Source organism: Neisseria arctica, from assembly GCF_022870905.1.
Classification (GTDB): Bacteria; Pseudomonadota; Gammaproteobacteria; order Burkholderiales; family Neisseriaceae; genus Neisseria; species Neisseria arctica.
The window spans coordinates 1557130-1672472 of record NZ_CP091510.1; the positions used below are offsets into that span (position 1 = coordinate 1557130).

The following is a 115343-nucleotide window of genomic DNA, read 5'->3' on the forward strand; positions in this document are numbered from 1 at the left end:
GTTATTGCCGAATTGCGGATATTCTCCCTCAATCTCAAAATCAACGGCAATATTGTTTTCATCACGAATCGGGCGCACTTTGGCGTATTTAATCGCCGACAGCGAATCCGCCGCTACCGACAAACCGGCAATACCGCATGCCATCGTACGCTTCACATCACGATCATGCAGCGCCATCAGTACAGCCTCGTAAGCATATTTGTCGTGCATATAATGAATGATATTCAGGGCGGTAACATATTGGGTAGCCAGCCAATCCATGAAATTATCCATGCGGTTCAATACGGTATCGTAATCCAGTACTTCATCGAGAATCGGCTCGGCTTTGGGGCCGACTTGTTCTTTTGATTTTTCGTCTACGCCGCCGTTAATCGCATAAAGCATGGTTTTAGCCAGATTGGCACGCGCTCCGAAAAACTGCATGTGTTTACCCACCACCATCGGGCTGACGCAGCAGGCAATCGCATAATCATCACTATCGAAATCCGGACGCATCAAATCATCGTTTTCGTATTGGATAGACGAAGTATCAATCGATACCTTGGCACAGTAGCACTTGAACTGCTCAGGCAGCCGCTCCGACCACAATACGGTAATGTTTGGTTCGGGCGACGCTCCCATGTTGTAAAGCGTATGCAGGAAGCGGAAGCTGTTTTTAGTTACCAATGTCCGACCATCCAATCCCATACCGCCGATGGATTCAGTGGCCCAAATCGGGTCGCCTGAAAACAGCTCGTCATATTCTGGCGTACGCAAAAAGCGTACCATACGCAGTTTCATAACCAAATGGTCAATTAGTTCTTGAGCCTGCAATTCGGTCAACGTGCCGTTTTGCAAATCACGCTCGATATAAATATCCAAAAACGAGGAAACACGCCCGAACGACATCGCTGCGCCGTTTTGTGATTTTACGGCAGCCAGATAGGCAAAATAAGTCCACTGAACCGCCTCGCGGGCATTTTGAGCAGGGCCGGAAATATCAAAACCATAGCGTGCCGCCATCTCTTTCATCTGACCGAGCGCACGGTATTGCTCACTGATTTCTTCGCGGCGGCGGATTACCTCTTCCAAATCATTGCCCGCTTCCAAATCTGCCTGCAAAGAATCAAACTGAGCCGCTTTATCGGCCATCAAGCGGTCGATACCGTAAAGAGCCACACGACGGTAATCACCGATAATCCGTCCGCGTCCGTAAGCATCAGGCAAGCCGGTTAGCACACCCGATTTACGGCAGCGGCGGATATCGGGGGTGTAAACGTCAAATACGCCCTGATTATGGGTTTTACGGTATTCGGTAAATGCTTTTTCCACTTCCGGATTCAGAGGGCTGTTATAAATACGGCAAGAGTCCATCACCATTTTCAAACCGCCGTAAGGCATGATGGCACGTTTGAGCGGTTCATCGGTTTGTAATCCGACTACGGCCTCCAAATCTTTATTAATATAACCCGCTTCATGGCTGTTGATACCGGCCACAATTTGTGAATCGATTTTATAAGGTGCATGGGTACGGTTTTCGACCTTGATACATTCCATCACTTCATGCCACAACTTTTTCGTTGCTTCAGTAGCCGGCTGTAAAAACTCCGCCCCGCCTTCGTAAGGCGTGTAGTTTTGCTGAATGAAGTCGCGCACATCAATGCCCGCCTCCCAGCTTCCCGATTTAAAACCTGTCCAAGCGGCAGGGCGTGTTTGTGTGGTCGCACTCATGCTTTAACTCCTATTTAACAATTCAAACCAACAAGATAAATAATTTTCTGAGTATTTAGCATAGCACCACAATATGGCACGGTTAATACATAAAAACGAAATAAAATTACTTTATTGACTTACATCATGAAACAAAATGTAGTCTAAAAAACAAGCGTTCCTAATGCTGGCAATCACTTTTCTACAAGCGTAAAATAAATAAATTACGCGCGTTAACATATTTCAAAAGTTTCCCCGTATACCAACCCATCTGCTTTGGTTCCAAACGTAAAAAGGCCGTCTGAAAAATTTCAGACGGCCTTTTTAACCCCCCAACAGAGCACTCCGCTCACCATTCTAATCGGATATATTTTCAATCTGCGGCAGTAAAATAGTGATTACATTTTCGGCGGTAATAATTTGCCCGGATTAAGCAAGTTATGCGGATCCAATGCCGCCTTTACCGTACGCATCAAAGCAATTTCCGCATCGGTACGAACACGCGGCAACCAATGGTTTTTCACCTGACCGATACCGTGCTCGGCAGCAATGGTTCCCTCGCAGGCCAATACGTTTTCATACACAATAGCATTTACCGCATCTTCATAAGCATATACTTCATTACTTAATACGTCAGGCAGGAAAGTATTGTAATGCAGGCTGCCGTCACCCAAATGCCCGAATACGACAATGCGGATACCGGTAAACACCTTTTCCAAGGCAGGCCCACAACCGTTTACAAACTCGGCTACGCGTGCAATCGGTACGGCAATATCATGTTTGATACTGGCACCCAAGTTACGCTGTGACGCTGAAATATTTTCACGCAATTTCCACCAATCGGCCCGCTCTGATTGTGACTTCGCCAAAGCGGCATTTTCAAAACCCTGCTCATATAAAAACTCAGCCAGCAAACTACCCAAGTCATCTCGCGGCACAGAATCGGTTAATTCCAACAAAATATGCCACTCGGCATCCACGGGTGAGCGGGTTCGGCTGAATTCGGCAGACAGAGATAACGCAAATCGGCTGACCAACTCAAAACTGCACAAGCGTTCGGCAAAACGTCCTTGAATCAAAGTTAGCAATTCAACGGCTCTGTCAATATTTTCTACGCCTACCCAAGCGGTTTCGACAGTTTGCGGCTGTGCAAACAATTTCAGAGTCGCTCCCGTAATAATGCCGAGCGTTCCTTCGCTGCCGATAAACAAATGGCGCAGGTCATAACCCGTAGTATTTTTGTGTAACGGCTGTAAATGCGATATCAGCGTACCGCCGGGCAGTACCACCTCCAATCCCAACACCAAATCACGCATACTGCCGTAACGTAATACATTCAAACCACCTGCATTACAAGCAATGTTACCGCCGATTTGACAAGAACCCTCACTAGCCAAGCTCAAAGGGAATAAACGTCCGGCGGCGGCGGCGGCCTGCTGAACACTCTGAAGCACGGCACCTGCATCTACCGTTATGGCATTGTCGGACAAATTAACCTGACGGATTCGGTTGAGTTTGCTTAAATTCAACAATACCCCGCCATCCGGAACTGCCGCCCCGCACAAACCGGTATTGCCCCCTTGTGGCGTAACCGGAATACGGTTTTCATAACAAAAGCGCATCAGTGCCTGTACACCTTCTACACTGGCAGGCTGTACCACCGCATCTACCCGTCCCGTATAACGACGACGCTGATCAGTTAACCAAGCTTCCGTATCTTCAGGCAATTCGGCAGAAGATAAAATTTGTTGCAGCTTTTGCTTAAGCGACATTTGTCATTTCCCTAAATCAAAGTTTTCAGACGGCATCAATTAAAAGTAATCAAAAGAATATTAAAGCATTATGTTTGTTTATATTCATTTACCATATCTTTACCGTCTGGAATCCATATTATGGAGGATATTTACAATTTACCGTAAGTACAGAAATAAGCAGTATCTACCGCTACTTTCAGCTGAAATTTGCTGTTTGCATCAACGGTAAAACTTTCCCCCGCAGAAAATATTTGCCATTCATCCGAACCGGACAATTTAACTGTTAAAGCACCGCTGATTACTGTCATTGTTTCAAAATCGTCGGTACCGAACTCATATTCTCCCGCCTCCATCACTCCGACCGTTGCCGGTAAGGTTTCGGTTTGCAGTCCGATAGAAGCAACTCTACCGTTGAAATACTGATTGATCTTCAACATAATTTTCTCTCTATTTTTCTCCAAAAGTTACGATATCTACTATTTTGCCAATATGTTTATTAAATACCTTTATCCGATATCTGAAACCCTATTTTTACCAACAAATATCTATTTTACTTGTCTACTATCATAATAAAAGCGGGATAGGCAGATTCAAACCTTACCTAAAACCACTCTCATTCACATATTTTGCCCACGCCTTTTACATATAGCAGGCAAAACAAAAGCAGGATACTAGAAGTATCCTGCTTTGCAATCTATATTCGGATAGATTATTTAGTAGCAGCAGAAGCAGCTTCGGTAGCAGCAGAAGCAGCAGCTTCAACAGCAGAAGCAGCAGCAGAAGCGGCTGTATCAGCAGCAGAAGCGGCTTCAGTAGCAGCAGAAGCAGCAGCTTCAGTAGCAGCAGAAGCGGCCTCGGTAGCAGCAGAAGCGGCAGAAGCAGCAGCCTCGGTAGCGGCAGAAGCAGCAGAAGCAGCAGCTTCGGTAGCTTTAGTAGCGCTATCGCCACAAGCAGCCAATACCAAAGACATCAGGGCAGCAGCAAACAATGATTTTTTCATTTCTATTAACCTTCTTTATTGATCAATTTTAAAGATAACTAAAATTTGGCCGGTCAGTATTGCACGGCCATATTACAAATCCATGACTGAATTTTCAGCAATTATGCCGCACGCCCCACGCCAACGCAATCATGCTGATTGAGGTTGCCGTAGGTTGTGTTTCTTTTAGTGTGCCTTCAGACGGCATAAGTTCACATAAAATCACCCCTTTTATTCGAAACAACTGCCCAAACTCTTTTTTTAATCTATTTTTTCAATTAGTTATATTAATTTTTAAAAGAATTGATAATTTTGCAAAGGTTCTGTTTCTTTTGTTATCTTTTTTACAAAAGTTGCGAAAAAGCAACATACAAAAATTTTCATGGGTATTTCTTTTGACACCGGCACCGCTTTACATACCCGCAAAGAAACCTTTTATATAGATTTCGTATGCTACAATTAGTATGTTATTCACCTACTCCGAGAGGATACCTCATGGCTATTGCAAAAAACTCAGCCGTTACCCTGCACTATGAAATGTTTGATGCCAACGACCAGCTCATTGATAAAACCGAACAACCGATTGCCTATCTGCACGGCGGTTACGACGGTATTTTCCCGTTGGTTGAAGAAGCACTCCATGGTAAAGATGTCGGCGATGTAGTCGATGTCGTACTTTCTCCCGATGACGCCTTCGGCGAACAGGATCCCGAATTGGTTCGCATCGAAGACTTAAGCGTATTCCCCGTAGAGGTGGAAGTCGGCATGATGTTTGAGGCAGATGATCCCGAAACCGGCGATGTGTTTGTTTACCGTGTAACCGATATTGCCAATGGCAAAGCCGTAGTAGATGGCAACCATCCGCTGGCAGGGATGAAAATCCGCTTTAAAGCAACTGTTGACAGCGTGCGTGATGCGACAGCCGAAGAAATTGAGCACGGTCATGTACACGGTCCGCACGGACACCACCACTAAGCATTTGCCCCTATCTTAAAAATACCAATGCCGTCTGAAACTTTTTCAGACGGCATTTTTAACCGCACATGTTATAAAAAAGAATATTTCAACGATAATAAAAATCCGAATATTTCATTACTTTTTTAACATAAATCATAAGTAAACAAGCCATCTGTATTTTCAGACGGCCTGTTATGATCAAAATAAATTATGCAAGGTTTTGCAAGTAATTCAGCAATAAAGGCACGGGGCGGCCCGTTGCGCCTTTTTCCTTACCTGATTTCCAAGCCGTACCGGCAATATCCAAATGAGCCCACGGATAATCTTCGGTAAAGTAAGATAAGAACGTAGCTGCCGTAATCGTACCCGCTCCGGGGCTGCCGATATTCGCCAGATCCGCAAAGGGTGATTTCAACTGCTCTTTATAGGTGTCAAACAACGGCAACTGCCAAGCCTTATCATTCACCTCCAACGAGGCCGCCAACAAACTGTCGACCAACTCCTGATTATTACCCATCAAACCGCTGACATCATGCCCCAATGCCACAATACATGCCCCTGTTAAGGTAGCGACATCAATCACGGCACGCGGTTTGAAACGCTCTACATAAGTGAGTGCGTCACACAAAATCAAACGACCTTCGGCATCTGTATTCAACACCTCTACCGTTAGGCCCTTCATAGTTTTAACCACATCGCCCGGTTTGTTGGCGCCGCCCGATGGCATATTTTCACAAGTGGGCACAACCGCCACCAAGTTAATCGGCAGCTTTAATTTGACGGCGGCACAAAATGTACCGATTACGCTTGCCGCACCGCACATATCAAATTTCATCTCATCCATATTCAAGCCGGGCTTGAGCGAGATACCGCCGCTGTCAAACGTGATACCCTTACCCACCAGAACCACAGGGGCTTCATCTTTATCAGCGGCACCATGGTAACTCAGTTCAATCAGATAAGGTTTTTGACGGCTGCCTTTCGCTACCGCCCAAAACGCACCCATATGTTCTTTGATAAAGTCTTTTTTACGGATTTTTACACCCGCTCCCAGCTTGGTCGCTTCTTGTTTTGCTGTTGCAGCCAAAAACTCGGGAGTACATTCGTTCGGTGCTGCATTTCCGAGGTCTTTAGCAATACGCATACCGTAAACTTGAGCTTCCGCTACGGCAACTGCACCGCTTAAATCTTCGCTACCATGATAAAACACGGTTTTTTCCAATTTTGCCGGTTTAGCTTCTTTTTTATAACGGTCAAAACGGTAAACCGCCATGCCTAATGCCACCGCAAAAGCTTCGGCTACGCGCGGAGCCTCCACTTCATCAAATGCCCCCACATCCACATGTACCTCATGCTGCTTTTGCGCCCACGCAGCAGCTTCGGCTGCGGCTTTATCCAAAGTAGCCCGCTCTTCATCTTTCAAGCGCACCACTGCCAGCGACTGAAAACCTTCACCCGCAGGCAATTTGGCCTCGGCAAAAACCTGTCCCTCTTCTAAAGAAGCACAAAGTGCTTTAGCGGTTTCATTGCTGCCGGATTGGGCACACGGGCAAGCATCACTGCACACATATAACAACGCGCCTGTTTGTTGCGGCTGCAATTTTTCAACTTTTGTGCTAAATTCCACGCTTAATCTCCTAATCAAATCCACGGTATGTTCAGACAAAGGCTCCGCAAAACGGAAAAGCCGTCTGAAACAGGAAAACGGCTGTGGTTGATTGTACCCTATTCGACAGGCCGCCTGAAAGCCTGCATAAACGATACTGATACGGCGCATCTTACCCGAACACGGTCAGAACCTTGCACTATCGCCGTATCAAATCTTCCCGGCCGTTAATTAATATATGATTTACCAACGCAACTTTATCAAAGAACTGTCATTTACGGCAGTCGGAATTTTCGTGGTGCTGTTGGCCGTACTGGTCTCCACGCAAGCTATAAATCTTTTGGGACGCGCCGCAGACGGCCGGGTTGCCATCGATGCCGTTGTCGCACTGGTCGGCTTTTGGGTAGTCGGTATGACACCGCTTCTGCTGGTACTTACCGCCTACATCAGCACCCTTACGGTTTTAACCCGCTACTGGCGCGACAGTGAAATGTCGGTTTGGCTCTCGTGCGGCCTGTCACTAAAGCAGTGGATTAATCCTGTTTTGCGTTTCGCCGTGCCGTTTGCCATACTGCTTACCCTGATGCAGCTGTTTATCATACCGTGGGCAGAGCTGCGCAGCCGCGAATATGCCGAGCTTTTGAAGCAAAAACAGGAGCTCTCAATGATAGAAGCCGGGGAATTCCGTGCTTTGGGTAAAAGTAACGGCCGGGTGTATTTCGTCGAAACCTTCGATACCGATTCGGGGGTAATGAAAAACCTATTTCTGCGTGAAACTGACAGCAAAGGCCGCGATAACATTGTATTCGCCAAAGAGGGTTCATTTGCTTTAAACGACAACAAGCGTACTTTAGAGCTCACGCAAGGCATACGTTACAGCGGCACCCCCGGCCAAGCCGACTATAATCAGGTTTCATTTGAAAAACTCAGCCTGATTATCAGTACCTCGCCGAAGATTATCGACCCCGTTTCCAACCGCCGTACTATTCCGACCCTCCAGCTTATCGGCAGTAACAATCCCGAACATCAGGCGGAATTAATGTGGCGCTTGTCTCTGCCTATCAGCATATTGATTTTGAGCATACTGGCCATTCCGTTATCGTATTTCAACCCGCGTACCGGCCACACCTATAATATTCTGTTTGCCATTGGTTTTTATCTGATTTATCAAAACGGCCTTACTTTTCTGCGCAATGCCGTTGAAGACGGCAAACTCAATTTCTGGATAGGGCTATTACCGCTGCATATACTGATGCTGGCAGCCGCACTTGCTTTACTGCATGTGCGCAGTATGCCTGCACAGCCGTTTTGGCAGGCTCTGAAAAACAGTACGAAAGGCGATGCACAATGATGCTTCTAAGCCGCTACCTTATCCGCCAACTTACCATATCGGCACTCTATGCCCTACTGGCCCTTTTGGCCTTATACAGTTTTTTCGACATCATCAGCGAAGCGGGAGATGTAGGCAAAGGCAGCTATACCGGCATGAAAATGATGCAATATATTTTTATGCAGGTTCCGGCACATGCCTATGAACTGATGCCTTTAGCCGCATTAATAGGCGGCCTGATTGCGCTGAACCAATTGGCTTCCGGCAGCGAACTGACCGTTATGAAAGCCAGTGGTATGAGCACCCGCAAGCTGATTACCATTTTGCTGCAATTTGGTTTGATTTTTGCCCTGTCCACAGCCGTATTGGGCGAATGGCTGGCACCCGCGGCCAACCGCTATGCCGAAAATATGAAAGCCGGCGCCGTAAACGGAAAAATCAGCACGGGCAGCCAAGGTTTATGGCTTAAAGAACAAAATAATATTATCAATGTCCGCGAAATGCTGCCCGACCATACTTTATTGGGTATTAAAATTTGGCGGCACGACGATCAGTTCCGCCTGATTGAAGCCATGGAAGCCGAATCAGCCCGCCCGGGAAACGGTAGCTGGCAGCTGAAAAACGTTCGCCGCAGCGTCATTGACAACGACCGGATTCTTGCGGAAAAACAGCCCGAACAAAATTGGCCCATTTCCCTGCAAAACAATCTGCTTGATGTTTTATTGATTTCACCCGAACAAATGTCGGTATCCGCACTCACAACTTACATCAGCCATCTGAAAGATAACCAACAGCAAACCCGCCCCTATGAAATCGCCTGGTGGCGTAAATTAATGTATCCGCTGGCAGCCATGGTGATGGCCTTGGTAGCATTGGCATTTACCCCCCAATCGACACGGCACGGCAACATGGGGCTGAAACTGTTTTTCGGCATATGCTTGGGACTGGGCTTTCACTTTGCAGGCCGTCTGTTCGGTTTTACCAGCCAACTTTACGGCGTACCGCCTTTTATTGCCGCCATGCTGCCGACAATATTATTCGCTGTTTTGGGCATATATCTCATCCGCCGGCAGGAAAAACGCTAAACCGCCTTATTTACATTTACTGATACAGAAAGCAAATTTATGTTCAGCATTCTCATTATTCTTGGCTTGATTGCACTGCTTATCGGCTTACTTGGCACGATTTATCCCGCCATCCCCGGTTTGGGTCTGATGTTTGCCGGCGCATGGCTGATAGCCTATGCAGGCGACTATCAGATTATCGGTACCGCTACTTTGATATTCCTCGGCATTGTCGCCGCTGCGGGAACCGCTATGGATTATGTAGCCGGTATGCTTGGTGCCAAATTTACCGGTGCCAGCAAAACTGCTGTTTGGGGCGCTTTGATCGGAGGCATAGCAGGTGCATTTTTTTCCCTGCCCGGCTTGCTGCTTGGGCCATTGGTAGGAGCCGGCATTGGTGAATTTTGGGCTCGAAAAGACTTGCTCTCTGCAGGGAAAGTCGGCTTGGGCACATTCATCGGCTTTATCGTCGGCGTTATCGCCAAACTCGGTTGTGCATTGACCATCATATTCACTTTGGCAGTAATGGGAGTCATCAGCCTTTTCCAATAACAGGACAGATTTTCCCAAGGCCGTCTGAACACGTTTCAGACGGCCTTTTATCATACCGCCAACAATGTTAATATCTGCAAACACACTAACAAAAATGGAGAAACAGATGACCACTCTGCCACGCCCGGAAATCGATGAAAACGGCCTGCTTGAATATTCGGTAGTTTATACCGACCGCGCTTTAAACCATATGTCGCAAAAATTTCAAACGGCTTTCCGCTATATTTCCGCCACACTGAAAAAAGTTTACGGTGCACAACATACCGCTGTCATTCCCGGCAGCGGCACCAGCGGTATGGAAGCCGTTGCACGTCAGCTGGCCCGTAATGAAAAATGTTTGGTGATTCGAAACGGTTTTTTCAGCTTCCGTTGGAGCCAAATTATTGAAAAAGGTACGATTGCAGCCGAAACTCGTGTTTTCACCGCTCGGCAGGCCGATGAAACACAAGCCCCTTTTTCTCCTGCGCCTATTGAGGAAGTCACCGCCGCAATAGCCGAATACCGCCCGGCCGTAGTGTTCGCGCCTCATGTAGAAACCGCATCAGGCATTATGCTGCCCGATAACTATATCAAAGCTTTAGCAGATGCCGTACACGCTGTTGGCGGCCTGCTGGTTATCGACTGTATTGCATCCGGCTGTATCTGGCTGGATATGCAGCAACTGGGAATTGATGTATTAATTTCCGCTCCGCAGAAAGGCTGGAGCGGCGCTCCATGCTGCGGTTTGGTAATGCTAAACCAAGCGGCTTATGAAAAAGTACAGGCAACCGAATCCGACAGCTTTAGCCTGGATTTGAAAAAATGGCTGCAAATTATGGAAGCCTTTGAAAACGGTGGTCATGCCTATCATGCTACACCGCCCACCGACGCGCTGATGGTATTGCACGATGTTATGAAAGAAGCCGAAGCCATTGGTTTCGATGTTCTAAAAGCCAAACAAACCGAACTCGGCCTGAAAATGCGTGCCTTACTGGCACGTGAAGGGTTTGTCAGCGTAGCTGCTCCCGGCTTCGAAGCTCCCGGGGTCGTTGTCAGCTATACAGACAAAGCCGATATACACAACGGCAAAGCCTTCATCGCCGAAGGTATGCAGATTGCCTCGGGCGTACCACTACAATGCGGCGAGCGTAATGATTTCCAAACATTCCGCTTGGGGCTGTTCGGATTAGACAAGTTACAAAATATTGACCGCACAGTCGCCTTATTTGAAGAAACTTTGGCAAAAGTAAAATAATGCTGCCAATTGCCTGATATAAATCGAAGGCCGTCTGAAAACTATTTTCAGACGGCCTTTATTCAAATATGCACATCGCCAAAGTGGTGCTGTTTTTTTTCAATTGCATACACGGCAAAAGTAAGCTGTTACAAACCCTCTATATATTTAAGCTACCCACTTCAAGAAAATAATGCCGTCTGAAAATCATTTACCTTGCCTTTCCGGCATATCCTTAACACCAGAAGGCAAACTACGTTAAAATAAGCCGGTTCATTTCCAATATTGCCCTACCACAACACTATGCAAGAATTACTTGATTTATTCCGCACCGAAAGCCCCGGAACGGTAGCTGAAACCCTGGATTTCTGGCTTTACGAATGCAGCTTAGACGAAGCACCCGGCGCCGAAGAAGTAAGCCTCTGGCGTGACATCTTGGCTGCACGCGGCGGAAAATTTTCCCGCTTGGCTACAATCTGCCAAACTTGGTTGGACGAAGAATGCTGACTCCAACCATCCCCCGTAACCGCTGGCTACTTTTTTCAGTCTTATGGCTGACAGCGATGCTCTACCAACTACTGCAAGAATCATCCGGCGGCACGGCTCCATTTCCCCATTTTGATAAAATCGCCCATTTCGCTATATTTTTTGCTCAGTTTTGGCTTCTATCCAAAATATGGTTGAACGAAAGGTACAACATTCCGATACGGAGTTTGGTTATTACTGCCGTATGTTTAGCTGCCGTCACCGAAACCGCGCAGGCCTTGTTTACCAACACGCGCCAAGGTGATTGGCTGGATGCAATAGCTGATATTGCTGGTGCGACAACTGCCTTATGGCTAGCGCAAAAAGTACAAAACGCACACCGCAACATATAACACAAGCCATCATCACAAAACCCACTAACATCACCCCGTCTGCTTTCAGACGGCCTTAAGATAAGAAAGTCTGCCATGACCATTTACCTACAACGCCGCGAACACTTATTACAACAAATCGGCAACGACGGCCTTGCCGTTTTATTTGCCGCCGCAGAACAAACCCGCAGTAACGATACACACTTTCCCTATCGGCAAAACAGTTATTTCCACTATCTCAGCGGCTTTCCCGAACCGGAAGCAGTCATCGTATTAGACGGTGCCAACGGAACGTCCACACTCTATTGCCGGGAAAAAGATGCTTTACGTGAAATTTGGGATGGTTTCCGTTACGGCCCGGATGCGGCACAAGCAGAATTTCATTTTGATGCCGCCCACAGTATCAAAGAGTTTAGCCAGCATATAGAAAAAGCTATTCTAAACAAGCGCCGCCTGTTCGCCTTATGGGGTGAAAATCCCGAACATGACCGCCTCCTACTGCAACATTGGCATCATGTCCAGCAAACTGCCGGTCAACGCATGCTCGGCGAATGTACCCGCGCCCCCGACAGCCTCGGCGATCTTGCGGCCCTACTTACCCCCATGCGCCTGATAAAAGACCCGCATGAGATCACCCTACTCAAAAAAGCGGGCAGCATCAGCGCCCAAGCCCACATCCGTGCCATGCAGAAAACCCGACCTGGAATCAGCGAGATGCAAATCGAAGCCGAACTGCTACACGATTTTATGCGCAATGGAGCACGCTTTCCCGCTTACAACAGTATTATTGCCGGCGGTAAAAACGCATGCTGCCTACACTATGTAGAAAACAAAGATATTTTGTGTGATGGTGATTTACTGCTTATCGATGCAGGTGCCGAATATGAAATGTATGCGGGCGACATTACCCGTACCTTCCCGGTAAATGGTAAATTTACCCCTGCCCAAAAAGACGTTTACGAAATCGTTCTTGCCGCCAACCAAGCCGCTATTGCAGCCGTACAACCGCAAGCAAATTGGGCAGACATACACAATATCGCTCTCAATATTCTCACCCAAGGATTGATAGATTTGAAATTACTTTCAGGCAGCCTTGATGAGAACCTCGAATCACAAGCCTACAAACGCTTTTATATGCACGGACTAGGACATTGGATCGGGCTGGATGTACATGATGTCGGCGGCCGCTGGCGTGACGGCACCCCTCTACTGCTGCAAGCCGGCATGTGTACTACTATCGAACCCGGGCTGTATATCGCCGCGGCAGACGATATCCCAGCCCATTTCCACAATATCGGTATCCGTATTGAAGACAATATTTTGGTGACCGAAAACGGTGCAGAAAACTATACAGCAGAAGTACCCAAAACCATTGCAGAGATTGAAGCACTGATGTGCTGATGTTGCAAAACCGGCAAATTTAAGCACATGATAGGCCGTCTGAATTTTTCAGACGGCTATTAAAAATAACTTCATTATTATTGAAATATTTAATAAAGAATATAAATACAATTATACAGCCGTCTGAAAGCGTTCCGGCATAAAAAAATCGCCGCTACTGCTCTTTCCCCTTATATATTGCAAACCGTATTAAACCAGCCGTATCGAAAGACATCTTAAGTGTCTGCCAATAAACACCAGCACGGAGTTCCTCCATGTCAGCCTCTCCCCTGATTATCGCCACATACAATATGCACAAAGGCATGTCGGCGCTTAATCGTAAAGTACAAATCGAACTAATGGCAGATGCCCTAGAAGGCCTCCACCCCGATATATTATTTTTACAGGAAGTACAAGGCGAAAATCTCAACCGACAATTCAAAATCGATACTTTCCCCTCACAGCCCCATTACGACATCATCAGCGACCGCCTAGCCTTCAACAGCAGCTATGGACAGAATGCCGCTTACAAAAAACGCCACCACGGCAACGCCATTCTAAGCCACATGCCGATAACAACGCGCCGTAATTTCAACATCAGCGTCAATAAAATGGAGCAGCGCGGTCTATTACATTGCGAAATCCATCCCGAAGATTGGCCGCTCCCGCTCGTATGCTTGTGCGCGCATCTCAATCTGCGTGAGCCCGACCGCATCAAACAGTATCATGCGATTTTCGATTATGTCAGCAAACATATTGATCCCATGAGCCCGCTGGTTATTGCGGGTGACTTTAACGACTGGCGGCACAAATCCTGTATTTCCTTTGGCAGCGCACTCAATTTAAACGAAGTATTCGTCGTAGCTCATGGTAAACGGCCAAAAACCTTTCCTGCCCGCATGCCTGTGTTAAGCTTGGACCGTATCTATACGCGAAACCTGAGCATCCTTGATGCACAAATCCACAACGGCAAAATTTGGCAGGCCTTATCCGACCACCTGCCCCTTTCGGCCAAAGTCCTCCCCCGCCTTCCCTAAACCGCTATTTAACGCTAACCTATACAAAACCACGATACCGACGAAGACACACCATGGATTACTTACGACGCATGCCATTTACTGTTGCATTCATCGATAAAAAAGGCCAAACCTACCAAGACAGCAGCAAAGGCTTAAACGACTATATCGAACGGCATCCCCTTGCAGCAGCGCGCCTGCATCAGCCCAAATTTGCCGCAAAGTTTTTAGAAATGGCCGCACACAACAACGGTATGCAGGTTGTACGACGCCCGGCAGATACCCAAGTTAAAAGAGAGCTGGTTTACATCATACGCAAAGGCGTGTTCAAAAATGAAGAAGCCATGTGGCGTTTTATCAATGATCCGAGCAATCTGAACATAGTCCGTTAAACGCGCTATAATCGTACTTTCAAGCGTACAGCACACAATAATACCCGCCGATAAATCATACCGCAGGCAACCAATATGCTTTTAATGATTGATAACTACGACAGTTTTACTTATAACATCGTGCAATATTTTGCTGAGCTCGGACAAGAAGTCGAAGTCCGCCGCAACGATGACATCACAATTGAAGAAATTGCCGCCATCAACCCGAACTACCTTGTCATCGGCCCCGGTCCTTGCTCACCGAAAGAAGCAGGCATTTCAGTAGCCGCTATCAAACATTTTGCCGGCAAATTACCGATTATGGGAATCTGCCTCGGTCATCAAGCTATAGGAGAAGCATTCGGCGGCAACATCATCCGAGCTAAAACCCTGATGCACGGCAAAGTTTCTCCAGTATCCCATCATAATAAGGGTATGTTCCAAAACCTACCCAACCCGGTTATCTGTACCCGTTACCACAGTTTAGTAATCGAACGCGATACACTGCCTGCATGCTTGGAAATCACCGCATGGACGGAGGATCAGGAAATTATGGGTGTCCGCCACAAAGAATATCCGTTGGAGGGCGTACAATTCCATCCGGAAGCACTACTCACAGAACACGGACATGACATGCTAAATAATTTTCTAAATGAATTTAAAACTTTACCAACCACATAAAGATAGGCCGTCTGAAACCGCTCGGACGGCCTAAACTAACGCACCGATGCAAAACAAAAACTAAAAAACCTCAAGCGGTAAGATATGTTCTGATTTTTATCACCAGTTTCAATCACCACTATTTCTGCCTCAGCCGCAAACTTATCAATACTTTGGAAAATATTATGATTACTCCTCAGCAAGCACTAAACCGCCTACTTAGCAATAACGAATTATTCCACGACGAAATGACCAGCCTGATGCGGCAAATCATGAGCGGTGAAGTCGCACCGGAACTGATTGCCGCCATCCTAACGGGCTTACGTATCAAAGTAGAAAGCGTTTCGGAAATTTCAGCGGCTGCAGCCGTTATGCGCGAATTTGCCACACCGATTCCCTTGGAAAACACCCAGGGCTTGGTTGATGTAGTCGGTACAGGCGGAGACGGTGCGCGTACATTTAATATTTCGACTACCGCTATGTTTGTGGCTGCGGCGGCAGGAGCAAAAGTTGCCAAACACGGAGGCCGTTCCGTATCCTCATCATGCGGCGCCGCCGATATCATGGAGCAAATGGGAGCTTCACTCAACTTGGCTCCTACAGATATTGCCCACTGTATCAATACTACGGGTATGGGCTTCATGTTTGCTCCCAATCACCACCGGAGTATGCATTATGTAGCCCCCGTACGCAAAGCCTTGGGAATACGTACTATCTTCAATATCTTAGGCCCGTTAACCAACCCGGCTGGTGCACCAAACCAATTACTCGGCGTGTTTCATATCGACTTAGTCGGTATTTTGGCTCGCGTTTTGCAACAACTGGGATCCAAGCATGTTTTAGTCGTACACGGTAGCGATGGTCTGGATGAAATTACCATCACCGGTCCTACCCATATTGCTGAGCTAAAAAACGGTATGGTTCATGAATACAATATTTCTCCAACGCAATTCGGCCTTCCAGTATATGAAAATCTAAACCAAATCAAAGTAAATAATGCCGCCGAATCACTGGCGATAATGGACAATGTATTGAAAGGCAAACCGGGAGCTGCCCGCGATATCGTTATATTGAATGCCGCAGCAGCACTTTATGCTGCTGATGCAGTAGAATCATTGGAGGCGGGTGTAGCAGCCGCCCACACAGCCATTGACTCGGGCAAAGCTTTGCAAAAACGGCAGGAATTCATTCAAACTACTCAAAGCTTGGCCTCCCAAGCCGAAAAATAAAAGTAAAACCAAACCTAAAAATAAGAAGCCGTCTGAAAATTCAGACGGCTTCTTATTTCACTATTTTAACAGATTATTGTAACGGCTTCATATTCATTACTTCCATTAGGAAGTTTGTAAAAGCTGGATTTTTCGGTTTATTACGCATATTGGGCCAACGCTGCTGCCAACCGCGTAGTGCATTTTGAATATAAAGCTTAGATTGTTCTGTACTGATTTCACCGCGCTGACTATCTACCGCAGAACGCAGATACACTTCATACATACTGTCATCTACTGCATTGCGACCAACCAACTGAATACGGTAACGATTCAGATATTGGGCAGCCTGAACTTTTGTGAGCTGTCCCTGGCTGACTTGATAACTTAAGCGTGTGGCTTCATCACGGATTTTAGACACATCCGACCAATGGCTTGCTGCCAAGCGGTATTCACCGGCAGACGCTTCCACGTTAGTCGGGCGAACAGGCACTTCTTTCAACGTAGGCAGGTAAATAGAACTACAGCCGCCAAGTGCCGCCAATACGAATAAGAGGGGGATATGTTTTTTCATGGTTGCTATTATAATCAGGTTTGTTCACGCAAGCCATATGTACCGCAACAAGCGGTATTTTTTTCAACCTAATTGCAACAATATCATATAAATACTATAAATTATTAAAACAATGGCACAACACCTGTACTATAGCGCGGCTTACTATCCGGTTAATAACCTGTTTCTTACCGATTACCTTAACTTCTCCCGCCGTCTTAATAATATGGTTTTAATGAATCTGCCAATCTGACACACACCCTATATTAACCTAATTCTCCATTTTGAAAGTAACTCAGAGCTTTTCCAAATAAAATACTAAAGAAAAAGGCCGTCTGAAAAGAAGATCTTCTCCTTATCAGGCGGCCTTGCATATTAAAATCGCAACTTATTTAAAGAAATCTCCCATACCCGCCGGTAAGCCTTGGGTAAACGCTCCCATCGTTTTATTAGTAGTCTCTTCAGCTTTTTCACCTGCATTATTGATCGCTGCCAAAATCAAGTCTTCCAACATTTCTTTGTCGTCTACAGCTTCTTTAATCAAATTTTCATCGATTTCCAGCTTACGCAAAACATGGTTACAAGTCATGGTCACTTTCACCAAACCATTACCTGCTTCGGCACTCACTTCGGTTTCTGCCAATTTCGCTTGTGCTTTTTTCATATTTTCTTGCATTTGTTGGGCTTGCTTCATCAAACCGCCCAATCCGGCTTTTCCGAACATAAATTAAACTCCTATAGTGTTATTCGATTAGCTATACTGACTTTGGAAATTAAAATTCAAACGACATTAAAAATTAACTATCCTGACCTACCAATACTAAAGTATCTTCGCGCCACTGCGCAGAAAATAAATTCAGAATATTTTGCGCCGCTTCGTCTGCCTCCAGCAAGGTCTTAGCGTGCTGGCGGCCTTCTATCTGTAAGCGTTTGCGTCGCATAGCGGGTGTTTCCCAACCTTGATCATCGCGCCATGGCTCTGTTTGCAATTGCAGTACCATTCCGTATGCATCGGCTAATACGTTCCTAATTTTATCCAAACGCTCTTTATTTCCGGTAGCTCTGCCTTCATCCGTCATCGACAATATCAATAATTGCCTTTCTTCGTCATAGCGCACCCATGCGGTATGGTATGCAGTCATCTGAGCGGCCCCAAGCTTGGTGGACAAACGACGGATTATAGCTGCCCAATTTTTTTGTTCAAATGACGGCAGTGGCTCAAACAAAGGTTCATCTTCAACGCTGTCATCTTCATCATCTTCTACTAATTTGATCAATGCTTCAGAAGCAGCTGTTTCATTATAGGCTATATGAGAATCCTCTTCCTCCTGATCAAAGAAAGCCTCTTCCCTAGACTGCCTCACGGTTTCCGTATGAGAATATTCATCAGCATATAAAATATCTGCGGCATAAGCAGGTTCGAAACGCTCTGGCGGCATATTACCGTATTCATTATTTTCTGGCTGCAATTTACCATTGTGTTGTGCCAACGATGTTTCATATGTCTGATATTCCGTAGGCAATGGCTCGGTTATCGGTAACTCTTCCCAAGGCGGTATATCGTTTTGGCTAAGCTGTTTCGTATCCTCTTTTTCAGCGGTAATAGCTGGCGGCTGGATTAAATCGACCGTTGGTTTCGGAACCTCTACAGATATTTCCTGCACCACAGTTTCATTTTCTCCAGATGGTGCTTTTGTTTCAGTTTCAACCAATCCGCCTGATAGACTTTCTGCCGAAGTACTCTGCTCAGGCAAGGTCAAAAGCTTTTTTTCAGTATCATCTCTCCCTTTTGTCGAGTGCAGCTGAGTACCTTCGATCACTCCATCCGAATTATGATCTTTGGCCGCAAACGGCGTGAATGCCAACATACGCAGCAATGTCATCACAAAGCCGGCATACTCATCAGGCGCAAGACTTAAGTCTTGCTTCCCGTGAATGGCGCATTGGTAATAAAGCTGAATTTGTTCAGCACCCAAATAATGCGCCAATCGGCTTAATATTTGATATTCAGGATCTTCTGCCAGCGCTTCTGGTACGGTTTTTACTAAAGCCAAGCGTTGCAGCAATATTGCTAATTCACTTAAAGCACTATCAAAACCGATCGCCCGCGCTGCCATTTCTTGGGCCTTGGCTACTAATGCTTCACCATCTTGATTCACAATATATTGAAGCAGTTCATATAAGTAGCGTTTGTCTACCGCCCCTATCATTTGACGTACATCTAGTTCGGTAACTTTGCCGGATCCCATTGCGATTGCCTGATCCAACAAACTCAACGCATCACGCATCGAGCCCATAGCTGCACGCCCCAACAGCTGTAAAGCAGGAGCTTCAAATGGAATTTGCTCTTGCGTCAACACATAAGCCAAATGCTCCGCAACCTGTTGGGTTGTCATATTGCGCAAAACAAACTGTAAGCAACGGCTCAAAACCGTAATCGGCACCTTATGCGGATCTGTTGTAGCTAAAATAAACTTTACATGTTCAGGCGGCTCTTCCAGTGTTTTCAACATAGCATTGAACGCACTTTTTGAGAGCATATGTACTTCATCGATAATGTAGACTTTATACTTGCCAACCGTAGGAGCATATTGGGCGTTTTCTAATACCTCACGAATATTATCAATGCCCGTATTGGAGGCTGCGTCAATTTCCAGCAGGTCGACATAACGCCCGCTATCGATTTGCATACAACTTGTACATTGTCCGCAAGGCTCACCATTATGGGCATGCTCGCAATTCAAACTTTTCGCCAGAATGCGTGCAATAGTGGTTTTACCCACCCCCCGTGTACCGGTAAGTAAATAGGCATGGTGCAGGCGACCTTTATCTAAAGCATTTTTCAATGCTTTGACGACATGTTCCTGCCCTACTAAATCAGCAAAAGTTTTCGGGCGCCATTTTCGCGCCAAGACTTGGTAAGCCATATTATTCCGCTTGAATTTAGAGACGGTAATTACCGCTGACACCATTTGCAATGTCACGCACGGCAGTTACATACATACGACTATGATTATACTGCCATACCGCATAGAAATTATTTAAACCAAGATAATACTCATATACTCCCGGGCTGGTTTCCAAGCGGTATAGCAAAGCTTTTTCGTCATCAGCCACATACTCCTGGGGCACCACCCCCATACGTTTGAAATCGGCAACCGTACGGCTAAGCTCCGTTTTTTCATCAATAATATTTTGCAATTCTTGATTAATAGTAAGCGATACCGGCACAATCATTTTACCGTTGGCCTTCCACCCATGGGCTTTCATATAGTTAGCAACTGAAGCGGCGACATCACCGATATTATTCCAAATATCGTGAAAACCATCTCCGTCATAATCAACCGCATACTTACGAAAACTAGACGGCATAAATTGCGGCATTCCCATTGCACCGGCATAACTACCTTTGAAACTAAAGATGTCCCGCTTCTCAGTTTTGGCCATCAACAAAAATTCATTAAGTTCTTTTTGAAAAAATTCTGCGCGGCGTGGGTAATCAAAAGCTAAAGTACTTAAAGAGTCTGCCACTCGAAAACTGCCCATATTAGAACCATAATTGGTTTCGATACCGACTATGGCAACGATAATTTCAGCAGGTACTCCATAGCTTCGTGCGACAGCATCAATCACACCTTGGTTTTGTTGATAAAAACGTTTACCGCTGGCAATCCTATTACCCCCTGCATTAGCTTGACGAAACTCGTACCATGGGCGAGAAGTACCGGGGCGATTCATAATGTTGATAATATTGCCTTTATAATCAACACCACTAAAAAAATTCTCTAACTCGTTACGTGAAAAATTACCACTACTTACTTGATAATCAATAAAACGCTGCACATTAGCATTGCCATTAAAGCCACTGATTGCCACCGATTCGGCAGTATCACTAAATACCGGCCGTTTAACCGAAGGCAAAACTGGGCTTTCCAAAGCAGCAGTATTATTAATATTTCCAGAAGTACTACAGCCAGCCAGAATCAGCGCGGCAGCCAAATAGGCAGCAATTTTTTCCATATATAAATCCAAATAATTCAATCAAGTTGAAAGTAGCTGAAGTGTATCAAATTTAAGAAAGCGGTTAAAGCAAAGAATCAGCACATAGTAATCAATGATGTTGCAACAATAGCCAATTAATACAATAAAATTTTGCATCCGGATATTTAAGCGGTAAATTGATAATAATTTGATTCAAATATCATCATCGCCACTCAGCACAAAAAACAAAATAAAATAAAAGGCCGTCTGAATTTCAAACGGCCTTTTATTGAGATATCTAAACTTAAAGCAGATATTATTCGGCAGCAGCAACAACCGCTACAGTAATTTTTGCTACCGCATCAGTGTGCAGAGCAACTTCAACTTCATACTCACCCACAGCTTTCAAAGGACCATCAGGCAAACGCACATTTGATTTAGCAGCATCAATACCGGTAGCTTTAATAGCTTCAGCAATATCGGCATTAGTTACCGAACCAAACAAACGGCCATCAACACCGGCTTTTTGAGCAACAGTGATCGTTTGTCCATCCAATTTTTCTTGGCGGGCTTTTGCATCAGCCAGGATTTCAGCTTGCTTAGCTTCCAGTTCAGCACGACGTGCTTCGAATTCTTTCATGTTGGCTTCAGTTGCACGTTTCGCTTTACCTGTAGGGATCAAGAAGTTACGGGCATAACCGTTTTTTACGGTTACCACGTCACCCAAATTGCCCAAGCCACCGATTTTTTCTAACAAAATAATTTGCATTTCACTAATCTCCGTCAATTATTTATGTTGGTCGGTGTATGGCAACAGTGCCAAAAAACGGGCACGTTTAACCGCAACAGACAGTTGACGTTGGTAACCTGCTTTAGTACCGGTAATACGAGCCGGAATAATTTTACCGTTTTCAGCGATAAAATCTTTTAACAGGTCTACTTGTTTATAATCCACCTCTTGGATTTTTTCAGCCGTAAAACGGCAGTATTTTCTACGTTTGAATGATTGACGAGCCATTGTCGTTTAACCTTTATATTCTTGAATGTTTTGTATCCGCAACACCGGTTTTGGAAAGCGTTGGCTTCTCTGTGCAAGAAAACCTTTTACTTCAACCATATCATTTTTTCGGCATTGCCACTGCAGAGCTTGCTCACCGATAATTTTTGCAGGAAGTTCAAACTTTACCAAGCATTTCTGCCCGTTTTCTTCCTGCCAAGATTCATGTTTCAGCACCAAATCCAGCACCGGAATCCCAGCCGGTGTATAGCGTAAAATACCACATTCAATGATTTGAGCAGTGAGATCAAGCTGATTTTTCAATCTTGGATTAAGCCTCTGCAGCTTCTTCTTTAGTTTCTGCAGCCACGCTGTTATTCAACAGGCTTTTAGACTTCTCCTCTTTCATCATCGGAGAGGCTTCAGTAACAGCATGTTTGGTTTTGATGGTAAGATGGCGCAAAACCGCATCATTAAAGCGGAAAGCCGTTTCCAGCTCTTCAACCACTTCAGGTGAGGTTTCAATATTCATCAAAACATAATGTGCTTTATGAATTTTATTAATTGGGTAAGCCAATTGACGGCGACCCCAATCTTCCAAGCGGTGGATCTTACCACCAGCCTCGGTAATCATGGTTTTGTAACGCTCAACCATAGCGGGTACTTGCTCGCTTTGATCAGGATGAACGATAAACACGATCTCATAATGACGCATGTTATCTCCTTACGGTTTAAAAACAGCCTTCTACCATGCGAAAAGTAAAAGACAAGGTTGAAAAACGAGACATTTTATCAATACCAATACTTTTTCGCAAGCATTACTTTTTTTCATTACGTCCCGTAAAGAGCTGCTTTTTCTTACTAACAAGCAATTCACTTATAAAATCTTAGAAACAGAAATCCCCGGCCACCAGCCTCTTTCTGCCATAAATGTATATCTCAAGTTATAATAATGACGTTCGCACACATCTACCATCTTTTTAATTTTTTGAAATTTTATTTATGCTCAATACATTATTTTCCATCAGCGGCCTCCGTAGTTACCTCAACGTTAGCGCCTCGGAGCTAATCGTATCAGGAAGCTCAGGAATCACGGAATTTTTCAATAGCCTGTTTGCCCGGCAATACTTCACCAGCAAGCTCTTAGAGCGTAGCTTTACCCATTTATCCAGTTGGATTGAGCTGGGGTTATGTTTTTTATTACTCTTTCTAACCGCCTGGCTGGCACAGTATTGGGTAAACCGCTACCGGAGGAACCAACAAGGTTTTTTACGCCATTTGCTCCAACGCGCCGCATGGCCTTTAATACTACTGGCAAGTGCGGTCGCCAGCCTTTCATTATGGACTATTTTCATAGGCAATCCACTATGGTTCCATTTATTAGTTATGGCCGCACGCTGGCTACTGATTATAAGAATCACACTTGCCATTATTAACGCCGCACTTCCTACCAACCGCTATACGGACTGGTTAGAGCGAAGCATGTCGGGCGTTTTGTGGATTACCTTTCTATTTTGGATTTCAGGCATCGACGACATGATTATTGACGGCATGAAGTCTGTCAAAATCCCGCTTGGGGCGACTACCCTAAACCTATACACCATACTTACCGGCTTGCTCTGGATCGGTATTATTATCGTATTGGCCTTATGGTTGGCACGCTTTATAGAAAACCGCTTAATGAATAGTGAGCGTATTGATTTAAATCTACGCATCGTATTCTCAAAAATCATCAAAACCGTGATGATTTTCCTCTCTGTATTAATCGCCCTTCCTTTAGTCGGCATTGATTTAACGGTCTTATCGGTATTTAGCGGCGCACTTGGCGTCGGCATAGGTTTCGGGCTGCAAAAAGTCGCCAGTAACTATATCTCCGGCTTTATTATTTTGGGCGACCGCTCCATCCGCCCGGGAGATCGTTTAACTGTAAACAATTTTACCGGCTATGTGACTAAAATCACTTCCCGCTTTGTCGTATTAAAAAGTGCCAGCGGTACAGAAGCATTGATTCCAAACGAAACATTTGTTACCTCTACCGTTATCAACGAATCCTATACCGAAAAGGCTTTATGGCAAGGAATTGACATACAAGTCGCTTACAAAACCGATCTAAACAAAGCGATGGTCATCCTAGAAGCAGCTGCCGCGGCCCAAGAACGCATACAAAACGATCCTGCTCCTAAAGCTTTTTTGGTTAACTTCGGTGAAAACGGCATTGATTTGCGACTCGGTTTTTGGGTTAAAGATCCCGAGAACGGCTTTGCGGGATTATTTTCAAATATACTGATGGATATTTGGCAACAGTTTAATGAAAACGGTATCGAGTTCCCCTACCCCCAGCGCGATGTACGGATCGTTCATGAAACCGCCGAAACAAAGGCTGATGATCTGACGACTACAATGCATAATGACATACAAAGTAACAATGAATAAAACTGCAAAGCCTCTCAAACAACCCATATCCGTTTTAGTGGTGCTGCACAACGAGCAGGGTGAAATCTTATTGCTTGAGCGCGCCGACAACCCCGGTTTTTGGCAGTCGGTTACAGGTAGTATTGAGCCTGGGGAAACCCTCGCCGATACAGTCTGCCGCGAAGTAATGGAAGAAACCGGAATTGTTTTGGAAAAAAGCGGGCTTCTCAATTGGCACCAACAGCAGGAGTATGAAATTTTTGCACACTGGCGCCACAGATACCCGCCCGGAGTAACCCACAATACCGAGCACGTTTTTTCCGCCTGCATCCCGACTGATACCGCTATCCGGTTAAGTGCAGAACATACCCGCTATCAATGGTTAGCGATATCAGAAGCTGCCAAGTTGGTATTCTCCCCCTCTAATCGAGAGGCGATTTTGGATTTACCATCCAAATACCAATCATGTTAGTGATTACCGCTTGAATTATAGACAAATAACAGCGGATTAAAACAATGCCGTCTGAAAAGAAAAATTTCAGACGGCATTTTATTTTTTATATAGGCAATGATTTTCAGACGGCATCAAAAATATCTGAAAATGCAGCTCGCTTCAAATCCGATAACTGATTGTCGTCATAATTTTTGAAGTTAACTTCATCATTTCCTTTACTGGCAAAGGTAGCGGAGCCGCGCCGAAATGATTCGCCATTTCGGCATGCTGCATTTCGTCCAAACGCATCTGAGCTACAATTGCGCGGCTTTTCACATCTTGCTCGGGCAAGCCCTGCAAGTGTTCCTCCAAATGTGCCGTTACCTGATTTTCGGTTTCCTCCAAAAATCCCAAATTCCACTTATCACCTAAGAGCCCTGCACCCACTCCGATTGCCAGAGAACCCGCATACCACAGCGGATTCAACAAACTGGTACGCCCGCCCAACTCTTTTACCCGCTTTTCAGTCCATGCCAAGTGCTCCACCTCTTCGTAAGCGGCATGCTGCAAAGCCTCTCTGTTGGTTTTATCGCGCGCTGTTAATGCCTGCCCTTGATACAACGCCTGAGCACAAACTTCACCCACATGGTTTACCCGCATCAAACCCAAAGCGTGGCGCTTTTCCGCCTCGCTGAGTTCACCCTCCTCCAACCCCGCATCCGGATAAGGGCGTGAGGTCGTAGCGGGTGCAAATAATGTTCTTAACACGGTATCTATATGGGGAATCAGTTTATCTGCCAACATGGCACTTTCCTTAAAACTATAATGGCCTCAAGCGCAAGCTTGCCACATTATTATCGTTGGCAATGCCCTACACTATTTCTCAGCCGATATTATAACCGCGTTTCAGGCCGTCTGAAAAACTGCTATACTTGCGCCCGTTCAACTCTTAGTGATAAAAGGAACCGAAATGGCCGATTTTAACCAAATCCTTACCCCCGGTGATGTAGACGGCAGTATTATCAATGTAGTAAACGAAATTCCTGCCGGCAGCTGCCACAAAATCGAATGGAACCGCGAAGTAGCCGCATTCCAACTTGACCGCGTAGAACCCGCTATTTTCGCCAAACCCACCAACTATGGCTTTATTCCCCAAACTTTGGATGAAGACGGCGACGAACTGGATGTTCTATTGATTACCGAACAGCCCTTGCCTACCGGTATTTTCTTAGAAGCCAAAGTCATCGGCGTAATGAAGTTCGTTGACGATGGCGAAGTGGACGACAAAATCGTCTGCGTACCTGCCGATGACCGCAATAGCGGCAACTGCTACAAATCATTGGCCGACCTACCCCAACAACTCATCAAACAAATCGAATTCCACTTCAATAACTACAAAGCTTTGAAAAAACCGGGCTCTACCAAGGTAGAAAGCTGGGGCGATATCGAAGAAGCCAAAGCAGTGATTAAAGAATCTATTGAGCGTTGGAACAAACGCTAATCAGCGGAACCGCAACACAATAAAAAGCCGTCTTTTCAGACGGCTTTTTATATTTTAGTGTATATAAAAATCGCAATTAACGCTTGCGAAATACCAAATCCCATACCCCATGTCCCAACCGCTTGCCACGTGCCTCAAACTTGGTTTCGGGACGGTAATCTGGCGTTGGCACATAGCCCTCTCCGCCTGCTGCCGTATTTTGCAAATTATCAAAACCGCTTAATACCTCCAGCATTTGTTGGGCGTATTCTTCCCAATCCGTTGCCAAATGAATATAACCGCCGCTTTTCAATTTCGGCAACAGCTTGGCAACAAAGGCCGTCTGAATCAAACGGCGCTTGTTATGGCGCTTTTTATGCCATGGGTCAGGAAAGAAAATATGGATACCGTCCAAACTACCGTCTGCCAACATATTCTCCACCACCTCTACGGCATCATGACGCATCACACGGATATTCTGAACATTTTCTTCCTCAATCAATTTCAAAATATTGCCCACGCCTGGGCCGTGTACATCAATTGCCAAAAAATCTTTATCCGGCAATCGCTTGGCAATCTCAACTGTTGCCACACCCATACCGAAACCGATTTCCAGTACTTTATCATTGCCCCCACCGAAACATTGCTGCAAATCGACAAGAGAATCACAGTAATCCACACCAAACCGCGGCCACAAAGTATCGATTGCACGCTGCTGTGCAGCAGTCATATGCCCTTGCCGCAAAACAAAACTACGGATGCTGCGTTTATACTCCTCAGGAACCTCGGTTACCGAATGCTGGTTATTGTTTTCATTCATATAATATGCCTAGCCCATCAAATAAATCACAAGCCGTCTGAAAAACCTTCAGACGGCCTTTAAAAATAAAGCCTTATTATAAAGAAAGCCTACAGCGAAAACAATCCGCACACTCTTTCGCTGCCCTAATTAAAAAAACCGGTTTTTACAACACATAAAGATCTCTTCACACATACCAAACAAATAGGCCGTTTGAAATATTTTTCAGACGGCCTATTGCAAAACTCAATATTCAAATCAAGCGGCAGGTTTGGATTTTTTATGCTTGGCTAAAGTTTTCATACCTTCCGTCACATATTCGGAACCATCTTCGCGTAACAATTTCGGTGCGGCACCCTCATTAATCACTTTTTCATTTACCACCACTTTTTTCACATCTTTCAAATCAGGCAGCATATACATGGTATTGAGCAAGCAACGTTCCACAATAGAACGCAAACCGCGGGCACCCGTTTTACGCTCCATAGCCTGCTTGGCAATTGAATGCAAAGCTGAAGGCAGCACTTCAAGCTCCACGCCTTCCATCGCAAACAAAGCCTGATATTGCTTCACCAGAGCATTTTTCGGCTCAGTCAGAATATTCACCAGTGCATCTTCATCCAGCTCAGCCAAAGTCGCAATCACCGGCAATCGGCCGATCAACTCCGGAATCAAACCGAATTTGATTAAATCTTCAGGCTCTACAGTTTCAAAAAGCTCGGAAATATTGGTGTTTTCATCTTTACTGCTTACCACCGCACCAAAACCGATACCGCCTTTTTCGGTACGCTGGCGAATCACCTTCTCCAATCCGGCAAACGCACCACCGCAAATAAACAAAATATTGGTCGTATCGACATTAATAAATTCTTGATTCGGGTGTTTTCGTCCGCCTTGGGGAGGCACGCTGGCAACTGTTCCTTCAATCAACTTCAATAGTGCCTGCTGAACGCCTTCCCCTGACACATCACGGGTAATCGAAGGGTTGTCGCTTTTGCGTGAAATTTTATCGATTTCATCGATATACACAATACCGCGCTGTGCTTTTTCAACATCGAAATCGCATTTACCCAAAAGCTTGGTAATGATTTGTTCGACATCCTCGCCCACATAGCCAGCTTCTGTCAGCGTAGTCGCATCTGCCATCACGAACGGGACGTCAAGTTTGCGAGCCAAAGATTGAGCTAAAAGAGTTTTCCCCGAGCCGGTGGGCCCAATCAGCAAAATATTGCTTTTCGACAGCTCCACATGGTTGCTGCTTTTAGGATGGCGCAAACGTTTATAATGATTGTAAACAGCAACAGCCAAAGCCTTTTTCGCTTCTTCTTGGCCAATTACATGCTCATTAAGATTAGCCACGATTTCAGCCGGTGTAGGCAGTTTGCCCAACCCTTCGGACAAAGCTTCCGGCGAATCTTCCCCGCCTTCGCTGTTTTGCAGCATAATGCCGCAGGTTTCTACACACTCGTTACAAATATAGGCGTGCTCGCCTTCAATCAAATTTTTTACTTCGTCTTCGGATTTGCCGCAAAACGAGCAAACATGTTTATCATCAGCCATACTGTCAGTTTCATTAAATTAATCGTATCGGCAGTGGTGCCGAGAATATCGAAGTATAATAACTATCGGCCTGATTATCAAACGCCAGCGCCATATCACAAGCTTTGTTTACAACTTCTCATAACATCCAACTTCCGTCAAATCTATCCTAGTAATGAAAACAATATGTTTGCTACATGCAAACATACGAAAATTTCAGCTACATTACTTTACAAGACCACGTTTTTTCACCACAATCTATCGACTAAAGCTTACAAATTCCTTCCCCGAAATACAGCTACAGCGCCTGATCGCAAATAACCCTCAACAACAGCCGGAACTACTACCATGATATTTACTTCCATCCGTAAAACCATCGCTGCAGCATGCCTGAGCCTTGGAGTCGCTGTAATCTCCTTACCGGCCAACGCCGATGACTTAGACGTACTCGGTCAATTTTTAGAGCAAAACTTTCCCACGCCCAATGATCCCATAGGAACATTTGCAAATCAGAATCAAGCGGATCGTGTTGAAATACAAGCCTTACAGGCGGGTCCTTTGCTGACATCACAATCCGCCTTAATCGTCAACAACCGTACTGGCGAAGTGTTGTATCAGAAAAATCCCAACCGCGTGATGCCGATTGCATCTATTTCAAAGCTCATGAGTGCTATTGTCGTATTAGATGCCGGCCAAAGCATGAATGAACCGCTGACCATCACCGAAGCCGAAATCGACAGATTGAAGGGCACTAGCAGCCGCCTATCAATCGGCACCACGCTAACCCGCGGTGAAATGCTACATCTAAGTTTGATGAGCAGCGAAAATCGCGCCACCCATGTATTAGGGCGCTACTATCCGGGAGGAATGGCTGCCTTTGTTGATGCGATGAACCGCAAGGCCCAAAGCCTCGGCATGAATAATACCCGTTTCTACGAACCAACCGGATTGGATTTCCGTAATGTTTCCACTGCCAACGATTTAAACAAACTCGTTCAGGCGGCAAGCCAATATCCGCTCATTCTCCGCAACAGCACCTCCAACTACGGCACCGTATATACCAGCACAGGCCGCCAACAAAACTACCGTAACTCTAACGCGCTTGTCCGTGAAGGCAGCTGGAATATCGAACTGCAAAAAACCGGTTATATCCGCGAATCAGGACGTTCGATGGTCGTAAAAGCAAACGTGCAAAACCAACCTATTACCATTGTCCTACTCAACTCCCCCTCATCTATCAGCCGTGTCAATGATGCGCGCAATATCGAATCTTGGATGTTGCAACGCCGCTCTTAAGGTTGGCGCCTAATAAAATGCCGTCTGAACATTCAGACGGCATTTTATATACTTATATACTTAAAACAGTGTTACGCTTCGGGCATACTGCCTTCGTTTTGACACAAGCTGAACAAATTTACACCCTTGCTTCGGATCTTATTACCTCCGGGCAAATCGGTAAACTCAAGAATCGCCGCGGCCTCAATTACCTCACCACCCAATCTTTGAATCAGCTCAACACCAGCAAGCATCGTTCCACCTGTAGCGACTAAGTCGTCTACCAGCAACACCCGAGCCCCCGGCTGTACTGCATCAGTATGCATTTCAACTGTTGTTTCGCCATATTCCAAGGCATAACTTTGCGATACCGTTTCAAAAGGCAGCTTGCCTTTTTTGCGAATAGGTACAAAGCCCACATTTAACTGATAAGCCAATGCCGCACCGATAATAAAACCGCGTGCATCCAAACCGGCTACCACATCGATTTTCTGACCCATATAGCGGTAAACCAACAAATCTACTAAAAGGCGGAAATACTCCGGGCTTTGCAATACAGGCGTAATATCATGAAATAAAATGCCTTCTTTAGGCCAATGAGGCACTTTGCGAATCTTTTCCGCCAAAGCATTGACACCCATTACATCCGGATGAATCAACATAATCTATTCCTATTATCGAAAACATTTAATGGTGTATTGTAACCGATTTTACAAAGGCCGTCTGAAACTCGGTTCGGATGGCCTTTAGCCATCTGGTTATATTTTGCAAAATACTAAATATAACCTAAGAATTTCCAATAAAAGCCCTAAAACATATTACCTCTTTAACAAAATGCCGCTAGAAAGTACGACAACAATCAAGATAAAAACAAAGCTTCACACTCTTTATAAACCACACAGCCCTTTTCATTTCTTAAAGACAACGATAATTAAAATATTGATTCTAAACAATAAATATCAATCGACAATACAGCCCCACCAAAAGCAGACACACTACTAAAGTATTTATAATTTCAAAAAAATCAATTAAATAGCAAATAAAAATGATAAAATTACAAACTGCGGCCTAGGTCGCCGCCTGAAAAACAAAACCGCTTGTTGCTATGTTATAATTCGGAGCATAAATATCTAAATGGCAACACATTATGCACAGTAAGAAAAAAGGCAATATATTTATCATTACCGCTGCATCAGGCACTGGTAAAACCACATTGATATCCCGCCTTGTCAACAATCGTCCCGATATCCGTGTTTCCGTATCGCATACAACCCGTGCGCCCCGTCCAGGAGAAATACACGGACAACACTACTATTTTATCGATACAGAAAAATTTGAATCTCTGATTCAAGAAGGCGCGTTTCTAGAACACGCCAAAGTGTTTGATAATTATTACGGCACCAGTATCGAAGGGGTAAATCAATTAAGCAAACAAGGTTACGATGTTATCTTGGAGATTGATGTACAAGGCGCAGAACAAGTGCGCCGCACTTTGGCTGATGCATGCAGTATTTTCATACTACCTCCCTCTTTCAAAGTTTTGGCCGACCGTTTACGTGGCCGAGGCACCGAAAGTGAAGAAGTTGTCAATAAGCGCCTCAGCAAAGCCCGTCATGAAATCGAGCAGGCATTTTTATTCGATTATGTAGTGGTGAACGAAGACTTAACAACCGCCGAAGCCGACTTACTACACATCATTAAATCTTACCGGTTGAAACAACCCTCACAGCAATTATTTATTGAAAATCTATTGGAAAACTCATAAAAATTAGCGACAATATTTCATTAATCGATTTAACTCAACATTCCACTTTAATTAATTTCAGAAAGAAAGCACAAAGAAAATGGCTCGTATTACCGTAGAAGACTGCATTGATAAAATCCCTAATCACTTCGATCTTACCTTAACCGCCGCACGCCGCGCACGCCAACTGGAAAATGGCACCGCCCCGCTGGTAGAAGACATCCGCAACAACAAACCGACCGTTACTGCATTGCGCGAAATAGCCGCAGGTCAAATCGGCACCGAACTTTTAAGCCGCAACAAATAAATAAAAGCCGAGGCCGTCTGAATGCCTGTTCCAACACCGCTGCCTACCGCTCCTTATGATCCGCTAACCGCACGAGAACGCGAACTATTGTTTTGCGCAGCAGATTATCTGACGACAGACGACAAACAATTGCTTGAAAAAGCCTGTGCCTACGCTTTTCATGCCCACGACGGGCAAACCCGAAAAAGTGGAGAGCCCTATATCACTCATCCGTTGGCAGTGGCTGCACAATTGGCAGCCTGGCATATGGATGTTCAGGGATTGTGCGCGGGCGTCATGCATGATGTTCTGGAAGACACAGGTGTTACCAAGCTGGAAATGACGGCCGAATTCGGCGAAACCATTGCCGAAATGGTAGACGGCCTATCCAAGCTGGAAAAACTCGAATATAACGATCAAGCCGAACACCAAGCGGAAAGCTTCCGTAAATTAATTCTGGCCATGACAAAAGACATACGCGTTATTGTCATTAAACTTTCAGACCGCCTGCACAATATGCGTACCCTTGGTTCAATGCGCCCGGAAAAACGCCGCCGCATTGCCCAAGAAACCTTGGAAATTTATGCACAGATCGCTAACCGGATCGGTTTAAACAGCGCCTATCAGGAATTGCAGGATTTATCATTCCAGAACTTACACCCCCGCCGCTACGAAACCCTTCAAAAGGCTATGAAAGCCAGTCGGAGAAACCGCCGTGACGTAGTCGGCAAAGTATTAAGAGCATTCAGCCAACGCTTGGTCAGCGCCAATATCGAAGCCAAAATCAAAGGCCGTGAAAAAAATCTCTACAGTATCCATCAGAAAATGCAGAGTAAAAACCTACGCTTTGCCGAAGTAATGGATATTTACGGTTTTCGCGTAATAGTCAATAGTGTACCGGCATGCTATGCGGCACTCGGCGCACTGCACAGTCTCTACCAACCGAAACCAGGCCGTATTAAAGACTACATTGCCATCCCCAAAAGCAATGGTTACCAAAGCCTTCATACTACCTTAGTCGGCCCTTACGGCCTACCAATTGAAGTACAAATAAGAACCAGAGAAATGGATGCCGTAGCCGAAGGAGGCATTGCAGGCCATTGGATTTACAAATCTGGGGAAAATACAATTGACCAAGCCACCCTGCGTACCAACCAATGGCTACAGAATATTCTTGACTTACAAGCACGAAGCTCTAATGCAATGGAGTTTCTCGAGCATGTTAAAGTCGACCTCTTTCCTGATGAAGTTTACATTCTTACTCCGAAAGGCAAAATTTTGGTTTTACCCGAAGGGGCAACACCTATCGATTTTGCCTATGCAGTACATACCGACATAGGCAATCGCACCGTTGCCGCCCGTGTCAACAACACTATGATGCCGCTGCGTACAGCATTAAAAACCGGCGACACAGTAGAAATTATTACTTCCGAACATGCAAAACCCAACGCCGCATGGCTAAACTTCGCTGTTTCCAGCCGCGCTCGCAGCGCCATACGCAACTATATTAAAAATATGAACCGCCAAGATGCCATCCTGCTTGGTGAAAATCTATTACAGAAGGCTCTCTCCAGCCTTTTACCTCAAAACGTTTTGCTATCAGACGATTTAAAAGAAAAATATCTGACCGATCTCAACAACAAACAAACATCTTTTGAAGATGTGCTGTACAACGTGGGCATGGGACACACCCTACCCGTTTCCGTCGCTATGCATATTGCCGAATTGGCAGGAGAGCATTTTGGCGACGAAGTCAAACTTAGCCCGATCAAGATTAACGGTAATGAAACCGGTCGTGTACATTTGGCACAATGCTGCAACCCGATTCCGGGTGACAGTATCCGTGCCGTTATTATCAAAGATCAAGGTATGATTATCCACCGCGATACCTGTCCCAATGTATTGAAAGCGGATCTCGAACAGCAACTGGAAGCCGACTGGGACAGCATACACAACCGCACCTACCGCACCTCGATTACCGCCGGAGCACGTGATACCCACGGCCTGCTTGCCGCGATGGCGCAAGCAATATCAGGGGCCAATGCGGATATTGAGTCAGTTGAAACCCCCTCGCAAAAACAAGCCGGAACAGAAGGGTTTATCGAGTTTAAATTTTTTATCAAAACAAAAAATCTCGAACAGCTTAATGAAATTATCCGCGCACTATATGCAATCCCACATGTCCGCCGTGTTGTCCGAAATTAAACGATAATTAATATGAAAGGCCGTCTGAAATGCAATCTTTCAGACGGCCTTTTATCGTTCTTGACAATCACATCGCAATAAAAGATAATTTCGGATTGATTTTAAGTCTAAAAATTACAACCCTATTTTTCAGCTGCCCGATACACAACAACGCTGCAGCATTGTTAGGAGGTGATGTTTCACATCACGGCGCGTATCCCGCCCGCACTCTTATCCAAGTGCATATTTAAGCGATACACTCAAATTCCATCAAAGCCGTCTGAAATACAGCGGTCAAACCAATTAAAAATATGTAAGGAAATACAATGCCTGCTATTCGTGTAAAAGAAAACGAACCTTTTGAAGTTGCAATGCGCCGTTTCAAACGTGCCGTAGAAAAAACCGGTTTGCTAACCGAGCTGCGTGCTCGTGAAGCTTACGAAAAACCAACTACCGAACGTAAGCGCAAAAAAGCCGCTGCTGCAAAACGCCTGCAAAAACGCCTGCGCAGCCAACAGCTGCCTCCGAAAATGTACTAATCACGGCTTAAGCCTTGATAAGATCCAAACACCGTAAGGCTACTGTCTTGCGGTGTTTTTACTTATCATTTAAAAGCATGTACAAAATATCTTTTCACCCTTTACTGCTACCCTGCATCTATACAAAGCACCAGCATAAAAAGATAATACGGATCGGTGATCCTTTAACAAAACCATATCCTCTATCCAATTTTTATTTCGAGAACAATTATGAGCCTGAAAATACAACTAACCGAAGATATGAAAAACGCCATGCGCGCAAAAGACAGCATAACACTTTCCACTATCCGCTTGGTTAACGCTGCCATCAAGCAATTCGAAGTTGATGAACGTGCTGAAGCCGACGATGAAAAAATCACTGCAATTCTTACCAAGCTGGTAAAGCAGCGTAAAGACTCCGCTAAAATTTATACCGATGCAGGCCGCCAAGATCTGGCAGATAAAGAAAACGCAGAAATCGAAGTTCTAAACCGCTATTTGCCGAAAATGCTGTCTACCGAAGAAATCGAAACAGCCGTTCGCCTTGCTGTTAACGAAACCGGTGCCGCAGGCATTGCCGATATGGGCAAAGTAATGGGTATTTTAAAAAACAGATTGGCAGGCAAAGCCGATATGGGCGAAGTAAATAAAATCTTAAAAGCCGTTTTAACCGCTTAATTAAAACGCCGTCTGAAAATTTCAGACGGCGTTTTAATAACCATATACATTTATTTGTCAAAAATCTTCCCACCCATATCACCATACAAATGTTTTTGTCGGAGAGCCGCCACTGCGATTACAGCAGGAATCGTTACCCGGTACGCCGCTCCTGCAATATCAACTGCAGTCCAGATCCCAGTAACCACCAAACCAATAGGACCTGTGATAATGGACAATATCCGTACCAATATAGTGTTACCCAAAATAGACAACCCTCTGCCGATTAGGGCTTTTAATATGGCATTCACAATGATTACGGTTAACTGATATGAATAAAAACCACCGAAATTAAAAATTTTTATGATAACGGCCGCCAATGCTCCCTTACTCATCATTTCTACATTGTTTACACCCAACTCGCTAGCAATTTCCTTTAATTGTTCCTGCGTCATTTTATTCAGCGCATCTTCTAATATTTTAGACAACAGTGCCAATTCTATTCTCTCTACGCTAGATTTCTCATGATAATTTACTTTTAATTTATCACACACATCCGTCAATACCTCTCGATATAAGACCCCCTTTCCACCACGAAATATGGTTGCGAAGGTATCGGCGCCAAAGCATTGGATTTCTGCAGCAATCTCCTGCCAATATTGCTGGTGATCAGGATAATACATTTTATATTTCCTGCTACCAGTAAGCTCTTCAGTCCATCGGGCTTTGCCATTTTTATCATGAGTTAAGCAGTACACCAAATCACCCAAATCTTCAGACTTCATCTCTCCAAGGAATTCAAGGTCAATATCGTTACGATAAGCCATTACTCTCATCTCCTAATAGCCATTAGCAAAAATACAAAATAAAAGTTTATTTTTTATTATTTTACAAATTAAATGATATTTAAACAAGAGTAAATTTAAGGAAACATTCAATAGACGAGTATTTTTAACGAAAGCAATATCAGTGGCTCAACTACCTGTTTCCGATTTCGACAAAGCCATCGGCAAACGTATCCAAATCCGGCGTAAAGAATGCCATTTAACAGCCGATGTACTATCTGAAAAGATCGGTATGTCCCAGCAACAACTCTCCCGCTATGAGCGTGGAGCCAACAAGGTCAACATTACTCATCTGATCCACATCGCCCAGATTTTAGATACTCCGTTATTTTGGTTTTTACAAGATTGCATACCAGCAGAAAATTTTGATTCAGACGGCCTCAAACACCGTTTAGACTTTCATTGGCGGCATATCAGCCAAGAGCAAAAGCAATCTATTATCAATCTTTTAGATACCTTCCATACCACCGAATAAGCAATTTCAAAATTGATTTTGTTTTGCTTGAATCCGCTAATGGCGCAACCTATAATAATCGGTTAACCAATTGGCCGATCCAATCCGCTATGATTCCAACTGAATTTATAGACGAGCTTCTTTCCAAAGTTGACATCGTCGATATTATCGATGAACACGTACCGCTAAAAAAAGGCGGTGCCAACTATATGGCCTGCTGCCCGTTCCATAAAGAAAAATCACCGTCATTTTCAGTAAGCCCGCAAAAACAGTTTTACCATTGTTTCGGTTGCGGTGCGCACGGCTCTGCTATCGGCTTTATCATGGAATATCAAGGTTTAAGTTTTACCGAGGCCGTGCAATACCTAGCCGACCGCGTCGGCATGGCGGTGCCCAAAACCAAAGGGCGAGAAGAAAGCCCGGAAATACGGCAGGAACGTAAGAAAAAACAACAAACCTTAGAAGAAACAACCGAAGCCTCAGCTACTTACTACATTTCCAAACTGGCTCAAAATCCGCGGGCCCAAGCCTACCTCAGCCAACGCGGCCTTTCTCCCGAAATAATCGAACATTACGGTTTGGGTTATGCTCCCGATGGTTGGCACCCGTTATCCGAAGCATTCCAGCCTTACCCCAATACGGCATTGGTAGAAAGCGGCATGGTAATAGAAAAGGACGGCAAGCATTATGACCGTTTCCGTGACCGTATCATGTTCCCGATACGCAACCAACGCGGTCAAGTTATCGGCTTTGGGGGACGCATACTAGACAAAGGCGAGCCCAAATACCTAAATTCACCGGAAACACCGCTGTTCGATAAAGGGCGCAACTTATACGGTTTGCACGAAGGGCGGGCCGCGATAAAAGACGCCGGCCGCATTTTGGTTGTTGAAGGCTATATGGATGTAGTCGCACTGGCACAATTCGGTATCGGATACGGTGTTGCCGCACTCGGTACCTCCACGACCGCTGAGCATGTGAAAATTCTCATGCGCCAAACCGACAGTATTTACTTCTGTTTCGATGGTGACCGTGCGGGCAGAAAAGCTGCCTGGAGGGCACTCGAAAACGCCCTGCCTCAATTAAAAGACGACAAATCATTACACTTTCTGTTCCTTCCGGAAGAACATGATCCCGACAGCTATATACGAGCCTATGGCAAAAATCAGTTTGAAGATGCCCTGCTCAACCAAAGCAAACCATTATCCGAATATTTTTGGCAAGCACTTTCAGACGGCCTTAATTTAGATACTCATGAAGGCAAAGCCGAATTAGTCAAAAAAAGCGCCCCTCTATTAGCACAAATTACCGCTCCTGCGCTTGGCTTTCTACTCAAGCAGCAATTAAGTGAAATTGTCGGCATCGACCCTGCCAACCTCGCACAACTAATCGGTCAAGATGCCCCCAAGCAATATATCAAGCAAAAAAGCTATAAACTGCCGCAGGCAACATTCCGCCAACCACCTATGCTCAGCTTGGAGCAGAAGCAAATACGCTCCTTGCTTGCTTGTCCCTCATGGGCAAAATACGCACTTCTACCGGAATATCTGCAGCTCTCCGGCGAGATGGCCTGTTTGGCAAACCTTGCAGAGCTGATACACAACCTGCCCGCCATACCCACTACAGCCCAAATCCTCGAACATATCCGCGGCAGCGAACACGAAGCCATGTTACTGGAAATTTTCCGGAATACCGAACCAGACAATGAGCCAGACAGTCAAAACGAAGAAGCAGTCGAAGAATTCAAGCACGGCATGCTAAAACTTCAAAACAAGTTGAAAACAGCCCAGCTCAACCGCCTAAGAATCAAGCTCAATGAAAGTGGGCTGACCGAACACGAAGAAAATCTGCTGCGAACGTTACTACAAAGCAAATAACTGCTTACCCAGAGCCTTCCTTGCCTTGTTTGCAGCATATAAATTTAATATAATTAGCGCCTTCTATCCGCCGCTTGTAATTTTTTCAGACGGCCCCACCTTAGCACCACAAATTCTTTGCCTGAAAGCCATTAATCGGCTATTGCAGGCCGTTTAGAGAAAAGCCTGCCGAAAATACGCTGCACAAACTGCAGAAACCATTCAATACCTTCCGCCGGCCTTCTAACCGAAACTACCGAGTAAACCTATGGCCAACCACACTTCTGATTACGACGAACAAGACGATATCCGCCCGCTAAGCCTTGAAGAACAACGCGCACGTTTGCGCCAACTGATTATCATGGGCAAAGAGCGCGGCTACATTACCTACGCAGAAATCAACGATGCCCTGCCTGACGATATGTCTGATGCAGAACAAATCGACAACATCGTTACCATGATTTCCGGACTAGGCATACAAGTTACCGAACAAGCTCCCGATGCCGAAGATATTCTACTTAGCGACAATACCGCCAACCTTACCGATGATGATGCGGTAGAAGAGGCCGAGGCCGCCCTTTCCAGCGCTGACAGTGAGTTTGGCCGCACGACCGATCCTGTCCGTATGTATATGCGGGAAATGGGGCAAGTCGACCTGCTCACACGTGAAGACGAAATCATCATTGCCAAAAAAATTGAAAATGCTCTGAAAAATATGGTTCAGGCCATTTCTGCCTGCCCCGGTTCAATTGCGGAAATTTTGGCATTAATCGAACGTATTCGTGCTGATGAAATTAAAGTAGACGAGGTTGTAGAGGCCATCATCGATCCCAACGAAGTATTACTGAATGAGCTCGGCTTAAGTCATCTTGAGGGAACATCGGAAGACGGTTCCGCCGATAGCACCGTTGACGACGAAGATAGCACCGATGACACAGACGAAGATGATTCGGAGGGCACAGATAGCGAAGCCATGTCGGCAGCAAATTTAGAAGAGCTAAAACAAAAAGTGCTTGAACACTTCGCGGGCATCCAACAAGACTACGATAAGATGATCTCCGCTCTGGATAAACACGATAGCAAACATCCATCTTATCTCGCACACCGCGATGCTATTGCGGCCAAATTACTTGAAACCCGCTTCGCAACACGTCAGATTGAAAGCCTAAGCAGCAATCTGCGTACCCGCGTCGACAACATCCGTAAATTGGAGCGTGAAATCCGCGATATCTGTCTGAACAATGTTCACATGGATCGTGAGTATTTTATCAATAACTTCCTGCCGCACGCTACCAACCTGAAATGGGTGGAAGACGAGATTACCAAAGGTCGCGTATGGAGCGATGCACTGGGTCGTTTCCGTCACGATATTATTGAAAAGCAAAGTGAAATGGCACAAATGGAAAAAGAAGCTCGTATTTCCATTGAGGAGCTGAAGGAAATCAACAAAAATATGGTTGTCAGCGAAAAAGAAACCGCGGCTGCCAAGCAAGAGATGATTCAAGCAAACCTGCGTCTGGTTATTTCAATTGCAAAAAAATATACCAACCGTGGCTTGCAATTTCTTGATCTTATTCAAGAAGGCAATATCGGCTTGATGAAGGCGGTAGATAAATTCGAATACCGCCGTGGCTATAAATTTTCGACTTATGCTACTTGGTGGATCCGTCAGGCCATTACCCGTTCGATTGCGGATCAGGCACGTACTATTCGCATTCCGGTTCATATGATTGAAACCATCAATAAAATGAACCGTATTTCGCGCCAATACTTACAGGAAACCGGTGAAGAGCCTGATTCTGCAAAACTGGCCGAATTAATGGAAATGCCTGAAGATAAGATCCGTAAAATCATGAAAATCGCAAAAGAACCGATTTCCATGGAAACACCAATCGGTGATGATGACGATTCACACTTGGGCGACTTCATTGAAGATGTAAATAATGTCGCTCCGGCAGATGCTGCCATGTATTCGAGCCTGCGCGAAGTAACCAAAGATGTATTAGAAAGCCTGACTCCGCGTGAAGCAAAAGTGTTACGTATGCGCTTCGGTATCGATATGAATACCGACCACACGCTGGAAGAAGTAGGTAAACAATTTGATGTAACGCGTGAACGTATCCGTCAAATCGAAGCCAAAGCTTTACGTAAACTGCGTCACCCTACCCGCAGTGACCGCTTAAAAAGCTTCTTAGATAGCGAAGACAATAAACAATAATTACAAAATTAAAATAATTTTCAGACGGCCTAAACTATTAAACAAGGCCGTCTGAAAATTGACTTTCGACATCAATAAAACAACACCTGACAAATTGCCAGGTGTTGTTTTATATAATCTTATGCTAGCAAATTACGCCAACGCTGTACTTGTAAACATACTTGCTCCGGGGCTGTTCCGCCCAAATGGTTTCGAGCCTGTAAACTACCTTCGGGAGTCAATACACTGTAAACATCCTCAGCAATCAGAGCTGAAAAACCTTGCAACACCTCTAAAGAGAGTTCACTCAAATCTACACCTTGCATATCTGCATGACGTACCGCCAGAGCTACTACTTCATGACTGTCACGGAAAGGCATTCCTTTTTTCACCAAATAATCAGCCAAATCCGTAGCTGTTGCAAAACCCTGCATAACAGCCGCCCGCATATTATCCGGCTTCACAGTCACGCCCCGCATCATATCAGCATAAATACGCAAAGTATCAATTAACGTATCTACCGTATCAAAAAGTGGTTCTTTATCTTCCTGATTATCTTTGTTATAAGCCAATGGTTGTGATTTCATCAGCATAATCAATCCGGTAAGATGGCCAATTACACGACCTGACTTACCTCGCACCAGCTCCGGTACATCCGGGTTTTTCTTCTGAGGCATAATACTTGAGCCTGTACAGAATCTATCCGCAATATCGATAAAACCAAAACGCGGGCTCATCCATAGAATTAACTCTTCCGAAAGACGGCTTAAGTGTACCATTACCAAGCTGGCCGCTGCAGTAAACTCAATGGCGAAATCACGATCAGAAACGGCATCTAATGAATTTTGGCAGATCTGTTCAAAATCTAACAACTTAGCTGTTGTTTCGCGGCAAATAGGATAAGTAGTGCCCGCCAAAGCCGCAGCCCCTAAAGGCATTCGGTTGACCCGTTTACGACAATCAGCCATACGTTCGTAATCTCTTCCCAGCATCTCTACATAAGCCAACATATGGTGGCCGAAGCTAACCGGCTGGGCAACTTGCAAATGTGTAAAACCAGGCATCACTACATCAGCATTTTGTTCGGCCAAATCTAATAATGCGGCTTGCAAATCACGAATCAATTGTTGAATGGTGGTAATTTCATCACGTAACCACAAACGAATATCCGTAGCTACTTGATCGTTACGGCTACGCCCTGTGTGCAAGCGCTTGCCTGCATCGCCGATTTTCTCAGTTAAGCGGCGTTCGATATTCATATGAACATCTTCCAAATCTAATGACCAAGGCATCTCACCGCCTTCTATTTCTGCTATAATTTCAGCCATTCCTTGGCAAATCGCAGTCAAATCAGACTCGCTCAAAACACCTGCCTGCTGCAACATTTTTGCATGTGCCAAAGAACCTTGAATATCCCATTTGGCCAAACGTTTATCAAAGTCGATTGAACCAGTATATTTTTTAACCAGTTCGGAAACAGGCTCATTGAAACGGCCCGACCAAGTTTTACTGTTGTTCATTTAGTTATATCCATCTAAAAATATTGTTACAGATTAAGGTTGATTGTTCATGGCTATTATACGTCAAATAGCATCTTGTTTTGCAATTCCGGACATGCGCAATGCAAGTACTATCTCGCGACTGATTATCCTATCGACTACAGCTTGCTTTCTTCTGCCAATATTAAGCTATCCTTACGATAGCTATATAGAAATGCTTATTGAAACAGTAAGCTGGGCCGTTCCCATGATGATTTTTTCCACATTACTGGGTTTCCCTTTATGCCATCGTCTGTCTAAATATTCTCTAGGGCCATTCTTTTGGTATATCAGCCATCTCCCTATTTTTGCTGTAACAGAATATTTTATAGTGCCTCCCCCTCACCATTACTTATCACATTTCGTCCAATTTACTGTTTTCTTCTTTTTATGTATGTATATTGAAGCCAACCGTATTTACAAACTTCAGCCTGCCTTATCGGAAGCGCGTTTAACAGCCTTAACGGCTCGTATCCGCCCACACTTTTTATTTAATAGTCTGAATGCGGCCATCAGTCTCATCCGTCTGCGCCCATATGATGCTGAAACACTACTCGAAAATCTAGCCAACTTATTTCGAGCACAACTAAAAGATGGAAATCAAAACAGCACCTTGGGGCAGGAAATCGAATGGGCTCAAGAGTATATTGCAATTGAACAAATCCGTATGGGGCATACCCGCTTACAAGTCATGTGGCAGCACAATGCCCCTGATAATGCCATTACTCCTCATTTGCTTTTACAGCCGCTTTTGGAAAATGCTGTATTTCATGGTGTCGAATCCAGCCACCGTCCGGGTTTGATCTCTGTGCTTACTCAACAAGAGCGCAACTGGATCTATATTTGCATTGAAAATCCATATATTCCCCCAAGTGATCCTAATAATGCAAAGCCGCATAAAGGAAATTCAATGGCTTTAGTTAATTTAAAAGAAAGGCTATCGCTGCTTTACGATAAAGATGCCTGGTTAAAATGTAAACAAGAAGATGGTGTTTTTCGAGTAGATATTCGTATACCCTATCGAAAAAAAGAACAGAGTGATGTGCAACGCTTATTCGGTTAATTTATAGCTAACTTCATATAAATATTATTTATATTTCATATAACATAAGGGCCGTCTGAAAACATTTTCAGACGGCCCTTATGTTATATGAAGCTATTCAGTTGAAAATACTTTTATTTATTTTCCAACAAACTGGCCATAAGCCATAATTCGATCAAAACGTCTAGTCAATAAATCCCCCATAGTCAGGCTCTGAGCTTCACGTAACTGCTCAGCCAATACTTCCTTCACACGCTTGGTGATTTCTTCATGGTTGCGATGTGCACCACCTAAAGGTTCTTCGATAATGCGATCAATAAGCTTCAACTCAAACAAGCGCTTGGCAGTAATCCCCAAGGCTTGTGCAGCATCGGGAGCTTTTTCCGCAGTTTTCCATAAAATAGAAGCACAGCCTTCGGGAGAAATAACTGAATAGGTAGAGTATTGCAGCATATTCACATAATCGCCTACAGCAATTGCTAAAGCCCCTCCTGAGCCACCCTCACCGATAATAGTACATAAAACCGGCACTTTCAAACGTGTTAATTCATATAGATTACGCCCAATTGCCTCCGATTGTCCGCGCTCTTCTGCTCCGATACCCGGGTAAGCTCCCGGCGTATCAACAAAAGTCATAACGGGCAAATTAAATTTTTCTGCAGTCTCCATCAACCGTAATGCTTTACGATATCCTTCAGGACGCGGCATACCGAAATTACGACGAATTTTTTCTTTGGTATCTCGTCCTTTTTGATGACCTATGACTACAACACTTTGTCCATTAAAACGAGCCAAACCTCCGACAATAGCCTTATCGTCAGCAAAATGGCGATCTCCATGTAATTCTTCAAAATCAGTAAAAATTGCATCAATGTAATCAAAAGTATAAGGTCTTTGAGGATGACGGGATACTTGTGAAATTTGTGCCGGAGTCAACTTATTAAAAATAGATTTGGTCAGGTCTGTGCTTTTTTTCTGCAAACGGGTAATTTCATCGGAAATATCAACCGCAGATTCGCCTTGCACAAAACGCAATTCATCAATTTTCTTAGTCAATTCGGCAATAGGTTGTTCAAAGTCAAGAAAAACAGGTTTCATAATATAACTGCCACTCTTTATTATTAAAAGATTTTTACGTAATCATACGCGAAGATATGCTTTTTAGCAGCATTTACATGCATGGTTTTCACTATTTAGCATTAACGCCCAACTGTGCTACCTAAAGTTAGAGTATTTAGGTGATATCCAAATCAAAAACTTAACAAATTAGTGCTTTAATACTACTCCTAAAGAATATGCTAAACTTTATATTTATGCAACTGATATGCCCCGATACATATATGAAATCTACTTCTGAGAATCATGCCCATAACTCTATGCGTTTAGATAAATGGCTATGGGCTGCTCGTTTTTTCAAAACACGAGCACTTGCACAAAAACATATTGAACTTGGTAGAATACAAGTAAATGGCGCTAAAATAAAAAATAGTAAAAGTATTAATGTAGGCGATACTATTGATCTAACATTAAACTCATTACCATACAAAATCAAAGTGTTGGCACTAAATCACCAACGCCGACCAGCCTCTGAAGCTCGTTTACTTTACGAAGAAGATGAAAATACAGCACTCAAACGTGAGCAGCAAAAACTTTTAGATCAAGCCAGCCGGATTAGTGCCACCTATCCGGAAGGCCGCCCTACGAAACGTGACCGTCGGCAGTTAGATAAAATTAAACGGGATTGGTAAAACTTACCCATCCCAACTATAGAATAAAACATGAAAAACCTACTCACACTTAGCACATATACACACCTAAATAAAAATTATCTTTTTGATATTAGTATTTTTAAACCTTATATACTATTAATACAACATTCAATATCAACAATATCAAATTATTCTAAGTAAGGTACTTAATTTTAAAAGGATCGCAAAAATGCGCTGGGAAGGAAGAAAGCAAAGCTCAAATGTAGAGGATCGTCGTGGGCAGCGCCATATTAGTGGAAAAAGCACAGGTATAATCGGACTCATCGTATTATTAGTAGGTGCCTACTATGGTATCGATTTATCCGGGGTTGTAGGTACGCCTAGTATTGGCAATGCAAGCATACAACAATCTTCTTTAAGCACCGAACAAGAAGCTCAATTAAATGAGCTATCACGAGTAGTTCTAGCCGATACAGAAGATACTTGGCGAGAATATTTTTCAAAAAATGGATCTGAATATTCGCCTCCTACTCTTACTCTTTATAATGCTGGTACACAAACAGCATGTGGTACTGGACAAGCTGCAATGGGGCCATTTTATTGTCCTGCTGACCAAAAAATATATTTAGACTTATCCTTTTATGAAGATATGCAAACAAAACTCGGTGCATCAGGTGATGCTGCCTTTGCCTATGTAATTGCACATGAAGTTGGCCATCATGTACAAAACCTTATGGGTATATTGCCCCAAGTAAATCAGGCACAGCAAAGCACTGACCAACGTCAGGCGAATGCACTCTCTGTTAAGTTAGAGTTACAAGCTGATTGCTTTGCAGGCATTTGGGGAGCACATGCGATTTCACAAAATTTATTTGAACAAGGAGACTTGGAAGAAGCATTAGCTGCTGCAGAATCTGTAGGTGATGATCGCCTACAAACACATAGTCAAGGTTATATTATGCCCGATAGCTTCACACATGGTTCTTCTGCTGATCGTATGGCCTGGTTTAAACGTGGTGTACAAAGTGGTAATATAAATCAATGTAATACTTTCAACTCTTAATTTTTTAATTCAAATATAACCTCAATTTATATGCCACCTAAATTTTTTCGGGCGGCATATTGCTTTTTAATCATTCCTATAACTAACTGTCGATACAGGGTTCCGCCGACAGGGAACCTGCTACTCAAAGGAGGCGTTTACCGTCAGGTAGAAGGCGCGGCGGTATTAAGAGGAGCGGCCCAACCGGCACTGGCCGGCAAGCTGGTGGCCTTTCTACAGGCCCCCGAGGCGCAACAGGCGCTACCCGCCGAAATGTGGGTCTACCCAGCCATCAAAGGCACCCGCCTTCCTCTCGCCTTTAGCTTTGCAGAGCCGCCGCCGGAGCACAGTACGCCCGGTTACAGCACCATCACCCGCAAACAACAGCAGTGGGTCAACCGCTGGATACGCACGGTTTTGCGCTAAAGCTAAGTATGCAGGACCGAAGCAAAGCCAAACAGCCGTACAATCCCCATAGATTGTACGGCTGTTTTTAGAAATCAGTATTTTTTAGTTTGTTTACTTGTTAGTTTGCTTTTCAAGAAGCAAATTAAAAGCCCCGGCTTTACCGGGGCTTTTAGGAATGGGTGTCTGGCAGTGACCTACTTTCACATGGGAATCCACACTATCATCGGCGCTGAGTCGTTTCACGGTCCTGTTCGGGATGGGAAGGCGTGGGACCAACTCGCTATGGCCGCCAGACTTAAACTGTCAAATTGATAAAGCCGTTATGGAAGGTTTATTCCACTTATTTATTATTTAATCAACGGTGATGGTATCTTTATAATCAAGACTTACATAAGCTTTTTCATTTCGGGCAAAGCCCTTCAAATGATAGAGTCAAGCCTCACGAGCAATTAGTATCGGTTAGCTCCATGCATTGCTGCACTTCCACACCCGACCTATCAACGTCCTGGTCTCGAACGACTCTTTAGGGTGGTTAAACCACCAGGGAAGTCTCATCTTCAGGCGAGTTTCACGCTTAGATGCTTTCAGCGTTTATCTCTTCCGAACTTAGCTACCCGGCTATGCCACTGGCGTGACAACCGGTACACCAGAGGTTCGTCCACTCCGGTCCTCTCGTACTAGGAGCAGCCCCCGTCAAACTTCCAACGCCCACTGCAGATAGGGACCAAACTGTCTCACGACGTTTTAAACCCAGCTCACGTACCACTTTAAATGGCGAACAGCCATACCCTTGGGACCGACTACAGCCCCAGGATGTGATGAGCCGACATCGAGGTGCCAAACTCCGCCGTCGATATGAACTCTTGGGCGGAATCAGCCTGTTATCCCCGGAGTACCTTTTATCCGTTGAGCGATGGCCCTTCCATACAGAACCACCGGATCACTATGTCCTGCTTTCGCACCTGCTCGACTTGTCGGTCTCGCAGTTAAGCTACCTTTTGCCATTGCACTATCAGTCCGATTTCCGACCGGACCTAGGTAACCTTCGAACTCCTCCGTTACTCTTTGGGAGGAGACCGCCCCAGTCAAACTGCCTACCATGCACGGTCCCCGACCCGGATAACGGGTCTGGGTTAGAACCTCAAAGACACCAGGGTGGTATTTCAAGGACGGCTCCACAGAAACTGGCGTCTCTGCTTCAAAGCCTCCCACCTATCCTACACAAGTGCCTTCAAAGTCCAATGCAAAGCTACAGTAAAGGTTCACGGGGTCTTTCCGTCTAGCAGCGGGGAGATTGCATCTTCACAACCATTTCAACTTCGCTGAGTCTCAGGAGGAGACAGTGTGGCCATCGTTACGCCATTCGTGCGGGTCGGAACTTACCCGACAAGGAATTTCGCTACCTTAGGACCGTTATAGTTACGGCCGCCGTTTACTGGGGCTTCGATCCGATGCTTGCACATCTTCAATTAACCTTCCAGCACCGGGCAGGCGTCACACCCTATACGTCCACTTTCGTGTTAGCAGAGTGCTGTGTTTTTAATAAACAGTCGCAGCCACCTATTCTCTGCGACCCTCCGATGCTTACGCAGCAAGTGCTTCACATTAGAGGGCATACCTTCTCCCGAAGTTACGGTATCAATTTGCCGAGTTCCTTCTCCTGAGTTCTCTCAAGCGCCTTAGAATTCTCATCCTACCCACCTGTGTCGGTTTGCGGTACGGTTCTGATTTAGCTGAAGCTTAGTGGCTTTTCCTGGAAGCGTGGTATCTGTCACTTCAACTCCGTAGAGTCTCGTTATCACTTCTCGGTGTTATGAAAGTCCGGATTTGCCTAAACTTTCCACCTACCGGCTTGAACGACCTATTCCAACAGGCCGCTGACATAACCTTCTCCGTCCCCACATCGCACTAAATCAAAGTACGGGAATATTAACCCGTTTCCCATCGACTACGCATTTCTGCCTCGCCTTAGGGGCCGACTCACCCTACGCCGATGAACGTTGCGTAGGAAACCTTGGGTTTTCGGCGAGCGGGCTTTTCACCCGCTTTATCGCTACTCATGTCAACATTCGCACTTCTGATACCTCCAGCAACCTTCTCAAGTTACCTTCTTCGGCCTACAGAACGCTCCCCTACCATGCTAATAAATTAGCATCCGCAGCTTCGGTTATAGATTTGAGCCCCGTTACATCTTCCGCGCAGGACGACTCGACCAGTGAGCTATTACGCTTTCTTTAAATGATGGCTGCTTCTAAGCCAACATCCTGGCTGTCTGGGCCTTCCCACTTCGTTTACCACTTAATCTATCATTTGGGACCTTAGCTGGCGGTCTGGGTTGTTTCCCTTTTGACAACGGACGTTAGCACCCGCTGTCTGTCTCCCGAGGAACAACTTGATGGTATTCTTAGTTTGCCATGGGTTGGTAAGTTGCAATAACCCCCTAGCCATAACAGTGCTTTACCCCCATCAGTCTCTTACTCGAGGCACTACCTAAATAGTTTTCGGGGAGAACCAGCTATCTCCGAGTTTGTTTAGCCTTTCACCCCTATCCACAGCTCATCCCCGCATTTTGCAACATGCGTGGGTTCGGACCTCCAGTACCTGTTACGGCACCTTCATCCTGGCCATGGATAGATCACTCGGTTTCGGGTCTACACCCAGCAACTCATCGCCCTATTAAGACTCGGTTTCCCTACGCCTCCCCTATCCGGTTAAGCTCGCTACTGAATGTAAGTCGTTGACCCATTATACAAAAGGTACGCAGTCACGGAACAAGTCCGCTCCCACTGTTTGTATGCATCAGGTTTCAGGTTCTATTTCACTCCCCTCCCGGGGTTCTTTTCGCCTTTCCCTCACGGTACTGGTTCACTATCGGTCGATGATGAGTATTTAGCCTTGGAGGATGGTCCCCCCATATTCAGACAGGATTTCACGTGTCCCGCCCTACTTGTCGTATACCTAGTACCATCATTGCAATTTCGAATACGGGGCTATCACCCACTATGGCCAAGCTTCCCAGCTTGTTCTTCTATCGCAACAATTATCATATACAGGCTCCTCCGCGTTCGCTCGCCACTACTTACGGAATCTCGGTTGATTTCTTTTCCTCCGGGTACTTAGATGGTTCAGTTCTCCGGGTTCGCTTCGCTTATCCTATGTATTCAGATAAGGATACTCAGCAAGCTGAGTGGGTTTCCCCATTCGGACATCGCGGGATCATAGCTTTATTGCCAGCTCCCCCACGCTTTTCGCAGGCTTACACGTCCTTCGTCGCCTATCATCGCCAAGGCATCCACCTGATGCACTTATTCACTTGACTCTATCATTTCAAGAACCTTTTTGACTTCGCCTTCATCCCGTTGACTAGGCAATCCGGCTTAAGGCACTTACTTTGATAAAGCTTACTGCTTGTTGTGTACCGATCCTGCCTTTTGTTTTTCAGGACCGGTTGATACAATCATCACCCAAATACTGTGATCGAATTGCTTATTAAATACTCAGCAAGGCTTTTCTTTAAAGTTTGAAAAAAAGCAGTTGCAACCGCTTCTTTCCCAATCCGACCAACATTGTCTTTGTTTGTTGATTTCGGCTTTCCAATTTGTTAAAGATCGATGCGCTTTCCAAGCAACTTCTTACATATGCAATACAACATATGCCAGCCGCTGGCTTACTTCGCAAATCAAAATGAGCTGGCCATTATAACAGCCAACTTCTGAAAGTCAACTAAAAAGAAGCTTTTTCGCGCTTCTTCACTTCAACTTTCTTTCGCTTTGATTTGCAAAGTATGGTGGAGGCAAACGGGATCGAACCGATGACCCCCTGCTTGCAAAGCAGGTGCTCTACCAACTGAGCTATGCCCCCAGTATCGGGTATCCTGGCCCTTCGCTTTCCAAATCCGCTACCGGACTCTTCTGCTTCATGCGTTTGGTGGGTCTGGGAGGACTTGAACCTCCGACCCCACGCTTATCAAGCGTGTGCTCTAACCAGCTGAGCTACAAACCCAAGGCCTTGTTTACTTCCTTTGCATCTCTAATTCCACAGCTTACCGATAAGTGTGAATGCCTTAAACCTCTTCTTCTCTAGAAAGGAGGTGATCCAGCCGCAGGTTCCCCTACGGCTACCTTGTTACGACTTCACCCCAGTCATGAAGCATACCGTGTTAAGCGGGCTCCCGAAGGTTACCCTACCCAATTCTGGTATCCCCCACTCCCATGGTGTGACGGGCGGTGTGTACAAGACCCGGGAACGTATTCACCGCAGTATGCTGACCTGCGATTACTAGCGATTCCGACTTCATGCACTCGAGTTGCAGAGTGCAATCCGGACTACGATCGGTTTTCTGGGATTGGCTCCGCCTCGCGGCTTGGCTACCCTCTGTACCGACCATTGTATGACGTGTGAAGCCCTGGTCATAAGGGCCATGAGGACTTGACGTCATCCCCACCTTCCTCCGGCTTGTCACCGGCAGTCTCATTAGAGTGCCCAACTAAATGATGGCAACTAATGACAAGGGTTGCGCTCGTTGCGGGACTTAACCCAACATCTCACGACACGAGCTGACGACAGCCATGCAGCACCTGTGTTACGGTTCCCGAAGGCACCCCTCCGTCTCTGGAGGGTTCCGTACATGTCAAGACCAGGTAAGGTTCTTCGCGTTGCATCGAATTAATCCACATCATCCACCGCTTGTGCGGGTCCCCGTCAATTCCTTTGAGTTTTAATCTTGCGACCGTACTCCCCAGGCGGTCAATTTCACGCGTTAGCTACGCTACTAAGGTATCAAGTACCCCAACAGCTAATTGACATCGTTTAGGGCGTGGACTACCAGGGTATCTAATCCTGTTTGCTACCCACGCTTTCGAGCATGAACGTCAGTGTTATCCCAGGGGGCTGCCTTCGCCATCGGTATTCCTCCACATCTCTACGCATTTCACTGCTACACGTGGAATTCTACCCCCCTCTGACACACTCTAGTCACCCAGTTCAAAACGCAGTTCCCAGGTTGAGCCCGGGGCTTTCACATCTTGCTTAAGTAACCGTCTGCGCTCGCTTTACGCCCAGTAATTCCGATTAACGCTCGCACCCTACGTATTACCGCGGCTGCTGGCACGTAGTTAGCCGGTGCTTATTCTTCAGGTACCGTCATAAGCTCAGGGTATTAACCCAAACCCTTTCTTCCCTGACAAAAGTCCTTTACAACCCGAAGGCCTTCTTCAGACACGCGGCATGGCTGGATCAGGCTTTCGCCCATTGTCCAAAATTCCCCACTGCTGCCTCCCGTAGGAGTCTGGGCCGTGTCTCAGTCCCAGTGTGGCGGATCATCCTCTCAGACCCACTACTGATCGTCGCCTTGGTAGGCCTTTACCCCACCAACTAGCTAATCAGACATTGGCCGCTCGAATAACGCGAGGCCCGAAGGTCCCCCGCTTTCCTCCTCAGAGCGTATGCGGTATTAGCCATCCTTTCGGACAGTTATCCCCCATTACTCGGTACGTTCCAATGTATTACTCACCCGTTCGCCACTCGCCACCAAAAGAGCAAGCTCTTTCGTGCTGCCGTTCGACTTGCATGTGTAAAGCATGCCGCCAGCGTTCAATCTGAGCCAGGATCAAACTCTTATGTTCAATCTCTAACTTTTTAACTTCTGGTCTGCTTCAAAGAAACTGACAAAGCGTAGATAATCTACATCTTGTCTGTTTTTGTCGCAGTGTGAGGCCCAAGGCACTCACACTTATCGGTAATCTGTTTGTTAAAGAGCAAGACCGAAATTATAAACCACCAAAATTTTATCTGTCAAGACTAAAAGCAACCAATCCGTTTACTCAAAATCCCAACCGTGGTACAATCTACAGTCAGTTTTATTCACCGCCTCAGCAGCGAAGAACCGAACTATACACAACCCAAACAAAATCCGTCAACCCCCAAAACAAAAAATCCCCCAGAAAAAATTGCACCCATCTGTTTTACAACAGAATTTTTTATAACTAAAAATAGACAAAACAGAGGATGCCGCCCATCGGAAACTTCATACCTCTTCGACACCCAAACTCACCCGCACCGCTACCCATTCACCTTCAGCCCCCTAGCAAAAACACTACAGTTACCCTCTCTTCCTCTTCCATGAATAGAGCTGCTAAATAATTTTAATTATTTAAATCTTAAATCATAGGGCTAATTGTTGGATAACTTAAAATAATCAATATTTCTTAATATTTTTAGCCAAATCCTAAAAATTATGCCGTCTGAAAAAAATTAAACACGAATACTTTATACACCCTTGCATTGGCCTAACTTTGTTTTTCGTACTTAAGCATACTACAATGTTTAAGTTAACCTGCTCCAAATGGAATCTTAAATCAAATGATGAAAACTCCTTACCGAACATTTCCACTCTCACGTATGCGCCGTATGCGCAAAGATACTTTTTCTAGGCGCTTGATGCGCGAGCATACCCTTAATACAAGTGATTTGATTTATCCCGTCTTTGTACTGGAAGGCTGCAATCAAGAAGAAAATATTGCTTCTATGCCCGGAGTAAAACGCCAAAGCTTGGATAAATTACTTTTTACTGCCGAAGAGGCCGTAAAGCTAGGCATTCCTATGCTGGCACTATTTCCCGTTATCAAAAACAATAAAACTGCCTCTGCCGAAGAAGCCTACAACCCCGAAGGTTTAGTGCCTACCGTTGTACGCAAATTACGCGAAACTTTCCCTGAGCTTGGCATCATGACAGATGTCGCCCTAGATCCTTATACAATACATGGGCAAGATGGTTTGATTGATGAAAATAATTATGTTTTGAATGATGAAACAATCGACGTATTAATCAAACAGGCATTAGCGCATGCAGATGCAGGCGCTCAAGTGGTTGCACCTTCTGATATGATGGACGGCCGTATTGGTTTCATCCGCCAAGCTTTGGAAAATGCAGGGTATATACACACCCGTATCATGGCTTATTCTGCAAAATATGCGTCAGCATTTTATGGCCCTTTTAGAGATGCGGTGGGCAGTGCAGTCAATTTAGGTAAAGCCGATAAATTTACTTATCAAATGGATCCCGCCAACAGCAACGAAGCTTTACACGAGGTTGCCTTGGACATTCAAGAAGGCGCAGATATGGTAATGGTAAAACCCGGCCTGCCTTATTTAGATATTGTCCGCCGTGTAAAAGATGAATTCGGTGTTCCTACATATGCTTATCAAGTATCTGGTGAATATGCCATGCTACAGGCAGCTATACAGAACGGCTGGCTGGATGGCAACAAAGTGATTTTAGAAAGTCTAATGGCATTTAAACGTGCCGGAGCAGACGGTATTCTCACCTATTATGCTCTTGAAGCCGCCCGTCAGTTATATGCACAGAAATAAATATCTTACTATCTGTCGTACCATATTTTAAAGCGCAAAGCCGTCTGAATATTTTCAAACGGCCTCTTTTAAATTACTGCACGCACCAATAAAATTTGTTATAAAAGTTACATAACAACATCAAATCAGCCCAGTAAGGTATCAAAAACGGCTTCCCATATCTTAAGGAAGCCGTTTTTGATGATACAAAACTTCTTAGTGTATCTTTTTGGTTTGATTAGACGTACCACTGCTCTCCAAAGTATTAACCTCGCCCGGTTTTTCTACTTGAATTGCAGGTTTAGCTTCTGCACTAGGTTCATTCGCTTGGGCCGCATTAGGAACAACCACTCCAGGCGCGGTATTATCGGTTGGTTTAACCACTTCTCCTTTAGCAGCAACCCCTGCAACGGGAACTACTGCATCATTGGACTTCAGCTGCAAAGATTGTTCATTCGCAACCTCTACAGAACCAACCTCACCAGTATGTAACGGCAACATCTGCCACCCGATCACAGCCACGGCCAATATACTGGCAGCAATGGCAAAGCCTTTAAATATGCTATTGGCAGGAGAAACCGGCTCTTCAATCTTTACTGCTTTTGCTGTTTCCGTTTTCACCGTCACGTAATCAAACTGCATATCAACCTGATGCATTGATAACCGTTGAGTACTTTGCAAATAATCACGGATTAAATGGTATTCGTTCCATTTTTGTTGCGCTTCGGAATCCTGCAATAATTTATCGAGCGCCTCTTCGGTTAACTCGTCATCCATTGCGGCAGAAACATATTCGTAATTCTGTTCTTTCGTCATTTCTCTACCACCTTTTATCTTCAGATGTGTCCAACAATGGCCGTAAATCTTTTGCTATAACTTCGCGAGCACGGAAAATACGTGAACGTACGGTACCGATTGGACAATCCATTATCTGAGCAATCTGCTCATAAGACAAACCTTCTATTTCCCTTAATGTAATAGCTTTACGCAAATCTTCAGGCAATTTTTCTATCGCCGCTTCTACCGTTTGCAAAATTTCTCGATTCAACATTTCAGCTTCGGGAGTATGATCATCTGCCAACTGCTCTGCCAAATCCATGACATCACCCTCATCATTTGCTACATCCGCGCTGACAAAAGGACGACGCCCTGATGTGGCCAAAAAGTTTTTAGCAGTATTGATAGCGATACGGTAAAGCCATGTATAAAATGCACTGTCACCACGAAAGTTAGGCAATGCCCGATAAGCTTTAATCAAGGCTTCTTGGGTAACATCATTCACTTCATGTTCATCATGGATAAAACGCGATAACAGGCGTGTCAGGCGACGCTGGTATTTAGAAACCAGCAATTCAAACGCTTTATGATCACCTTTTTGTGCACGTTGAACCAGCGCCTGATCGATTTTACGATCGTTCATTGATAACCTTTAATTTTAGCAAGTTATGTTCAGATGGCGTTGCGTGCATTCTTTGCTTATATACAGACAAGCCATCTTTATTTTGGTTCCAAAACAAACCGATTAAACTTTTTAAATACCGGTAAAGAGCCCCCGGCGACGCCATCATGAACACTTACCCAAATATTAGCAATAGCGATACAGCGATTTTCACTATCGGTTACAATAGGCCAATATGGCCTTAAGAATGGTGGCACCCTACATTCTTGTAAAATTTTCCAAACACTTTTTCGACCAACGGTTAAGTTTAAAGAATCATCGGTATTAACAACCCTAATCATACCAACTTGTCTTAACATTTCCTCACTTAATCCGAACGAATTATGCTGCAACGTAAAACCGTTATTTGTTAAGATATCGTTCAGACGACCACATATTTTATTATCCAGTCCCCAGGCATTTTCCGACAACCAATCATCTCGCATACCAAACAGACGGTTCCTGTAAGCATAAGCCTTACCTTTAGGTAACGCCCATTCTGCAGAACCACTGCCAATTCGGCTCAATGTTTCTTCAAAAGCAGATACCGATATCGCCGTCGGCGTCCCCAACCCTTGTTTGGCCGCAAAATATAATAATTGCTGGCGTCGGCGTGCAGGGCTCAAATACCGCCATAAATCAAGATCCAATACCTCTTCATGTAACATCCTATCGGCATCTTCAGCTACAACTTCCTGCAAAACAGCCAACTCGTCTTGCAAACAAGCAACACTACTGCCGATGTGCTTATCTATATTAGGAATACGCTCCCGCCACAGCGGCAAGCCATGATGGCGTAACCAATTGCGTAGTAACGAGCTATCTTGATTACTGGGATCTTCAATAAAAGCCAAATTATAAGCCCGTGCATATGCTTTTAATTCTTCACGGTCAAAAGACAACAATGGCCGCCACAGACAAACCTTACCATCCAATAGGCGTAATTCTGGCATGGCCGACAAGCTTCTTAAACCTCCGCCACGCAACACACCCAGCATAAAGGTTTCCACTTGGTCATCCCGATGATGCGCCAATGCAACACGGTTCGCTTTGCTGCGACTAAATACCTGATAGCGTTGCTCTCGAGCGGCAGCCTCAATTCCCCTGCCTTTAGTCTCAACCGTCACATACTCAATGCGTAACGGTATATCCCACTTTTGGCATAATTCCTCACAAAACACAGCCCACTCATCCGCCTGCTCCTGTAAACCGTGATGAACATGTACTGCTGTCACCGTTAAGCTCAAGCGCTCCCTCAGCTGCCTCAACATGTGTAACAACACAACGGAATCCAGCCCTCCGCTAAGACCAACTTCCACAATTTGCCCTCTCAAACCGCCATCGGAAAGAGAAGAAAAAAATTTACATACCCACTCGGGCGCCATCACAGAATCAGACATATTTAGTTTTCAGACAGCCTTATTTTTATTTAACATCAAGTTTTTTTTAAACAGTATTCTTTAGTAGCACTGCTTATATCGCATCATACATAGCCAAATAAGCACCAGATTTCCAAATAAACCGGATCAATAAATATTTTACTGCATTCATCAAATCATGTAGGCCGTCTGAAAACATATAAGACAAATTTTGGCTTCGAAACAACACAAGCCATATTAAGCACTCCCTCGAATAGTACCGATATTGCTATAATTAATTTCTATTCACACACCGATAACCACCAAAGCAAAAAATGACGATCCGACACACACTACCCGACACCCGCCCCTACCCTACCGATCCGGTTAAAAACGACTTACTGCTTTATGCAGACCAAATCGTCCGCAGCAATAGCGGAGCACAGCGCAAGCTTGCCGAAGAGTCTTTACGAGCAAGTATTTATACCATGCTCAACCAAAACCACTATCTCGGCCTATCCGTAGCCATGAGCATGGCACCCGACGCCGAACGCTACCGCGCCTTATTAAACGGCTTGGATGAAACCTTACAAGCAAAAACCGACGAAGAAGTACAATGGTTTGCCATGCCGGTGGTATTGGTGGCAGGTAACAATCAAAACCTTGTTCTCAACTTGGATACACCTTCCGTAGAAATTTCCGCTTGCCTGGCTAACTATCCTTCTCTACGCCCATTGGCCCAAGCCACTTGGCTACCCAAATTGATACAAGCTCAAAAATTGGCAGCAATCAAAGCCGGACAATGGTTCCAAGCCAAACAAAATACGACTACAGCCGAACAGTTTGCCGCCTCATTACCACAACATGACCTACATATCGAAGCAGGACAATCTGTACATGTTGTTTTCGCACTTGGCTATGGCGATAAAAATATTCAGACGGCCTTAAACCAAACGCTAAGGGAAGCGGCCTTGCCGCTGATGCAGGTATGGCAAGAAACACTCAAGCACCCTGGTTTAACACTATTTACCAACCCACTTGCTCCTGCTACCCCACTGCATGCTATCACAGAGGGTAGCCATATGCGCCTACGCATGGCGCTTGACGTTTTTGCCGCTAATGCCATTCGTGCCATCCGTCTGCAAAGCCCGCGTGTCGGTGTGGTTATTGCCGCACAAGAAGGCGGAAACTTGCTATTCGGTTTTAACGCCACCGACAGCCAGTTCGAATTACAACCGCAAGTTTTCAGCTGGCCCCTTTCTCCGGCAGAAAAAATTGAAACTATCCGGCAAAATTTTCTCGATCTGATGTTGGAATGCCGGGTAGAAAACATTCGCCAGCTTGATCATCCGATAAGTGAACAAGAAGAGCTTCCCGGTTACGCAGCAGCCTTAAAACTACCCGGCTTCAACCCGCTTTTCGCAGAAAGTGCAGAATGAAACAATACAAAGTTTTATTTGTGTGCCTCGGCAACATCTGCCGTTCGCCCATGGCGGAGTATGTTTTACGCCACCTTGCGCAAACAGCGGGCATCGGCAATCGTATCCTTTCCTCAAGCAGCGGCACCAGCGGCTGGCACGATGGTGAGAATATGCACAAAGGCACGCAGCAGACTTTACAAAAACACGGTATCAATACTGCCGGTTTTAGCAGCAGCAAAATAAAAAAAAGTGATTTTGATCATTATGATTTTTTAATCGCTATGGATGACGACAACCTCGCCAAGCTCGAACATTTATTCGGCAAACACCCCGAAAAAATATTCAAGCTAACTGATTTGATTCCCGAGTCAGGCTACAACTATGTTCCCGATCCTTGGTATACCGGTGATTTTGACGAAACATATATGCTCGCCGATGCAGGCTGTCGCGCACTATTACGTAAAATCAACATCATATAACAAACATACATACGGTTAGACACCTTCTTAATTGCCGTACCTACCTTGATACGAAAGCTTGATGAATGCCGAAAGCCACTTTCTATACCCATGTTGCCGACCCCGCCGATTTTGCCTGCCGCCTAGCGCAACGTGCACTGCAAAACAGCAACAGCATATTGATATGGACCGATACCGAAACGGCCGCAGCCAAGCTCGACATTGATTTATGGCGCTTTAACGCCACTTCTTTTCTACCTCATGAAATATGGCATGATGGTACGTATCCTGAAGATGTGCCGATAGTCATCTCAAGCGGCAACCAACTTCCTAAACAAACTACGGCAGAAGTAGTTTTAAACTTGTCCGCTGCTTTTTGGTGTGACACACGCCCCCAACCGTCGCGCGTATTGGAAATCGTTGGCACCAGCTTAGAAGAATTGGCCGATGCACGCGAGCGTTTCAAAGCATACAAACAAAGCGGTTTTGAAATAGAACACCACAATATGCAAAATAAAGCCTGAAAATCCCCTGCCCGACATTTCCCCATACGCTACCCGAATCTTTCAGGCGGCATCCCCTTACCTCGTAACTTTTACCACTTCCGGCAATACGCATCCCGTTGCAAAACAAAGCTGATTTCCCTTCCATGCGCTTGAAATTGCATTACAATAAAAAGCCCACCCTACAAACTTCCGCTACCTATGGAACAACTTGAATTCTTCGACATTCCCAGCCCCTGTATCGGTGTTTGCGAAGCCAACAGTAAAGGCTATTGCAAAGGCTGTTTACGCAGCCGTGAAGAACGTCTTTTTTGGCTAAAAATGAGCAGCACCCAAAAACATCAAGTTATCCGTCTGATTGCGATGCGTCGCCACAAACTCCAAAAGCTGGCTTGGGAAAGCCGCCAACTGGTTGTCTTACTGCCTGAACAAATGGATTTTGAGTTTTAAATTTTTAAAACATATTTAGCTTTCAAGCATGCCAAAAATAAAAAACCATGCCGTCTGAAATTTTCAGACGGCATGGTTTTTTATTTAGCATATATATTTATAGCCGGGTTACACTCAACACACCTTTTACATCCGACAAACTCGCCAGTACGCGCGGCAATTCGTCAACCTGCCTTACTTCAACGGTAAAGCGCATACTCGCCTCCAAATCGCGAGACTGGGTTTGCACCGCCGTCACATTGAGCTTGTGTCTTGCCAATGCATCAGAAACATCACGCAACAAACCGCCCCGATCTTGTGCACGGATTTCGATATCTACCGCAAATACCTGTCCGTCCTGAGTACCCGCCCATGTTGCCGGTAACACTTTATCAGGCGATTGCTCGGCCAAATGTTTAAATGAAGGACAATTGGTTCGATGCACAGAAATACCGCGCTCCCGAGTAACAAAACCGACAATTTCATCAGGAGGTGCCGGCTTGCAGCATTTTGCCAAAGTAGTCAGCAGGCCATCCTCACCGTCAATCAAAACCCCGTTTTTACCGCTTTTTTTGATTTTAGACTGTTTAACGATATTGGTTTCGCTCACCGGCTCGGGCTTAGGCTCATGCAGCGCACCGCAAGCCTTTTGAATAGCACGGGGTGAAAGCTCTCCCTGCCCTACGGCAGTATATAAATCATCGATTTGCTTAAAACCCAATTTTTCGGCCAAATCCTGCAAATTAGGCTTGGGCGAGATTTTAGCGATTTGCTTCTCAAACTGGTTCCGACCGTTTTCACGCACGGCCTCACTGTTTTGCTGACGGATAAAAGCACGGATTTTACTGATTGCCTTACTGCTTTTTACCCAACCCTCATAAAGCCAGTTTACAGAAGGAGAACCTTCTTTAGCAGTTATAATTTCTACCCTTTGACCGTTTTCCAACGGTGTGGAAAGCGGTACGATCTGCCCTTCTACTTTCGCACCGCGGCAGCGGTCGCCTATACTGCTGTGCAACGCATAAGCGAAATCAATCGGCGTCGCACCCGCCGGTAGCGATAATACTTTGCCATGCGGGGTAAGAACATAAATGGTATCGCTGAACAATTCGGTTCTGAATGCGCCTGCCAAATCCTCTTTATCACTTCCGGCCATATTTTCGCGCCAATCCAACAGCTGGCGCAGCCAAGCGATTTTCTGCTCATAAGCACTATCGCCTTTGCCACCCTCTTTGTAACGCCAGTGCGCCGCCACGCCGAACTCGTTAAACTGGTGCATATCAAACGTTCGAATCTGTACTTCGACACCTTTGTCTTCAGGCCCTACTACAACCGTATGCAGGCTTTTATAACCGTTCCCCTTGGGTTGGGCGATATAATCGTCGAACTCTCCCGGAATGGGTTGCCATAAACTGTGTACAAGCCCCAGCGTGGTATAGCATTCGGGGATGCTTTCTACCAGAATCCGCACGGCTCGGATATCGTATAAACCGTCAAACGTCAGCTTTTTTTTCACCATCTTTTTATAGATGGAATAAATGTGCTTCGGCCGCCCGGCCACATCATAACTAATGCCATATTTATCTAATTCTATACGTAAGCTTTGCAGGAAATTTTCAATATATTCCAGCCGCTCGGTGCGTTTTTCATCTAAAAGGCGGGCGATTTCTTTATATTTTTCAGGGTTCTGATGGCGAAAACCCAAATCCTCAAGCTGCCATTTCAGCTGCCACACGCCCAAGCGGTTAGCCAATGGGGCAAAAATATCCAATGTTTCCTTAGCCAGCTCGCGCTTATCCTCACTATCGGGCTGTGATCCTAAGAACTGCATAGTACGCGTACGCAACGCCAGTTTAATCAATACCACACGGATATCGCTAACCATTGCCAGCAGCATTTTACGCATGGTTTCCGCCTGCTGGTTCCGTTCTTCCGGAGTAGCCAAGCTGTCAACTTTAGCAAAATGGGTTAACTTCTGTACCTCATCAATACCGGCAACCAAATTACATACGCTGGCACCGCATTGTTCGGTTACCACTTCGCGCCAATCCTCCCGATATGCAGAAATATCGGTCAACAGCGTAGCCGCAATCGCATCGGAAAGTAAATCCATCTCGGCCACCATTTGAGCCGCACCCATCAGATTGCTCAGCAGTGGTTCTCCCACCGGCGTTGCAGCTCCCTCAGGGTAGCTTTCTTCTGCCAACGCCAATGCACGCTTAAGCAGTTTGGCATCAGCCTCCGAAATCTTATCCGCGTAAATATCAAACCATTGGCGGTAATTTTCCAAATTAGGAGCGATGCTGCTGGGTGCCGGCGAACTACTGTTCATAGAATTTTCCGATAGATCTGATTGAGAATCGGTATTGTAGCAAATTTACCCTGCGGTTTGATAACTTTCATAACCAATACACAATGCCCGTCCCTTATGACTATTCTCCCTAAAATACGGCGTGTTTACCGGATAGCTGTAAACATAAAAAAATCTAAAAACTTTTCCCATTAATGGAACCGTATTGTTTCAGACGGCCTAAAGTGCTAAGGTAATTGCTCCTATACCTCCGAAAGGCAAACGTATGAAACTGTATATTTACGATCATTGTCCGTTTTGCGTACGGACACGGATGATTTTTGGCCTATATAATTTGCCGTTAGAGGAAGTGATTCTACAAAATGATGACGAAGCCACACCCATAGGATTAATCGGTACCAAGCAAGTGCCTATTTTAGAGAAACCAGATGGTACGCATATGGCCGAAAGCTTGGATATCGTACGCTTTGTTAATGAATATGGCGGCGGTTGCCTTGCTGAAAATATACGCCCTGAAATTCAACAGTGGTTCAACAAAGTCAACGAATATCAAAACAAGCTGGTTCAACCGCGCGATGTGTTACTGGGACTACCCGAATTCTCTACCCAATCGGCAATTGATTATTTCGTGAAGAAAAAAGAGAAAAATATCGGTAATTTCCAAACCAATCTAAGCAAAACCAAAAGCTATCTGGAGCGCCTGCATCAAGATTTGGCCGAATTGGATAACTGGGCAAAAGCTCCAAATGCCCTAAACGGGGAAATCAGTATGGAGGATATCTTGATTTTCCCGATTCTACGCAACCTTACTATGGTACGCGGACTGGAACTTCCCCCTAAAGTACAAGAGTATGTTGAGACCATGAGCGAACAAAGTAAAGTCCCTCTGTTTTTCGACCGTGCTCTATAGCCTAAAAAAATCAGGGGCAATCCATATCAGCCCCTGATTTATTTCAATTAAAACTGCTCGTTTACATTTAGATAGCGCCATTTTCCGGGTGGCAGGCGGCCGAGTTTGACTTTGCCCATCCGTATGCGCTTTAAGCCCACTACGCGCAAACCGACCAACTCACACATTCTGCGGATCTGACGTTTTTTACCTTGCTTGAGTACGAAGCGTAATTGATCTTCGTTTTGCCATGACACCTCGGCCGGTTTAAGACGCTCACCATCCAAACTCAAACCGTGATTCAACAAGCGCAAGCCTTCTTCTGAGAGTTTGCCGCGCACGCGTACCAGATACTCTTTTTCCGAACTGCTGTTTTCGCCGATTAATTGTTTGGCAATGCGTCCGTCCTGTGTCAACACCAGCAGACCTACCGAATCGATATCCAAACGCCCGGCCGGTGCCAAACCGAATTTATGCTGTTCGCTGTATTGGATACGGCTGGTATCACCCTCCCAATGGTTTTCAGGGGTAATCAGCTCCACGGCCGCTTTATAACCTTTTTCTGCTTGCGCGCTTACATAGCCCACGGGCTTGTTCAGTAAAATGGTCACTCTTGCAGCCTGCTGTTCATGTGCCTGCTTTTGCAGATCGATACGGTCGCCACGGGTAACTTTTTGCCCGAGAACGGCAGTTTTACCGTTTACTTTCACCCATCCGCTCTCAATATAACTATCGGCCTCCCGGCGGGAACACAGCCCGAGTTCGGCCATACGTTTGGAAAGGCGTAACGGTTCGTTATTTTCTGTATTTTGCATAATCAATATCTTTCAGACGGCCTCAATACCAACTGCGGTTCAACGGTTCGACCCCTGCACCATTTCCAGTAAAAACAAACGGCAATCTAAATTACCGTTATAAAGCGGTATTTTACGCTTCGGCGAAAGGCGCATAAACTTCGGCATTTCCCGATCACCGGTAAACATACCGATCAGCCAGCCTGCATAATATTGTTTCAACCATGCGCCCAGTTGCGGATAAAGAGCCTGCAATGCCTGCACCTCCGCCAAGCGCACGCCATAAGGAGGATTGGAAATCATAATCCCGCCCGAACCGTTGGGACGTACCGACTGTGCATCTTTTACCTCCCAGCGGATCAAATCGTCCACTTCGGCAGCCTGAGCATTAGCCATAGCGGCACGTATCATGGCACGATCATTATCACTGCCTGAAATAGGCGCAACGGTTTTGAAACTGATTTTTTGTTCTGCCTCACGGCGGATTTTATCCCACAAGGCCTTATCGAACCCGACCAATTTTTCAAAACCGAAACGACGCATCAAACCCGGAGCACGGTTGGCGGCAATCCATGCCGCCTCGATAGCAATCGTGCCGCTGCCGCAAAAAGGATCCTGAAACGGTTGGCTACCGTTATATCCCGCCAACAACAGCAAACCGGCCGCCAAGTTTTCCCGCAAAGGAGCCTCTCCCGTGTCTTGCCGGTAGCCGCGTTTGAATAATGCCTCACCACTGGTATCGATAAAAATCTGCACCGTTTTTTCATCAATAAAAGCATGTACGCGCACATCGGGGTTGAATTTTCCCACGCTCGGACGTTCGCCGCATACGTCGCGAAACGCATCGCACAAAGCGTCTTTGATTTTCAAACCGACAAAATCCAGGCTTTTCACCTGCGCACGCTTGCCCTCTACTTTTACTTTAAAAGTTTGCGATAAAACAAACCAATCCGCCCAACGGATATTGCGCGCCAACTTGTAGATATCTTGCTCGTTGCGGTAAGTGCCTTTAGTTAGGCGCAACAAAACGCGACTAGCCGTGCGCGAGTGCAAATTGATGCGGTAAACCTGCTCCAATGAGCCCTTGCAAGCCGCACCACCGTCGGTAGCGGCAATTTCGGTGCAGCCTTGTACCTGCAATTCGTCAGCCAATATATTTTCCAAGCCACGCGGGCAAGTAATAAAGAGAGAGTAAAGCGTCATCATTGTTCCTTTCTGGGTAGCAGAAGCATTCAGGCCGTCTGAATGCGGGTGATTAATTGAGCTGCGGATTATAGCCGATAAACAACTAAATTGCTGAAGAAATTGAAAATCTATACCCGTACTTACAAAAAAGCATTTAACAAACTTTTCCTGCAACAATAGCATTTATTAATTTTTCAAAAACTAAATATTAAAACTTTAAAATATAAATTACCCGCCTTACGACAACCAAAGGGCTCACCGCGATAAACCTACTGATTTCGAACAGCCCTGTCGTTCAAGCTTTTTTCGACCAAGCAAGCAATACCTTCAGCTATGCAGTGCGCGATCCACAATCCAATGCTTGTGCGATTATCGACTCGGTGCTTGATTTCGATTACGCCTCCGGACGCACCGTTTTGGATTCAGCCGATAAAATTATCCGCCATATCGAGACCGAGAAATTAACAACCGAATGGATTTTAGAAACCCATGTCCATGCCGACCATCTTTCCGCAGCCCCGTATCTGCATGAAAGGCTGGGTGGGCAAACAGGTATCGGCAGCCATATCACCGCCGTTCAAAATACTTTCGGTAAAATTTTCAACGCAGGAACTGAATTTGCACGAGACGGCAGCCAATTTGACCGCTTGTTTTAAGACGGCGACGAATTCTCAATAGGCCGTCTGAAAGCACGCATGATACACACCCCCTGCCACAACGCCTGCCTGTTTGAGCTACCTGATCGGTGATGCAGTATTCGTCGACACCTTATTATTGTATTACTGCAGCATTAGGAAAAATCGGCGGCAGCGAGCATTTCCGCAATATCAGGGTGCCACATAGTAGAAACACCGTCGCAAGCCGTATTTATCCGCATCGACGAAAGCCTGTATTTTCCAAACGCACGTTTTCTCGAGAATCACATCAGCCATATCGTGCATACGCACCCCAAAACCGAACACATTGTTTTGGCTTGTTCCGCCGTCAACCCTATTGACACTTCCGCACTAGAAAGCCTGTCCAACATTAACAGCCGCCTGAAATAAAGCGGTCTGCTCAAACAGCTCAACGGCGATGTTTTCATCAGCACTTATGCCCCATGGCAAGCACTAGGCAGTAAAAACCAAGCGGATACCACACACAACCCAAACCCGAAGCCGCCAACACTTTTTCAAACTTTCAGACGGCATCAAAGCCCCCGCTTTTATGCTAAACTTCAATTCCCTATATCCACCACACATCCATACATCATGGCAGGCAATACATTCGGACAACTCTTTACCGTAAGCACATTCGGCGAAAGCCACGGCCCGGCACTCGGCTGTATCATCGACGGCTGCCCCCCCGGCTTGGAACTTAGCGAAGCCGACATCCAAGCCGATCTCGACCGCCGCAAACCCGGCACCAGCCGCCACGTTACCCAACGCCGCGAAGCCGACGAAGTCGAAATCCTCTCAGGCGTATTCGAAGGACGCACCACCGGCACCCCCATCGCCTTGCTTATTCGTAATACCGACCAACGCAGTAAAGACTACGGCAATATAGCCCGGCAATTCCGCCCCGGCCATGCCGATTACACCTACTGGCATAAATACGGCATACGCGATTATCGCGGCGGCGGCCGCTCCTCTGCCCGCGAAACCGCTGCCCGGGTAGCTGCCGGAGCTGTTGCAAAAAAATGGCTGAAAGAAAAATTCAACACCGAAATCACTGCCTACGTTACCCAAGTCGGCGAACATAAAATTACTTTCGAAGACTACAGCCATATCAACAACAATCCTTTTTTCGCCGCCAACGAAAGCCAAATTCCCGCACTCGAAAACTACATGGACAGCATACGCAAGTCGCTTGACTCCGTAGGCGCCAAACTCCGTGTAGAAGCCCGCAATGTACCCGTCGGCTTGGGCGAACCGGTATTCGACCGGCTGGATGCGGATATTGCCTATGCGCTTATGAGCATCAACGCCGTAAAAGGTGTTGAAATCGGCGCAGGATTCGGCAGTGTGGCTCAACGCGGCAGCGAGCACGGCGACGAACTCACCCCCGAAGGCTTTTTAAGCAACCATGCGGGCGGCATTCTCGGCGGCATCTCCACCGGGCAAACCATTACCGCCAATTTTGTCGTCAAGCCCACCAGCAGCATTGCCACACCGCGCCGCTCCATCGATATTGACGGCACCCCCGTGGAAATCGCCACCCATGGCCGGCACGATCCCTGCGTCGGCTTGCGCGCCGCACCGATTGCCGAAGCCATGATCGCCCTCGTATTAATCGACCACGCTTTGCGCCAACGTGCTCAAAATGCCGATGTGCGCGTACAAACACCGGATATCGCCGGATAGACCCTCCAGTAGCAATAATGCCGTCTGAAAATTTTTTCAGACGGCATAAATATGGCTGGAAATACTCTTTTTTATTCCAAAAAACTTTAGCCAAAACATTCAGTTTATACTACAATGCCGCCTAATCTATGAATGCACTGCAAAATGATAAAACGGCGTGCAAGTTGTTACCACAGGAAATACCGAAATGACTCAAGAAACCGCTTTGGGTGCGGCGCTGAAATCCGCTGTACAAACCATGAGCAAAAAGAAGCAAACCGATATGATTGCCGACCACATCTACAATAAATTCGATGTGTTCAAGCGTTTCAAACCTCTGGCTTTGGGTATCGACCAAGATCTGATTGCCGCCCTGCCCCAATTTGATCCCACCCTGATTTCCCGGGTTTTAGCCAACCACTGCCGCCGCCCCCGCTATCTGAAGGCACTGGCACGCGGTGGCAAACGCTTCGACTTAAACAACCGTTTCAAAGGCGAAGTCAGCCCGGAAGAACAAGCAATCGCCCAACAACACCCTGCCGTGCAACAAGCATTAGCAGCCCAAGCCGAGCGTAAAGCCGCCGCTGAAAATGCCCCTGCTGATGCAGCCAAAAACGAAGCCACTGCCGAAAACAGCAAATCGGCCGAATAATCTTAAAGTATCCGACACTTAGATTTTTATAACAATACGATTAACTGTTATACCGGATCTCTGACAGCTAAACATAAAAATGCCGTCTGAAAGTTTTCAGATGGCATTTTTATGTTTGCCGGCCCTTAAAACAGCACTTTACGGCCACTTTCATCAGTATTTATCAAATTTGCCGGCCATCATTAATTTTAAAAAAATCATAACCTTAAAATATAAAAAATCCTCCGCTTCTCACGAGGCGGCGGATTTTTTTATCACGCAAAAACTTATACGGTTCGATAAGCTTTATTCATCTGCAAACAGATTCTTAAACCACAAAACAATGCTGTCATAAGCACGGCCGAACCAGCCTGCCTCTTCCACAGCATTCAGAGCGACAACATTTTTTTCGGCCAATACCTTACCGTTGCTCATAATCTTCAGCTTACCCAGCACCTGATCTTTTTGAATCGGTGCCAGCACTGGCTGCACGGTTTCCAATACGGGCTTGATATTACCGCCCTGCCCACGCGGAATCGTAATATAAGCATCAGAGGTAAAACCGACATTCACCGCATTGGCCGAACCCTTATACACTTTCAACTGGGAAATGGTTTGGTTGGCATCATACAATTTCGGCGTGTCGAAAGATTGCAAAGCCCAATTCAACAATTTGCTGCTTTCCGCTGCGCGGGATTCTTGGCTTTCAGTACCCACGACTACTGATACGACACGGCGGCCGTTGCGTTTGCTGGATGCCACCAAATTATAGCCCGCGCTGCTGGTGTGTCCGGTTTTCAAACCGTCTACGCTCGGATCGCGATATAGCAGCAAATTACGGTTAGGTTGGTCGATATTGTTATATTTAAATGATTTAATCGAATAAATCGGATAGTATTTGGGGAAATCATTGATAATCGCACCCGCCAAAATAACCAAGTCGTTCACACTGGTCAAATGGCCTTCTGCCGGCAAACCCGTGCTATTGAGAAAATGGGTTTTGGTCATCCCCAACCGTTTGGCTTCCGCATTCATCATATCGGCAAAACCTTCTTCGCTGCCGCCAATAGCCTCAGCCAAAGTAATGGCCGCATCATTGCCCGATTGAACAATTAAGCCTTTGATCAAATCACTGACACTGGCCGGCTTACGCGGCTCCAGAAACATACGCGAACCTTCCGCTTTCCAGCCCTTTTCCGATACGGTCAGCATTTGCTCGGGTTTGAGCGTACCATTTTCCAACGCTTTGAATGCCAAATAAGCAGTCATCAGCTTGGTAAGGGACGCAGGTTCTATTTGGTCGTTCAGGCCTTTTTCAGCAAGAATCTGGCCGCTTTGCAAATCTTTAATGACAAAAGCCGTGGCCGCAATTTCAGGTACTTGCGGTACGGCCTGTGCGGGAGCGGCAGCTTGGGTATTTGTAGCTGAAGCGGCTTGGGTTGCAGGAGCAGATGCCGCGGAAGCGGTATTTTCACCGGCTGCGATGACATGGCCGGACAATAAAGCGGCCACTACTAGGCCAAGCAATGTTTTTTTCATAGGAATCACGTTTCTCAAATCCAAACAGCAAATCAAAAGGCCGCCCGCTAGGCGGCCTGTCAAATCTAATGTACTTTAAAACCGCATCAGGAGGCATAAAAACGGCAAGCAGATAACTTACAAGGCTGATGCGGGGAGCAATCATAAACCATTCGAACGTTATGATAAGGACAAACATACGAACGGCTTGATTTTCCGACGGTATTATACCGTTAATTATTGCCCGGCCTAACATTTTTCTTGCTTTCAGGCGGCCTGCGGGGTATGGTTTTACCTTTGCTTACTTGTTTTTGCGCCAAATTCTATGAATACTCCGTCTTACCCCGAATACCTTACCCGTATCCTCACCGCATCGGTTTACGATGTTGCCGTAGAAACGCCGCTTGATCATGCCCGTATTTTATCGGCCCGCATGGGCAATCAAGTATTGCTAAAACGTGAAGATCTCCAACCCGTCTTTTCATTCAAAATCCGCGGGGCCTACAATAAAATGGCCCGACTGCCCAAAGCGGCGCTAGAGCGCGGCGTTATTACCGCAAGCGCCGGCAACCATGCACAAGGCGTTGCTTTATCAGCCCAACGTTTAGGCTGCCCCGCAACCATCGTCATGCCTGAAACCACACCGCAAATCAAAGTGGATGCAGTACGCAACCGCGGCGGCAACGTGGTTTTGAAAGGTGTTTCGTACAACGATGCCTACGACCATGCCATGACTTTAGTTGCCGAAAGCGGGCTGACCTACATTCCCCCTTTCGACGATCCCGACGTTATCGCGGGACAAGGCACTGTGGCCTTGGAGATCATCCGCCAAAACCCGGGAGAAATCGATGCTATTTTTGTTCCTATCGGCGGTGGCGGTTTGGCGGCCGGTGTGGCCGTTTTCCTGAAACAGGTGCGGCCTGAAATCAAAGTAATCGGCGTTCAAACCAATGATTCTTGCGATATGAAGCTCTCTATTGCCCAAGGAGAGCGGGTAGAATTAAAAGATGTCGGTCTGTTTTCAGACGGCACTGCCGTGAAGCTGGTGGGGGAAGAAACTTTCCGCCTGTGCCGTGATTTGCTCGACGATATCATTACCGTAGATACCGATGCGATATGCGGTGCCATCAAAGATATTTTCGATGACACCCGCAGCATTACCGAGCCGGCAGGTGCGTTAGCCCTGGCCGGACTGAAAGCCTATATTTCCCGCAATCAGGTACGTAACCAAACCCTGATTGCCGTCACCAGCGGTGCCAATATGAATTTCCACCGCCTCCGCCATGTTTCGGAACGCAGCGAACTGGGCGAGGGGAACGAAGGTATTTTTGCTGTTTCCATTCCTGAGAAACCGGGCAGTTTCTTGAAATTCATTAATATTTTGGGCAACCGGAATATCACCGAATTCAATTACCGCTACGGTGACGATACGGTTGCGCATATTTTTGTTGGTATCCAAACCGCAGGTACTCAGGATTTAGCCAAAATCAGCACCGAACTCACGGCCGCCGGTTTGCCCAATACCGACCTAACCAATGATGAAATAGCCAAAATCCATATCCGATATATGGTTGGCGGACGCACGCATAAAGTGGCTAACGAGCGTGTCGTTAGTTTTGAGTTTCCGGAACGTCCCGGTGCCCTGGCAAACTTCCTCAGCCACATGCAAACCGATTGGAATATTACTCTCTTTCACTACCGCAATCACGGCGCCGATTACGGTAGGGTTTTAGTCGGAGTGGATGTTCCGCAAGAGGATGACGAAGCTTTTAATTCTTTCCTCAATAATCTTGGTTACGTGTATCAAAATGAAACGGATAATGCCGCCTATAAAATGTTTTTAGCATAATCTGTTTTCCAAATCATAAAATATGCCGCCTGAAAATTTTCAGACGGCATATTTTTTTATTAATCACAAATTATAACTTAGTGTGCGCTCACGCTATTCTTACCCGACACCTCAATCACCACCACTTCGGCTTGCGAGCCGAGACGAAAAGGTACACCCCAAAATCCGAATCCGGAGGTAACAAAAAAGTGACCGTTGCCAATTTGTTGGTAACCGTAAGCTACCCGGTTCAGCTGGCGCACAATCCAGTTAGCCGGCGCGATCTGGCCGTTATGCACATGCCCCGATACTTGAATATCTATGGGAAGTTGGCTGTGAAGATCAATTTCAGTCGGACGGTGATCCATCAGCAATACAGGTAATGACGTATCTTGCCCCGCCAACAAAGCAGCCGTACTCGGGCGGCTATGATCAGAATCATCATTGCGCCCGACAACCAAAACTTTTCCACCTGCCACTTTGCTACTGTTGCGTAATACTTGAATGCCCGCTTTAGTGAGCTCTTGAACAATTTCACTCTGATGACCGAACAAATCATGGTTGCCCAATGTGGCATACACACCAAGCGGAGCTTGCAGCTTGGCCAAAGCCGGCTGCATATTCTCGGCACGATAAGCAGCAACGTTATCATCCATCAAATCACCGGGCAGTAAAATAATATCTACCTTTTCGCGCCGCATAATTTCACTGAGTTTTTGCAACTGCCCTTTACCTACAAGTGCACCCAAATGCAAATCACTGGCAACACCGATACGCAACGGCTTGGCCAACGGTTTATCCAACACCACTTGGTAATGGCGAACTGCAGGCGTATAGGCGTTGTAAGCCGAGTAAGCCAAAAGACCAAGTAAAAACAAAGGAGCAAACACCCGTAGGCTTCGTGCCATAGGCTTTTGATCCAAAATTTTGCATAACAGCAGATAAAGAAGGAAGGTGACCAGTGCCGCATACATTACATAAAGCAGCAATACCATCCACAGTGCCGTCCAGCGGAATACCGCATGGCCGAGTTGCAGCAACAAACCTGCGATTAACAAATTAGTAACAACAAAAGCGCCCGCCATCAAGATCCGACGCCCCCGTACACCTATCTTGCCGGCCAACAACCATTGTAGGGAACGCCCTAAGCCGAAGGTAAACACCTGCATCAAAACGATTATTACCAACAACATAAAAATACGCACAATACCGCCTTTATTCTTCAAGAATAAAATATTATAAATCAATACGATTTTATCATACCCGATAATAAAACCGCTTATCGCCCAAGATAGTTATACGTATTTTGGCTTTAACCTTAGCAAACAACACATCGTCATAAAAATAAAAGCTGCCCTATTTTCAGACGGCCTTCAGTTAAAATCCTACGGCACTGCTACCGAAAACATTCCGCGCAGATCCGATTTATCCGCCGTGGTTTTGTAACACTAAAACTGATTTTTCAACGTTCTCATTGCCGTAAAGATAGCTGCGTCATCATCTTCATCCATTCCGGCCAAGTGTGAAACCCGCTCCCGCACAGCCTGTTCATTTACCCTTAAGAAAGGATTAATCTTCAGCTCGCGGCTTAAATATACGGGCAAAGTGGGCGTATTAACCGCATCGGATAAAGCTTGCCGTATATCCGTATTATCCGGTTCGATCCAAGCTGCAAACTTTAAATTGGCCGCCGTATATTCATGCGTCGGATAAAACAAAGTCTGCCCGGGCATAGCGCGATAACGTTGCAAACTCCTATAGAGCTGCTTAGCCGTTCCGCTGAAAACCCGCCCGCAACCGGCACTAAAAAGCGTATCCCCGCAAAAAACATATGTTTGCCCGCCCTCCTGCCATATATAGCCGATATGCTTATCGGTATGCCCGGGCGTTTCCCATACTTCGGCTATGCCGCCTGCAAAACCTATCTGGTCGCCCTCACCTACCTGGCAATCCGCTTCAATATCGGTATGACCGTATACCCGGCAATCGGGAAACTGCGCTTTTAAAGCAGCTACCCCGCCCGTATGGTCATGATGGTGGTGGGTAATCCAAATCTGAACCAACTCCAAACCATTGGCCTGCAAATAATCCGATACCGGCACGGCATCACCGGGATCAACGCACACGGCCTCTCCGCCACTTTTCAGCAACCAAATATAGTTATCCTGCAATGCGGAAATAGGAACAATCTCTACCACTGCCATCCCTCCAAAATATATCTGATACGAACCATCATAAAGACGATTATCTGCAGATACAAGCATATGGCCGTCTGAAATATTATTCAGACGGCCATGATATTTACACAAAGCAGCATCAGTCTTATAGAAAAAGTAATAAAATAGTTTTTATAATTGGTTTTATCACCGTTTTTTCGGATAAAACTGATTGCAAAACAAACGGGAGCCTTTATGGAAAAAGAAAAAATTTACTATGCTGTAATCATTTTGATTTCAGCTGTTTCCATCTTACTCAGCCCGTTTGTATACGCCCGTAAGGGACGCCCTACCGCAAACGGCCAACGTATGCCTACTCACTGGCGAATCATATTTATCAGCAACATCGCCGCCGTTATTATTCTTTTGGCCGCATGGTGGTTTTGGTTTCGCTAAGCCCGAACCGACGGTTACAACCAACGGAAAACAATTTTTATGAAACGATTTACCCTTCTGTGTATCAGCCTGTTAACCGCTTCGTACGGCAATGCCGCTACAGTTTACGAATGTACAAGCGCCAACGGCCAACGTATTTATACACAATCCCCAGGCAAAAACTGCCAAAAAGCCAACTTAGGCAAACCTGAGGTTTACTCTTCTCTTCCGATAAACGCTTACAATAACCAAGCCGCTTCAAACGAAAATGAAGCCGTCACGGCAGAAGCCCAAGAGTCCAACCAAGTCAGCTTGGCGCGACAAAATTTGTCAGAGGCACAAAAAGCATTGGCTGAAGGCAAAAAAGTACGCTACGGTAACGAACGTAACTATGCCCGTTACCAACAGCGTATTGGTGATTTGGAGGCCGCCGTCAAACGGGCCGAAGAACAGCTCAACCAAAGCCTGGGCGTTATCCGCTAGATTACCATCAGATTACTGCAAACAATAGCCGTTAGAAAAAAGGCCGTCTGAAAACAATTTTTTCAGACGGCCTTTTTTATACCGTTAATTAGCGCAAACCGGATAATAATTTCTCGTGTATCCCGCCGAATCCACCATTACTCATCACTAAGATATGATCTCCGCTGCGCGCTTGGGCAACAATATCGGCCACGAAAGCATCAAAATCTCTACCTACGTGCAGCTTGTCTCCCAAAGGCGACAAAGCATCCGCTACGTCCCAATCCACTCCGCCGGCATAACAGAATACTAAATCCGCTTCTGCCAAACTTGGCGGCAAAGCCGCTTTCATCGTGCCTAGTTTCATCGTATTCGAACGCGGCTCCAAGACAGCCAAAATACGCGCATCGCCCACCCGTTGGCGCAAACCTGCCACCGTAGTGGAAATCGCCGTCGGGTGATGGGCAAAATCATCATAAACGGTTACGCCTTTCTCCACCCCTTTGCATTCCATACGGCGCTTCACATTTTTGAATGCACTCAACGCTTCGCACGCCGTAGCCACATCCACGCCCACATGACGGGCAGCAGCGATTACGGCCAACGCATTCATGCGGTTGTGCTCACCCATCAGCTGCCAGGCAATATGCCCCATTTTTTCATTGTGCAGGAATACGTCAAACGAGCCGTCTGCCGCAACATTTTGTACATGCCAGCCGTCGGCGGTTCCAAAAAACTCAACCGGAGTCCAAGCGCCTTTGTCTAAAGTTGTACGAACATTAGCTTCAACCCCGTTGGCAACAACCAAACCCTCCCCCGGAACCGTGCGCATTAAATGGTGAAACTGCGTTTTCACCGCATCCAAATCCGCAAAAATATCGGCGTGATCGAATTCCAAATTGTTTACCACACAGGTACGCGGGCGGTAATGCACGAACTTACTGCGTTTATCAAAAAAAGCCGTATCGTATTCATCTGCCTCAATCACAAAAAAAGGCGATACGCTGTTTGCATCCAGCCGCGGAGCGCCGGGCAAACGGGCCGACACGCTAAAATTCTGCGGCACACCCCCGATCAGAAAGCCGGGAGCCAAGCCCGCGTATTCCAGCACCCAAGCCAACATACTGGCCGTTGTCGTTTTGCCGTGCGTACCGGCAACACCTAATACCCAACGGTGATGAAGCACGTTTTCGGCCAGCCATTGCGGACCGGAAATATAAGGCAGATTCTGATTTAAAACCGCCTCGATAACCGCCATGCCGCGCTTTGCAACATTACCGATTACAAAAACATCCGCTTTGAAATGCTGCAATTGTTCGGCATCAAAACCTTCATGCACCTCAATCCCCAATGATTCCAACTGGGTGCTCATCGGCGGATACATTTTGGCATCACAGCCGGTTACTTTAAACCCGGCCTCTTTGGCAATCGCCGCCAAACCGCCCATAAACGTACCGCCGATACCAATAATGTGAATATGTGTCATGATGCCGTCAATAAAAATAAAAACGTATTATAACGAAATAGGATATTTATAGGAATGGCAACCGCCCGGGGCCGAGGAATCAAGCATCTTAACCGGTTTATATCATCAGAAACCCTTAGTCTGCCGCTTTACAAAAACCTAATAATACAAAGGCCGTCTGAAGCTATTTTCAGACGGCCTTTGGCTTAAAACAATATTAGCAATCGTAATCTTAATGCTTAATCAAGCATCACACCAAATCGGCGAACAAGGGAGTAGACAAGTAACGCTCCCCATAAGAAGGAATAACAACGACAATCAATTTGCCTTTATTTTCCGGTTTTTTCGCCAGCTCCAATGCGCTCCAAACCGCCGCACCTGAAGAAATACCAACCAAGATACCCTCTTTTTCAGCCACTGCGCGTGCAGTTGCAAAAGCAGCTTCATTTGGCACTTGGACAATACTGTCGTACACATCTGTATTCAATACTGCCGGCACAAAACCCGCACCAATACCCTGAATCGGATGTGGACCTTTTTGACCGCCGCTCAATACCGGAGAAGCTTCAGGTTCAACGGCGACAATCTGTACTTCAGGCTTGCGCGCTTTCAATACTTCGCCCACACCGGTAATCGTACCACCGGTTCCCACGCCGGATACGAAGATATCTACTTGTCCGTCTGTATCGCGCCAAATTTCTTCGGCCGTTGTTTCACGGTGTATTTTCGGATTAGCCTCGTTATCAAACTGGCGAGGCATGAAATAAGTATCGGGATTTTCCTCTACCAAAGCATGTGCTTTAGCAATCGCACCGCCCATGCCTTCTGCTGCGGGGGTGAGAATCAGTTCGGCACCAAAAGCACGCAACAGCATACGGCGCTCTTTACTCATGCTCTCGGGCATGGTGATGGCCAGTTTATAACCGCGGGCAGCACACACCATCGCCAAACCGATACCGGTATTACCGCTTGTTGCCTCTACAATCACGGTATCTTTAGTGATTTGTCCGGCTTTCTCAGCCGCATCAATCATGGCAATCGCAATACGGTCTTTCACACTACTGCCCGGATTGAAAAATTCCAGTTTGGCCACTACGCGGGCTTCCAAACCCTCTGTCAAACGGTTAAGCTCAACCAAAGGTGTGTTGCCGATTAAATCCGTAATGCTGTTTGCGATATTCATAAACTGACTCCTTTTAATAAACTTGTTTCATCATAACCCGAGGCCGTCTGAAAACTAAAGATTCATTGTTCACATGCTTACAACCAAAAGTTATAAATTAGCTTAACACTGCCTAAAAAACATTCCCGGGCCATGCCTTAATTAATATCGGATTTCCAACATGGTTTTCACCACGAAAGCCGTTTGCAGGAAAAAAGCCAATAACAAACCCGCATGAAGCTGACGGCTGCTGAAAAAATTAGCCGGCATTCCAACGATAATACTGCGGTGGAAATAAAACAGCAGCATGAGCACTACCTGCATACACACCCAATAAACCGGTTCCAACCAATAAAGATGCAACAGCCCTGCCGATACATAAGGTGTCAAACCCGTCGGATACCGGGAATAAACAATCAAAGCCAACACAAGCCAAACAAAGCTCAACAACGCACCGCTGACGGCAAACAAGCTCAAGAATGGATTGCCTCCTTCGGCATACCAGCCCGAGCCCTGCGGTATTTTTTTCCAACGGTTGACAAAAAAGAATATGCTGCCCAAAACAATATAAAAATGCGGCATATAAGCGGTGCTCAAATGCGTAATTCCCCATATGCCCGGCAATAGTCGTGCTCCGATGAAACCGAAGCCCAACCATAACACAATACTTGCCCAAAGCCATTGAAATTCGCCCGCTTTATAAGCCGCCACCACAAATACGGCGATATAAACCGCCAAAAACCATAAACCGATATTGGCTGCCATCTTAGCGGTAACCCATCATACGTGATAACAATACTCCGACAGCTTGTGCCAATTGCGACACCCACTCTGTCGACAAATCCGCACTGAAACGGCCGACATCTTCATCTGCCAATAACAGCAAGCCTCCTGTCTGCCCGCCGATCAATAGGGGCAATTGTAAAAAGCTTTCCAATACGGCGTTTGAGTCATTATTCAGCAGACTCCTCAACTCAGGCTTAATCTTACCGCCCGCCTCCACTTTTTCGAGAGCGGCAACCGCTGCGCCGGCTTTACTGTCACGCATAATCTTCAACCCTCCGGGCACACGTGCTTTATTTACAGGTTCGGCAATCAATACCAGCCGCATATAACGTATCCCGAAATCCTCTGCAAGAGACTGATAAAGCGCATCGGCCGCCTGTTTAACCGTATTGGCGGCAAGCAGCTTTAGATTCAAAGCAAACAGTTTGTTCATCGTCGCATGATTGGCCTGGGCATCATCTAACATCACTTCAACTTGTTTAGCCATTTTTTTGATTTTCTGCTGTGATGCGGCCATCTGCGCCTGTGCAAACGAACGTACCTTATCATCATGCATACGCACGCCTAATATATTGGCGTGTTCTGCCAAAAATTCAGGGTGTTCCTGTAAAAAACTTAAAACGCTTTTCTTATCCATTAATATTGCAACTCGCCCTCAAATACGGTTTCCGCAGGCCCTGTCATCAAAACATTGCTTCCGGGCTGCCACTCAATAAACAAATCACCGCCGGGCAAACTGACCTTCACAGGAGCACCGGCTTTAAGCAGCCCTAAGCGCACACCGGCCACCACTGCTGCACAAGCACCCGTACCGCAAGCTTGGGTTTCTCCCGTGCCGCGTTCAAAAACACGCAAACGGATATTCTGCTCATCCAATACCTGCATAAAGCCGACATTTACGCGCTCCGGAAACTGTTCATGCGATTCAATCGCCTCTCCCCACTTGGCTACCGGCGCATTTTGTATATCATCTACCAAAATAACCGCATGCGGGTTTCCCATATTGACACAACTGACCGGAATCGACTCCAGCCCTACCAAAACGATATGGGTCAATGCCTCTTCCTGCTCTCCTCCAGCCGCTACAAACGGAATGTCGGCAGGCGCAAATCGGGGTTGCCCCATATTGACGGTAACCAAACCATTTTCCAATAATTTGGGAACAATAATACCGCGGGCGGTTTCTACTTGTATTTCATGCTTATCCGTTAAACCTTTATCCACCACGAAACGTACAAAACAACGCGCACCGTTTCCGCACTGTTCAACCTCACCGCCATCGGCATTAAAAATACGGTAACGGAAATCTACTTCTGGCAAATCCGTTTTTTCCACTACCAGCAGCTGATCGAAACCTACTCCTGTATAGCGGTCAGACCATTTTGCCAGCGGTGCCAGCAAAGGATCGAAATCTTGTACAGTAGCATCCACTACCATGAAATCGTTACCCAACCCGTGCATTTTGGTAAATTTTAAGGTTTTCATTGCTATGCTTTCATGAGTTGCTCCGCGATGGAGACAACAATAAATCTGTATATAGTAAGTTCGAAATATGATTTTAACGCAGAACCCATACCGTCGATAGTATTACCATTACCGCCATAGTTTTCCGCATCTCTTTAGCCTTCTCAAATACTCTACCCCAATTTACCCGATTACCATTGGAACTTTTTTACCACACCGCACCAAATAACCCCTTGGCATAATTAAATAAAATTAACCATTGTTTTTAATAAAAATTAAATTAATTAAAAAATTTAACAAAATGCATAAATTTACCGACTATCCATAAAAAAGTCCGCCTATCCGGTATTTTTGACATTTCCTTATTGAATTTACTGTTAGAAATAAGCACAATAATCACAAACACAAAAACAAAGCTAATATTCTAAACTGAATATAGTTAAATAAATAATTATTTAAGCACTTTACGATAAGGAATTCGATTATGACACGCCGTATTTTTGCTTCTTTCGCGTTAACCGCTGCTCTATTGGCTGCTCACTTACCGGCCGCCGCATCCGAACTTCGTTTTTATCAAAAAACCTCCCAAGCAACTGCGCCGATTACCGGCCAAGTCATCATGCGTCTGACTATCGGCACAAACGGTCAAACCAGCAATGTGCGTGTTATCCGCACAAGCGGTTCTCAAGCCATTGATGCGGCGGCCGTAAGCTGGATGGAAAAAGAAATCATGCAACCTGTGCATGTAAACGGCGAACCACGTGAATTCAGTATTGTGAAAGAAATCAACTTCTCCGGTAACGGTTTGCAGCTTACTATGAAATAAACTTCTTAACCTTCCGTCTGTACCTTTATAAAGCACGTTTAAAATTATTTAAGCGTGCTTTTTTGTTGCAAAACTTCCGCATCAAAACCATACCCCAAACCGGTTTTACCCTACCTAACCATTGTCTCTCCCAAATCGCGTTATACTGTCGGCAGAATGATGCCGGATAAACTCTACCTCCCGGCTGCAACCAACCTTCTGCAGAAAGCGTATCATGAAAAAACTGGCTTACATCGCCCCTTTGGCTCTGTTATTAGGAGCCTGCTCCGTAGGTACCCCCGGAATGTCTGTCGGCATCGGACTAGGTACGAATATCGGCAGCAATGTCGGTCTCGGTACCAGCATCAACATCCCGGTCGGCTTCGATAAAAACCGTTCGGCTGAAAAAAGTAACGGCGGCATCAATGTGATAGAAGAGCAAATCGTTACCTACTTCGATGCGCGAGGCAATACTTCCGACAGCCCAGTTAAGGGTGGTTATTACCGCCAACTAATCGGCAAGCGGGGAAATGAATATACGGTTCAAGATTTCTACAGCGACCACAGCCGCAAACGCACCGACCCTTATATTCTGCCACGCAGCGAATTACTTAACTTCCGCGCCCATCCAACCGAAGGCACACTGACTACCTACGCTTATAACGGCAATATAATGCAACAGCAAACATTCAGTAACAACAAGCTTATCAGTGCCAAATATTAAGCGGCATTGCCAAAACTAAGCCGGGTATTCGGCATATATTTGATAACACCGCCATCCGTAAACCCTATATAAGGCCGTCTGAAAACTGCTTTCAGACGGCCTTATAGTTTTCCACTTGCCCGCAGCTCAAATCCGCCCGACAAGTTTCAATTATGATAAAATTGCAACTTGTCAAACTCTTTCAGACGGCATCAAATAAGTCAGCACTGCCGTCCCGATACGATTGCATATCATGCACCATCAAAATACCCCTCAAAACATCATCGTCGGCCTATCCGGCGGTGTAGATTCATCCGTTACCGCCTATTTGCTCAAACAAGCCGGACACAATGTACGCGGCGTATTCATGCAAAACTGGGAAGATGACAACAACGACGAATATTGCAGCATTAAGGAAGACTCCTTAGATGCCATGGCAGTAGCCGATATCGTCGATATCGATATTGATATCGTTAACTTCGCCGCCCAATATAAAGACAACGTTTTCGCCTACTTCTTAAAAGAATACAGAGCAGGCCGTACTCCGAACCCTGATGTATTATGTAATGCCGAAATCAAATTCAAATGCTTTTTGGATTACGCAATCGAGCAAGGCGCGGATGTTATTGCAACCGGGCATTACGCCCGCAAAGAAATCCGCAACGGTGTACATTACCTACTCAAAGGTATCGACCAAAGTAAAGACCAAAGCTATTTTCTTTACCGCCTCCGTCCTTTCCAACTCGAACGCGCACTATTTCCCTTGGGCGACTTGGAAAAAACAGAAGTACGCCGATTGGCTACCGAAGCAAAACTGCCTACCGCCGCCAAAAAAGACAGCACGGGCATCTGCTTTATCGGAGAGCGTCCTTTCCGTGAATTTCTGCAAAAATACCTGCCCACTAATAACGGCAAAATGGTTACGCCCGAAGGCAAAGTCGTCGGCGAACATGTCGGCCTCACCTTTTATACACTCGGCCAACGCAAAGGTTTGGGTATCGGCGGAGCCGGCGAGCCTTGGTTTGTGGCGGGCAAAAATCTGGCTACTAACGAGCTGGTAGTAGTACAAGGACACGACCATCCTCTGCTTTTGAGCAACAGCTTGGTTATGAACGACTTAAGCTTCACACTACCCGAACGTCCCGCCGAAGGGCGTTATACATGTAAAACACGCTACCGCATGGCCGATGCTGCATGTACTCTAGAGTATTTGGATAACGATACCGTCAAACTCACATTCGACGAACCGCAATGGGCAGTTACCCCCGGCCAATCCGCCGTATTGTATGACGGTGATATTTGCCTAGGCGGCGGTATTATCATTCAAACAGACAAACCGGTTATCCTAACCGCATAAAAATACCGGAGGCTGTCTGAAAAGTTTCAGACGGCCTCTATAACCACATTAATAAATCATTTGCAAAATATAAAAATATGGAAAAAATCTGGCTGAAAAGCTACGAACAAGGCGTATCGCCCGAAATCGATTTAAACCGTTACAACTCAATCATTGATGTGTTTGAGCAAAGCGTGAAAAAGTTCGGTAACCGTCCCGCTTTCCAAAACATGGGCAAAACCCTTTCGTATCGGGAAATGGACAAGCTGGTTACCGACTTCGCATCGTTTTTGCAAAACACGCTCAAATTACAGCAAGGCGACCGGGTGGCTATTATGATGCCCAACGTGCTGCAATACCCGATCGCCCTTTTCGGCTCATTAAAAGCAGGCCTTACCGTAGTAAACACCAACCCGCTTTACACCCCGCGCGAATTGGAGCACCAGCTCAACGATAGCGGCGTAAACACCATCATTGTTTTGGAAAACTTCGCCAATACTCTCGAATTGGTATTGCCGCGAACACAAATTAAAAACGTAATCATTGCAAATATCGGTGAAATGTTCGGCACTATCAAAGGTGCACTGATGAATTTTGTCATCCGCAAAATCAAAAAAATGGTGCCCGAATACCGCATTGCCAATACTATTAATTTTCAGACGGCCTTAAAACAAGGGGCGGAGCACCACTTCACCCCCATACCCTTGAATCGTGAAACCTATGCATTCCTGCAATATACAGGCGGCACGACCGGCGTGGCAAAAGGCGCGGTTTTAAGCCACGGCAATATTTGCGCCAATATGCTGCAAGGTGCCGAATGGATCCAAAACCAACTGCGCGATGGCGAAGAAACCGTTATAGCCGCCCTACCGCTCTACCATATTTTCGCCCTAACCATAAACCTGATGATTTTCACGCAAGCAGGGGCAAAAGTTATCCTGATTACCAATCCGCGCGATATGAAGGGCTTCATCAAAGAACTCAAGCAACACAAAATTAGCGTGTTTATCGGCGTCAATACATTATTTAACGGCTTGGTCAACCAGCCCGAATTTGCCGAAGTTGATTTCAGCCACCTAAAACTGACACTGGGCGGTGGTATGGCAACCCAAAAAGCCGTGGCCGAAAAATGGAAAGCCGTAACCGGCACGCCGATTGTAGAGGCTTACGGCCTAACAGAAGCCAGCCCCGGCGTATGCTGTAACCCATTGAATATTCCCGCCTATACCGGCAGTATCGGCCTACCGATACCAAGCACGGAAGTAGAGTTGCGTGATGCAAACGGCCAAGAAGTTCCCCGCGGCCAGCCGGGCGAATTATGGGTTAAAGGCCCCCAAGTCATGCAAGGATATTGGCAGCGGCCGGATGAAACCGCAAAAGCCATTGACGCGCGAGGTTTTTTGGAAACGGGCGACATTGCCGTTATGGATGAACAGGGCTGGTTGAAATTAGTCGACCGCAAAAAAGATCTGATTGTTGTTTCAGGATTTAACGTTTACCCAAACGAAGTGGAAGAGGTAGCCGCGCACCATGAAAAGGTGCTCGAGGTAGCTTGCATAGGCATACCAAGCGAAAAAACCGGCGAAGCCATCAAACTGTTTGTCGTCAAAAAAGACCCATCCCTCACCAAAGAAGAACTGATCGACTTCTGCCGTACCGAGCTTACTGCCTATAAGATTCCGAAAGATATCGAATTTCTTGACGAACTTCCCAAATCCAATGTAGGTAAAATCCTGCGCCGCGAATTACGCGATACGGCAATCAAGCATTAAAATATTTGTTAACCACTTTTACCAAATAAAAATGCCGTCTGAAAATTTTCAGACGGCATTTACATACAATATCTATTTTTATTATTCGGCAGGTCTAAAAACAGCAAAGCTATCAGATAGAAGATGATTTCATTGCAAAACAGCAATGACTGTTACGTTGTATGGTACATCTGAAACTTTGCAGCAAATAAATATAATGTTTATCGGTTTCATGAAAACCCAAAACCGTATTTCCCGTTTTGGGTTATCCGTTTATTCCTGAACAGAATCTTCCGTTACCGCCGATTCCATGAAATCAAAAACAGGTGGCGGCAGCAAAGTATTCAAACTTAACGAAGCCGCCTCCAGCACAGGATAGCCGCTGAAGCTCACAGAATAGCCGCCATTGCCCATACTTCGGATCTTGGCATGCGCACCCAAGGGGAAAGTCGCTTTATTCGTAATATGGCCAAACGGGAAGCCCGTCAGCACAGGTACACGCGCAACTCTCGATACCGTATTGACGACACTACTGAAATCATAGCTGCTGTCATATACATCACGGATCGTACCCATACGGAAATCGCCGAAAACGACCGCCCGCTGTTTCGACAAAATACCGGCTAGATGCAAAGTTTGCAACATACGCTCGATACGGTAGGGTTGCTCGCCCACATCTTCAAGAAAAAGAATGCCGCCGTTGATATCCGGCATATAAGGCGTGCCTGCCAAAGAAGCCAACACGCTGAGGTTCCCGCCCCACAAAGTACCTTCTACATTCACTTCCCGACGCTGTATTTCCGAAACAACAATGGTATTTTGAGGATTGGTCGCACCATTAATAAAGGCATCCATAGTATAGTTACTCAAACTTGGACGTCCGAACTCGCTATACACCATCGGCCCTGCAAAACTCAACACATTGCCTTTGGCCAATAATGCCAGCTGAACGGCACATACGTCACTGAAGCCGAAAAACATCGTGCCATGCTCACGCATCCGCGCACCTAAGCTGGCAAAATCAATAGCCGGCAACAAACGTGCCGCTCCGTAACCACCGCGCAAACCCATCAAAATTTTCGGCGTTGCCACCCTACCCGTAGCAACGTCTTGGAAATCCGCAATACGCTCGGCATCACTTCCCGCAAAACGCTGATAGCGGCGGTAACCCGCTTGCTGGTTCGTTACCGTAAATCCGGCATTATAGAGACGGGTCAAACCCGATTCGGTACGGCTGCCATTATCGGCAAAACCAGAAGGGGCGACAACACGCAAAACCGTATTACCGCTGCGCGAAGAGGTATTTTTTTTCGGCGGCACAGGTTGGGCTCCGGAAATATTGGGACGTTTGCCACTCTGAGGCTGGGCAGTGGTGCTACCGCATGCCTGCAACAAACCCGCACCCGCAACTGCGGCACCGGCTCGTAAAAGGTTGCGGCGTGAAGTTTGCCAAGTCATAACAATCCTTTTAGATAAATCTAGGTTAAAGTGATTCGAGCAACAGACGCTGCACCTGCCGGGGCCAATCTTCGGGCAACCGCACGGCTGCTTCGCGCCGAGGCTCCGCCCAAATAGGCGCGGGAAAATTGGCATCATCGGTAAAGCGGGCAATAACATGCCAATGCAAATGAGGCACTACATTACCCAAACTTGCCAAATTGATTTTGGCCGGACTGAATACCCGACGCATCGCCGCTTCGACACGATACACTATCTTCATGATTTCATCGCGCTGGGCAGGCTGTAAATCGGTCATCTCTGACACATGCTCCTGCCAAATGACACGGCAAAAAGCCGGAGCATTAGTTTCATCATGTACAGCAATAACACGCAAATTGTCGGTTTGCAGCAAAACATCTTCTTCTTGGGCCGTGCAAATGGGACAAACTGAACTCATGCGGACTCTCCATAGCCATATCCGAAAGATTTTAATCCTAAAGGCCGTCTGAATATATTTTCAGACGGCCTTTTAACTTAATTTTAAATTGGAGACCGCATTTTTTATCCTGGAATATACGCCGAACCAAATCAGGCTAGAATCCTTGCCCGCTAGGCATACTCTACTGCACCACGATTGGCCAAAGCATCGGCCTGCTCATTCTCGGCATGGCCGGCATGGCCTTTTACCCAAGTCCAATGCACGTCATGGCGCTGTACTTCGGCATCGAGTGCTTTCCATAGATCATCGTTCTTCACAGGCTTTTTAGCAGCGGTTTTCCAGCCGTTTTTCTTCCAACCGTAGATCCAACTCTCCATACCGTTTTTCACATATTGCGAATCGGTACAGATTTCTACACGGCAGGGGCGTTTCAAAGCTTTCAACCCCTCGATAACCGCCGTCAACTCCATACGGTTGTTGGTGGTTTGAGGCTCACCTCCGTAAAGTGTCTTTTCATGACTGCCGTAACGCATCACCACTCCCCAACCACCCGCACCCGGATTACCTTTGCAAGCACCGTCGGTATAGAGGTAAACGGTTTTATCCATGGTAAAAACCTAATACAACAGAGGTTCCAAGCAGCTTTTCCAAAGCAAAGCTCAAGCCGACGGCCTTATTCTTCAAACTGCAATACGGCAGAAGTGTAGACGTTTTGTACATCGTCCAAATCTTCGAGCGCATCAATCAGCTTTTGCATCTTTTCGGCATCTTCGCCGCTGAGCACGGTTTCGTTTTGCGCACGCATGGTAACGTCGCCATCTTCTGATTTGAAGCCTGCCGCTTCCAAAGCAGCTTTAATTTGCGCCCAATCGGCAGGACTGGTAACCACCTCGATTACGCCGTCTTCATCGGTAATGACATCTTCCGCACCCGCTTCCAAAGCAGCTTCCATCAAAGCATCTTCATCTGCATCGGTAAAGACCAAATAACCTTGGTGCTCGAAATTAAAGGCTACGCAACCATCAGTGCCGAGATTACCGCCATTTTTATTAAACGCATGGCGCACATCGGCCACGGTACGGGTTTTGTTGTCAGTCAGGCAGTCAACCATCAAGGCAGCACCGCCGATACCGTAACCTTCGTAACGCAATTCAATATAATCCGCGCCTTCAAGATTGCCGGTACCCTTATCAATCGCACGCTGTACGTTGTCTTTAGGCATATTGGCGTCCCACGCTTTATCCATCGCCAGACGCAAACGGGGATTGGATGCAGGATCGCCACCGCCCAAGCGGGCTGCAACGGTAATTTCTTTAATCAGTCGGGTAAAAATTTTGCCGCGTTTGGCATCTTGACGGGCTTTTTTGTGTTGGATATTCGCCCACTTACTATGGCCGGCCATATTTTCTTTCCTTCTTCGGAGGCAGCGCGAAAGCCGCTGCCTCAATTAATCTAAAAGGCGGATTTTAACATAAAAACGCAGTCGCTTTAAAAGAGCGGAAATTTTGATGAAACTTAACGCTTCCCAAAACCGGCACGTCGGCCCTCACGGCCAATCAAAATAACAGGATAATTTAAATCCTTATAAAACAAATAACTATATTACATAAAACAATCAGCCAAATATATTTTTATAATTTCCCAAGTAAGGGCTTTTTCGTGCCAACAGCCGAATAAAAGGCCGCCTGAAAAATTCAGACGGCCTTCTCTATGCTTTTCGGCAAAACAGATTATTTTTTCAATTCTGCCAAAATTTCATCTACCGTACCTTTGGCATCACCAAAACACATTACGCTGTTTTCATTAAAGAAAAGCGGATTTTGCACGCCGGCATACCCTGTATTCATCGAACGTTTGAATACCACAATCTCTTTGGCTTTCCAAACCTCCAGCACAGGCATACCCGCAATCGGCGAGTTTGGATCGGTTTGGGCGGCGGGATTAACGGTATCGTTAGCACCAATCACAAGCACCACATCGGTTTCAGGGAAATCATCGTTGATTTCATCCATTTCCAATACAATGTCGTAAGGCACTTTGGCTTCGGCCAGCAATACATTCATATGACCGGGCAAACGGCCTGCCACAGGATGGATGCCAAAGCGTACTTCCGTACCGTTTTTACGCAGCAAATCGGTAATTTCAGCCACAGGATATTGCGCCTGCGCTACAGCCATACCGTATCCCGGGGTGATAATCACACTTTGCGCACCTTTCAGCATTTCGGCTACTTCAGCAGGCTTCACCTCACGGTATTCACCCACTTCTTCGCTCCCTACCGCTGCACTACCGTCCGTACCAAAACCGCCGGCAATCACGGATATAAACGAACGGTTCATGGCCTTACACATGATATAAGACAAAATCGCACCGCTCGAACCCACCAGCGCACCAGTCACAATCAGCAAGTCGTTAGAGAGCATAAAACCTGCCGCGGCAGCCGCCCAGCCTGAATAAGAATTGAGCATGGATACCACTACCGGCATATCCGCTCCGCCGATAGATGCCACCAAATGCCAGCCGAAAGCCAACGCGATAATAGTCATCAAAATCAAGGCAAACCAGCTACCGTCAACGGCAACAAACACCAGCAGCAAAATAAAGGATACCGCCAACGCTGCCAGATTAAGCTTATGTTTGTGTGGTAATTGCAGAGGCTTGCTGCTGATTTTTCCGTTAAGTTTGCCAAAGGCTACGATCGATCCGGTAAAAGTTACCGCGCCAATAAAGATGCCTAGGAATACTTCAACCATATGGATGGTATGCATATCGGCGGAAACATCCCCCGGCTCGATAAAACTGTTAAAGCCCACCAAAACGGCAGCCAAACCCACAAAGCTGTGCAACAACGCAATCAGCTCGGGCATTTCGGTCATTTCGACTTTTTTGGCCCTGTAAATGCCGATAGCGGCGCCGATGCCCATTGCTACAACAATCCAGAACAAGCCCGAAGTCTGTTCGCTAAATACCGTGGCAAACAGCGCCACAGCCATACCGGCTACGCCGGAATAACAGCCCTGCTTGGCGGTTTCCTGTTTGGATAAACCCGCAAGGGCGAAAATAAATAAAATTGCGGCAACGATATAGGCCGCAGTAACCAAACCTAATGACATGGCAAATTTCCAAGAGTGAGAAAAATAAAAAATCAGGCTGTTTGAAAAGACTTAAGCAGGCATTATCAACATCAGCGGCTTTGGATGATCTTGTAGCCGTTTGCTCCGGCTTTTCCCGTTTTCGCACATAGAATTATCACCGCAGCGTACAATGTCTGCCCAATTAAGTAGATTTACCACATCAGCTTCCATTTTTTATCGGAAATTATGCCCGAATAAAAAAAACCAATGCGATGCCGCCGACTAACACAGCCAACGTAACAGCCATACCAATCCTTGCTGGGAGGCACTGTGTAGAAGTTCTTCCTTTATCATTTCGACCATCATTTTATGCTGTTGGCCCAAAGATTTATCCATTTCCTTTTTGTATATTGGAAACAATTCGCTCACTATCGTTTTGATATCTCGTCATCAGTTTCGCAATATTGACAACAAGGTTTTCAAGACGTTCGGCTACATAATCCAATCTGTCCATTAGCTATTCCTTTTATCTGATAAATACAGTATGGGCTTAAAAAATCAGCCGAAAGAGCGTGAAAAATTTCTTTGCTGTTCTTCATGCTGAACGGTTTGGCTTCCCCTCTCTGCCAATTCCCGCTGCCTGTCCTGTTCGATACTCAGACGGACTTTCTCCTCAAAGCTGGTCATCTCTTCAGAATGTTCCTCAATCACTTTTTTTGCATACGAACCATCGGTATCATTAATTAGCCCTTGAACCATGGCACTGACTTTGTCGAATGTGGATTGGCTTTGAGTGGGGTTTTGGGAATGCTTTTGCTCCCAATTTTGGCGAATCCGTTTTAATTCTTCCTCAGGAATCAGTAGGGAACCTTCTCCTGGAGTAAGGGCATTTCCTAAATCGGGGTCTCTTAAACCCATACCTTTTAATAAAGTAGAAGCAACCGAATTACTGTTTTCTCCTAAACCTAGTATGGGATATGGAATATTTCGGTTGTTAATTTCCTGCCCTATTGCATATCCTAAATTGAATTTACTCATAACTTCTTGATAGCTACCTTCAAAAACGACTTGTTGGTTTTGCGATGAATTATAGTAAAAACCCTCTACTTCCTTTTCATTGTAAACTCGTAGTCTATCTGATGGTAAGTAACCTATCGGCTTAATTTCCCCATCTTTTGACGTAGCAAGACCATTTAATTCATGTATGACGCGACCATTGGCATCCAATACAGCAATAAGATTATGCCCTGCAGTACCACCAATTAATGGTAATTGGGATTTGACAATTCTATAATTTTCATTACCTGCCATTTTAATTTTCTTTCTTGGTATCTTCAGTATCCTTTGATATTTGCTTATTAACTTTTAAAGAATCTACCCCTGACTGGGGAGATATAGTTATTTGATAAATGTGTTTTGCTCGACCGCTACCAGAACTTAACCCAGTAGCCCGCGTTAGTACATATCCATCATATTCACAAATATCTTTTTCAACCTGACAAGTCATTCCCATTTTAGAAACTATCGTTTGGATATTTTCAGCAGTCTTATTTCCTTTTAAGCGAGATAAAACTAAATTGCGTAGTTCTTCATCTCTTGGGGGAGTTGGAAAAGTTTTAGTTATCGACTCTTTGATTTCTCCTTCGGGTAAATTATCATAATTTACATACATTTTAGGGAAACCTAAGTCGCAACCCGAAACAAATACAGACAGCAGTAAAATTAAAGCAGCTTTTTTCATATTTAAACTCCCTATCCCTTGCGGAACATATTCAACATACGGCGGGTAACATAAAAACCGCCGAAAATATTGATGCTGGCAATCAACACCGCCACAAATGCCAAGAAAGAGACAAAACCGTTACCCTGGCCGATTTGCAATAACGCGCCGACCACAATGATGCCTGAGATAGCATTAGTAACCGACATCAGCGGAGTATGCAGCGAATGCGATACGTTCCACACAACGTAATAGCCAATCACGCAAGCTAATACGAATACGATGAAATGGTTGAGGAATGCTGCCGGAGCAACCGCCCCCATCCATAAAACCAATACCGCACCGATAACGGCAGGAGCCAGTTTTTTCCAAAGCGGCACAGGTGCCGGCTCGGGCTTGGTCGCCGGAGCGGCTTTAGCAGCATCTTGCTGAGGAGCGGCCGATACTTGAATAGCAGGTGGTGGGAAAGTAATTTCTCCATCACGGGTAACCGTCATATTGCGGATAATCACATCATCGAAGTTCAATTCGATTTCACCGTCTTTGTTCGGGCTCAACAGCTTGGTAAGATTCACCAAATTGGTGGCGTAAAGTTGCGAAGACTGCCCTGCCAAACGGTTGGCCATATCGGTATAGCCAATGATTTTTACGCCGTTATCGGTTACAAACAGCTCACCTGGTTTGGTTAATTCGCAGTTACCCCCGGTCGCCGCGGCCAAATCGACAATCACCGAGCCGGGCTTCATGCTTTCAACCATTTCACGGGTAATCAGCTTGGGAGCCGGTTTGCCCGGAATAGCGGCCGTAGTGATGATAATGTCGACTTCTTTGGCCTGCTCGGCAAAAAGTTTCATCTCGGCGGCGATAAACTCATCACTCATTACTTTCGCGTAACCATCGCCGCTACCGCCCGCTTCTTGCGGAAAATCTAATTTAAGGAATTGACCGCCCATCGATTCGATCTGCTCGGCTACCTCCAAGCGGGTATCAAATGCCTTAACAACCGCGCCCAAAGAATTCGCCGTGCCGATAGCCGCTAAGCCGGCCACACCGGCACCAATCACGAGTACTTGTGCCGGCGGTACTTTACCTGCAGCGGTAATTTGGCCGGTAAAGAAACGGCCAAACGCATTAGCCGCTTCAATAACGGCACGGTAACCGCTGATATTCGCCATTGAAGAGAGCGCATCTAAAGCTTGGGCACGAGAGATACGCGGCACCATATCCATTGCCAACACATTGACTTTTTTATCGGCCAACTTTTGCACCAGCTCGGGATTTTGTGCAGGCCACAAAAAGCCGACCAGCGTTTGCCCCGCCTGTAACAAATCCACTTCTGCATGATTAGGCGCATTGACTTTATAAATCAAAGAGCTTGACCATACTTCGGCTGTTTCGGCCACTACCGCACCGGCCTCTTGATAAGCTGCATCGTTTAAACTGGCAGCAGCACCTGCACCATGCTCCACTACTACATCGAATCCGAGTTTCTTCAACTGGATGACAGTAGCCGGTGTGGACGCTACACGGGTTTCACCTGCCAGAGACTCTTTTGGAATACCAATTCTCATCTCTTCAATCCTTTATTCATGAAAGAAAATAACAAAAAAAACAACAAAATTTAACATTATTTATGTTATAACCAATTTGCCATTGCAGTTCAATATACAAAAACAAAATATTGATACTTTAACAATACCCTTATCTTTGTTATTACTGTTTTATTTTGCATGCTGCTTTTGTGAAAACAAGGAATTAACAAATAAACAGGCCGTCTGAAAAATATTGTGTAACGGGATATTTTTGATGTTTTTCATATCGAAAATTTATCTGAATTACATCATGAAGCATAATCGGCTTGTTGTAATAATACAGAAATCAAGGCTATTTCCAGCCATACTTTGCAACTGCCGACTGCATCTGCAATTTTCTCAAAAACAACCAGATGTTATAAAATGATTATCCGGCAACCGTTTCAATCGGCCTGTTGACTATCTATAAAAAGGAACCAAACTATGCGAATGCTCCACACCATGCTGCGTGTCGGCAATCTCGATAAATCCCTAGCCTTTTACCAAGATGTACTCGGTATGAAACTGCTGCGCAAGCACGACTACCCCGAGGGCCGCTTCACATTGGCATTTGTCGGCTATGGTGAAGAATCCGGCCACACCGTTATTGAGCTAACCCACAACTGGGATACCGAAAGCTATGATTTGGGTAATGGCTACGGCCATATCGCCATCGAAGTGGAGGATGCTTACACCGCATGTGATGCGGTGCGTGCAAAAGGCGGTAAGGTTACACGCGAAGCCGGCCCTATGAAGCACGGCACTACGGTTATTGCCTTCGTAGAAGATCCGGACGGTTACAAAATCGAATTCATTCAAAAAAATTCCGGCAATGATTCTGTAAAATACGAATAATGCCGCTTCAAACTGCTTATGGTTTCAAACTCTGTTGTGCCTAACCCAGAATTAATTATTTGAATCATAAGCCTTTCCGAATTATAAAAAAGGCCGTCTGAAAATTTCAGACGGCCTTTTTTAACCTAACGGCAGTTGTTAAGCATTTAAATTCACGGCATGTTCGCGTGTTTCATGGAAAACGATATCCGGCCAACGCTCTTGAGTCAGGCTTAGGTTTACCCGATTCGGCGCAAGATAAGCCAAATTACCGCCGGCATCAATAGCAAGGTTCGCAGCATTGGCTTTTTCAAATTCAGCCAATTTTTTCTTATCGTCACACGATACCCAACGGGCAGACCAAATGCTCGCAGTATCAAATACCGCCTCTACGCCGTATTCAGCCGCCAAGCGCGAAGTCACCACTTCAAACTGAAGTACCCCCACCGCACCCAATATCAAATCAGCACCGCTATGCGGCTTAAACACCTGTACCGCGCCTTCTTCGCCGAGCTGTTGCAAGCCTTTTTGCAATTGTTTCATTTTCAGCGGGTTTTTAATGCGGACACTACGGAATAATTCCGGAGCAAAGAATGGAATACCTGTAAACGCGAGCTGTTCGCCTTCAGAAAAGCTGTCGCCGATTTGGATATTGCCGTGATTGGGAATACCGATAATATCGCCCGCATAAGCCTCTTCAACCAACTCGCGGTCGTGCGACATAAACGTTACTACACTTGAAGCGGAGATCTCACGGTTAATCCGCAAATGCTTCATTTTCATACCGCGCTCGAATTTTCCCGAGCAAACTCTCAAGAAAGCAATACGGTCGCGGTGTTTCGGATCCATATTGGCTTGGATTTTGAAAATAAACCCGGAGAACTTCTCTTCATCCGGCATCACCTCCCGCACAGTGGCATCACGGCCCTTCGGTGAAGGCGCCCAATCAATCAGGGAATTCAGGATTTCTTGGATACCAAAATTATTAATAGCCGATCCGAAAAATACCGGCGTCAGCTCACCCGCCAAAAATTCCTCTAAGCCAAACTCATTGGATGCAGCTTGCACCAACTCAATTTCCGCCCGCAAGTTATCCATTTCGAGAGGAAAAAGTTCGTCTAAGCGCGGATTCTCAATACCTTTGATGACTTCAAACTCATGCGGCAATTTTTCACCGCCTGCATCAAACAGATATACTTCATCGTTCAGAATATGGTAAACGCCTTTGAAGTTTTTACCCATGCCGATCGGCCAAGTAACCGGAGCACAGCGGATTTTCAGAATATTTTCCACTTCATCGAGCAACTCTAGAGAGTCTCGAACTTCCCGGTCGTATTTGTTCATAAAGGTAACGATCGGCGTATTGCGCAAACGGCAAACATTCAATAGCTTAATCGTTTGAGCCTCTACGCCTTTGGCCGCATCGATTACCATCAAGGCACTGTCAACCGCCGTCAGAACACGGTAGGTATCCTCCGAAAAATCTTGGTGGCCCGGGGTATCGAGCAGATTCACGGTATGTTCTTTATAATCGAACTGCATAACTGAAGAAGCAACTGAAATACCACGCTGCTTCTCGATTTCCATCCAATCGGAAGTAGCGAACTTACCGCTTTTCTTACCCTTCACCGTACCCGCACTTTGAATGGCACCTGAAAACAGCAATAATTTTTCGGTCAGCGTTGTTTTACCCGCATCAGGGTGGGAAATAATGGCAAAAGTGCGGCGACGGCGCACCTCTTCTGGAATATTAGACATAATTACTCTGTAAAAATAAACATTTCAGGCAGCCTGCCCAAAAGCAGCCTGCCTGTTTAAACTTTCGCAATTATACAGAAAACTTCGTTTTTTTCAATGTACTGTCTACTGTTAGCTGCATTGCGCAAAAGTAAAAAGACCTTTCAATGAAACCTTATCAACCAATTCTTCAGACGGCCTAGCATTCACAGCGTGATTTTAGTTTCCACCTTATTAAAATCCATTACAAACTGGCTTTTAAATGCGCGTACATTATTATCAGCGGTAAAAATACGGCGGGTTAACCGGTGATAATCAGCCATATCGCGCGCATGTACCAACAGCATATAATCATGTTCGCCGGAAATTTCATAACAACACACCACATCGGGCTCTGCTGCCAAGCTCCGCACAAAATGGTCAAGCGCCTGATTGTTTTGGCTGGCCATTTCTACAGCCACAAATACGCTTAGGCTCCGCCCGACTGCCGTAGGGCTGACCAAAGCCACTTGCTTCAAAATAACACCGCTTTCATACAACTGCCGGATTCTCCGCTGACAGGTAGCCGGCGAAGAGTGTACCCTCTCGGCGATTTCGGCTAAAGGAGTAGCGGCATTTTCCTGCAAAATATTGAGAATATTCCGATCCAACCTATCCAAATCATATCCACCCATTTTATGAAAAATTCTTTCTAAAAATAAAAATAAAAGATAAAAAATTTCGATTAAAAAATAATTTCAAAAAATTTTATCATATACTTTCCATAAAATGACGGCTTGTCATTTTTTGCCTACTATCTTATGAATCCCACTTCCAAAGGCATTGCCGCCGCACTACTCTCCAATATCCTTTTCGGGGTTATCTATCTTTATAGCCATTGGCTCAAGCCTTTAAGCGGAACCGATGTTTTCGCATGGCGGATGATTGTAATGCTGGGGGGATTATGGCTATTGGTATTGGTTACCGGCATATGGCCTCAACTCAAGGCTTTCGTATCAGATATCGGCGGTGATACCCGCCGCTGGCTACTAATTTTTTCCGCCACACCTTTGATTGCCGTCCAACTTTGGTTGTTTATGTGGGCACCGGTCAACGGACATGGGGTGAATGTCGCCACCGGCTATTTTCTGTTTCCCTTAATGATGGTGGTATTTGCACGCATTTTTTTAGGTGAAAAACCAAACGCTTGGCAAAAAACAGCCTTGATATTAGCCGCTGCCGGAGTTTTGCATGAAATCTGGCAAACGCAGGCGATTGCGTGGACGACTTGGGTAGTTTGTCTCGGCTATCCTCCTTACTATCTGCTGCGCCGCCAAATGCAAGTACCGGCCCTTATCGGCCTTGTTTTAGACTTAATGTTGATTGCTCCGTTTGCCGCCCTCTATCTGATGATAAACGGTAGTGGCTTGGATGAAGCCGCGTGGTCGTGGAAATATATTGTACTGATTCCTCTCTTGGGTATTTTCAGTGCGGTTTCAATGCAGCTGAATTTGGCTGCCAGCCGCTTCTTACCTGTTCCTCTCTTCGGTATTCTGAGCTACTTGGAACCTGTTTTGCTGTTTCTCGGCTCGTGGATACTACTGAAAACAGAAGTACCGCCCGAATCATGGCCGACTTACGGCTTAATTATCTCAGCCCTACTGGTCAGCGGCTTAGACGGAATCCTTAAAATCTACCGTTTCCGTCATAAAGTAATGGCCTCTTGAATATTTTGGCAGTCTGAATATTTTGGCAGTCTGAATATTTTGGCAGTCTGAATATTTTGGCAGTCTGAATATTTTGGCAGTCTGAATATTTTGGCAGTCTGAATATTTTGGCAGTCTGAATATTTTGGCAGTCTGAATATTTTGGCAGTCTGAATATTTTGGCAGTCTGAATATTTTGGCAGTCTGAATATTTTGGCAGTCTGAATATTTTGGCAGTCTGAATATTTTGGCAGTCTGAATATTTTGGCAGTCTGAATATTTTGGCAGTCTGAAAAAAAGCAGCCTTTCGGCTGCTTTTTTTCAGACTGATCAATCAGTTTTTAGGTCTGATATTCGGTTTAGCTTTATCTTGATGGTTCTCAACTTGTGTATTTTTTTCCATTACTTCGCGGTACCAACGCGGATGATGTTTCTTTGCCCAAGATTGGGTTACCACACCTTCCACCATGGCGCGAATCGTACCTTTTACCCAGAATGCGGCATAAACATGCACAATAATACCCGCAATCAGAATTAAGGCTGCCCAAGCATGGAACAGTAGCGCCAAACGAATCACCGGGATCGGGAACATTTCGGCAAAATAGGGCCGCCAAGCAATAAAGCCTGTAACCAGCAATATCAGCATACACGCTGTCATCAGCCAAAACATTCCTTTTTGGCCGCCGTTATATTTGCCAATATCACCAACTTCATGGCCTTTAAGCACTGTTTTGACCGACTTCATCCATTTAACGTCTTCTTTGTCGATAAAATTGTATTTCCAATAACGGAAAAACTGAACAAAGAAGCCGATAAACATTACCACGCCTACAAACGGATGAATAATGCGCGCCAGCTGGGGAGTACCGAAAACACCCGTCAGCCAGAAAAAGGCCGGATAGAAAAACGCCAAACCCGAAATAGCAAGTAATACGAAACAAACCGCTACTATCCAGTGGTTGATGCGCTCACTACGTTTATAACGCTGAATCAGTTTTTCTTTCATTTATGCATCCTCCTCGCCGTGCAAGGTTTTGCCGTCTTTGCCGATCACTTCGGGTGATTCCTCTTCGGCCCTGCTCGGACCAACGGTAATATAGTGGAAGAAGCCTGTGAGGGTTGCAGCTGCAATACCGATGGTAGCCAAAGGTTTCAAAAAGCCCTTCCATAACTTCACTGTGGTGCTGATTGCAGGTTTTTCCGGCAAGCCACTATACAGACCGGGTTTATCTGCATGATGCAATACATACATCACATGCGTACCGCCCACTCCTTCAGGATCATACAAACCGGCCTTATCGAAACCGCGCTTGTTCAAATCAACAATACGATCTGCGGCAACTTTTTTCATATCCTCTTTCGAGCCGAACTGAATGGCTCCGGTAGGACATGATTTGGCACAAGCCGGCTCTTGACCGACCGCGACACGGTCGGAACACAGAGTACATTTATATGCACGGTTGTCTTTTTTATCAATACGCGGAATATTGAACGGACAACCAGAGATACAGTAACCGCAACCGATACAGTTTTCTTCATGGAAGTCTACGATACCGTTGTGGTATTGGATGATCGCACCGGGTGACGGGCAAGCTTTCAAACATCCCGGATCAGAACAGTGCATACAGCCGTCTTTACGGATCAGCCACTCCAGCTTGCCGTTTTCTTCTACTTCGCTGAAACGCATCACCGTCCAGCTTTTTGAAGTAAGGTCTATCGGGTTGTCGTATACGCCGTGGTTAGTACCGATTTCATCTCGGATGTCATTCCATTCCGAACAGGCTACCTGACAAGCTTTACAGCCGATACAAGTAGTTACGTCAATTAATTTGGCCACTTCCGTGGGCTGACGTACGCCCGGCGGGGGCGTAATGCCGGCAGTAGCGGAACGGCGTTTGATATCTAATGATTGTAATGCCATTGTTTACGTTCCTTATGCTTTTTCCACGTTTACCAAGAAGGTTTTGTATTCGGGCGTTTGTGTATTGCAGTCACCGACAAAAGGCGTTAGAGAATTCACCAAAAACTGCTTCTCACCCGATACGTTTTCCCAACCTCCGTGCAAAGGAATACCAACCTGATGGACAGTTTGCCCATTCACCTGCAAAGGCTTCACTCGCTTGGTCACAACGGCTTTAGCTTTAATCCAACCTCGTTTGGAGCTGACTTTCACCCAATCGCCTTTGGCAATGCCTTTTTCTTTTGCCAACTCCTCACTGATTTCCACAAACTGCTGCGGCTGAGCAATCATCAGTAATTTCACGGACTTGGTCCAGAATTGGAAGTGCTCGGTCAAGCGGTAAGTCGTACCTACATAGGGGTAATCCTGACGCGTACCAACACGGTCTTTCACACTGTCAAACAGGCGCATCGCAGGTGTCTGTACCACTTTAGGATGCAACGGATTGGTTCCGATTGGTGATTCAAGCGGCTCGTAATGTTCCGGGAACGGACCATCCACCAGCTTACGTGCACAGAACAAGCGACCTACCCCTTCTTCATTCATGATAAACGGATTCATACCCGAATCAGGTGCAGCATCCGCTTTGAAGTCGGCCACATCAGCCCCGCTCCATTTTTTACCGTCCCACTCGATCAATACGCGATCCGGATTCCATGGTTTTCCGCTCGGGTCACAAGAGGCACGGTTATAAATAATGCGTCGGTTGGCCGGCCATGCCCATGCCCATTTCGGCGTATTGCCTAAACCACTGTCGGTATTATCACGGCGATCCATTTGGTTGCCCTGCTCCGTCCACGAACCTGAGAAAATCCAAGTTGCGCAAGAAGTAGAGCCGTCGTCCCGTAACTGTGCGAAACCATCAAGCAACTCGCCTTTTTTACGGATCACGTTGCCGTCTGCATCTTTAATATCTGCCAAAGCACGACCGTTTGACTCTTTAGCCATTTCTTCGGGCGTGGGCGCATACGGGTTTTTGTAAGGCCAATTCAATTTAGTAATCGGTTCCGGTGCCGTACCGCCTTCTTTTTCATACATTTCTTTGAGCAGCATATGCAGCTCGGCCAAAATATCGAGATCAGGCAATGCCTCGCCAGGCGGCTTAGCTCCGGGATGGTGCCATTGCAACCAACGCGAAGAATTCACGATAGAACCGGCCTCTTCTGCAAAACAGGGGGTCGGCAAACGGAACACTTCTGTTTGGATTTTTGACGGGTCGACATCATGTGCATCACCGTGATTTTCCCAAAATGAAGCAGTTTCTGTTTTAAGCGGATCCATCACCACCATGTATTTCAATTTGGAAAATGCCTCAGTCACACGGTTAGCATCGGGAAACGAACCTTGGGCATTAAAACCCTGCACCAACAAACCGTTGATTTTACCTTGATACATTAAATCGGTCAGTTGCAAGATATCGTACATCTTGTCCCATTTAGGTAACCAATCGTAACCCCAATTATTTTCTTTGGTTGCCGCATCACCATACATCCATTTCAGGAAGCTAACAAAGAAAGCCGGAGTATTACCCCAATAATTCAATTGCCCGGGGCGAAGCGGTTTCGGCGTTTGCTTGGCCAAATAATCGGCAAACGTAGGATGATTAGTTTCGTTAGGCAACACCATATAGCCGGGCAATGCTGTTGATAACAACCCCAAATCCGACAAACCCTGAATATTTGAGTGTCCACGCAAAGCATTTACACCACCGCCCGACATACCGATATTACCAAGCAATAGCTGTACCATCGCCATCGTACGAATCATTTGCGTACCAACAGTATGTTGCGTCCAACCCAAAGCATAAAGAATAGTACCTGCCTTGTTCGGTGCAGCCATTTCACCCCATGCTTGGGCAACCTTCAGAAAATCTTCTTTCGACGTTCCACAAATGTTATGCATCATATCCAATGTGTAACGTGAATAATGTTTTTTCATCAGCTGCCAAACACAACGCGGATGATGTAAGGAAGGATCCGTTTCCGCATAGCCGTTGGCATCAAGTTGGTAATACCAATTTTCATTATTATATTTTTTCTTAGTTTCATCATAACCGACGAACATACCCTCATCGAAATCATATCCTTCGTCAACAATGAAACTGGCATTAGTATAGGCTTTAACGTACTCCCATTGGATTTTATCGTTTTCAATCAACCAGTTGATTAATGCCCCTAAGAATGCGATATCGCTACCTGAACGGATCGGAGCATAAAAGTCGGCAACTGATGCGGTACGGGTAAAGCGCGGATCGACAACAAATAATTTAGTACCTTTTTTCTTTTTGGCCTCAATAACCCATTTGAAGCCAACTGGGTGCGCTTCAGCCGCATTACCGCCCATCACCATGATGAAATCGGCATGCTGTATATCGACAAACGTATTGGTCATGGCACCGCGTCCGAATGTAGAAGCCAATGCCGATACGGTCGGACCATGGCATACGCGGGCTTGGGCATCTGTGGCAACGATACCGAGAGAGCGCATCCATTTTTGGGTCAAAATACCGGTCTCATTTGAGCTAGCCGAAGCCGTAAGCATTCCCAAAGTCGGCAATCTGTGAACCGGAACACCCGCTTCATTATTTACAATCAGATTAGCATCTCGGTCTGCTTTGATATGTTTCGCGATACGCACCAACGCATCATGCCAAGAGATGCGCTTCCATTCGTTGCTACCAGGTTCGCGCACTTCCGGATAAAGTACACGATTAGGGCTATTGACGAAATCAATCAGTGATGCGCCTTTCGGACATAAAGAACCCCGACTTACCGGATGATCCGGATCACCTTCGATATGGAAAATAGATTTGGTTACGTTTTTAGCACCGTCGCCCAAGCTATACAAAATCGTACCGCAGCCTACCGAGCAATAAGTACAGTTATTACGGGCTTCTGATGCGCGCAACAATTTGTATTGCCGCACTTCCGCCCAAGCATTAGTCGGCATCATACCCATAACAGCCAGGCCGGATGCACCGGCACTGGCGGCGGTTACCTTGAAAAACTGCCGTCTGGTTACGTTCATAGTGGTCTTTCCTGTTGATTAACAGCCATCTTTTCAATGGTCTTCTCGTTGGTCTATTCCGAAAATTCAGATTTCTGACTTCGTATTACCTTTTGAGTTGTTTCAATAAAGGTTCAATAAATTACGGCCAACAGTATGTCTATTGACCGTAACACTTAAATATTGAATAACGTAGTAGAAATGTCTTCCTACTATAAATCCGTTACTTAATTCAGCCCAAATATGCGATACACATTATCAGCTATTGAGGGTTTCAATAGATATGTAATTAATTGTAATCCAGTTAGATATAAATAGTCTATTTTAAATTTATTATGAGCTATAATTAACTTTCATTATCAATTAATATAGTTTTTTACATAACTATAATACTACGCCATAGTTGCCAGCGTGTGATCGAACTCTTCTAAATGCTGCGGTAGCAAGTAAGGTCTCAGCAGGCTTAAGGTACGACGGATACCCCGATATTTGGAATCTTCGGTTAACTTTGCCCTGCCGCGTAAAGAACCGTCAAAATCAAACCAATATTTGGTCACGATCCACATATTCATTGCCAAATCATTCATAGCGGTTTCATCCGCACGGATAATATCCAACTGATTAAGTTGGGAGAGCAAGTTAAGCAGTAAAGGAGAAACCTTGGCCTGGGTAAATGTATTGTGTTCACCTAGAAGCTCGGCACTTCTGGCCAACAATGTATTAACATCGCTAAACAAAAAACGATAGCGCCACATAACATCGTATACTCCTTGCATATAGCTGACGGCATCCGATACGCTGCTGGGCAATACGGCCTGATGCAGATAGACCAACAAGTCTTCGCTATAGCGTTTGAACAATTGGACGATAATTTCGTCTTTATTACGAAAATGGTAATACAGGTTCCCCGGGCTGATACCCAAATATGCAGCGATATGGTTGGTACTGATATTACGTTCACCCTCTTCATTAAATAAGATCAGGCTGGCATCAACGATACGGCTGTAAGTGTTTGGTCTTAATTCTTTTGTCATTACGGCATCTCCTTCGATCTTTTCATATTTTTGCACAATGCACTACAAACATGTAATTGTCAATTGGTTAATCATATTACGTGTACATCAGGCAACCAATTCGGCTCCGGCTGTAATGCGACACCAAACTTTTCTTCCACCTGGTTACAAACATACTCGGCCAAAGCCCGCACATCGGCTGCGCTAGCCTGATTTCGGTTTACCAATACCAAAGCTTGCTTGTCATGTACGGCAGCTCCTCCGACCTCATAACCTTTCAGACGGCATTGATCGATCAGCCACCCCGCCGCTAATTTTACGGAACCGTTTTCTTGAGGATAAGCCGGCATATCAGAATATTGTTTTTTCAGTGCTGTAGCTTGCTGCGCAGGCACAACGGGGTTTTTGAAAAAGCTGCCGACATTACCAAGCTCTTTCGGATCCGGCAGTTTACTTCGCCGGATAATGCAAACCGCATCAGAAACATCTTTCGCAGTGATTTCCCTACCGCCACAGTTCTCTTCTAATATTGCGGCCAAATCGCCATAACGGATATTAGGCTCAAAGTTTTCCCGTAAAGCAAACGTAACCGCTGTAATGACATAACGCCCTTTTCCTTCTTGTTTGAAAATACTTTCCCTGTAAGCAAAACGGCATTGTGCATTATCTAATTCGACAAATTTTCCGGTTTCCAAATCGAAACAACGTACCGAACGGATAACATCCTTCACCTCTACACCGTAAGCGCCGATATTCTGTACGGGCGAGGCACCTACCGTACCGGGAATGAGACTGAGATTTTCCAGGCCGCTTAATCCCATTTCCAAAGTTTGCAAAACGAAATCATGCCAAATTTCACCCGCCTGAGCTTCTATATAAACCAGGCCGTCTGAACGCCCTATTTCACGCACCCCACTATTACACATATGCACGACCAATCCCGGATAGTCTTGCATAAACAACACATTACTACCGCCACCCAACCACAATACGCTACTACGGTCAAATTCAGGCAAGGCACATAATTCAGGTAGCAAAGCAGCATTTTCGAGAGCCGTAAAGTAACGGGCACGGGCATTTAAGCCAAAAGTATTCAGAGGTGTTAAATCGACATTATGCTGAAGCTGCATCACAAAATCCTTTTACGCGCCGCCATTTTTCGGCTGCACCATTCCAAATACCAAACCAAAGCAACGGCAGCCACCGTAAGCGACAACACCAGCGCTGTCCAGAAGCCGTAAATTCCCATATCGCATCCGTAAGCCAACCAATACCCCGGTGCCAATCCGAAACCCCAAAAAGCTACCGCATGAATAAACATCGGCACCCGGGTGAGTTTGTAGCCACGGAGTGCATAGGAGGCGACACATTGCGTGGCATCTGCCAATTGGAAAACCGCTGCAAACAACAATACTGTAGCGGCGATTATCAATACGGCAGCATCATCGGTATACATCCTTGCCAAGGGCTCGCGTAAGAAGACCAATAACAAAGCCGTCAATACCGCCATTATTAAACCGAGCACAACGGAAACACCTGATACGTATCTTGCACGGGCATATTCGCTGCGACCGAGCGAGTAACCTACCCTAACCGTTCCTGCCGCACCGATACTCTGGGGAATCATATAAATCACACTGGTAAGACTAATCACTACCTGTTGTGCAGCCACATAATCCTCACCCAAGCGTGCAACCAAAAAAACAATACATGAAAACAGGCTGACTTCTAGAAAAAACGACAACCCGATAGGCATGCCCAATTTCCAAATCTGTTTGAAAACTTGTTTGTCAGGTTTACTAAATACTGCTGTCAGCTGAAATTGCCGGAAATATTTCTGTTTGGCCACATACAGCCACAACACGGCGGCATTAAACCAAAAAACGATTGCCGTTGCGATGCCGCAACCGACGCCCCCCATTGCCGGCAACCCGAATTTCCCATATACCAGCATATAATTCAGCGGGATATTCAGTAAAAATGCAAGAAAGCTCACAATCATAATGACGCGCGGGCGGTTGAGGCTTGATGCATAGGCATGCAAGCCACGGTGTACCATCGCGGCAGGCATAGCCAGGCTGGTATAAAAAAGATACCAGCTCATTTTACTTTCAACCTCTTCAGGCAGAGTCAAAATCATTTGAAACGGCGCAATCACCGCCCACAGCAACAACATGCCGATAATGCCGAGTATCAGCCCGAACCATAGGCCTTGACGTCCCGTTTCACCGACTTTCTCATACTCACCGGCCCCATGCAGCTGGGCAATCATAGGATTCAGCGCGGTCATCACCCCTAAAAAAGTGATATAAATCGTCGAAAACGCGCTGCTACCCAAAGCAACCGCTGCCAAATCGGCTTTCCCTGCACCACCTGCCATCACGGTATCAACAAACCCTATACCGACTTGGGCTACTTGCGCTATCAGCATAGGCATTGCCAAAACCGCCAGTTTGCGAATTTCTTTTTGAAATACCGGAAAAGAATAACGGTTTAAGTCCAACAGCATATTTTTCCAAACCGTTTCAAACACCGCCATCACAAACGAGGCCGTCTGAAAACAATAATTTTTCTTAAGCAAACCGTGCAGTTTACCAAAAAAAAACAAATTAAGCAGCGCTAAGCTGTCGGATATGCTGACAAACGGTACAAAAACGATCTGCTGATTACACAAAACTACAACACAAAATCCCGTTTTGCATACTTGCACGGTGAAGTTGAGCAGCCGGTTATATTAACCGTTTTTTTATTTTTGAAACACAAATCCAATTACGGTATAGCTTACCCAATTAAAAAGGCCGTCTGAATCTTTCAGACGGCCTTGCTATATTTAAATGGCTATATTTATTGCGATTTTGCCACACGGCGCCAATGATGCAGCAAAGGTTCGGTATAACCGCTCGGCTGCGAGGTGCCTTTGAAAATTAAATCACATGCGGCCAAAAAGGCGGGAGATGAATCGAAACGGCCTACCATCGGAGTGTAAAGCGGGTCGCCTTCGTTTTGTTTATCTACCACACCAGCCATACGTTCCAAGGTTTCGCGCACCTGCGCTTCGCTTACGACGCCATGCGCCAACCAGTTGGCAATATGCTGGCTGGAAATACGCAAAGTAGCACGGTCTTCCATCAATCCAACGTTATGGATATCCGGCACTTTCGAACAGCCTACGCCTTGTTCTACCCAACGTACCACGTAGCCGAGGATGCCTTGACAGTTGTTGTCGAGTTCCTGTTGCTTCTCTGCTTCGCTCCATCCGGTATTTTCGGCCACCGGAACAGTCAGCAAATCATCCAAATAACATTTCGGCTCTTGTGCCAACAACTCTTTTTGCACGTCAAATACGTTTACTTGGTGATAATGCAGGGCATGCAGCGTGGCTGCGGTCGGAGACGGTACCCACGCCGTAGTCGCGCCTGATTTCGGATGGCCGATTTTCTGCTTCAGCATATCCGCCATCAAATCGGGCATTGCCCACATTCCCTTGCCGATTTGTGCTTTGCCGGGCAAGCCGCATTGCAGACCGACTTGAACGTTGTTCAGCTCATAAGCCTGAATCCATTTGCTGGATTTCATATCACCCTTGCGCACCATCGCACCACCCAGCATAGAGGTGTGCATTTCGTCGCCGGTGCGGTCGAGGAAGCCGGTATTGATGAATACGACACGCTCTCTCGCTTCATAAATACATGCAGCCAGATTTACCGAAGTACGGCGTTCTTCGTCCATAATGCCCATTTTCAACGTATTGGGCTGCAAACCGGCAATCTTTTCGATTGCGGCAAATAAATCATTGGCAAAACACACTTCTTCGGGGCCGTGCATTTTCGGTTTCACTATGTAAACCGAACCGGCGCGACTGTTTTTATTTTCACTGCGGTTTAAATCAAACGGAGCAATCAAAGCGGTCATCACGCCGTCGAGAATACCTTCGGGAACTTCGTTACCGTCTTTATCCAATACGGCAGGCGTGGTCATCAAATGGCCCACATTACGGATAAACAGCAGCGAACGGCCGGGGAGTTTGAAGCTGCCGCCGTTGGGTGCGGTATATTCGCGGTCGGCATTCAGTTTGCGGGTAAAAGTTTTACCGCCTTTTTCAACCTGCTCTTCCAATGTGCCGTTCATCAGACCCAACCAGTTGCCGTATACCAGCGCTTTGTCTTCACCGTCGACGGCGGCCACCGAATCTTCACAATCCATAATGGTGCTCAAAGCGGCCTCAAGAATAATATCTTTGATACCGGCAGGATCTTGCGCACCGATGGGGCTGCTTTTATCAATCAAAATGTCGATATGCAGGCCATTGTGCAAAAACAGCAGAGAAGTCGGCGCGTCGGGACTACCGTTGTAGCCGACAAAGAGTTCGGGTGAAGCCAAACCAATGCTGCTGCCGTCTTTCAGCTGGGATTTCAGACGGCCCTCGCTAACTTGATAGGCCACAACGTCTTTATGGCTGCCCGCAGCCAAAGGAATGCTGCTGTCCAATACGTTGCGCGCAAAAGCAATAACCTCATCACCGCGTTTGGGGTTGTAACCTTTACCGGGTGCCAAATCACCGCTTTGATCAATCGCATCAGTACCATATAAAGCATCATACAAACTACCCCAACGTGCATTAGCAGCATTGAGCGCGTAGCGGGCGTTGTTGATCGGCACAACCAACTGCGGTCCGGCCTGCTCGGCCAATTCACGATCGACATTTTGGGTGGATACTTTAAATTCGGCAGGCGCCTCGGCCAGATAACCTTCGGCCTTTAAGAAGGCTTTATAAGCATCATAATCGGCCACCGCACCGGGATGGTTGCGGTGCCATTCGTCCAATTTCAGCTGAAGGCGGTCACGCTTTTCCAACAGCTCGCGGTTAAGCGGGGCAAATTTGTAAACCAAATCGGAGAAATCTTGCCAGAATTGGGCCGACTTTACATGGGGATGTTTAGCCAACACTTCGTTTTCGATAAAACGGAACAGATTTTCGTCTACCTGCAAATCAGCAGCTCGGATGTAGTTGTATGCCATATCGGTGTTCTCCTGTTTTCTTTTTTCTCATATGCGCCAACATCTGTTGACGTTGAAACGAAAATACCATTATTTACAAGAATAATCCATAGTTTACAAATTGCTTTTTATAAAAAGAGGCCGTCTGAAATTTCAGACGGCCTCTTAAAATTAAAATACGGCATCAAAAAAATTTTTTATCAAATATTTAAATTTTATCATTAAACATAAACTCAAACGGTCATTAATTCATCGAGATATTCAATCCAGTGCATCACGGGGATCTGACCACCACCCGCCAAATGACCGATACAACCGATATTGGCTGAAAGTATCACATCCGGTTTGAGCTCACCCAACGCGGCCAGTTTGTTGTCGCGCAATTGTTGTGATAATTCCGGCTGGAAAAAAGAATACGTACCCGCCGAACCGCAGCATAAATGGGCGTCACGCGGCAGCAATACCGTCATACCCAATTCTGAAAACAAGGCCTCTACGCTGCCTTTCAATTTTTGTCCGTGTTGCAGCGTGCAAGGCGGATGATAGGCCAACGTTTGCACCGAAACGCCGGGTTTCATTTTCATACGGATACGTTCGGCTTCGGGCGTAAGAAATTCGACGATATCTTTTGCCAATGCGCTGACCCGAACTGCTTTTTCAGCATAAGCCGTATCATTACGCAAATGGTAACCGTATTCTTTCACCATCGCACCGCAGCCCGAAGCATTAATCAATACTGCCTCCGCACCCGCCTCCAACAACGGCCACCAAGCATCGATATTGCGGCGCATATCATCCAAACTTTGAGCCTCAGCACTCATATGCAAATTAACCGCACCGCAACAACCCGCATTTTGCGGCCGCAACAACTCTACGCCTAATCTGTCGAGCACGCGCAATGTAGCGGCATTGATATTCGGCGACATACCCGGCTGCACGCATCCCTCCAACATGATGGCTTTACGACCGTGTACGGTTTGCGGTACACGACCCGCATCTCGACGAGGCAGTACTTTTGCCGCAATTTTTTTCGGCAACCACGGTTTGAAGGTTTGCGCCATACGGTAAGTAGCTTCAAACAAAGGTTTGTTCAACATTAACCCGCGCAAAGCGTCACGCTTGATTTTTTCAAGAGCAGGCCGCCCCAATTGTTTTTCGATTTCGTTTCTGCCGATATCGGCAAGGTGTCCGTATTGCACACCTGAAGGGCAAGTGGTTTCGCAACTGCGGCAAGTCAGGCAGCGGTCTAAGTGATGCTGCATCGATACGGTAGCGGACATACCTTCGAGCAGCTGTTTGATTTGATAGATGCGCCCGCGCGGGCTATCCAATTCATCGCCGGTTAATTGGTAAGTCGGGCAGGTTGCGGTACAAAACCCGCAATGTACACATTTGCGCAAAATCTCATCGGCAACCTCCCCCTCAGGGGTATGTTTAATAAAATCGGCAAGATTGGTTTGCATAAACAGTTTCCCTTGATACTTATTAGAATATTTCAGACGGCTATTTTTATCACAAAAACAGATCAGATACCCAGCCATTTTCCAGCATGGCAAATATTATAGCCGACTTCGCCTAAACACAGGCCGTCTGAAAATCATGATTTCAGACGGCCTGTGTTGATTACTTTATATAAGTTTTATTTTTAACTACGGCGTTCGACTTGCGATACGTCACGCACCGCACCCGTATCGGCACTGGTCGTCATGGCCGCGTAGGCACGCAAAGCCGCGGAAACATGACGCTCACGGCTTTCCGGTTTCCAAGCTTGCGCACCGCGGGCTTCCATATCCTTACGGCGCTCCTCCAGCTCGGCATCAGATACAGCCAAACGGATACTACGGTTCGGAATATCGATTTCGATGGTATCCCCCTCTTTCACCAAACCGATGGCGCCGCCCTCAGCCGCCTCTGGCGATACATGACCGATACTCAAACCCGAAGTGCCGCCTGAAAAACGGCCGTCGGTGAGCAACGCGCAGGCTTTGCCCAAGCCTTTGGATTTCAAGTAGCTGGTGGGATAAAGCATTTCCTGCATGCCCGGGCCGCCTTTAGGGCCTTCATAGCGAATAACAACCACATCACCGGCAATAATTTGGTTATCCAAAATCGCGGCAACCGCACTATCTTGGCTTTCAAACACACGGGCGCGGCCGGTAAACTTCAAAATACTGTCGTCCACACCGGCGGTTTTCACCACGCAACCGCGCTCGGCAATATTGCCGAACAACACGGCCAAGCCGCCGTCTTGCGAATAAGCATGCGCTTTATTGCGGATACAGCCGTTTTCACGATCCAAATCCAAACTCGGCCATTGGCGGTTTTGCGAAAAGGCTTCGGTGGTACGAATGCCGCCGGGAGCAGCTTTGTAACGCGCATGGGCAATTTCGTTGGCTTCGTTGGCAACGTCCCATTTTGCCAAAGCTTCTTTCAGAGTAGAGGCATGCACGGTAGGAACGGAAGTATCCAAGCAGCCCGCACGGTCAAGCTCTGCCAAAATACCCATCACACCGCCTGCACGGTGTACGTCTTCCATATGGTATTTTTGCGTGGCGGGTGCGACTTTACACAAACAAGGCACTTGGCGGCTGATACGGTCGATATCGGCCATTTTAAAATCGACTTCGGCTTCATTGGCCGCCGCCAAAAGATGCAATACCGTATTGGTAGAACCACCCATGGCCACATCAAGGCTCATCGCATTTTCAAACGCGGCCTTGGTTGCGATGCTGCGAGGCAGCACGCTGTCATCGTTTTGCTCATAATAACGTTTAGTGATTTCAACAATCAAACGGCCCGCTTCCAAAAACAATTCTTTACGCCCTGCATGGGTAGCCAACAGAGAGCCGTTACCCGGCAGCGACAAACCCAAAGCCTCGGTAAGACAGTTCATCGAATTGGCGGTAAACATACCCGAACACGAACCGCAAGTCGGGCAGGCGCTGCGCTCTACCGCTGCGACGGCCTCATCCGAAACTTGGTCATTTGCGGCATCTACCATTGCATCTACCAAGTCCAGTTTGCGCTCGTCGGCAATATTTGCTACACCGATTACCTTACCCGCCTCCATCGGCCCGCCGGATACGAATACGGTGGGAATATTCAAACGCATCGCCGCCATCAGCATACCCGGGGTGATTTTGTCGCAGTTGGAAATACATACCAGCGCATCGGCACAATGCGCGTTTACCATATATTCCACCGAATCGGCGATCAAATCACGGCTGGGCAACGAGTACAACATACCGCCGTGTCCCATGGCGATACCATCATCTACAGCGATGGTATTAAATTCCTTGGCCAATCCGCCCGCTTTTTCGATTTCGCGCGCAACCAGTTGGCCAAGATTGTGCAAGTGCACATGGCCGGGTACGAACTGGGTAAAAGAATTGGCAATGGCGATAATCGGTTTGCCGAAATCGTCATCGGTAACGCCTGTAGCGCGCCAAAGGGCACGGGCACCGGCCATGTTGCGGCCGTGGGTTGAGGTTTTGGAACGGTAATCCGGCATGGTGGTTTCCTTAGCAAGACAAGCCGTCAGAAGTGGTTTTCAGACGGCCTTTATCAGGGTTGTTAGTTATCAAAACACCCGTATATTTTATACCAATCAATAGAGATTAAGAAACGGGCGACATATAGGGAAAACACAAACAGCAATGTTATCCGAACAAAATATTCCGACAAATGCCGGCAACTTGCAAAACAAAACTATTTTATGCCCTAAAGCCATACAAATAGACAATAAACCATCCGTTTTATCTTTTCAGACGGCCTATGGAGCTTATCGCCGAATCATCCCGCTGTTATTTAAGTTATAAAAAAATTGACGTCCAATCCATGCCGAATCCAACGCTTGCGGCCCTGTTGTAGTGCGCATGCCGCCTTACCTCGTTTCCGCTATAATGGCCGTCTGAAAAAACAATAAAGGTTTTCCTATTATGATGATTCATCCGCAGTTCGACCCGGTTTTGGTCAGCTTGGGGCCTTTGGCCATCCGCTGGTATGCGTTGAGCTATATTGTCGGCTTCGTACTGTTTATCTGGCTGGGCCGCCGCCGTATTGCCCAAGGCAACAGCGTATTTACCAAAGAAATGCTCGACGACTTCCTAACTTGGGGTATTTTCGGCGTGATTCTCGGTGGTCGTTTGGGCTATGTGTTGTTTTACAAACTCTCCGATTACTTAGCCAATCCGCTTGATATTTTCAAAGTGTGGGAAGGCGGTATGTCTTTTCACGGCGGCTTTATCGGCGTAATGGTGGCCATGTGGCTCTTTAGCCGCAAGCACAAATTGGGCTTTTGGCAAGTATCCGACTTCATTGCCCCACTGGTACCGCTAGGCTTGGCTTCCGGCCGTATCGGTAACTTTATCAACGGCGAACTATGGGGCCGCGTAACCGATATCAACGCTTTTTGGGCCATGGGCTTCCCCCAAGCACGTTATGAAGACCTCACGGCTGCGGCACATAATCCCCAATGGACAGCTTGGCTTACCGAATACGGCATGCTCCCCCGCCATCCATCCCAACTGTATCAATTTGCCCTTGAAGGCTTGTGTTTATTTGCCATCGTGTGGCTGTTTTCTAAAAAACCACACCCCACCGGCCAAGTATCTATGGTTTTCCTAACCGGATACGGCATATTCCGTTTTATCGCCGAATTTGCCCGCCAGCCTGATGATTATCTCGGTCTGCTGACTCTCGGTTTATCAATGGGGCAATGGTTGAGCCTGCCTATGATTATCGCGGGTATACTCGGTTTTATCTGGTTCGGTAAACGCAAAAACGCTTAAACTAATTTTTATCGGGCTGTTTGATTCTACTCAAACAGCCTTTTGCATTGTGTGCATCCATCCTACGCTCTCAAAATAACCGGCTCTGTTCGTTCTCTTCATACTCAGGCATGCCCTCTCAATAAATACAAACACATTTATTTCCTATCCCCAAATTTCCCAGTCAAGCAAAAAGCTCTTTATCCCAACCTAAAAATCTACTCTCCCAAATACATACACGATAATCATTATCATTTTCTTGACACAAAATTTAACTTCATCTAACATTCTCACTATTAATGATATTAATTATTAATATCTATTAAAATATAGAGAATAGGAATTCAACATGAGTAAAAAAATTTTAGCCGTCTTGATCGGTAATGCCTTCCTCTCCTCCGCCTGGGCAGCCACCACACCCCACAATGCTAATTTGGATGAAGTGGTCGTTGTTGCCGACCGCCAAGGAGCCAAAGTTAAAACCAATCTGGTAACGGAGCGTGAAAAAGACGAAAGTACCGCTACCGATTTGCGTGGATTGCTCAGTAAAGAGCCTGCCATCGATTTCGGCGGCGGCAACGGTACTTCCCAATTTATGACCATCCGCGGCATGGGGCAAAACTCGGTTGATATCAAAGTAGACAACGCCTACTCCGATAGCCAGATTCTCTATCACCAAGGCCGCTTTATTATTGATCCGGCCTTGGTAAAAATCGTATCGGTACAAAAAGGCGCAGGATCGGCCAGTGCGGGTATCGGTGCAACCAACGGTGCCGTTATCGCGAAAACCATTGATGCGCTCGATTTATTAAAAGATACGGATAAAAATTGGGGCGTTCGCCTAAATTCAGGCTATTCGAGTAATAACGGAGAAAGTTACGGCGTAACTACCTTCGGTCAGGCTGGTAACTTTGACGGCCTGCTGTCGTTCAGCCGCACCGATGAAGACGACTACACCTCGGGAAAAGGTTATGTTAATCCAAACGGTATAGATACATTACCCTATAGCGGCCTGGATAAACGCAGCTATTTGGCCAAAATCGGCGCCACTTTCGGCAACCACCGCATCGTATTGAGCCGTATGCAAGACCAACACCGCGGCGAACGCCTAGTTCGCGAAGAATTCGCCTTCAGTAATACCGGCCGTTTGAGCCTCGCCCGACAATCTCCTGCCTATCGCGAAACCACCCTAACCAACAACAATGTGGAATGGACGGCAACCGATTTGGGCTTTATCGACAAATTAACCGCCAATGCCTACCTGATGCAAAACAAGCGTTACTCCGCCAATGATAAAAACAACGGCTATGCCGGCAATATCGACGGCCCGACTACCACGCTGATTACCACCAAAGGGGGCAATCTCAACCTCGACAGCCGTATCGGCGAACATACCTTGCTGAAATACGGAGCCAACTACCGCCATCAGGAAATCAAACCGTTTACTTTCTTGGTTCCCGGACTGAGTAATCCGAAAAAGCAAGATTCCGGCTTATATGCGGAAGCTATCCATGATATCGGCGACTTCACGCTGACGGCCGGCTTGCGCTACGACCATTTCAACATCAAAACACATGACGGCAAATCGGTTTCAGACGGCGCCTTAAATCCCAGCTTCGGTGTAATTTGGCAGCCTCTGGACAGCCTCAGCTTCAATGCGGTACACAACTATGCCACCCGAAGCCCGCGCCTCTATGATGCTTTGCTGACACACGGCAACCGAGGCATCGTTTCAATCGCAGACGGTACCAAAGCCGAGCGTGCGCGTAATACCGAAATCGGTTTCAACTACAACAACGGTACTTTTGCCGCCAACGGCAGCTATTTCTGGCAAACCATCAAAGATGCCGTAGCCAGTCCGCAGCAACGTCACGATGCTAACGGTAATCCAATTACTGGCGTACGAGAAACCACTAATGCCGGCTACATCAGAAACCGAGGCTATGAATTGGGCGCATCCTATAAAACCGGCGGCCTAACCGCCAAAGTTGGCGTCGCACACAGCAAGCCGCGCATTTACGACACCCATCCGGAAAACCTGCTCAGCGCCAATCCTGAATTTGCCGTACAAGTCGGCCGCACTTGGACAGCGGGCCTATCCTACCGCTTCGACAAACCGAATCTTGAAATCGGTTGGCAAAACCGTACCGTTCAAAAAGCCAGCGGCTCAGTCTTGGTGCGGGAACGTAACAATAGCGCATCAACACCTATTGAACGCAAAAGCTACAACGTGAACGATATCTATGCCAACTGGAAACCACTGGGCAAAGATACCCTCAACGTAAATTTCTCAATTAACAACGTGTTCAATAAATTATATTATCCGCACAGTCAGCGCGTTGAAACATTACCCGGCATCGGCCGTGATATACGCGTAGCGGTTAACTATAAATTCTAAGCAGTAAAACCGTTGCCGATAGCGTTCAGGCAACAATCAAGGCCGTCTGAAACCATTTTTTCAGACGGCCTTTAACACAGGGGAACACACTCAAAACATCAACTCAAATCCAACAAAATATCTTCTTTTACTTCTTCCATCACCACATAACTGCGGCTTTCCACCGCTGCAGGCAGCTGCAACAAAATATTGCCCAGCATATTGCGGTAGGCCGACATATCCGGCAGGCGCACTTTAATCAGGTAATCGTACTCGCCCGACACCAAATGGCATTCCATTATTTGCGGAATCAACGCCACTTCACGGCGGAAGTCTTCGAAAATATTACCGGATTTAGCCCGCAACTTCAGTTCGACAAACACCAACAAGCTTTTCCCCAAAGCATGGGGATTCAAGCGCGCATGATAGCCCTGGATAATACCGTCCCGCTCCAAACGGCGCACGCGCTCGGTAACAGGCGTTGTCGACAAGCCGACTTTTTCAGCCAGCTCCGTCATCGGCATCCGCGCATTCTGCTGCAAAAGTTTTAAAATTTTTCTATCCGTCTTATCCAAACCCTTCACTTTAAAATATCCCCATAAAAATAAAAATTTATAAAATAATACTATTTTTATTTGCATAAATAAAGTGAAAAACACTGCCAATATTTTATTAGACTACCAACTTTCACTAATCCTATAAACACAACGGAGAAAGAGGAAATAATGAAGGTTATCGTATTGGGTGCGGGCGTAGTCGGTGTATCAACCGCTTGGTATTTGGCCGAAGCCGGGCATTCGGTTACCGTTATCGACCGTGCCGCCGATTCCGCAATGGAAACCAGCTTTGCCAATGCCGGGCAATTATCCTACGGCTACACCTCGCCTTGGGCGGCTCCGGGCATTCCGGAAAAAGCCGCCAAATGGATGCTTAAAGCCCATTCTCCATTGATTTTCCGCCCCGACGGCAGCCTCTACCAACTACGCTGGCTCTCACAAATGCTGGCCAACTGTACTACTGAACGCTACCACGAAAACAAAGAACGTATGGTACGTATTTCGGAATACAGCCGAGAAATGCTACGCAGGCTCGAAGCCGCCGAAGGCATTGCGTTTGAAGGCCGCCAACACGGTACATTACAAATTTTCCGCCACGATTACGAATTGGCTGCCGCAC

102 protein-coding genes, 2 tRNA genes, 3 rRNA genes and 2 pseudogenes (2 of these 109 only partly in view) are annotated in these 115343 nt (G+C 46.1%); 50 read left to right on the forward strand and 59 right to left on the reverse strand.

All coding sequences use genetic code 11. The features are described 5' to 3' along the window. The 4 genes from pflB to LVJ86_RS07195 all read right to left on the reverse strand — a co-directional run. On the reverse strand, positions 1-1710 hold the 5' portion of the coding sequence (gene pflB / locus LVJ86_RS07180; RefSeq protein ID WP_047761489.1) for a formate C-acetyltransferase. Its footprint begins 573 nt before the window's first position; only the first 1710 of its 2283 coding nucleotides appear in the window; it begins with the start codon at positions 1708-1710; its stop codon lies beyond the left edge, outside the window. A 377-nt stretch (positions 1711-2087) separates the two neighbouring features. Then, the gene (locus tag LVJ86_RS07185) at positions 2088-3461 is read right to left on the reverse strand and encodes an FAD-binding oxidoreductase (protein ID WP_047761488.1); all 1374 of its coding nucleotides are present in this window, start codon (positions 3459-3461) and stop codon (positions 2088-2090) included. 131 nt (positions 3462-3592) lie between these two features. Next, positions 3593-3880: a pyrimidine/purine nucleoside phosphorylase gene (gene ppnP, locus LVJ86_RS07190; protein WP_047761487.1), complete on the reverse strand. Its 288-nt coding sequence runs from the start codon at positions 3878-3880 to the stop codon at positions 3593-3595. Between the two features lie 272 nt (positions 3881-4152). Beyond that, complete coding sequence (locus LVJ86_RS07195) at positions 4153-4443, reverse strand: hypothetical protein (protein ID WP_047761486.1); 291 nt, start codon at positions 4441-4443, stop codon at positions 4153-4155. Between the two features lie 474 nt (positions 4444-4917). Here LVJ86_RS07195 and LVJ86_RS07200 point away from each other — a divergent pair, with 474 nt between their 5' ends. Beyond that, entirely contained in the window at positions 4918-5397 is a 480-nt protein-coding gene (locus LVJ86_RS07200) for an FKBP-type peptidyl-prolyl cis-trans isomerase (protein ID WP_047761485.1), read from the forward strand. A gap of 190 nt (positions 5398-5587) precedes the next feature. Here LVJ86_RS07200 and LVJ86_RS07205 read toward each other — a convergent pair whose 3' ends face one another. Then, on the reverse strand, positions 5588-7006 hold the full coding sequence (locus LVJ86_RS07205; protein WP_047761484.1) for a leucyl aminopeptidase: 1419 nt from the start codon (positions 7004-7006) through the stop codon (positions 5588-5590). A 217-nt stretch (positions 7007-7223) separates the two neighbouring features. Here LVJ86_RS07205 and lptF point away from each other — a divergent pair, with 217 nt between their 5' ends. The 11 genes from lptF (at position 7224) to trpD (ending at position 16657) form a co-directional block, all read left to right on the forward strand. Further along, positions 7224-8336, forward strand: a complete 1113-nt coding sequence (gene lptF, locus LVJ86_RS07210; RefSeq protein WP_047761483.1) for an LPS export ABC transporter permease LptF — start codon at positions 7224-7226, stop codon at positions 8334-8336. Next, on the forward strand, positions 8333-9400 hold the full coding sequence (gene lptG, locus LVJ86_RS07215) for an LPS export ABC transporter permease LptG (RefSeq protein WP_047761482.1): 1068 nt from the start codon (positions 8333-8335) through the stop codon (positions 9398-9400). Before lptF ends, lptG begins: the two co-directional genes overlap by 4 nt. 39 nt (positions 9401-9439) lie before the next feature. Beyond that, on the forward strand, positions 9440-9931 hold the full coding sequence (locus LVJ86_RS07220) for a DUF456 domain-containing protein (protein WP_047761481.1): 492 nt from the start codon (positions 9440-9442) through the stop codon (positions 9929-9931). Between the two features lie 106 nt (positions 9932-10037). Then, positions 10038-11165: an aminotransferase class V-fold PLP-dependent enzyme gene (locus tag LVJ86_RS07225; protein WP_047761480.1), complete on the forward strand. Its 1128-nt coding sequence runs from the start codon at positions 10038-10040 to the stop codon at positions 11163-11165. Positions 11166-11447: 282 nt separating this feature from the next. Continuing rightward, on the forward strand, positions 11448-11651 hold the full coding sequence (locus LVJ86_RS07230; protein WP_047761479.1) for a hypothetical protein: 204 nt from the start codon (positions 11448-11450) through the stop codon (positions 11649-11651). Beyond that, positions 11645-12022, forward strand: coding sequence for a VanZ family protein (locus LVJ86_RS07235; RefSeq protein WP_047761478.1), 378 nt, complete (start codon positions 11645-11647; stop codon positions 12020-12022). Before LVJ86_RS07230 ends, LVJ86_RS07235 begins: the two co-directional genes overlap by 7 nt. Before the next feature lie 75 nt (positions 12023-12097). After that, positions 12098-13402 carry an aminopeptidase P N-terminal domain-containing protein gene (locus LVJ86_RS07240; protein ID WP_047761477.1) on the forward strand — a complete coding sequence of 435 codons (1305 nt, stop codon included), beginning with the start codon at positions 12098-12100 and terminating at the stop codon, positions 13400-13402. 254 nt (positions 13403-13656) lie between these two features. Next, positions 13657-14418, forward strand: coding sequence for an endonuclease/exonuclease/phosphatase family protein (locus LVJ86_RS07245; protein ID WP_047761476.1), 762 nt, complete (start codon positions 13657-13659; stop codon positions 14416-14418). A gap of 53 nt (positions 14419-14471) precedes the next feature. Next, the gene (locus LVJ86_RS07250) at positions 14472-14789 is read left to right on the forward strand and encodes a hypothetical protein (protein WP_047761475.1); all 318 of its coding nucleotides are present in this window, start codon (positions 14472-14474) and stop codon (positions 14787-14789) included. A 75-nt stretch (positions 14790-14864) separates the two neighbouring features. Next, positions 14865-15449 carry an aminodeoxychorismate/anthranilate synthase component II gene (locus LVJ86_RS07255; protein WP_047761474.1) on the forward strand — a complete coding sequence of 195 codons (585 nt, stop codon included), beginning with the start codon at positions 14865-14867 and terminating at the stop codon, positions 15447-15449. A gap of 164 nt (positions 15450-15613) precedes the next feature. Continuing rightward, on the forward strand, positions 15614-16657 hold the full coding sequence (gene trpD / locus LVJ86_RS07260; protein ID WP_047761473.1) for an anthranilate phosphoribosyltransferase: 1044 nt from the start codon (positions 15614-15616) through the stop codon (positions 16655-16657). 73 nt (positions 16658-16730) lie between these two features. Here the strand turns inward: trpD and LVJ86_RS07265 are convergent, their stop codons facing one another. The 8 genes from LVJ86_RS07265 to rpsF all read right to left on the reverse strand — a co-directional run bounded on the left by LVJ86_RS07265 (position 16731) and on the right by rpsF (position 22882). Continuing rightward, positions 16731-17210 carry a prokaryotic membrane lipolipid attachment site family protein gene (locus LVJ86_RS07265; protein ID WP_047761472.1) on the reverse strand — a complete coding sequence of 160 codons (480 nt, stop codon included), beginning with the start codon at positions 17208-17210 and terminating at the stop codon, positions 16731-16733. Positions 17211-17577: 367 nt separating this feature from the next. Continuing rightward, positions 17578-17913: a YbaB/EbfC family nucleoid-associated protein gene (locus LVJ86_RS07270; RefSeq protein ID WP_047761471.1), complete on the reverse strand. Its 336-nt coding sequence runs from the start codon at positions 17911-17913 to the stop codon at positions 17578-17580. 73 nt (positions 17914-17986) lie between these two features. Then, on the reverse strand, positions 17987-20116 hold the full coding sequence (gene dnaX, locus LVJ86_RS07275) for a DNA polymerase III subunit gamma/tau (protein WP_047761470.1): 2130 nt from the start codon (positions 20114-20116) through the stop codon (positions 17987-17989). 16 nt (positions 20117-20132) lie between these two features. Then, positions 20133-21209, reverse strand: coding sequence for a lytic murein transglycosylase B (gene mltB, locus LVJ86_RS07280; RefSeq protein WP_047761469.1), 1077 nt, complete (start codon positions 21207-21209; stop codon positions 20133-20135). Between the two features lie 277 nt (positions 21210-21486). After that, positions 21487-21939, reverse strand: a complete 453-nt coding sequence (rplI, locus tag LVJ86_RS07285) for a 50S ribosomal protein L9 (RefSeq protein ID WP_047761468.1) — start codon at positions 21937-21939, stop codon at positions 21487-21489. Positions 21940-21957: 18 nt separating this feature from the next. After that, positions 21958-22188, reverse strand: a complete 231-nt coding sequence (rpsR, locus tag LVJ86_RS07290) for a 30S ribosomal protein S18 (RefSeq protein ID WP_047761467.1) — start codon at positions 22186-22188, stop codon at positions 21958-21960. Between the two features lie 6 nt (positions 22189-22194). Next, complete coding sequence (gene priB / locus LVJ86_RS07295; RefSeq protein WP_047761466.1) at positions 22195-22491, reverse strand: primosomal replication protein N; 297 nt, start codon at positions 22489-22491, stop codon at positions 22195-22197. A 7-nt stretch (positions 22492-22498) separates the two neighbouring features. Further along, complete coding sequence (gene rpsF, locus LVJ86_RS07300) at positions 22499-22882, reverse strand: 30S ribosomal protein S6 (protein ID WP_047761465.1); 384 nt, start codon at positions 22880-22882, stop codon at positions 22499-22501. Positions 22883-23169: 287 nt separating this feature from the next. Here rpsF and LVJ86_RS07305 point away from each other — a divergent pair, with 287 nt between their 5' ends. Together LVJ86_RS07305 and nudB are read left to right on the forward strand one after the other, a co-directional pair. Then, positions 23170-24600 carry a mechanosensitive ion channel family protein gene (locus LVJ86_RS07305; RefSeq protein WP_053008352.1) on the forward strand — a complete coding sequence of 477 codons (1431 nt, stop codon included), beginning with the start codon at positions 23170-23172 and terminating at the stop codon, positions 24598-24600. Continuing rightward, entirely contained in the window at positions 24593-25051 is a 459-nt protein-coding gene (gene nudB / locus LVJ86_RS07310; protein ID WP_047761520.1) for a dihydroneopterin triphosphate diphosphatase, read from the forward strand. Before LVJ86_RS07305 ends, nudB begins: the two co-directional genes overlap by 8 nt. A 141-nt stretch (positions 25052-25192) precedes the next feature. Here nudB and coq7 read toward each other — a convergent pair whose 3' ends face one another. Beyond that, the gene (coq7, locus tag LVJ86_RS07315; RefSeq protein WP_047761519.1) at positions 25193-25813 is read right to left on the reverse strand and encodes a 2-polyprenyl-3-methyl-6-methoxy-1,4-benzoquinone monooxygenase; all 621 of its coding nucleotides are present in this window, start codon (positions 25811-25813) and stop codon (positions 25193-25195) included. Positions 25814-25982: 169 nt separating this feature from the next. On the opposite strand from coq7, the gene LVJ86_RS07320 reads away from it, so the two are divergent. Then, a complete protein-coding gene (locus LVJ86_RS07320; protein ID WP_047761464.1) occupies positions 25983-26513 on the forward strand; it encodes an inorganic diphosphatase in 531 nt (176 codons plus the stop codon). Positions 26514-26589: 76 nt separating this feature from the next. Here LVJ86_RS07320 and trmB read toward each other — a convergent pair whose 3' ends face one another. Beyond that, positions 26590-27312, reverse strand: a complete 723-nt coding sequence (trmB, locus tag LVJ86_RS07325; protein WP_047761463.1) for a tRNA (guanosine(46)-N7)-methyltransferase TrmB — start codon at positions 27310-27312, stop codon at positions 26590-26592. A 237-nt stretch (positions 27313-27549) separates the two neighbouring features. Beyond that, complete coding sequence (clpX, locus tag LVJ86_RS07330) at positions 27550-28851, reverse strand: ATP-dependent Clp protease ATP-binding subunit ClpX (RefSeq protein WP_047761462.1); 1302 nt, start codon at positions 28849-28851, stop codon at positions 27550-27552. 327 nt (positions 28852-29178) lie between these two features. Between clpX and LVJ86_RS07335 the strand changes: the two genes are divergently transcribed. Then, positions 29179-30126 (forward strand): serine hydrolase, encoded by a 948-nt coding sequence (locus LVJ86_RS07335; RefSeq protein WP_047761461.1) that lies wholly within the window; start codon positions 29179-29181, stop codon positions 30124-30126. Positions 30127-30197: 71 nt separating this feature from the next. On the opposite strand, the gene LVJ86_RS07340 is transcribed toward LVJ86_RS07335, so the two are convergent. Then, the gene (locus LVJ86_RS07340; protein WP_244702559.1) at positions 30198-30767 is read right to left on the reverse strand and encodes an adenine phosphoribosyltransferase; all 570 of its coding nucleotides are present in this window, start codon (positions 30765-30767) and stop codon (positions 30198-30200) included. 485 nt (positions 30768-31252) lie between these two features. Here LVJ86_RS07340 and gmk point away from each other — a divergent pair, with 485 nt between their 5' ends. The 5 genes from gmk to LVJ86_RS07365 all read left to right on the forward strand — a co-directional run bounded on the left by gmk (position 31253) and on the right by LVJ86_RS07365 (position 35515). Next, complete coding sequence (gene gmk / locus LVJ86_RS07345; RefSeq protein WP_047761459.1) at positions 31253-31870, forward strand: guanylate kinase; 618 nt, start codon at positions 31253-31255, stop codon at positions 31868-31870. A 79-nt stretch (positions 31871-31949) separates the two neighbouring features. Further along, positions 31950-32156: a DNA-directed RNA polymerase subunit omega gene (rpoZ, locus tag LVJ86_RS07350; RefSeq protein WP_047761458.1), complete on the forward strand. Its 207-nt coding sequence runs from the start codon at positions 31950-31952 to the stop codon at positions 32154-32156. 21 nt (positions 32157-32177) lie between these two features. Continuing rightward, a complete protein-coding gene (locus LVJ86_RS07355) occupies positions 32178-34340 on the forward strand; it encodes a RelA/SpoT family protein (RefSeq protein WP_047761457.1) in 2163 nt (720 codons plus the stop codon). Positions 34341-34645: 305 nt separating this feature from the next. Continuing rightward, positions 34646-34858 carry a 30S ribosomal protein S21 gene (gene rpsU, locus LVJ86_RS07360; RefSeq protein ID WP_003680926.1) on the forward strand — a complete coding sequence of 71 codons (213 nt, stop codon included), beginning with the start codon at positions 34646-34648 and terminating at the stop codon, positions 34856-34858. A gap of 210 nt (positions 34859-35068) precedes the next feature. Continuing rightward, complete coding sequence (locus LVJ86_RS07365) at positions 35069-35515, forward strand: GatB/YqeY domain-containing protein (protein WP_047761455.1); 447 nt, start codon at positions 35069-35071, stop codon at positions 35513-35515. 50 nt (positions 35516-35565) lie between these two features. Here the strand turns inward: LVJ86_RS07365 and LVJ86_RS07370 are convergent, their stop codons facing one another. Beyond that, entirely contained in the window at positions 35566-36321 is a 756-nt protein-coding gene (locus tag LVJ86_RS07370) for a YaaW family protein (RefSeq protein ID WP_047761454.1), read from the reverse strand. A 142-nt stretch (positions 36322-36463) separates the two neighbouring features. Between LVJ86_RS07370 and LVJ86_RS07375 the strand changes: the two genes are divergently transcribed. The 3 genes from LVJ86_RS07375 (at position 36464) to rpoD (ending at position 40867) form a co-directional block, all read left to right on the forward strand. Beyond that, entirely contained in the window at positions 36464-36814 is a 351-nt protein-coding gene (locus tag LVJ86_RS07375; RefSeq protein ID WP_047761453.1) for a helix-turn-helix domain-containing protein, read from the forward strand. Between the two features lie 89 nt (positions 36815-36903). Beyond that, positions 36904-38670, forward strand: coding sequence for a DNA primase (gene dnaG / locus LVJ86_RS07380; RefSeq protein ID WP_047761452.1), 1767 nt, complete (start codon positions 36904-36906; stop codon positions 38668-38670). Between the two features lie 247 nt (positions 38671-38917). Further along, on the forward strand, positions 38918-40867 hold the full coding sequence (gene rpoD, locus LVJ86_RS07385; RefSeq protein ID WP_047761451.1) for an RNA polymerase sigma factor RpoD: 1950 nt from the start codon (positions 38918-38920) through the stop codon (positions 40865-40867). A gap of 119 nt (positions 40868-40986) precedes the next feature. On the opposite strand, the gene argH is transcribed toward rpoD, so the two are convergent. Then, entirely contained in the window at positions 40987-42366 is a 1380-nt protein-coding gene (argH, locus tag LVJ86_RS07390; protein ID WP_047761450.1) for an argininosuccinate lyase, read from the reverse strand. A gap of 49 nt (positions 42367-42415) precedes the next feature. On the opposite strand from argH, the gene LVJ86_RS07395 reads away from it, so the two are divergent. Next, complete coding sequence (locus tag LVJ86_RS07395; RefSeq protein WP_047761449.1) at positions 42416-43447, forward strand: sensor histidine kinase; 1032 nt, start codon at positions 42416-42418, stop codon at positions 43445-43447. A gap of 117 nt (positions 43448-43564) precedes the next feature. Here LVJ86_RS07395 and LVJ86_RS07400 read toward each other — a convergent pair whose 3' ends face one another. Then, positions 43565-44524 carry an acetyl-CoA carboxylase carboxyltransferase subunit alpha gene (locus LVJ86_RS07400; RefSeq protein WP_047761448.1) on the reverse strand — a complete coding sequence of 320 codons (960 nt, stop codon included), beginning with the start codon at positions 44522-44524 and terminating at the stop codon, positions 43565-43567. Positions 44525-44766: 242 nt separating this feature from the next. Here LVJ86_RS07400 and LVJ86_RS07405 point away from each other — a divergent pair, with 242 nt between their 5' ends. The 3 genes and pseudogenes from LVJ86_RS07405 to LVJ86_RS07415 form a co-directional block, all read left to right on the forward strand. After that, on the forward strand, positions 44767-45174 hold the full coding sequence (locus LVJ86_RS07405; protein WP_235284618.1) for an RNA-binding S4 domain-containing protein: 408 nt from the start codon (positions 44767-44769) through the stop codon (positions 45172-45174). Between the two features lie 190 nt (positions 45175-45364). Continuing rightward, the gene (ypfJ, locus tag LVJ86_RS07410; protein ID WP_047761447.1) at positions 45365-46198 is read left to right on the forward strand and encodes a KPN_02809 family neutral zinc metallopeptidase; all 834 of its coding nucleotides are present in this window, start codon (positions 45365-45367) and stop codon (positions 46196-46198) included. Positions 46199-46288: 90 nt separating this feature from the next. Continuing rightward, positions 46289-46603, forward strand: a pseudogene (locus LVJ86_RS07415) (thiamine ABC transporter substrate-binding protein); the annotation flags it as partial. A 163-nt stretch (positions 46604-46766) separates the two neighbouring features. Here LVJ86_RS07415 and rrf read toward each other — a convergent pair. The 5 genes from rrf to LVJ86_RS07440 all read right to left on the reverse strand — a co-directional run bounded on the left by rrf (position 46767) and on the right by LVJ86_RS07440 (position 52209). Continuing rightward, a 5S ribosomal RNA gene (rrf, locus tag LVJ86_RS07420) occupies positions 46767-46879 on the reverse strand. Positions 46880-47013: 134 nt separating this feature from the next. Continuing rightward, positions 47014-49904: ribosomal RNA gene (locus LVJ86_RS07425) — 23S ribosomal RNA — on the reverse strand. Between the two features lie 466 nt (positions 49905-50370). Next, positions 50371-50446: transfer RNA gene (locus LVJ86_RS07430), tRNA-Ala, on the reverse strand. A gap of 64 nt (positions 50447-50510) precedes the next feature. Beyond that, positions 50511-50587, reverse strand: a tRNA-Ile gene (locus LVJ86_RS07435). A gap of 81 nt (positions 50588-50668) precedes the next feature. Then, positions 50669-52209, reverse strand: a 16S ribosomal RNA gene (locus LVJ86_RS07440). Together the 16S, 23S and 5S rRNA genes with 2 tRNA genes alongside form the textbook arrangement of a ribosomal RNA operon. 739 nt (positions 52210-52948) lie before the next feature. Between LVJ86_RS07440 and hemB the strand changes: the two genes are divergently transcribed. After that, positions 52949-53956 carry a porphobilinogen synthase gene (gene hemB / locus LVJ86_RS07445; RefSeq protein WP_047760432.1) on the forward strand — a complete coding sequence of 336 codons (1008 nt, stop codon included), beginning with the start codon at positions 52949-52951 and terminating at the stop codon, positions 53954-53956. Between the two features lie 195 nt (positions 53957-54151). On the opposite strand, the gene LVJ86_RS07450 is transcribed toward hemB, so the two are convergent. The 3 genes from LVJ86_RS07450 to tilS all read right to left on the reverse strand — a co-directional run bounded on the left by LVJ86_RS07450 (position 54152) and on the right by tilS (position 56773). Continuing rightward, the gene (locus LVJ86_RS07450) at positions 54152-54751 is read right to left on the reverse strand and encodes a sigma-E factor negative regulatory protein (RefSeq protein ID WP_047760278.1); all 600 of its coding nucleotides are present in this window, start codon (positions 54749-54751) and stop codon (positions 54152-54154) included. A gap of 4 nt (positions 54752-54755) precedes the next feature. Further along, positions 54756-55355, reverse strand: coding sequence for an RNA polymerase sigma factor RpoE (rpoE, locus tag LVJ86_RS07455; RefSeq protein WP_047760279.1), 600 nt, complete (start codon positions 55353-55355; stop codon positions 54756-54758). A gap of 77 nt (positions 55356-55432) precedes the next feature. Next, complete coding sequence (gene tilS / locus LVJ86_RS07460; RefSeq protein WP_053008294.1) at positions 55433-56773, reverse strand: tRNA lysidine(34) synthetase TilS; 1341 nt, start codon at positions 56771-56773, stop codon at positions 55433-55435. 293 nt (positions 56774-57066) lie between these two features. On the opposite strand from tilS, the gene LVJ86_RS07465 reads away from it, so the two are divergent. The 4 genes from LVJ86_RS07465 to LVJ86_RS07480 all read left to right on the forward strand — a co-directional run bounded on the left by LVJ86_RS07465 (position 57067) and on the right by LVJ86_RS07480 (position 59563). Further along, positions 57067-58170: a hypothetical protein gene (locus tag LVJ86_RS07465; protein WP_047760280.1), complete on the forward strand. Its 1104-nt coding sequence runs from the start codon at positions 57067-57069 to the stop codon at positions 58168-58170. Beyond that, positions 58167-58631 (forward strand): low molecular weight protein-tyrosine-phosphatase, encoded by a 465-nt coding sequence (locus LVJ86_RS07470; RefSeq protein ID WP_047760281.1) that lies wholly within the window; start codon positions 58167-58169, stop codon positions 58629-58631. Before LVJ86_RS07465 ends, LVJ86_RS07470 begins: the two co-directional genes overlap by 4 nt. Positions 58632-58696: 65 nt before the next feature. Continuing rightward, complete coding sequence (locus LVJ86_RS07475; RefSeq protein ID WP_047760282.1) at positions 58697-59134, forward strand: DNA polymerase III subunit chi; 438 nt, start codon at positions 58697-58699, stop codon at positions 59132-59134. A 180-nt stretch (positions 59135-59314) separates the two neighbouring features. Further along, positions 59315-59563, forward strand: coding sequence for a DUF1289 domain-containing protein (locus tag LVJ86_RS07480; RefSeq protein WP_047760283.1), 249 nt, complete (start codon positions 59315-59317; stop codon positions 59561-59563). Between the two features lie 97 nt (positions 59564-59660). On the opposite strand, the gene LVJ86_RS07485 is transcribed toward LVJ86_RS07480, so the two are convergent. Beyond that, positions 59661-61874: a RelA/SpoT family protein gene (locus LVJ86_RS07485; protein WP_047760284.1), complete on the reverse strand. Its 2214-nt coding sequence runs from the start codon at positions 61872-61874 to the stop codon at positions 59661-59663. A gap of 244 nt (positions 61875-62118) precedes the next feature. Here LVJ86_RS07485 and grxB point away from each other — a divergent pair, with 244 nt between their 5' ends. Further along, the gene (grxB, locus tag LVJ86_RS07490; RefSeq protein ID WP_047760285.1) at positions 62119-62763 is read left to right on the forward strand and encodes a glutaredoxin 2; all 645 of its coding nucleotides are present in this window, start codon (positions 62119-62121) and stop codon (positions 62761-62763) included. A gap of 47 nt (positions 62764-62810) precedes the next feature. Here grxB and LVJ86_RS07495 read toward each other — a convergent pair whose 3' ends face one another. Together LVJ86_RS07495 and LVJ86_RS07500 are read right to left on the reverse strand one after the other, a co-directional pair. Then, positions 62811-63557, reverse strand: a complete 747-nt coding sequence (locus LVJ86_RS07495) for a pseudouridine synthase (protein WP_047760286.1) — start codon at positions 63555-63557, stop codon at positions 62811-62813. A gap of 39 nt (positions 63558-63596) precedes the next feature. Next, positions 63597-64742: a THUMP domain-containing class I SAM-dependent RNA methyltransferase gene (locus tag LVJ86_RS07500; RefSeq protein WP_047760287.1), complete on the reverse strand. Its 1146-nt coding sequence runs from the start codon at positions 64740-64742 to the stop codon at positions 63597-63599. Positions 64743-64996: 254 nt separating this feature from the next. On the opposite strand from LVJ86_RS07500, the gene LVJ86_RS07505 reads away from it, so the two are divergent. The 4 genes from LVJ86_RS07505 (at position 64997) to LVJ86_RS07520 (ending at position 67694) form a co-directional block, all read left to right on the forward strand. Further along, positions 64997-65377 (forward strand): MBL fold metallo-hydrolase, encoded by a 381-nt coding sequence (locus LVJ86_RS07505; RefSeq protein ID WP_268776974.1) that lies wholly within the window; start codon positions 64997-64999, stop codon positions 65375-65377. A gap of 183 nt (positions 65378-65560) precedes the next feature. Beyond that, positions 65561-65767, forward strand: a complete 207-nt coding sequence (locus tag LVJ86_RS07510; RefSeq protein ID WP_268776976.1) for a sodium-independent anion transporter — start codon at positions 65561-65563, stop codon at positions 65765-65767. 204 nt (positions 65768-65971) lie between these two features. Further along, complete coding sequence (aroC, locus tag LVJ86_RS07515) at positions 65972-67063, forward strand: chorismate synthase (RefSeq protein WP_047760288.1); 1092 nt, start codon at positions 65972-65974, stop codon at positions 67061-67063. A 187-nt stretch (positions 67064-67250) separates the two neighbouring features. Continuing rightward, positions 67251-67694 carry a ProQ/FINO family protein gene (locus tag LVJ86_RS07520; RefSeq protein ID WP_047760289.1) on the forward strand — a complete coding sequence of 148 codons (444 nt, stop codon included), beginning with the start codon at positions 67251-67253 and terminating at the stop codon, positions 67692-67694. Positions 67695-67979: 285 nt separating this feature from the next. Here LVJ86_RS07520 and LVJ86_RS07525 read toward each other — a convergent pair whose 3' ends face one another. Then, complete coding sequence (locus LVJ86_RS07525) at positions 67980-69212, reverse strand: D-alanyl-D-alanine carboxypeptidase family protein (RefSeq protein ID WP_047760290.1); 1233 nt, start codon at positions 69210-69212, stop codon at positions 67980-67982. A gap of 304 nt (positions 69213-69516) precedes the next feature. Between LVJ86_RS07525 and ilvA the strand changes: the two genes are divergently transcribed. Further along, the gene (gene ilvA, locus LVJ86_RS07530) at positions 69517-71040 is read left to right on the forward strand and encodes a threonine ammonia-lyase, biosynthetic (RefSeq protein ID WP_047760291.1); all 1524 of its coding nucleotides are present in this window, start codon (positions 69517-69519) and stop codon (positions 71038-71040) included. Positions 71041-71117: 77 nt separating this feature from the next. Here the strand turns inward: ilvA and LVJ86_RS07535 are convergent, their stop codons facing one another. Together LVJ86_RS07535 and gloB are read right to left on the reverse strand one after the other, a co-directional pair. After that, positions 71118-72212 (reverse strand): metallophosphoesterase, encoded by a 1095-nt coding sequence (locus tag LVJ86_RS07535; protein WP_414629252.1) that lies wholly within the window; start codon positions 72210-72212, stop codon positions 71118-71120. Positions 72213-72467: 255 nt separating this feature from the next. Beyond that, complete coding sequence (gene gloB, locus LVJ86_RS07540) at positions 72468-73223, reverse strand: hydroxyacylglutathione hydrolase (protein ID WP_047760292.1); 756 nt, start codon at positions 73221-73223, stop codon at positions 72468-72470. Positions 73224-73430: 207 nt separating this feature from the next. On the opposite strand from gloB, the gene LVJ86_RS07545 reads away from it, so the two are divergent. Both LVJ86_RS07545 and LVJ86_RS07550 read left to right on the forward strand, forming a co-directional pair. Beyond that, the gene (locus tag LVJ86_RS07545; RefSeq protein WP_047760293.1) at positions 73431-73631 is read left to right on the forward strand and encodes a hypothetical protein; all 201 of its coding nucleotides are present in this window, start codon (positions 73431-73433) and stop codon (positions 73629-73631) included. Positions 73632-73670: 39 nt separating this feature from the next. Further along, complete coding sequence (locus tag LVJ86_RS07550; RefSeq protein WP_047760294.1) at positions 73671-74093, forward strand: DUF4124 domain-containing protein; 423 nt, start codon at positions 73671-73673, stop codon at positions 74091-74093. A gap of 88 nt (positions 74094-74181) precedes the next feature. Here the strand turns inward: LVJ86_RS07550 and mpl are convergent, their stop codons facing one another. The 5 genes from mpl to dapF all read right to left on the reverse strand — a co-directional run bounded on the left by mpl (position 74182) and on the right by dapF (position 78970). Continuing rightward, entirely contained in the window at positions 74182-75558 is a 1377-nt protein-coding gene (mpl, locus tag LVJ86_RS07555) for a UDP-N-acetylmuramate:L-alanyl-gamma-D-glutamyl-meso-diaminopimelate ligase (protein ID WP_047760295.1), read from the reverse strand. Positions 75559-75787: 229 nt separating this feature from the next. Next, positions 75788-76720, reverse strand: coding sequence for a cysteine synthase A (cysK, locus tag LVJ86_RS07560; protein ID WP_047760296.1), 933 nt, complete (start codon positions 76718-76720; stop codon positions 75788-75790). 141 nt (positions 76721-76861) lie between these two features. Then, the gene (locus tag LVJ86_RS07565) at positions 76862-77464 is read right to left on the reverse strand and encodes a hypothetical protein (RefSeq protein ID WP_047760297.1); all 603 of its coding nucleotides are present in this window, start codon (positions 77462-77464) and stop codon (positions 76862-76864) included. A gap of 1 nt (position 77465) precedes the next feature. Beyond that, on the reverse strand, positions 77466-78122 hold the full coding sequence (locus LVJ86_RS07570) for a DUF484 family protein (RefSeq protein WP_047760298.1): 657 nt from the start codon (positions 78120-78122) through the stop codon (positions 77466-77468). Continuing rightward, positions 78122-78970 carry a diaminopimelate epimerase gene (dapF, locus tag LVJ86_RS07575; RefSeq protein ID WP_047760299.1) on the reverse strand — a complete coding sequence of 283 codons (849 nt, stop codon included), beginning with the start codon at positions 78968-78970 and terminating at the stop codon, positions 78122-78124. Before dapF ends, LVJ86_RS07570 begins: the two co-directional genes overlap by 1 nt. A 463-nt stretch (positions 78971-79433) precedes the next feature. Between dapF and LVJ86_RS07580 the strand changes: the two genes are divergently transcribed. The 4 genes from LVJ86_RS07580 to LVJ86_RS07595 all read left to right on the forward strand — a co-directional run bounded on the left by LVJ86_RS07580 (position 79434) and on the right by LVJ86_RS07595 (position 83565). Beyond that, the gene (locus LVJ86_RS07580) at positions 79434-79775 is read left to right on the forward strand and encodes a TonB family protein (RefSeq protein WP_053008295.1); all 342 of its coding nucleotides are present in this window, start codon (positions 79434-79436) and stop codon (positions 79773-79775) included. A gap of 214 nt (positions 79776-79989) precedes the next feature. After that, positions 79990-80478: a hypothetical protein gene (locus LVJ86_RS07585; RefSeq protein ID WP_047760300.1), complete on the forward strand. Its 489-nt coding sequence runs from the start codon at positions 79990-79992 to the stop codon at positions 80476-80478. Positions 80479-80710: 232 nt separating this feature from the next. Next, positions 80711-81814 carry a tRNA 2-thiouridine(34) synthase MnmA gene (mnmA, locus tag LVJ86_RS07590; protein WP_047760301.1) on the forward strand — a complete coding sequence of 368 codons (1104 nt, stop codon included), beginning with the start codon at positions 80711-80713 and terminating at the stop codon, positions 81812-81814. A gap of 77 nt (positions 81815-81891) precedes the next feature. Continuing rightward, complete coding sequence (locus LVJ86_RS07595; RefSeq protein WP_047760302.1) at positions 81892-83565, forward strand: AMP-binding protein; 1674 nt, start codon at positions 81892-81894, stop codon at positions 83563-83565. 252 nt (positions 83566-83817) lie between these two features. Here LVJ86_RS07595 and LVJ86_RS07600 read toward each other — a convergent pair whose 3' ends face one another. The 8 genes from LVJ86_RS07600 to LVJ86_RS07635 form a co-directional block, all read right to left on the reverse strand. Then, positions 83818-85002: an LD-carboxypeptidase gene (locus LVJ86_RS07600; protein WP_047760303.1), complete on the reverse strand. Its 1185-nt coding sequence runs from the start codon at positions 85000-85002 to the stop codon at positions 83818-83820. Positions 85003-85027: 25 nt separating this feature from the next. Continuing rightward, entirely contained in the window at positions 85028-85441 is a 414-nt protein-coding gene (locus LVJ86_RS07605) for an HIT family protein (protein ID WP_047760304.1), read from the reverse strand. A gap of 152 nt (positions 85442-85593) precedes the next feature. After that, positions 85594-86031, reverse strand: a complete 438-nt coding sequence (rnhA, locus tag LVJ86_RS07610; protein WP_047760305.1) for a ribonuclease HI — start codon at positions 86029-86031, stop codon at positions 85594-85596. Positions 86032-86096: 65 nt separating this feature from the next. Then, the gene (locus tag LVJ86_RS07615) at positions 86097-86825 is read right to left on the reverse strand and encodes a YebC/PmpR family DNA-binding transcriptional regulator (protein WP_047760306.1); all 729 of its coding nucleotides are present in this window, start codon (positions 86823-86825) and stop codon (positions 86097-86099) included. Positions 86826-87153: 328 nt separating this feature from the next. After that, positions 87154-88536, reverse strand: coding sequence for a Re/Si-specific NAD(P)(+) transhydrogenase subunit beta (gene pntB / locus LVJ86_RS07620; RefSeq protein ID WP_047760307.1), 1383 nt, complete (start codon positions 88534-88536; stop codon positions 87154-87156). A gap of 519 nt (positions 88537-89055) precedes the next feature. Next, a complete protein-coding gene (locus LVJ86_RS07625) occupies positions 89056-89808 on the reverse strand; it encodes a hypothetical protein (protein ID WP_053008296.1) in 753 nt (250 codons plus the stop codon). Between the two features lies 1 nt (position 89809). After that, on the reverse strand, positions 89810-90238 hold the full coding sequence (locus LVJ86_RS07630; RefSeq protein ID WP_047760308.1) for a hypothetical protein: 429 nt from the start codon (positions 90236-90238) through the stop codon (positions 89810-89812). An 11-nt stretch (positions 90239-90249) separates the two neighbouring features. Further along, on the reverse strand, positions 90250-91788 hold the full coding sequence (locus tag LVJ86_RS07635) for a Re/Si-specific NAD(P)(+) transhydrogenase subunit alpha (RefSeq protein WP_047760309.1): 1539 nt from the start codon (positions 91786-91788) through the stop codon (positions 90250-90252). 444 nt (positions 91789-92232) lie between these two features. Here LVJ86_RS07635 and gloA point away from each other — a divergent pair, with 444 nt between their 5' ends. After that, a complete protein-coding gene (gene gloA, locus LVJ86_RS07640) occupies positions 92233-92643 on the forward strand; it encodes a lactoylglutathione lyase (RefSeq protein WP_047760310.1) in 411 nt (136 codons plus the stop codon). Between the two features lie 138 nt (positions 92644-92781). On the opposite strand, the gene LVJ86_RS07645 is transcribed toward gloA, so the two are convergent. Continuing rightward, a complete protein-coding gene (locus LVJ86_RS07645) occupies positions 92782-94380 on the reverse strand; it encodes a peptide chain release factor 3 (RefSeq protein ID WP_047760311.1) in 1599 nt (532 codons plus the stop codon). Positions 94381-94565: 185 nt separating this feature from the next. Next, positions 94566-95033, reverse strand: coding sequence for an Lrp/AsnC family transcriptional regulator (locus tag LVJ86_RS07650; RefSeq protein ID WP_047760312.1), 468 nt, complete (start codon positions 95031-95033; stop codon positions 94566-94568). A 126-nt stretch (positions 95034-95159) separates the two neighbouring features. On the opposite strand from LVJ86_RS07650, the gene rarD reads away from it, so the two are divergent. Continuing rightward, positions 95160-96065 carry an EamA family transporter RarD gene (gene rarD, locus LVJ86_RS07655; RefSeq protein WP_244702563.1) on the forward strand — a complete coding sequence of 302 codons (906 nt, stop codon included), beginning with the start codon at positions 95160-95162 and terminating at the stop codon, positions 96063-96065. 313 nt (positions 96066-96378) lie between these two features. Here rarD and LVJ86_RS07660 read toward each other — a convergent pair whose 3' ends face one another. From LVJ86_RS07660 to ilvD, 9 genes are all read right to left on the reverse strand, one after another. Beyond that, positions 96379-97050 carry a formate dehydrogenase subunit gamma gene (locus LVJ86_RS07660; RefSeq protein ID WP_047760314.1) on the reverse strand — a complete coding sequence of 224 codons (672 nt, stop codon included), beginning with the start codon at positions 97048-97050 and terminating at the stop codon, positions 96379-96381. Then, on the reverse strand, positions 97051-97965 hold the full coding sequence (gene fdxH / locus LVJ86_RS07665; RefSeq protein WP_047760315.1) for a formate dehydrogenase subunit beta: 915 nt from the start codon (positions 97963-97965) through the stop codon (positions 97051-97053). A gap of 12 nt (positions 97966-97977) precedes the next feature. Then, a complete protein-coding gene (fdnG, locus tag LVJ86_RS07670) occupies positions 97978-101031 on the reverse strand; it encodes a formate dehydrogenase-N subunit alpha (RefSeq protein ID WP_075968071.1) in 3054 nt (1017 codons plus the stop codon). A gap of 371 nt (positions 101032-101402) precedes the next feature. Beyond that, positions 101403-102044, reverse strand: a complete 642-nt coding sequence (locus LVJ86_RS07675; RefSeq protein ID WP_047760316.1) for a TetR/AcrR family transcriptional regulator — start codon at positions 102042-102044, stop codon at positions 101403-101405. 71 nt (positions 102045-102115) lie between these two features. Continuing rightward, positions 102116-103153 (reverse strand): UDP-N-acetylmuramate dehydrogenase, encoded by a 1038-nt coding sequence (murB, locus tag LVJ86_RS07680; RefSeq protein WP_047760317.1) that lies wholly within the window; start codon positions 103151-103153, stop codon positions 102116-102118. Further along, positions 103153-104532 (reverse strand): MATE family efflux transporter, encoded by a 1380-nt coding sequence (locus LVJ86_RS07685; RefSeq protein WP_047760438.1) that lies wholly within the window; start codon positions 104530-104532, stop codon positions 103153-103155. The genes murB and LVJ86_RS07685 overlap by 1 nt, the downstream gene beginning before the upstream one ends. A 335-nt stretch (positions 104533-104867) precedes the next feature. Continuing rightward, a complete protein-coding gene (locus LVJ86_RS07690) occupies positions 104868-107042 on the reverse strand; it encodes a malate synthase G (RefSeq protein ID WP_047760318.1) in 2175 nt (724 codons plus the stop codon). Positions 107043-107254: 212 nt separating this feature from the next. Then, complete coding sequence (gene glcF, locus LVJ86_RS07695; RefSeq protein WP_047760319.1) at positions 107255-108484, reverse strand: glycolate oxidase subunit GlcF; 1230 nt, start codon at positions 108482-108484, stop codon at positions 107255-107257. 182 nt (positions 108485-108666) lie between these two features. Next, positions 108667-110532, reverse strand: a complete 1866-nt coding sequence (ilvD, locus tag LVJ86_RS07700) for a dihydroxy-acid dehydratase (RefSeq protein WP_047760320.1) — start codon at positions 110530-110532, stop codon at positions 108667-108669. Positions 110533-110959: 427 nt separating this feature from the next. Here ilvD and lgt point away from each other — a divergent pair, with 427 nt between their 5' ends. Both lgt and LVJ86_RS07710 read left to right on the forward strand, forming a co-directional pair. Beyond that, positions 110960-111811 carry a prolipoprotein diacylglyceryl transferase gene (lgt, locus tag LVJ86_RS07705; protein WP_047760321.1) on the forward strand — a complete coding sequence of 284 codons (852 nt, stop codon included), beginning with the start codon at positions 110960-110962 and terminating at the stop codon, positions 111809-111811. A 328-nt stretch (positions 111812-112139) separates the two neighbouring features. Further along, a complete protein-coding gene (locus LVJ86_RS07710; RefSeq protein ID WP_047760322.1) occupies positions 112140-114188 on the forward strand; it encodes a TonB-dependent receptor domain-containing protein in 2049 nt (682 codons plus the stop codon). 98 nt (positions 114189-114286) lie between these two features. Here the strand turns inward: LVJ86_RS07710 and LVJ86_RS07715 are convergent, their stop codons facing one another. Beyond that, a complete protein-coding gene (locus LVJ86_RS07715) occupies positions 114287-114751 on the reverse strand; it encodes a winged helix-turn-helix transcriptional regulator (RefSeq protein ID WP_047760439.1) in 465 nt (154 codons plus the stop codon). Between the two features lie 81 nt (positions 114752-114832). Between LVJ86_RS07715 and LVJ86_RS07720 the strand changes: the two are divergent. Continuing rightward, positions 114833-115343 (forward strand): annotated as a pseudogene (locus tag LVJ86_RS07720) (D-amino acid dehydrogenase); its annotated part runs 809 nt beyond the window's last position; the annotation flags it as partial.

What these genes read in the sequence shown, in the direction of transcription:
- LVJ86_RS07690 (WP_047760318.1), bottom strand. Translation starts at nt 107,042, where the DNA reads ATGGCATACAACTACATCCGAGCTGCTGATTTGCAGGTAGACGAAAAT.
- mpl (WP_047760295.1), bottom strand. Translation starts at nt 75,558, where the DNA reads ATGACACATATTCACATTATTGGTATCGGCGGTACGTTTATGGGCGGT.
- rplI (WP_047761468.1), bottom strand. Translation starts at nt 21,939, where the DNA reads ATGCAAATTATTTTGTTAGAAAAAATCGGTGGCTTGGGCAATTTGGGT.
- LVJ86_RS07565 (WP_047760297.1), bottom strand. Translation starts at nt 77,464, where the DNA reads ATGGCAGCCAATATCGGTTTATGGTTTTTGGCGGTTTATATCGCCGTA.
- LVJ86_RS07595 (WP_047760302.1), top strand. Translation starts at nt 81,892, where the DNA reads ATGGAAAAAATCTGGCTGAAAAGCTACGAACAAGGCGTATCGCCCGAA.
- LVJ86_RS07475 (WP_047760282.1), top strand. Translation starts at nt 58,697, where the DNA reads ATGCCGAAAGCCACTTTCTATACCCATGTTGCCGACCCCGCCGATTTT.
- murB (WP_047760317.1), bottom strand. Translation starts at nt 103,153, where the DNA reads ATGCAGCTTCAGCATAATGTCGATTTAACACCTCTGAATACTTTTGGC.
- rpsF (WP_047761465.1), bottom strand. Translation starts at nt 22,882, where the DNA reads ATGCGTCATTATGAGATCGTGTTTATCGTTCATCCTGATCAAAGCGAG.
- LVJ86_RS07550 (WP_047760294.1), top strand. Translation starts at nt 73,671, where the DNA reads ATGAAACGATTTACCCTTCTGTGTATCAGCCTGTTAACCGCTTCGTAC.
- LVJ86_RS07395 (WP_047761449.1), top strand. Translation starts at nt 42,416, where the DNA reads ATGGCTATTATACGTCAAATAGCATCTTGTTTTGCAATTCCGGACATG.
- mltB (WP_047761469.1), bottom strand. Translation starts at nt 21,209, where the DNA reads ATGGAAAAAATTGCTGCCTATTTGGCTGCCGCGCTGATTCTGGCTGGC.
- LVJ86_RS07340 (WP_244702559.1), bottom strand. Translation starts at nt 30,767, where the DNA reads ATGTTGATTCATCCGGATGTAATGGGTGTCAATGCTTTGGCGGAAAAG.
- lgt (WP_047760321.1), top strand. Translation starts at nt 110,960, where the DNA reads ATGATGATTCATCCGCAGTTCGACCCGGTTTTGGTCAGCTTGGGGCCT.
- gmk (WP_047761459.1), top strand. Translation starts at nt 31,253, where the DNA reads ATGCACAGTAAGAAAAAAGGCAATATATTTATCATTACCGCTGCATCA.
- ilvD (WP_047760320.1), bottom strand. Translation starts at nt 110,532, where the DNA reads ATGCCGGATTACCGTTCCAAAACCTCAACCCACGGCCGCAACATGGCC.
- LVJ86_RS07650 (WP_047760312.1), bottom strand. Translation starts at nt 95,033, where the DNA reads ATGGGTGGATATGATTTGGATAGGTTGGATCGGAATATTCTCAATATT.
- LVJ86_RS07450 (WP_047760278.1), bottom strand. Translation starts at nt 54,751, where the DNA reads ATGACGAAAGAACAGAATTACGAATATGTTTCTGCCGCAATGGATGAC.
- LVJ86_RS07245 (WP_047761476.1), top strand. Translation starts at nt 13,657, where the DNA reads ATGTCAGCCTCTCCCCTGATTATCGCCACATACAATATGCACAAAGGC.
- hemB (WP_047760432.1), top strand. Translation starts at nt 52,949, where the DNA reads ATGAAAACTCCTTACCGAACATTTCCACTCTCACGTATGCGCCGTATG.
- LVJ86_RS07365 (WP_047761455.1), top strand. Translation starts at nt 35,069, where the DNA reads ATGAGCCTGAAAATACAACTAACCGAAGATATGAAAAACGCCATGCGC.
- LVJ86_RS07255 (WP_047761474.1), top strand. Translation starts at nt 14,865, where the DNA reads ATGCTTTTAATGATTGATAACTACGACAGTTTTACTTATAACATCGTG.
- tilS (WP_053008294.1), bottom strand. Translation starts at nt 56,773, where the DNA reads ATGTCTGATTCTGTGATGGCGCCCGAGTGGGTATGTAAATTTTTTTCT.
- dapF (WP_047760299.1), bottom strand. Translation starts at nt 78,970, where the DNA reads ATGAAAACCTTAAAATTTACCAAAATGCACGGGTTGGGTAACGATTTC.
- LVJ86_RS07470 (WP_047760281.1), top strand. Translation starts at nt 58,167, where the DNA reads ATGAAACAATACAAAGTTTTATTTGTGTGCCTCGGCAACATCTGCCGT.
- LVJ86_RS07195 (WP_047761486.1), bottom strand. Translation starts at nt 4,443, where the DNA reads ATGAAAAAATCATTGTTTGCTGCTGCCCTGATGTCTTTGGTATTGGCT.
- LVJ86_RS07250 (WP_047761475.1), top strand. Translation starts at nt 14,472, where the DNA reads ATGGATTACTTACGACGCATGCCATTTACTGTTGCATTCATCGATAAA.
- trmB (WP_047761463.1), bottom strand. Translation starts at nt 27,312, where the DNA reads ATGAATGAAAACAATAACCAGCATTCGGTAACCGAGGTTCCTGAGGAG.
- LVJ86_RS07305 (WP_053008352.1), top strand. Translation starts at nt 23,170, where the DNA reads ATGCTCAATACATTATTTTCCATCAGCGGCCTCCGTAGTTACCTCAAC.
- gloB (WP_047760292.1), bottom strand. Translation starts at nt 73,223, where the DNA reads ATGGCAGTGGTAGAGATTGTTCCTATTTCCGCATTGCAGGATAACTAT.
- LVJ86_RS07630 (WP_047760308.1), bottom strand. Translation starts at nt 90,238, where the DNA reads ATGAAAAAAGCTGCTTTAATTTTACTGCTGTCTGTATTTGTTTCGGGT.
- LVJ86_RS07710 (WP_047760322.1), top strand. Translation starts at nt 112,140, where the DNA reads ATGAGTAAAAAAATTTTAGCCGTCTTGATCGGTAATGCCTTCCTCTCC.
- LVJ86_RS07240 (WP_047761477.1), top strand. Translation starts at nt 12,098, where the DNA reads ATGACCATTTACCTACAACGCCGCGAACACTTATTACAACAAATCGGC.
- LVJ86_RS07185 (WP_047761488.1), bottom strand. Translation starts at nt 3,461, where the DNA reads ATGTCGCTTAAGCAAAAGCTGCAACAAATTTTATCTTCTGCCGAATTG.
- rpsU (WP_003680926.1), top strand. Translation starts at nt 34,646, where the DNA reads ATGCCTGCTATTCGTGTAAAAGAAAACGAACCTTTTGAAGTTGCAATG.
- LVJ86_RS07635 (WP_047760309.1), bottom strand. Translation starts at nt 91,788, where the DNA reads ATGAGAATTGGTATTCCAAAAGAGTCTCTGGCAGGTGAAACCCGTGTA.
- LVJ86_RS07225 (WP_047761480.1), top strand. Translation starts at nt 10,038, where the DNA reads ATGACCACTCTGCCACGCCCGGAAATCGATGAAAACGGCCTGCTTGAA.
- LVJ86_RS07370 (WP_047761454.1), bottom strand. Translation starts at nt 36,321, where the DNA reads ATGGCTTATCGTAACGATATTGACCTTGAATTCCTTGGAGAGATGAAG.
- LVJ86_RS07270 (WP_047761471.1), bottom strand. Translation starts at nt 17,913, where the DNA reads ATGTTCGGAAAAGCCGGATTGGGCGGTTTGATGAAGCAAGCCCAACAA.
- LVJ86_RS07495 (WP_047760286.1), bottom strand. Translation starts at nt 63,557, where the DNA reads ATGCAAAATACAGAAAATAACGAACCGTTACGCCTTTCCAAACGTATG.
- glcF (WP_047760319.1), bottom strand. Translation starts at nt 108,484, where the DNA reads ATGCAAACCAATCTTGCCGATTTTATTAAACATACCCCTGAGGGGGAG.
- fdxH (WP_047760315.1), bottom strand. Translation starts at nt 97,965, where the DNA reads ATGGCATTACAATCATTAGATATCAAACGCCGTTCCGCTACTGCCGGC.
- LVJ86_RS07580 (WP_053008295.1), top strand. Translation starts at nt 79,434, where the DNA reads ATGACACGCCGTATTTTTGCTTCTTTCGCGTTAACCGCTGCTCTATTG.
- LVJ86_RS07485 (WP_047760284.1), bottom strand. Translation starts at nt 61,874, where the DNA reads ATGAACAGTAGTTCGCCGGCACCCAGCAGCATCGCTCCTAATTTGGAA.
- LVJ86_RS07520 (WP_047760289.1), top strand. Translation starts at nt 67,251, where the DNA reads ATGACTCAAGAAACCGCTTTGGGTGCGGCGCTGAAATCCGCTGTACAA.
- LVJ86_RS07525 (WP_047760290.1), bottom strand. Translation starts at nt 69,212, where the DNA reads ATGAAAAAAACATTGCTTGGCCTAGTAGTGGCCGCTTTATTGTCCGGC.
- LVJ86_RS07500 (WP_047760287.1), bottom strand. Translation starts at nt 64,742, where the DNA reads ATGATGACGCTTTACTCTCTCTTTATTACTTGCCCGCGTGGCTTGGAA.
- trpD (WP_047761473.1), top strand. Translation starts at nt 15,614, where the DNA reads ATGATTACTCCTCAGCAAGCACTAAACCGCCTACTTAGCAATAACGAA.
- nudB (WP_047761520.1), top strand. Translation starts at nt 24,593, where the DNA reads ATGAATAAAACTGCAAAGCCTCTCAAACAACCCATATCCGTTTTAGTG.
- LVJ86_RS07265 (WP_047761472.1), bottom strand. Translation starts at nt 17,210, where the DNA reads ATGAAAAAACATATCCCCCTCTTATTCGTATTGGCGGCACTTGGCGGC.
- rarD (WP_244702563.1), top strand. Translation starts at nt 95,160, where the DNA reads ATGAATCCCACTTCCAAAGGCATTGCCGCCGCACTACTCTCCAATATC.
- LVJ86_RS07685 (WP_047760438.1), bottom strand. Translation starts at nt 104,532, where the DNA reads ATGCTGTTGGACTTAAACCGTTATTCTTTTCCGGTATTTCAAAAAGAA.
- LVJ86_RS07200 (WP_047761485.1), top strand. Translation starts at nt 4,918, where the DNA reads ATGGCTATTGCAAAAAACTCAGCCGTTACCCTGCACTATGAAATGTTT.
- LVJ86_RS07570 (WP_047760298.1), bottom strand. Translation starts at nt 78,122, where the DNA reads ATGGATAAGAAAAGCGTTTTAAGTTTTTTACAGGAACACCCTGAATTT.
- gloA (WP_047760310.1), top strand. Translation starts at nt 92,233, where the DNA reads ATGCGAATGCTCCACACCATGCTGCGTGTCGGCAATCTCGATAAATCC.
- LVJ86_RS07230 (WP_047761479.1), top strand. Translation starts at nt 11,448, where the DNA reads ATGCAAGAATTACTTGATTTATTCCGCACCGAAAGCCCCGGAACGGTA.
- LVJ86_RS07615 (WP_047760306.1), bottom strand. Translation starts at nt 86,825, where the DNA reads ATGGCCGGCCATAGTAAGTGGGCGAATATCCAACACAAAAAAGCCCGT.
- LVJ86_RS07600 (WP_047760303.1), bottom strand. Translation starts at nt 85,002, where the DNA reads ATGACTTGGCAAACTTCACGCCGCAACCTTTTACGAGCCGGTGCCGCA.
- LVJ86_RS07535 (WP_414629252.1), bottom strand. Translation starts at nt 72,212, where the DNA reads ATGTTGTTGGTAATAATCGTTTTGATGCAGGTGTTTACCTTCGGCTTA.
- dnaX (WP_047761470.1), bottom strand. Translation starts at nt 20,116, where the DNA reads ATGGCTTACCAAGTCTTGGCGCGAAAATGGCGCCCGAAAACTTTTGCT.
- lptF (WP_047761483.1), top strand. Translation starts at nt 7,224, where the DNA reads ATGATTTACCAACGCAACTTTATCAAAGAACTGTCATTTACGGCAGTC.
- LVJ86_RS07235 (WP_047761478.1), top strand. Translation starts at nt 11,645, where the DNA reads ATGCTGACTCCAACCATCCCCCGTAACCGCTGGCTACTTTTTTCAGTC.
- LVJ86_RS07625 (WP_053008296.1), bottom strand. Translation starts at nt 89,808, where the DNA reads ATGGCAGGTAATGAAAATTATAGAATTGTCAAATCCCAATTACCATTA.
- LVJ86_RS07675 (WP_047760316.1), bottom strand. Translation starts at nt 102,044, where the DNA reads ATGACAAAAGAATTAAGACCAAACACTTACAGCCGTATCGTTGATGCC.
- LVJ86_RS07660 (WP_047760314.1), bottom strand. Translation starts at nt 97,050, where the DNA reads ATGAAAGAAAAACTGATTCAGCGTTATAAACGTAGTGAGCGCATCAAC.
- LVJ86_RS07320 (WP_047761464.1), top strand. Translation starts at nt 25,983, where the DNA reads ATGGCCGATTTTAACCAAATCCTTACCCCCGGTGATGTAGACGGCAGT.
- argH (WP_047761450.1), bottom strand. Translation starts at nt 42,366, where the DNA reads ATGAACAACAGTAAAACTTGGTCGGGCCGTTTCAATGAGCCTGTTTCC.
- LVJ86_RS07220 (WP_047761481.1), top strand. Translation starts at nt 9,440, where the DNA reads ATGTTCAGCATTCTCATTATTCTTGGCTTGATTGCACTGCTTATCGGC.
- aroC (WP_047760288.1), top strand. Translation starts at nt 65,972, where the DNA reads ATGGCAGGCAATACATTCGGACAACTCTTTACCGTAAGCACATTCGGC.
- LVJ86_RS07545 (WP_047760293.1), top strand. Translation starts at nt 73,431, where the DNA reads ATGGAAAAAGAAAAAATTTACTATGCTGTAATCATTTTGATTTCAGCT.
- dnaG (WP_047761452.1), top strand. Translation starts at nt 36,904, where the DNA reads ATGATTCCAACTGAATTTATAGACGAGCTTCTTTCCAAAGTTGACATC.
- LVJ86_RS07605 (WP_047760304.1), bottom strand. Translation starts at nt 85,441, where the DNA reads ATGAGTTCAGTTTGTCCCATTTGCACGGCCCAAGAAGAAGATGTTTTG.
- clpX (WP_047761462.1), bottom strand. Translation starts at nt 28,851, where the DNA reads ATGGCTGATGATAAACATGTTTGCTCGTTTTGCGGCAAATCCGAAGAC.
- LVJ86_RS07355 (WP_047761457.1), top strand. Translation starts at nt 32,178, where the DNA reads ATGCCTGTTCCAACACCGCTGCCTACCGCTCCTTATGATCCGCTAACC.
- rpoE (WP_047760279.1), bottom strand. Translation starts at nt 55,355, where the DNA reads ATGAACGATCGTAAAATCGATCAGGCGCTGGTTCAACGTGCACAAAAA.
- rpoZ (WP_047761458.1), top strand. Translation starts at nt 31,950, where the DNA reads ATGGCTCGTATTACCGTAGAAGACTGCATTGATAAAATCCCTAATCAC.
- LVJ86_RS07400 (WP_047761448.1), bottom strand. Translation starts at nt 44,524, where the DNA reads ATGAAACCTGTTTTTCTTGACTTTGAACAACCTATTGCCGAATTGACT.
- LVJ86_RS07480 (WP_047760283.1), top strand. Translation starts at nt 59,315, where the DNA reads ATGGAACAACTTGAATTCTTCGACATTCCCAGCCCCTGTATCGGTGTT.
- ppnP (WP_047761487.1), bottom strand. Translation starts at nt 3,880, where the DNA reads ATGTTGAAGATCAATCAGTATTTCAACGGTAGAGTTGCTTCTATCGGA.
- rpsR (WP_047761467.1), bottom strand. Translation starts at nt 22,188, where the DNA reads ATGGCTCGTCAATCATTCAAACGTAGAAAATACTGCCGTTTTACGGCT.
- ilvA (WP_047760291.1), top strand. Translation starts at nt 69,517, where the DNA reads ATGAATACTCCGTCTTACCCCGAATACCTTACCCGTATCCTCACCGCA.
- LVJ86_RS07645 (WP_047760311.1), bottom strand. Translation starts at nt 94,380, where the DNA reads ATGTCTAATATTCCAGAAGAGGTGCGCCGTCGCCGCACTTTTGCCATT.
- LVJ86_RS07585 (WP_047760300.1), top strand. Translation starts at nt 79,990, where the DNA reads ATGAAAAAACTGGCTTACATCGCCCCTTTGGCTCTGTTATTAGGAGCC.
- rpoD (WP_047761451.1), top strand. Translation starts at nt 38,918, where the DNA reads ATGGCCAACCACACTTCTGATTACGACGAACAAGACGATATCCGCCCG.
- ypfJ (WP_047761447.1), top strand. Translation starts at nt 45,365, where the DNA reads ATGCGCTGGGAAGGAAGAAAGCAAAGCTCAAATGTAGAGGATCGTCGT.
- fdnG (WP_075968071.1), bottom strand. Translation starts at nt 101,031, where the DNA reads ATGAACGTAACCAGACGGCAGTTTTTCAAGGTAACCGCCGCCAGTGCC.
- grxB (WP_047760285.1), top strand. Translation starts at nt 62,119, where the DNA reads ATGAAACTGTATATTTACGATCATTGTCCGTTTTGCGTACGGACACGG.
- LVJ86_RS07465 (WP_047760280.1), top strand. Translation starts at nt 57,067, where the DNA reads ATGACGATCCGACACACACTACCCGACACCCGCCCCTACCCTACCGAT.
- LVJ86_RS07405 (WP_235284618.1), top strand. Translation starts at nt 44,767, where the DNA reads ATGAAATCTACTTCTGAGAATCATGCCCATAACTCTATGCGTTTAGAT.
- cysK (WP_047760296.1), bottom strand. Translation starts at nt 76,720, where the DNA reads ATGAATATCGCAAACAGCATTACGGATTTAATCGGCAACACACCTTTG.
- rnhA (WP_047760305.1), bottom strand. Translation starts at nt 86,031, where the DNA reads ATGGATAAAACCGTTTACCTCTATACCGACGGTGCTTGCAAAGGTAAT.
- LVJ86_RS07335 (WP_047761461.1), top strand. Translation starts at nt 29,179, where the DNA reads ATGATATTTACTTCCATCCGTAAAACCATCGCTGCAGCATGCCTGAGC.
- pntB (WP_047760307.1), bottom strand. Translation starts at nt 88,536, where the DNA reads ATGTCATTAGGTTTGGTTACTGCGGCCTATATCGTTGCCGCAATTTTA.
- lptG (WP_047761482.1), top strand. Translation starts at nt 8,333, where the DNA reads ATGATGCTTCTAAGCCGCTACCTTATCCGCCAACTTACCATATCGGCA.
- mnmA (WP_047760301.1), top strand. Translation starts at nt 80,711, where the DNA reads ATGCACCATCAAAATACCCCTCAAAACATCATCGTCGGCCTATCCGGC.